At 40.4% G+C, this 115343-nt stretch carries 81 protein-coding genes, 2 pseudogenes and 1 CRISPR repeat array; of the genes and pseudogenes, 51 read left to right on the top strand and 32 right to left on the bottom strand.

Annotated elements, in window-relative coordinates; translation table 11 throughout:
• The first annotated feature begins 24 nt into the window (after positions 1-24).
• Entirely contained in the window at positions 25-675 is a 651-nt protein-coding gene (locus J5A56_RS04655; protein ID WP_036920460.1) for a DedA family protein, read from the top strand.
• A gap of 35 nt (positions 676-710) precedes the next feature.
• Positions 711-1397, top strand: coding sequence for a sigma-70 family RNA polymerase sigma factor (locus J5A56_RS04650; RefSeq protein WP_021673168.1), 687 nt, complete (start codon positions 711-713; stop codon positions 1395-1397).
• 23 nt (positions 1398-1420) lie between these two features.
• On the opposite strand, the gene J5A56_RS04645 is transcribed toward J5A56_RS04650, so the two are convergent.
• From J5A56_RS04645 to aspS, 4 genes are all read right to left on the bottom strand, one after another.
• Positions 1421-2452, bottom strand: coding sequence for an esterase-like activity of phytase family protein (locus J5A56_RS04645; RefSeq protein ID WP_021673169.1), 1032 nt, complete (start codon positions 2450-2452; stop codon positions 1421-1423).
• A 382-nt stretch (positions 2453-2834) separates the two neighbouring features.
• Positions 2835-3902, bottom strand: a complete 1068-nt coding sequence (locus J5A56_RS04640; protein WP_036920463.1) for a mannose-1-phosphate guanylyltransferase — start codon at positions 3900-3902, stop codon at positions 2835-2837.
• Positions 3903-4424: 522 nt separating this feature from the next.
• Positions 4425-4706 carry a winged helix-turn-helix domain-containing protein gene (locus tag J5A56_RS04635; RefSeq protein ID WP_021673172.1) on the bottom strand — a complete coding sequence of 94 codons (282 nt, stop codon included), beginning with the start codon at positions 4704-4706 and terminating at the stop codon, positions 4425-4427.
• A 241-nt stretch (positions 4707-4947) separates the two neighbouring features.
• The gene (aspS, locus tag J5A56_RS04630) at positions 4948-6705 is read right to left on the bottom strand and encodes an aspartate--tRNA ligase (protein WP_021673173.1); all 1758 of its coding nucleotides are present in this window, start codon (positions 6703-6705) and stop codon (positions 4948-4950) included.
• A 290-nt stretch (positions 6706-6995) separates the two neighbouring features.
• Between aspS and J5A56_RS04625 the strand changes: the two genes are divergently transcribed.
• Positions 6996-7382 carry a DUF1573 domain-containing protein gene (locus tag J5A56_RS04625; protein WP_021673174.1) on the top strand — a complete coding sequence of 129 codons (387 nt, stop codon included), beginning with the start codon at positions 6996-6998 and terminating at the stop codon, positions 7380-7382.
• 334 nt (positions 7383-7716) lie between these two features.
• Here the strand turns inward: J5A56_RS04625 and J5A56_RS04620 are convergent, their stop codons facing one another.
• Both J5A56_RS04620 and J5A56_RS04615 read right to left on the bottom strand, forming a co-directional pair.
• Complete coding sequence (locus tag J5A56_RS04620; protein ID WP_021673175.1) at positions 7717-8250, bottom strand: FHA domain-containing protein; 534 nt, start codon at positions 8248-8250, stop codon at positions 7717-7719.
• A 186-nt stretch (positions 8251-8436) separates the two neighbouring features.
• Positions 8437-9468: an SPOR domain-containing protein gene (locus J5A56_RS04615; protein ID WP_036920466.1), complete on the bottom strand. Its 1032-nt coding sequence runs from the start codon at positions 9466-9468 to the stop codon at positions 8437-8439.
• A gap of 103 nt (positions 9469-9571) precedes the next feature.
• On the opposite strand from J5A56_RS04615, the gene rfbC reads away from it, so the two are divergent.
• From rfbC to J5A56_RS04585, 6 genes are all read left to right on the top strand, one after another.
• The gene (gene rfbC, locus J5A56_RS04610) at positions 9572-10126 is read left to right on the top strand and encodes a dTDP-4-dehydrorhamnose 3,5-epimerase (RefSeq protein ID WP_021673177.1); all 555 of its coding nucleotides are present in this window, start codon (positions 9572-9574) and stop codon (positions 10124-10126) included.
• A 102-nt stretch (positions 10127-10228) separates the two neighbouring features.
• Complete coding sequence (locus tag J5A56_RS04605) at positions 10229-11020, top strand: DUF4738 domain-containing protein (RefSeq protein WP_021673178.1); 792 nt, start codon at positions 10229-10231, stop codon at positions 11018-11020.
• Positions 11021-11631: 611 nt separating this feature from the next.
• Entirely contained in the window at positions 11632-12831 is a 1200-nt protein-coding gene (locus J5A56_RS04600; RefSeq protein WP_021673179.1) for a hypothetical protein, read from the top strand.
• Positions 12821-13378, top strand: a complete 558-nt coding sequence (locus J5A56_RS04595; protein ID WP_013265782.1) for a condensin complex protein MksE — start codon at positions 12821-12823, stop codon at positions 13376-13378. The genes J5A56_RS04600 and J5A56_RS04595 overlap by 11 nt, the downstream gene beginning before the upstream one ends.
• A complete protein-coding gene (locus tag J5A56_RS04590; protein ID WP_021673180.1) occupies positions 13362-17009 on the top strand; it encodes an ATP-binding protein in 3648 nt (1215 codons plus the stop codon). The genes J5A56_RS04595 and J5A56_RS04590 overlap by 17 nt, the downstream gene beginning before the upstream one ends.
• A 12-nt stretch (positions 17010-17021) precedes the next feature.
• Positions 17022-17870: a DUF7281 domain-containing protein gene (locus J5A56_RS04585; RefSeq protein ID WP_021673181.1), complete on the top strand. Its 849-nt coding sequence runs from the start codon at positions 17022-17024 to the stop codon at positions 17868-17870.
• Positions 17871-17908: 38 nt separating this feature from the next.
• Here J5A56_RS04585 and mnmE read toward each other — a convergent pair whose 3' ends face one another.
• A complete protein-coding gene (gene mnmE / locus J5A56_RS04580; protein ID WP_036920500.1) occupies positions 17909-19303 on the bottom strand; it encodes a tRNA uridine-5-carboxymethylaminomethyl(34) synthesis GTPase MnmE in 1395 nt (464 codons plus the stop codon).
• A gap of 46 nt (positions 19304-19349) precedes the next feature.
• Positions 19350-20225 (bottom strand): nucleoside phosphorylase, encoded by an 876-nt coding sequence (locus J5A56_RS04575; protein WP_021673183.1) that lies wholly within the window; start codon positions 20223-20225, stop codon positions 19350-19352.
• 550 nt (positions 20226-20775) lie between these two features.
• On the opposite strand from J5A56_RS04575, the gene J5A56_RS04570 reads away from it, so the two are divergent.
• A complete protein-coding gene (locus J5A56_RS04570) occupies positions 20776-21816 on the top strand; it encodes an asparaginase (RefSeq protein ID WP_021673184.1) in 1041 nt (346 codons plus the stop codon).
• Positions 21817-21934: 118 nt separating this feature from the next.
• On the opposite strand, the gene J5A56_RS04565 is transcribed toward J5A56_RS04570, so the two are convergent.
• From J5A56_RS04565 to J5A56_RS04525, 9 genes are all read right to left on the bottom strand, one after another.
• Entirely contained in the window at positions 21935-22852 is a 918-nt protein-coding gene (locus tag J5A56_RS04565; protein ID WP_021673185.1) for a dihydrodipicolinate synthase family protein, read from the bottom strand.
• Positions 22853-22950: 98 nt separating this feature from the next.
• Positions 22951-24177: an MFS transporter gene (locus J5A56_RS04560; RefSeq protein WP_021673186.1), complete on the bottom strand. Its 1227-nt coding sequence runs from the start codon at positions 24175-24177 to the stop codon at positions 22951-22953.
• A gap of 122 nt (positions 24178-24299) precedes the next feature.
• Entirely contained in the window at positions 24300-25376 is a 1077-nt protein-coding gene (locus J5A56_RS04555) for a cyclically-permuted mutarotase family protein (RefSeq protein ID WP_036920469.1), read from the bottom strand.
• A 308-nt stretch (positions 25377-25684) separates the two neighbouring features.
• Positions 25685-26017: a cupin domain-containing protein gene (locus J5A56_RS04550; protein ID WP_021673188.1), complete on the bottom strand. Its 333-nt coding sequence runs from the start codon at positions 26015-26017 to the stop codon at positions 25685-25687.
• 261 nt (positions 26018-26278) lie between these two features.
• Entirely contained in the window at positions 26279-29539 is a 3261-nt protein-coding gene (locus J5A56_RS04545) for a TonB-dependent receptor (protein WP_021673189.1), read from the bottom strand.
• A 402-nt stretch (positions 29540-29941) separates the two neighbouring features.
• Entirely contained in the window at positions 29942-30676 is a 735-nt protein-coding gene (locus tag J5A56_RS04540) for an RsmE family RNA methyltransferase (RefSeq protein ID WP_021673190.1), read from the bottom strand.
• A gap of 78 nt (positions 30677-30754) precedes the next feature.
• Positions 30755-31303 carry a bifunctional nuclease domain-containing protein gene (locus tag J5A56_RS04535; RefSeq protein WP_021673191.1) on the bottom strand — a complete coding sequence of 183 codons (549 nt, stop codon included), beginning with the start codon at positions 31301-31303 and terminating at the stop codon, positions 30755-30757.
• Between the two features lie 24 nt (positions 31304-31327).
• The gene (locus tag J5A56_RS04530) at positions 31328-32590 is read right to left on the bottom strand and encodes a nucleoside permease (protein WP_021673192.1); all 1263 of its coding nucleotides are present in this window, start codon (positions 32588-32590) and stop codon (positions 31328-31330) included.
• Between the two features lie 74 nt (positions 32591-32664).
• Entirely contained in the window at positions 32665-33261 is a 597-nt protein-coding gene (locus J5A56_RS04525; RefSeq protein WP_036920472.1) for a DUF3256 family protein, read from the bottom strand.
• 168 nt (positions 33262-33429) lie between these two features.
• Between J5A56_RS04525 and J5A56_RS04520 the strand changes: the two genes are divergently transcribed.
• Together J5A56_RS04520 and J5A56_RS04515 are read left to right on the top strand one after the other, a co-directional pair.
• Positions 33430-33939 carry a hypothetical protein gene (locus tag J5A56_RS04520; RefSeq protein WP_021673195.1) on the top strand — a complete coding sequence of 170 codons (510 nt, stop codon included), beginning with the start codon at positions 33430-33432 and terminating at the stop codon, positions 33937-33939.
• Entirely contained in the window at positions 33939-34262 is a 324-nt protein-coding gene (locus J5A56_RS04515) for a hypothetical protein (RefSeq protein ID WP_021673196.1), read from the top strand. Before J5A56_RS04520 ends, J5A56_RS04515 begins: the two co-directional genes overlap by 1 nt.
• A 57-nt stretch (positions 34263-34319) precedes the next feature.
• Here the strand turns inward: J5A56_RS04515 and tsaA are convergent, their stop codons facing one another.
• The gene (tsaA, locus tag J5A56_RS04510) at positions 34320-34985 is read right to left on the bottom strand and encodes a tRNA (N6-threonylcarbamoyladenosine(37)-N6)-methyltransferase TrmO (RefSeq protein WP_021673197.1); all 666 of its coding nucleotides are present in this window, start codon (positions 34983-34985) and stop codon (positions 34320-34322) included.
• 85 nt (positions 34986-35070) lie between these two features.
• Between tsaA and J5A56_RS04505 the strand changes: the two genes are divergently transcribed.
• Positions 35071-37059 carry an OPT family oligopeptide transporter gene (locus J5A56_RS04505; RefSeq protein ID WP_021673198.1) on the top strand — a complete coding sequence of 663 codons (1989 nt, stop codon included), beginning with the start codon at positions 35071-35073 and terminating at the stop codon, positions 37057-37059.
• 485 nt (positions 37060-37544) lie between these two features.
• Here J5A56_RS04505 and J5A56_RS04500 read toward each other — a convergent pair whose 3' ends face one another.
• Entirely contained in the window at positions 37545-38189 is a 645-nt protein-coding gene (locus tag J5A56_RS04500) for a response regulator transcription factor (protein ID WP_021673199.1), read from the bottom strand.
• 111 nt (positions 38190-38300) lie between these two features.
• Here J5A56_RS04500 and J5A56_RS04495 point away from each other — a divergent pair, with 111 nt between their 5' ends.
• The 5 genes from J5A56_RS04495 to J5A56_RS04475 all read left to right on the top strand — a co-directional run bounded on the left by J5A56_RS04495 (position 38301) and on the right by J5A56_RS04475 (position 43514).
• The gene (locus J5A56_RS04495; protein ID WP_021673200.1) at positions 38301-39770 is read left to right on the top strand and encodes an alkaline phosphatase family protein; all 1470 of its coding nucleotides are present in this window, start codon (positions 38301-38303) and stop codon (positions 39768-39770) included.
• A gap of 81 nt (positions 39771-39851) precedes the next feature.
• Complete coding sequence (locus J5A56_RS04490; RefSeq protein WP_021673201.1) at positions 39852-40466, top strand: deoxynucleoside kinase; 615 nt, start codon at positions 39852-39854, stop codon at positions 40464-40466.
• Positions 40467-40633: 167 nt separating this feature from the next.
• A complete protein-coding gene (locus J5A56_RS04485; RefSeq protein WP_021673202.1) occupies positions 40634-41254 on the top strand; it encodes a deoxynucleoside kinase in 621 nt (206 codons plus the stop codon).
• Between the two features lie 114 nt (positions 41255-41368).
• Positions 41369-42301: a thioredoxin-disulfide reductase gene (gene trxB / locus J5A56_RS04480; RefSeq protein WP_021673203.1), complete on the top strand. Its 933-nt coding sequence runs from the start codon at positions 41369-41371 to the stop codon at positions 42299-42301.
• A 109-nt stretch (positions 42302-42410) separates the two neighbouring features.
• The gene (locus J5A56_RS04475; RefSeq protein ID WP_021673204.1) at positions 42411-43514 is read left to right on the top strand and encodes a bifunctional methionine sulfoxide reductase B/A protein; all 1104 of its coding nucleotides are present in this window, start codon (positions 42411-42413) and stop codon (positions 43512-43514) included.
• Positions 43515-43823: 309 nt separating this feature from the next.
• Here the strand turns inward: J5A56_RS04475 and J5A56_RS04470 are convergent, their stop codons facing one another.
• From J5A56_RS04470 to J5A56_RS04460, 3 genes are all read right to left on the bottom strand, one after another.
• On the bottom strand, positions 43824-44810 hold the full coding sequence (locus tag J5A56_RS04470) for an N-acetylmuramoyl-L-alanine amidase-like domain-containing protein (protein ID WP_036920476.1): 987 nt from the start codon (positions 44808-44810) through the stop codon (positions 43824-43826).
• A gap of 65 nt (positions 44811-44875) precedes the next feature.
• Positions 44876-46081: a DUF4421 domain-containing protein gene (locus J5A56_RS04465; protein ID WP_036920478.1), complete on the bottom strand. Its 1206-nt coding sequence runs from the start codon at positions 46079-46081 to the stop codon at positions 44876-44878.
• A gap of 40 nt (positions 46082-46121) precedes the next feature.
• The gene (locus J5A56_RS04460) at positions 46122-47105 is read right to left on the bottom strand and encodes a Gfo/Idh/MocA family protein (protein WP_021673207.1); all 984 of its coding nucleotides are present in this window, start codon (positions 47103-47105) and stop codon (positions 46122-46124) included.
• 175 nt (positions 47106-47280) lie between these two features.
• Here J5A56_RS04460 and yihA point away from each other — a divergent pair, with 175 nt between their 5' ends.
• The 8 genes from yihA (at position 47281) to J5A56_RS04420 (ending at position 56503) form a co-directional block, all read left to right on the top strand.
• Positions 47281-47880: a ribosome biogenesis GTP-binding protein YihA/YsxC gene (gene yihA, locus J5A56_RS04455; RefSeq protein ID WP_021673208.1), complete on the top strand. Its 600-nt coding sequence runs from the start codon at positions 47281-47283 to the stop codon at positions 47878-47880.
• A gap of 5 nt (positions 47881-47885) precedes the next feature.
• Entirely contained in the window at positions 47886-49676 is a 1791-nt protein-coding gene (locus J5A56_RS04450; protein ID WP_021673209.1) for an ABC-F family ATP-binding cassette domain-containing protein, read from the top strand.
• Between the two features lie 158 nt (positions 49677-49834).
• Complete coding sequence (locus J5A56_RS04445) at positions 49835-50401, top strand: DKNYY domain-containing protein (RefSeq protein WP_196801666.1); 567 nt, start codon at positions 49835-49837, stop codon at positions 50399-50401.
• An 11-nt stretch (positions 50402-50412) separates the two neighbouring features.
• A complete protein-coding gene (locus J5A56_RS04440) occupies positions 50413-50952 on the top strand; it encodes a beta-class carbonic anhydrase (RefSeq protein ID WP_021673211.1) in 540 nt (179 codons plus the stop codon).
• An 886-nt stretch (positions 50953-51838) separates the two neighbouring features.
• On the top strand, positions 51839-52270 hold the full coding sequence (locus J5A56_RS04435) for a hypothetical protein (RefSeq protein WP_021673212.1): 432 nt from the start codon (positions 51839-51841) through the stop codon (positions 52268-52270).
• A 119-nt stretch (positions 52271-52389) separates the two neighbouring features.
• Entirely contained in the window at positions 52390-54621 is a 2232-nt protein-coding gene (locus tag J5A56_RS04430) for a GH92 family glycosyl hydrolase (protein ID WP_021673213.1), read from the top strand.
• A gap of 232 nt (positions 54622-54853) precedes the next feature.
• Complete coding sequence (locus J5A56_RS04425; protein WP_021673214.1) at positions 54854-55426, top strand: hypothetical protein; 573 nt, start codon at positions 54854-54856, stop codon at positions 55424-55426.
• Positions 55427-55882: 456 nt separating this feature from the next.
• Positions 55883-56503: a hypothetical protein gene (locus J5A56_RS04420; protein ID WP_021673216.1), complete on the top strand. Its 621-nt coding sequence runs from the start codon at positions 55883-55885 to the stop codon at positions 56501-56503.
• Between the two features lie 147 nt (positions 56504-56650).
• Here the strand turns inward: J5A56_RS04420 and J5A56_RS04415 are convergent, their stop codons facing one another.
• Positions 56651-58531, bottom strand: a complete 1881-nt coding sequence (locus J5A56_RS04415; protein ID WP_211815443.1) for an IS1634 family transposase — start codon at positions 58529-58531, stop codon at positions 56651-56653.
• Between the two features lie 420 nt (positions 58532-58951).
• Between J5A56_RS04415 and J5A56_RS04410 the strand changes: the two genes are divergently transcribed.
• Positions 58952-60370 (top strand): PepSY-associated TM helix domain-containing protein, encoded by a 1419-nt coding sequence (locus tag J5A56_RS04410; protein WP_021673232.1) that lies wholly within the window; start codon positions 58952-58954, stop codon positions 60368-60370.
• A gap of 42 nt (positions 60371-60412) precedes the next feature.
• A CRISPR array of direct repeats spans positions 60413-64762; the repeat unit is 47 nt; unit sequence GTTGTGAATTGCTTCAAAATGTGTATCTTTGCATTAGCACGTACAAC.
• A 167-nt stretch (positions 64763-64929) separates the two neighbouring features.
• Here the strand turns inward: J5A56_RS04410 and ltrA are convergent.
• From ltrA to cas9, 4 genes are all read right to left on the bottom strand, one after another.
• On the bottom strand, positions 64930-66336 hold the full coding sequence (ltrA, locus tag J5A56_RS04405) for a group II intron reverse transcriptase/maturase (protein ID WP_211815442.1): 1407 nt from the start codon (positions 66334-66336) through the stop codon (positions 64930-64932).
• A 480-nt stretch (positions 66337-66816) separates the two neighbouring features.
• A complete protein-coding gene (gene cas2, locus J5A56_RS04400; RefSeq protein WP_009013305.1) occupies positions 66817-67149 on the bottom strand; it encodes a CRISPR-associated endonuclease Cas2 in 333 nt (110 codons plus the stop codon).
• Positions 67149-68075, bottom strand: a complete 927-nt coding sequence (gene cas1 / locus J5A56_RS04395; protein ID WP_021671067.1) for a type II CRISPR-associated endonuclease Cas1 — start codon at positions 68073-68075, stop codon at positions 67149-67151. Before cas1 ends, cas2 begins: the two co-directional genes overlap by 1 nt.
• Positions 68072-72343, bottom strand: a complete 4272-nt coding sequence (cas9, locus tag J5A56_RS04390; RefSeq protein ID WP_021671066.1) for a type II CRISPR RNA-guided endonuclease Cas9 — start codon at positions 72341-72343, stop codon at positions 68072-68074. The genes cas1 and cas9 overlap by 4 nt, the downstream gene beginning before the upstream one ends.
• A 640-nt stretch (positions 72344-72983) precedes the next feature.
• On the opposite strand from cas9, the gene J5A56_RS04385 reads away from it, so the two are divergent.
• The 5 genes and pseudogenes from J5A56_RS04385 (at position 72984) to J5A56_RS04365 (ending at position 80928) form a co-directional block, all read left to right on the top strand.
• Positions 72984-73571 carry a DUF417 family protein gene (locus J5A56_RS04385; RefSeq protein WP_021671065.1) on the top strand — a complete coding sequence of 196 codons (588 nt, stop codon included), beginning with the start codon at positions 72984-72986 and terminating at the stop codon, positions 73569-73571.
• Between the two features lie 463 nt (positions 73572-74034).
• Positions 74035-77201 (top strand): annotated as a pseudogene (locus tag J5A56_RS04380) (hypothetical protein).
• A 166-nt stretch (positions 77202-77367) separates the two neighbouring features.
• A complete protein-coding gene (locus tag J5A56_RS04375) occupies positions 77368-78159 on the top strand; it encodes an acid phosphatase (protein WP_021671063.1) in 792 nt (263 codons plus the stop codon).
• Between the two features lie 152 nt (positions 78160-78311).
• The gene (locus J5A56_RS04370; protein ID WP_021671062.1) at positions 78312-79469 is read left to right on the top strand and encodes an OprO/OprP family phosphate-selective porin; all 1158 of its coding nucleotides are present in this window, start codon (positions 78312-78314) and stop codon (positions 79467-79469) included.
• Positions 79470-79638: 169 nt separating this feature from the next.
• Positions 79639-80928 (top strand): histidine-type phosphatase, encoded by a 1290-nt coding sequence (locus J5A56_RS04365; RefSeq protein WP_021671061.1) that lies wholly within the window; start codon positions 79639-79641, stop codon positions 80926-80928.
• Positions 80929-81148: 220 nt separating this feature from the next.
• Here J5A56_RS04365 and J5A56_RS04360 read toward each other — a convergent pair whose 3' ends face one another.
• A complete protein-coding gene (locus tag J5A56_RS04360) occupies positions 81149-81676 on the bottom strand; it encodes a flavin reductase family protein (RefSeq protein WP_021671059.1) in 528 nt (175 codons plus the stop codon).
• Between the two features lie 375 nt (positions 81677-82051).
• Between J5A56_RS04360 and J5A56_RS04355 the strand changes: the two genes are divergently transcribed.
• Complete coding sequence (locus J5A56_RS04355; protein ID WP_036919014.1) at positions 82052-82483, top strand: Fur family transcriptional regulator; 432 nt, start codon at positions 82052-82054, stop codon at positions 82481-82483.
• A 921-nt stretch (positions 82484-83404) separates the two neighbouring features.
• The gene (locus tag J5A56_RS04350; RefSeq protein WP_036919010.1) at positions 83405-85900 is read left to right on the top strand and encodes a TonB-dependent receptor; all 2496 of its coding nucleotides are present in this window, start codon (positions 83405-83407) and stop codon (positions 85898-85900) included.
• A gap of 744 nt (positions 85901-86644) precedes the next feature.
• Here the strand turns inward: J5A56_RS04350 and J5A56_RS04345 are convergent.
• Positions 86645-88807: an elongation factor G gene (locus tag J5A56_RS04345; protein ID WP_021671056.1), complete on the bottom strand. Its 2163-nt coding sequence runs from the start codon at positions 88805-88807 to the stop codon at positions 86645-86647.
• A gap of 205 nt (positions 88808-89012) precedes the next feature.
• Between J5A56_RS04345 and hemW the strand changes: the two genes are divergently transcribed.
• The 4 genes from hemW to J5A56_RS04325 all read left to right on the top strand — a co-directional run bounded on the left by hemW (position 89013) and on the right by J5A56_RS04325 (position 92123).
• Positions 89013-90278: a radical SAM family heme chaperone HemW gene (gene hemW / locus J5A56_RS04340; protein ID WP_021671055.1), complete on the top strand. Its 1266-nt coding sequence runs from the start codon at positions 89013-89015 to the stop codon at positions 90276-90278.
• Positions 90279-90335: 57 nt separating this feature from the next.
• Entirely contained in the window at positions 90336-90662 is a 327-nt protein-coding gene (locus J5A56_RS04335) for a hypothetical protein (RefSeq protein ID WP_021671054.1), read from the top strand.
• A 202-nt stretch (positions 90663-90864) separates the two neighbouring features.
• On the top strand, positions 90865-91263 hold the full coding sequence (locus tag J5A56_RS04330) for a transposase (RefSeq protein ID WP_211815441.1): 399 nt from the start codon (positions 90865-90867) through the stop codon (positions 91261-91263).
• Complete coding sequence (locus J5A56_RS04325) at positions 91221-92123, top strand: IS3 family transposase (protein WP_211815502.1); 903 nt, start codon at positions 91221-91223, stop codon at positions 92121-92123. Before J5A56_RS04330 ends, J5A56_RS04325 begins: the two co-directional genes overlap by 43 nt.
• 670 nt (positions 92124-92793) lie before the next feature.
• Here J5A56_RS04325 and J5A56_RS04320 read toward each other — a convergent pair.
• On the bottom strand, positions 92794-94014 hold the full coding sequence (locus tag J5A56_RS04320; protein WP_021671647.1) for a uracil-xanthine permease family protein: 1221 nt from the start codon (positions 94012-94014) through the stop codon (positions 92794-92796).
• Positions 94015-94217: 203 nt separating this feature from the next.
• Here J5A56_RS04320 and J5A56_RS04315 point away from each other — a divergent pair, with 203 nt between their 5' ends.
• From J5A56_RS04315 to J5A56_RS04265, 11 genes and pseudogenes are all read left to right on the top strand, one after another.
• Positions 94218-95492: a serpin family protein gene (locus tag J5A56_RS04315; RefSeq protein WP_036919619.1), complete on the top strand. Its 1275-nt coding sequence runs from the start codon at positions 94218-94220 to the stop codon at positions 95490-95492.
• 494 nt (positions 95493-95986) lie between these two features.
• Positions 95987-98240 (top strand): annotated as a pseudogene (locus J5A56_RS04310) (TonB-dependent receptor family protein).
• Positions 98241-98297: 57 nt separating this feature from the next.
• A complete protein-coding gene (locus J5A56_RS04305) occupies positions 98298-101675 on the top strand; it encodes a SusC/RagA family TonB-linked outer membrane protein (protein WP_021671651.1) in 3378 nt (1125 codons plus the stop codon).
• Between the two features lie 11 nt (positions 101676-101686).
• Positions 101687-103216, top strand: coding sequence for a RagB/SusD family nutrient uptake outer membrane protein (locus J5A56_RS04300; RefSeq protein WP_021671652.1), 1530 nt, complete (start codon positions 101687-101689; stop codon positions 103214-103216).
• Positions 103217-103307: 91 nt separating this feature from the next.
• A complete protein-coding gene (locus J5A56_RS04295; protein WP_021671653.1) occupies positions 103308-104267 on the top strand; it encodes a putative zinc-binding metallopeptidase in 960 nt (319 codons plus the stop codon).
• 4 nt (positions 104268-104271) lie between these two features.
• Positions 104272-105306: a DUF4302 domain-containing protein gene (locus J5A56_RS04290; RefSeq protein ID WP_021671654.1), complete on the top strand. Its 1035-nt coding sequence runs from the start codon at positions 104272-104274 to the stop codon at positions 105304-105306.
• Between the two features lie 47 nt (positions 105307-105353).
• Positions 105354-105974: a hypothetical protein gene (locus tag J5A56_RS04285; RefSeq protein ID WP_021671655.1), complete on the top strand. Its 621-nt coding sequence runs from the start codon at positions 105354-105356 to the stop codon at positions 105972-105974.
• Between the two features lie 11 nt (positions 105975-105985).
• The gene (locus tag J5A56_RS04280; RefSeq protein ID WP_021671656.1) at positions 105986-107179 is read left to right on the top strand and encodes a DUF4856 domain-containing protein; all 1194 of its coding nucleotides are present in this window, start codon (positions 105986-105988) and stop codon (positions 107177-107179) included.
• 17 nt (positions 107180-107196) lie between these two features.
• On the top strand, positions 107197-108363 hold the full coding sequence (locus tag J5A56_RS04275) for a fibronectin type III domain-containing protein (protein WP_036919599.1): 1167 nt from the start codon (positions 107197-107199) through the stop codon (positions 108361-108363).
• Positions 108364-108365: 2 nt separating this feature from the next.
• Positions 108366-109277, top strand: a complete 912-nt coding sequence (locus J5A56_RS04270) for a hypothetical protein (RefSeq protein ID WP_021671658.1) — start codon at positions 108366-108368, stop codon at positions 109275-109277.
• A 154-nt stretch (positions 109278-109431) separates the two neighbouring features.
• Complete coding sequence (locus tag J5A56_RS04265) at positions 109432-110304, top strand: leucine-rich repeat domain-containing protein (protein WP_231370804.1); 873 nt, start codon at positions 109432-109434, stop codon at positions 110302-110304.
• A 271-nt stretch (positions 110305-110575) separates the two neighbouring features.
• Here the strand turns inward: J5A56_RS04265 and J5A56_RS04260 are convergent, their stop codons facing one another.
• Both J5A56_RS04260 and J5A56_RS04255 read right to left on the bottom strand, forming a co-directional pair.
• Positions 110576-111589, bottom strand: a complete 1014-nt coding sequence (locus J5A56_RS04260) for an iron ABC transporter permease (RefSeq protein WP_036919622.1) — start codon at positions 111587-111589, stop codon at positions 110576-110578.
• A gap of 21 nt (positions 111590-111610) precedes the next feature.
• A complete protein-coding gene (locus J5A56_RS04255) occupies positions 111611-112732 on the bottom strand; it encodes an ABC transporter substrate-binding protein (protein ID WP_021671661.1) in 1122 nt (373 codons plus the stop codon).
• Positions 112733-112981: 249 nt separating this feature from the next.
• Between J5A56_RS04255 and J5A56_RS04250 the strand changes: the two genes are divergently transcribed.
• Together J5A56_RS04250 and J5A56_RS04245 are read left to right on the top strand one after the other, a co-directional pair.
• On the top strand, positions 112982-114448 hold the full coding sequence (locus J5A56_RS04250) for an SLC13 family permease (RefSeq protein WP_021671662.1): 1467 nt from the start codon (positions 112982-112984) through the stop codon (positions 114446-114448).
• Positions 114449-114568: 120 nt separating this feature from the next.
• Positions 114569-115015 carry a YhcH/YjgK/YiaL family protein gene (locus tag J5A56_RS04245; RefSeq protein WP_036919604.1) on the top strand — a complete coding sequence of 149 codons (447 nt, stop codon included), beginning with the start codon at positions 114569-114571 and terminating at the stop codon, positions 115013-115015.
• Positions 115016-115343 lie beyond the last annotated feature (328 nt).

Genomic DNA, 115343 nt, shown 5'->3' with positions numbered 1-115343 from the left:
AATTATAATTAATAACATATCATTATGAGTTTTATCACATCCATGCTCGGACATCTCAACTATGGCACTATCTTTATTTTGATGCTTCTTGAAAGTACGGTTATCCCTGTACCATCAGAATTAGTTGTTGCCCCAGCTGCCTATCATGCTGCCGCAGGCAACCTTGATATATGGTTGGTAATTCTTTTTGCCACATTAGGAGCAGATGTTGGTGCAACTATAAACTATCTTGCAGGATGGTATTTGGGTCGCCCTATCATTTATAAATTTGCAAATAGTAAATGGGGACATCTTTGTTTATTGAATCAAGAAAAGGTCGAAAAGAGCGAACGATACTTCGATGAGCATGGTATGGTGGCTACAATCACTGGACGTCTCTTACCAGGTATTCGCCATCTTATCTCCATTCCAGCAGGATTGGCGAAGATGAGCTATTGGAAGTTCTTGCTTTATACTACTATAGGTGCAGCCTCATGGCACACTATTCTTGCACTTTTAGGACATTACATGCACTCTTTTGTACCAGAAGATCAGCTCCAAGAGAAGATTTTAGAGTATGGAGAGTATATTAAGTTTGGTCTTATCTTCTTGGTAATTGTTGTTTGTTTTTACTTCCTTGTTAAGTGGTATGTAAAGAAAAAGAAGAACAACAAGAACCATTCACAGCAGGTATAACCCTATATAATAATATTCTACCACAACACTTTTTTATGACTTCAAACGAGAAATACATCGAAGATATAGCTAAAGAGCAACTTCTTTCAGACAAAGAAGAACAAGAATTAGCAGAAAAGATAAAGGTTGGCGATGCAAACGCCTTAGAGAAACTTACCAAGGCCAACTTGAAGTTTGTTGTTTCATTGGCACATCAATATCGTAATCGAGGATTGGGAGAAGACGACCTTATCAGCGAGGGGAACATCGGTATGATGTATGCTGCGCAGAAATTTGATGGCTCAAGGGGCGTACGCTTTGTCGTCTTTGCTGCTCCTTACATCCGTAAAGCCATGGAAGAGGCTATCAAAGAGCAAGCTACACTCTATAAACTTCCTAAGAACGAGACAAGTAGATATGAACAGAAACGTTCACAGGCAATCTCTATAGACCAGCCTGTACCCGTAGGAAGTAGTAACAACTTCACCCTTCAGCATATCCTTGAGAACGAAAATGCTAAGCATGCAGACGAACATCTTAACCAAGAAATCATCAGTAACGAAATTCAAAAAGGATTAGACGTACTTGATGAACGTGAGAAACGCGTCATTACATATATCTATGGACTAAGTGGAGCACACTACACAATGGCAGAGATTGCGGAGGATATGGGACTAAAACGTGAACGTGTGCGCCAGATTCGTGACAAGGCTTTGCGCAAACTTCATAAGAAGATGAAATAATGGTTGTGCTGAACTTACGATTATTATCGGATAATAACCGTACGAAACCAGTCACGAAGTACACCACCATACTGGTCTTGGCTGTCAGCACAAAACACTATTACTTGGCTTCCGTCTGCAAGGCGGGGACCAAGACACATTCCCTCATAATTAGCAAGATTCTGACGAAGCAGCCCCAATGAGGTTTTCCATGTTGCTATCAATACTTTCTGCATATATGGACTATCGGCATCAAGTCCTCTTTCTTGGTTGATAGCAACAGACTCCGCAGGGTCTACACAGTATATTTTATTCTCTACAAAGGAACCAATCTTACTTGAAGTCACTAAGAATTCTCGCTCCAAGACAAGTAACCTTCCATCATCTAAGGCTGTCATAGCTGGCACGCCCATAGCATAATTAGATGCAGAAGCTTGATTTTCCGCAGCATCCATCAGATAAGCATACTGCTCTCTTGGAGTAAAAGAATCATCAAAACTCTGAAAACGAAGCTTATTCTTCACATGATTTGTCGCATTCGTTTGTTCCCCATCAGTCTTCAACGTACTTTCTGAAGTTGTCCAAAAGCGATGGGTTAGAGCATTATACGTTAATGCTTCAAAGCTATATGCAGGTGTGGCAGTACTGAACACAGAAGGTATTGCCAACTCCCAACCTGTTAACCTTCCATTCATTCCATATTCAACAATTCTATTATCTGCCTCACGAGCTATCAACAATGTACTATCCTTCAGAAAGAAAGCAATCCCTTCTTCATCTTTATTCGACTCACCAGATGAAAAGAAGCCTTCATTTTCAACATTCTTTATATCTCCACTTACACTATCAATCTCGATACGAAAGATGAAGAAACCACTTTCTGTCGCCTTATCAGACACCACAGCATAGCGATTGCCACCTAACCATGTCAGTCCGCTATAATTCCCTTTAGGAACTGTGTGCTGAAAATAATGCTGTGGATTGACTCGAATAAGCTGCGGACTTTGCGCAAAGAATGTGAAAGGAAAACACAAAACAAATATAAGAAAACTACTAAATCTTAGTATCACAGTCATAATTATATGATTTTAAGCCCATCAAAAAACATCTTCCACGTAAATTAATTTCAGTTTTTACCATAGAAAAACACGATGATAACATTTTTTACTATCCATCTTCTATCTACGTGCTGACGCCCAGCACATGTGGTGTTAACGCTCTGCACACGTGGTGCTCATGGTTAACACCACGTGTGCTAAGCATGAATCACCTTGTAATATATAGCCAGAGTGAACGCAAAAGGATATTAGCTATTTATCAAATAAGGATAAATCGAGAACTATATTTACGACGAGAAAGAATTAAATTAATCAACTATCATAAAAATATATGCGTAGGTACAGTTTACAAAAGCCGTACCTACGCAATTATTTTATTCATAACTTCAATCCGACAGGCTTATCCTTCTCCTGTAAACTGCTTCAAACGCTGTTCTTCTGTTAGACGACAGATGAGCAACTTACCATCTTGTTCAGCCACAATATACCCATCAAGTCCTTGGATAACGACCTTACGCTCCTCCGTAGTATGAACAATACAATTCTTACTATCAAACAGATGAACGTTATTACCAATCACAGCATTACCATAGATATCATGCTGGGTCTGAGCAAGCAATGAGCCCCAAGTTCCTAAATCACTCCATCCAAAGTCAGCTGGACACACAAATATCTCCTCAGCCTTTTCCATAATAGCATAATCGACAGAGATATTTTCACATTCAGGATATACCTCATCTATTAAACGTTGTTCATCAGCTGTATCCAAAACATCCATGATACGTTCAAAGATTCTTGCAATACTTGGTTGATAGATACGGAAAGCGTTTACAATAGTAGAGACACTCCAAATAAAGATACCTGCATTCCAAAAGAAATTGTTCTGCTTTATATATTGCTCAGCTGTTGATAAGTCTGGCTTCTCACGGAACTGATCAACACGATAAATCTCACGGTTACGAGCCGAAGCCGTTGAAAGATCAGCCTGTATATAGCCATAACCCGTCTCTGGACGTGTTGGTTTCATACCCAACGTTACCACAGCATCGGTCTCGGCAGTAAACTTCAAACAGTTGGTAATAACACGTCTAAATTCCGTTTCATTTGTAACAATATGGTCACTTGGAGACACCACGATATTAGCTTTCGGGTTCTCTTTCTTAATACGCCAGCTCACATAAGCGATACAAGGTGCTGTGTTGCGACGACAGGGTTCGCTCAAAATATGATTTGATGGTATCTCAGGGAGTTGCTCCTGAACCAAAGAAACATACTTCTGGTTAGTAACAACCCATACATTATCTGACGAAACTACACCAGCAAAGCGATCATAGGTCAGTTGAATAAGCGTTCTTCCTACGCCTAAAACATCAATAAACTGCTTAGGACGCTCTGCAGTACTCATCGGCCAGAACCTACTACCAACGCCACCTGCCATAATGACAAGATGATTATCAGTTTGTGCCATAACTATTATCAAAAAATTAATATGATTGCAAATATACAAATAAAAATGAATAACGACAATTATTAGTGTAGCTTTTTCATTTTTAACGCTGTTTACAAGAAACAATTAAGGAAATAAGACTAAATTATCAGAAATCGAAAAGGTTTAAACTCTTATCTTCAACGAGCTTCTCTTTAGGAGCGTCACTTTCATCATGAAACTGAATAAGAAGTTGTTTCCATATTTTATTTCTCTCATTAAGCCTATAAACCCCTTTCCTATTCTTTATAACAAGTGGCTTAACAGACTTACTGTTCTTCAAAAGAAACGATTGAACATACTTATGTACATCCTTTTGAAAGAGTGGATTGAAAAAAGAATTACAAGCATTAAAAACATGACGAGAGATTTTCTGAACAGAAAGTCCCTCGTTACCTGCCTCGGCAAGAACCCGTAATATTTCTTTATCGTATTGCATGCAAAAAGGGAGCCTATACCCTTCTATTATACAGACTCCCTCCTGTGTTATGATAATTACTCTAATTATGCAAGAGCAATTTTGCCATCTTCGCCTTTAACTTTACCCTCCTTAAAGAGCCAGCCAATACCGAGATAAACCTCTTCAGTGCTAATCTTAGCAGCCTTAGCAATCTCAGCAACTGTCAAAGCCTTAGCCTCAGCAGCAAGAGCATTGTAAACATCGCCAGCCTTAAAACCGACATTCTCTGCATTAACAGCTACAACTGCTTTCTTTGTAGAAGCTTTCTTAGCAGGAGCCTTCTTTGCTGCTTTTGGAGCAGACTTAACTTCTTTCTTTTCTGTCATAGTTCTATACAATTAAAGTCTCGTTCAAGCAATCGAATAATTATTAAAATATATTTATCTACTAAAATAATGCAAACGTACAAAAGAATCATTAGCTTTCCCCTGTCGAATGCTATTTATTTCTTGCAAAAGTACATCAAATAATCTAATTTATCAAATACTTACGACAAAAAGTAACAGATAAAGAGTGCATTAACTTCTTCTATTACATTTTATTGACATAAGTCAACTAAAAAGGAGATTACGCCTTCAAGTCCAACTTGATTTCCAACTCATCTAACTGCTTTTGATCAATGAACGAAGGGGCATCCAACATGACATCACGTCCACTGTTATTCTTAGGGAATGCGATACAGTCACGGATTGAATCAAGACCTGCCATGATACTTACGAAGCGGTCAAGACCAAAAGCAAGACCTGCGTGAGGTGGCGCACCATACTTGAAAGCATTCATCAAGAAGCCAAACTGTGCTTTTGCACTCTCTGGGGTAAAGCCGAGAACCTCAAACATCTTCTCCTGTAACTGTGTATCATGGATACGGAGGGAACCTCCTCCAACTTCTATACCATTGCACACAAAGTCGTAAGCCTTTGCACGTACCTGCTCTGGATGCTCATCCAACAAATGAATATCATCAGGATTTGGCATTGTAAATGGATGATGAGTAGCCATCAAACGCTGCTCTTCATCACTCCATTCAAACAATGGGAAGTCAACAATCCAAAGACACTTAAACACATTCTTATCACGAAGACCTAAACGGTCGCCCATCTCAAGACGCAAAGAACAGAGTTGAACTTGTGTCTTTCTAACATTGTTACCAGAAAGAATCAATACAAGGTCGCCATCCTTAGCACCTGTTGTTTCTTTCACTTTCAGCAGCTGCTCCTCTGTGTAGAACTTATCGATAGAACTCTTGATAGTACCATCAGCGTTATATTTAATGAAAACAAGTCCTTGAGCACCCACCTGTGGACGTTTCACGAAGTCAGTCAACTCGTTCAACTGTTTGCGGCTATATTCAGCGCAACCAGGAACAACAATACCACCAATATATGCTGCTTCATTAAATACAGAGAACGAGCCTGTACCCTTCAAGTCTTCCATCAGTTCGACAAACTCCATACCGAAGCGCAAGTCTGGCTTATCAGAGCCATAGCGTTTCATAGCATCGTGCCACTTCATCTGCTCTAACTTTGGAAGCTCTACACCACGAATCTCACGGAAAAGGTGACGTGCCATCTCCTCAAAAAGATTAATAACATCTTCCTGATCTACAAATGACATCTCACAATCAATCTGTGTAAACTCTGGCTGACGGTCAGCACGCAAGTCTTCATCACGGAAACACTTTGCGATTTGGAAGTATCTATCGAAACCCGCTACCATCAACAACTGCTTCAGTGTCTGTGGACTCTGTGGTAGTGCATAGAACTGACCTGGATTCATACGTGAAGGAACAACGAAGTCGCGTGCGCCCTCTGGAGTAGAACCAATGAGGATAGGGGTCTCCACCTCCATAAAGTCCGCAGCATCAAGGAAGTTACGAATAAGAATCGTCATACGGTGACGCAATTCCATATTCTTACGCACAGCCTCACGACGAAGGTCTAAATAACGATATTTCATACGGAGGTCATCACCACCGTCTGTGTTATCTTCGATTGTGAAAGGAGGAGTGTCAGAACTGCTGAGCACCGTCAATTCCTTGGCAATAATCTCAATATCGCCTGTTGGAATCTTACTATTCCTACTCTGTCGCTCATTAACCACACCCTTTACCTGGATGCAATATTCACGTCCTAACTTGTTAGCTTCGCCACAAAGGTCTGCATTGTCGGCCTCATTGAAAACTAACTGGGTAATACCGTAGCGGTCACGAAGATCAACAAAAGTCATACCTCCCATTTTGCGTGCACGCTGTACCCATCCAGCGAGGGTTACTTCCTTGCCTGCATCCGAAAGGCGCAGCTCTCCACAAGTATTTGTTCTATACATACCTTATTATATGTTTATTATATTTCGCTTCTATTATTAACCAAAAAGGATTATCTACTTCCAATCGTGTGGTCTCAATAATCTACTGCAAAGATACGAACTTTATATTAAAATGGGAAATACAATATAAAAATATCAGTGTTTTTCTGTGAGATTTAATGTTAAAACAAAGGGCAAAAAGGCGTTAAAATAACAATATCTCCTTAATTATTGTGAAATTTTAGTGAAACAATAAACTTTCTGATTACTTTTGCATCGAACTTATTAAATATCAATTAAACAAAGACGACATGAAAAAGTTCTTATTAATGACATTAATGTTGGTTTTCGGACTAACATTTGCAGCAGCACAGAATCAAGCAGAAATTAAATTTGATAAAGTTACTTACGACTTCGGTACATTCTCTGACGACAACCCAGTACACAAAACAACATTCACATTCACAAATGTTGGTAAGGCTCCATTGGTAATTAACCAGATTGTTGCAAGTTGCGGTTGTACAATACCAAGCTATGATAAGAGACCGATTGCTCCAGGTCAGAAAGGTACGATTGATGTGACATACAACGGAACTGGTAAGTTTCCAGGTCACTTCAAAAAGAGCATTACCGTACGTACAAATGGAAAAATCGAGATGACCCGACTATATATAGAGGGTGTCATGACTGGAAAGTAAGTACACAAATAGAATTAACAGAGCCGGCTTTACTGAGAAGTAAAAGCCGGCTCTGTCGTTTTATAAGTGCTTCACATTCGCACTTAATGTAATAAAAATTCACATCCTCGTTTTTTATTGATGCTTAGTAGCATTTGAATTAAGCCTCAATTGGCTTCTAAAAGATGCCCTTTTGAGGGTTTACTAACGCCCTCTTGAAGGCTTACTAAGCACCTTTTGAAAAACCATTTCATAACCAACTGATTTCCTTACAGTTACAAAGGGGTCGAAAAGATGTATCTTTTAAGGATTTTAAGTGCAAATAACTCGACGCATTGTAAACTATTTTCAAAGTTTAATCTTCATTTGGAGTATGAAGAATAACACTTGTTGCCCCTATCGTAAAGAGCGTACCACCTTCAATAACACGACGCTCACGATCACCGAGAATAACATTGTCTACAAACGTTCCTGTATAAGATGGTCCATCACGCAATACATATTGCAACTTCCCTTGCTTGTCCTTGCTTACAGTAATCGAGCAATGAGTCATGTCAACACTGGGGTCAACCGTCTCAATCGGACAGTTAATAGGGTTTCCCTTCATATAACGACCGATGACATTCTCACCCATTTGCAGAGGGATTACCTGACGGAAATGGAAGACATTCTCTATCACATGAAGCGAACCATACAGGCTTTCAGAAGTCTCACCTATAGGGGCATCGTTTTCTTCTTTTTGAGTCTTACGCAGTTTAGAAACACCTAAACGGATTCCAAATTCCTTGCTACACTGAGGGCACTGGAAAACAAGACGTTGTCCCGACTTATATTTTGTCTCGTCGAAAGTAATGAAGTTATCACACTTCGGACATCTTACACGCTTCATATTATAAAAGTAATTTTAACAAAAATGCCCCTTACCTCGAAAGAGGGGAAAGAGGCTCTAATGGAGAAACGAACGAGGCTAAACATAAATAAACCATGAAAAGCCTGCTCCTTAAACAATAATTGTGTTGGTTTTTATTTGAGAAAGAAGCAATAACTTCTACCTTTTAGAGGTTTCTTGCTCCTTTTACTTTCCTATCTCTATCACCCAAGATTCCTTAAACTCAGTAGTCTTGTTTATAACCTTCATCTTTGCAAAAGCTTCCTCTTGACTTGAAAAATAGCCATAAAGAACCTTTATGCTCTCTGCTCCATCGTAAACACGGGCGTCAGTAAGCCCACTCTTCTGCAATTTATGAACAAAAGCACGTGCATTATTTTCAGTCACATGACTTGCCATGACAATTGCCCAATAATGAGAAGATATAGTAGGAGTTGATTGCTGAGCTTTTACACCAGCCACCTGATTATTAGGAATTACGCCATCAAACTGTTTAGAAGCATTTAACGTATCATCAGAATCGAAGATATTATAAAGGACTCCGCTCTTAATCTGCTGCTTTTCACTTGCACCCTTATGAATAGAGCCAGGGAAAGCAACAAGGAAGACAGCAGTAAGGAATACTGCGGCTGCAGCAACATTACGCACAGCACGCATACTAATGCTAATACGTTTATTTGCAGTATCGGAATCATCAACAAAGACAACGCCCTGTTTTTGAGTTTTAACATCAATCGTTGTAGGTGCGGACTGCTTCTCGTTGACAAGCTTTGTGAAGTTAAAGCTACTTAAACCATAATACAATGGCGTTAGAATTCCACTCTCAAAAGGCTCAAACGCCAAATTACCATCACCATTTCTTGAAAGACTTCCGAGGTCATTCAGCTCAAATACTCCTTCTTCATCTAATGTTTGATAAATCTCATCAACCTCATTCTCTATCTGTCGCAAAGCTTCAGGATAGCTTAAATCGTAGGCATCTACGTAAGATTGCGCCAACAAAGAGTCATTCATTTTAAGCTGTGCATTAAAGCCAAGCGTTCGATAAGGTGGCAGGAATAAGCCATCCTGCTCATCGTATCTTGCTGAAACATGATGAGCAACAAAGCCACCTAAGCCTGGGACAATAACACAGTCATTCTCCAACAGAAGGATTTCTATATGTCGGTCGAGTTTTATCACGTTTGCAAAATTAAATAATTTATTTGGAAGTGGCAAGTACCCAACGTTAAATTCTTGCCTAAAGAATGAAATAAGGTCGTAACTCTTCCGATAATCGATAAAAATTCTTATCTTTGCATTAAGAACTAAAAATAAAGCTATGGAGTTTATCAAGACAGAGATTGACGGTGTTTGGATTATCGAACCTAAAGTATTTAATGACGAAAGAGGATATTTCTTCGAGTCTTTCAAGCAAGCTGAATTCGACAAGAACATTGGTTATCACGTTGATTTCATACAGGACAATGAGTCTAAATCAAGCTATGGTGTTCTACGTGGACTTCATTATCAAGAAGGTGATACGTCACAGGCTAAGTTGGTACGTGTCATCAAGGGGAAGGTAGTTGACGTTGCTGTCGACCTCCGCAAGAGCTCCCCTACATTCGGTAAGTATGTTATGGTAGAGCTATCTGACGAGAACAAACGTCAGTTCTTTGTCCCACGTGGCTTTGCACATGGCTTCCTCGTACTTTCAGACGAAGCTATCTTCACATACAAGGTGGACAATGTCTATTCTCCACAGACAGAAGCGAGCCTCCGTTGGAACGATGAGACAGTAGGTATTGAATGGCCTATCAATGCAAAGGATGTCATACTTTCAGACAAAGACCTTAACAAGGGGTTATCTTTGAAAGATGCGAAAGTATTTGAATAGACACAATATTTTTTACAAGACCAGACACTTTGAAACAGCGTCTGGCATAACACATTCATTAACGAACGCACAATTAAAGCGTTTGACGATGTATCAGTAAAGATGAAACAGAATTTACTTATCTGCATATTAACATTACTGGTTCTATTAACGGCTTGCAAGAATCGTGGAACTGATTTTCAACAGCAACACGAAGATAAGCAAGCAAAAGAGATGTTACAGGGCTTATGGACCAATGGTGAGAACAGTGATCCTGCCATGTTGGTTAAGGGAGACAGTATTTTCTACCCTGATTCAGCCAGTATGCCCGTACGCTTTTGGATTTATCAAGATACTATCTATTTGCAAGGTCAAAACATTCATGGATATAAGATAGAAAAGCAAGCTGCTCACCTACTTAAATTTGCCAACCAAAATGGTGATGAGGTAAGGTTGATAAAGAGTAATGATAAAGCACTCTATTCAGCTTTCAATTATCATATATATGCGATGAACACCTTCTTGAAACAATCGCAAGACACCGTTATCCGTACAGATTTAGGCTATTTTGAGAGTAAAGTTCATGTACAAACAACATCTGATAAGGTGGTTAAGTCAACTTATAACGATAACGGAATAGAAGTTGACAACATCTATCTTGACAATGTTGCATCCTTGCGATTGTACAATCACGGCACACCTGTCTTTGCACATGACTTTCGTAAACAGGAGTTCCAATCGCTTATCCCTAAGAGTTTTCTCTCTCGCAGCATCCTACGTAAGATGTATTTTACGCATGCTGATGCCAAGGCACTCTATTATTATGTTGTCATTGGAATCCCTGATGCCGATACAACATACGTTATTGAGCTGAGAGTAACGCCTGACGGAAGAATGAGTAAGAAGTTAAGGTAATATTGATTATCACTGACAGATAATCAAAAGAAAATCAAATGCATATCCGCACTTAGTTACGTTTGTTATAAAGTGCGGTTTTTTTATATAACCTAATTAAACAGAAAGAAGAAACTAAACTATATAAAATACTATTTATCAAATGCTTACGGCTTCCTAATCACAAAGAAACTCATGCCAATCAGATAACTTTTGCATACTTCTCGACGATAAGTTACCTTTATCCTTACCATAAACTTGTGTGGTGTTAAGCCTCCGCACGTATGGTGTTAAGCCTCCGCACCACATGTGCGAAGCACCCGCACAATAAGAGAAAGATGTATATAAGTTCGTCTATTACTATCTATTTCACACAAATATACCAATGAAAAGATATGTACATGGTGTGTTTACCATAAGTTACTCAGATTTTATCAAGAATTAGCAACGTTGTTCAAAAGTAATTATTATATTTGTATCTGTTTTAATACCTAAAGTATAAGATGCTGGTCAGATAGCAAACAAATTCTTATCCATACAAAACTGATGTATTAAGAAATCTTGCTAACTCCCACCTTTCATTCAATAATAAAATTAAAGACTATCATACTCTTGATATATAAAACAAGCCCATGGACATACTGTCACACTTTAGAACAATAGAAGAGCTAACTAAAACACTCTCACGCGAACAAAGACTACTGAGTGAGATGTTTGAAAAGCGAAAGCTGATAAAGTTCCCCAAAGGTATAGCACTGGAGTTAGTTGGCGGAAATGAGAGTCGACTAAGTAGGCTCATTGACTATGGTGTATTGGTAGAAACAGGCAATTCGCTTGAAATAGAGAGCGACTACCTTAATTTCTTTGAGGAGGTGCTGAACGTGAATGAGGAAATAAGTGTGTTAAGTGTGCAGGAATGTATCAACACACTAAAGGAGCATATCACTTATTTCCTACAAGAGACAAACGTAAATCGGAAGGCTGGCTACCAAGATAGTGTACGCCAAATCTTGAAGAAGACAGGCTTTAGGACGTTGAAAAATGTAGTGGACTTGAAACGAAACATGGACAACACCTATAAGCAAGAACCAAACTATCTCAACAAGAAAACGAAACTCCAGAATCTTGATGAGAAAAGTCATAGCATACGTTCGATGATACGTGAATGTGAAAAGCTAATGGACAATGAGCAAGCTTTCTTCATTATGGCCAATGACCCACACATGGCTAAGACTTGTAGCAATGTAAGACACGATTTCGTTGAAGCCTATCATGCACTGATGGAGATAGATAGGCAGATTATTGTCTATATCAATCAAATAGACCAACAGAACCAGCTTTACAAGAAGATACGCAAATTAAAGTATCTGAAAGACCAAGTTCTCATCAAGACAGAAACTAATATTACACAAGTATTAGAAGAAAACAATCCGCTATGGATGGAGTCTCGGCAATATAGCAAGATTCGTCTTTCATTGGAGGCATTAAGAGAGAATGATGAGATAGCAAAGGTTTTAAGGAGAATAGCAGAACGCAATGGTATACAAAAGACGTCACGAACAGAGGCAGAGCCACTTACAAAGGAAGACTTACAAGAGCAAGTACAACTTCTGAAAGAGATTGATCCTACTGAAGTGTGGAATGCCTTTGCTGCCTCAAGCTACAATCTCTTTGAATTTATCCTCAGATACAACTACACGACAAAACGTGAAATAGAAGATCATGCAACCCTCTTTTGTCAACTTGTCATCCTACACCCCGATGAATGTAAAATGACTGGAGAATACGCAACTTACCAAAACATTGAATATCCAATCATCTATGCGAAATAACACTCAACGAATATATGAACGATTAATCCGCGGAGAATTCCTCTCTGTTGACAGTTCTGACAACTCTATCCGCCATCTATACGATGACTTAGAAGAGAACTTTGAGGATTATGCAGACTACTTTAAAGAAGTTGGTCTACAATTAGAACAAGGCAATGGTTACTTCTACTTCTCTCGTATAGGGGAAGGAAAACAAGCTATAGAACAAAAGTTAGAAAGTTTTTCTAAGTGGCTTGATTATCTTGACTTTCTTAAATGCTATAACCAAGCATTCTCTGCAGGCTACCAATTTCGTAAAGGACATCTAATAGAACAAATCAGTTTAGATATTGAATTGAAGGAAAAAGCTAACCACCTGTTTAAGAAGTATGGCGCAGGCTCAAATCAAGAGATAGTGAACAAGCTACTCCAAGAGATGCAAAACATGGGGTTTGCTGAATGTGTCAATATTCAAGATGAGACTTTTAAGATAACCTCTGCATTCCGTTATGCTGAGGAATTGGTTAACATGATTCAAATAGCTAACGAAGATGAAATACCTGAATAGAATCATATTTATCAATAGTGCTAATATTCCTTATGCTGAAATATCAGTAGATGGCAACGTGCATTTCACTGGGACACAGGGTGTAGGAAAGAGTACAGTACTAAGAGCACTACTGTTCTTCTACAATGCCGACAAGCATAAATTGGGTATTCAACAAGGCCAGAAGTCGTTTGACGAGTTCTATTTCCGCCAATCTAACTCGCATATCCTCTATGAGGTAATGCGTGATAATGGAGCATATACCATATTAGTCAACCGATACCAAGGACGTGCTTCTTGGCGATTTATTGATGCACCATACCAAAGGGAATGGCTCATTGACAATGATAAACAGGTGTTGAGTGACTGGGTGAAGATACGTGAACGTATTGATAAGAATGTGAGTGTGTCAGCAAGAATCGACTCTGGGGTAATGTTTAAGGACATTATCTTTGGTAACACACACGACCACAAGTTTACTCGCTATGCCTTAGTACAGAGTTCTCATTATCAAAATATACCCCGAAGTATTCAAAATGTATTCCTTAACACGAAGTTGGATGCTGACTTTGTGAAGAATACTATCATCCAGTCAATGGCTGACGAAGACCACCCTATTGATTTACAAACGTACAGAAGACTGGTAACAGACTTTGAAAGAGAATACGATGAAATAGACTGTTGGTTCCGACAGACACGTGACGGAATTTATCCCGTACGCCAGCAAGCACTGAAAATAGCTGAACAGGGCCGTAAGATAGTTGCGTTTGATCAGCAACTACTTGATGTATGGCACATGCTGAACTACGTTGTAGCGGACGATGAACAACAAATACCACTACTGGAAGTGAAACTTATCGACGTGAAAAACAGCATTGAAAAAGAGTGTAATCGCCAGAAGGAACTTAAAGCTGACTATGACAAAGAAAAAGACTCACTCAATCAAGACCTTGGAGGAAAGAATAGTAAACTGAAAGAGATAGCTGAGAAACGAAAGTATTTTGATGCTATTAACATAAAAGAAAAGGTTGCACTTAACGCCCGTGAGAAGTCATTAAAACATGAAGCGGATGAGAAAAAAATGCTATTGGATGATTTGCTCAAAACAAATGCATCAATAGCAGAGAAATATAATATCGCCAAAACAAAACTTGAAAATGCTCATCAAGCATTTACCAATAGGCTGAGAGAGGCTTTGTATACAAAGCAAACAGAGCTACAACAAGAACGAAATCGCTATGAAGAAGAGCGTTCTAAGAACAGAAATCAGGTTATGAACCTGTATCGTACCTTATCACTTGAATCTAAAGAACGCCTTCAAAGCCTTATAGCTGAACAGTATAGAACAGATAGTAGACTTAAAGAACTACGTCAATGGCACCCTAAAGAGGATGATATCAAACAGGTTAAGAAACAACTGGTACAATTAGATATCAATGAAAAAGCCAATGAGGCAAATCAAACAACTGTTAGAATTCAAATAGAAAAGCTGACTAACGAATTCGAAATGAAAGAGGCTGAGTTGAAACAAACCTCTTTGCAGGAACAAAAACGATTGGAGAACGATCGTACAATATGCCGTAATGAGATTGCAAGAATCAACGACTTGCTGTCACATCTGGATGACTCGCTGTATCATTGGCTGTGTGAGAACACTGAAGGGTGGGAAGATACGATTGGAAAAGTTGTAGATGAAGAACGGATACTCTATGCCCAAGGACTTGAACCAACATTAGATAATAACACAGACAATCTATTTGGAGTAAAGCTCAACTTGGAAAATATTGAGCCTACCCATCGTACCCCTGATGAGTATAGGACAAAGAAGAAAAATTTAGAGAGCCAACTTCAGCTATTGAATAGACAGTTATCACAACTGCCAGTGACCCTTCAAGAGGAAATATCTAAACTCGGTAAGAAGTATGGTAACCTACTTAAACCATTACGTCAAGAGGCTACTCAGTTAAGAGTGGAGGCTAATCAAATACCTACAAAAAGACAGAACCTGCAGAACCAACGGCATAAATTAGAGATGGAAGAGCAGGAAATAATCTCAAGCGAACAAGAGTTACGTATGCGTGCATTCAATGATGCCACTCTTAAAGTTGAAGCTGAGAAAGAAAGACAAGCTAAGAATGATGTTAAGAACGAAAAGGATTTGAAGGAACTTGATGCAGCGTTCAATAGGTCTGTAAGGGCACTTAATAATGAACTACATGCGTTTCAAGAGCAACAAAAGTCTGAATCCGAATTGCATAATCAGGAATTTGAAAATCAAAAAGCTCAACTTGACAAGCAACAAAAAGCCGAGCTTGAAGGCAAAGGAGTAGATATCAAACTATTGAACGAATATCGCAAAGCACTCGATGAGCTTAACAAGCTACTTCAACAGATAGAAACAGACCGCAATGATGTAATCAAATACGAAGATGCGGTGGATACTCTCTTCTCCAAAGAGGCTGATATTAGAAATAATATAAAGGAGATTACGCAGCGACTTATTATGTTGCAACAACGTTACGAAGACAAGAGAATACGCATAGAGAAGAAGATACAGGGATTTGAAGACCAACAGAGAGCGATCCAAAAAGACCTTGCTCATAGAAGAGATGGACTAAATCAATATCATCAAGTTATAGAGAATGAGCACTTAGTATCCAACGCTTATCTCGCTGATAATAAGGTAAAGTCTACACATTTAGACTGTCTACAGCTAATAAGTCAGCTGAGAGGCACTATTAATCAGAAACGAGAAGCCATTGAGATACTAAAAGGCACTGTTGTAAACTTCAATCGTAACTTTAAGCCGCAGAATGCTTTTCACTTCAACACAATGCCTATCACAGACGCAGATTATATGCAGATTGCGGTTGACTTACAAGAGTTTATCGACAATAATAAGATAGAAGAGTATCGAAGACGTACCAGTGAACATTACAAAGACATCTTAGGACGTATTTCAACTGAGGTCGGCGCATTGATGAAACGTAGATCAGATGTAGATGGAGTAATCCTTGACATCAATCGAGACTTTGTTGAGAAGAACTTTGCAGGAGTCATTAAAAGTATAGAATTAAGAGCAAATGAGTCGTCAGACAAGCTTATGCAGTTACTTATATCTATTCATAATTACTGCATAGAGAATGCGCTTTCTATAGGAGAACTTAACCTCTTCTCAAGTGATAATCGTGATGAAGTGAACCGAAAGGTTGTAGACTATCTAAAGAGCTTATCTCATCAGTTACAGAACGAGCCTAATCGAAACATCGTATCATTGGGTGATGCTTTCCGTTTACAGTTCCGTGTAAAGGAGAACGACAATGATACAAGCTGGGTAGAACGCATCAATAACGTTGGTTCAGACGGAACAGACATCTTAGTGAAGGCAATGGTTAACATCATGCTTATCAACGTATTCAAGAAGAAGGCAGCCCGTAAGAGCGGTGATTTTATCGTCCATTGTATGATGGATGAGATTGGTCGTCTACATCCAAACAATATTAAAGGCATCTTACAGTTTGCTAACTCACGTAATATCCAGCTAATAAATAGTTCACCAACATCCTATAATCCATACGATTATCGGTATACTTATCTACTAAGCAAGCATGGTGTAAAGACGAAAGTTGAGAAACTTTTAAAGAGAATATAACATCGAAAGACTATGGCAGTAAGTGCATCTATACAAGCATTAATAGCTGGTGAGACCGTTGCAGGCTCAAGGATAAGCAATAGACTACTGACAGAACTTATTCAAGAAGGTCTATTGCAAATCATTATACATGGGTCGAGAAAATCGTATCGTGCCAACAATATCGAAGCATTAAAAAGGTTTCTTATTGATAAAGATGAGAACTATCGGATATTAGATGTCGGAAATTCCGAGTCAAGAAGTTCAATGGCAAGCGAGACAGGAAACTCTAAACTTGTGACTATACGTTCGTGTCCTGGATTCCCAGTGAATACGTATGAGTCGATTGAATGTCGATTGAATAATGAACCATTTACCATCAATCCACAAGAAGGGTGTTTCTTTTTTGTATCTGATTGGAGAACATTTACAATTCCAGACAACGTGACTATCATTGGAATTGAGAATATGGAGAATTTCAGAAAAATACGTCAACAAAGGGGTTTCTTTAATGAGTATCTACATAAACATGAACTTTCACAAAAGGTATTATTCGTCTCACGCTATCCACAATCAACTGATCTTAGAGAATGGTTAACATCTATCCCCAATCCATATATCCACTTTGGTGACTTTGATTTGGCTGGTATCCATATATTCCTGTCTGAGTTTCAGAAGCATTTAGGCACAGAACGCACATCTTTCTTAATCCCAGAAGATATTCCCTCACGCTTAAGACATGGTTCAACAAAGCGTTATAACGAACAATATGCTCGTTATAAGGATATTAAATCAGATAGAATAGAGATCCAACAATTGATAGACCTCATTCATTATGAGCGCAAGGGCTATGACCAAGAAGGTTATATCTCTCAACAATAAGGACTTACGACACAAAGAGAGAAACCTATCCAAAGATCTTATTTACCTATACAGAAGTGCTTAAAGATATTTCCAAGCACCTCATGTGGGGTAATCTGTCCGCCTGTGATATCAGCGAGTTGATGAAGACAAATACGTAAGTCTTCACTAATGAGATCGCCACTAAGTCCGAAATCAAGTCCTTCTATCACTCGAAGGATAGACTCATCAGCATGCATTAATGCTTCATAGTGGCGAGCAGAAGTAATGATAACACTATTTTCGTTTATCTCAGGGATGTCTGCTGCTACATAAATCGCTTCCTCTAATTCCTTGATATTCTGCTTTAACTTTGCAGAGATATAGATAATATGTAATTCTTCATTTACCAATCTTGGCTCTGCTTCTTTACTATCTATTTTATTAAAGATTGTAATCAAATGCTTTCCCTTTGCCAAACGTTGCATCTCAGTACATTCTTCTGCTGTTGGTTGTTCATCAATAACCCACAGGACAATAGCCGCCTCATCCATCTTCTGATAGGCACGTTCAATCCCTAACTTCTCAATTTGGTCCTCTGTATGACGAATACCAGCTGTATCAATGAAACGGAAAGTAACGCCTTTGATTTCTGTTGTATCTTCGATGACATCACGAGTTGTACCATGAATATTTGAAACGATGGCTTTCTCTTCATGGAGTAGACAATTCAATAGTGTTGACTTACCCACATTCGTCTTACCCACGATGGCTACTGGTACACCTTTCTTCAACGCCTTACCTGTCTCAAAAGAATCAGTAAGAGTCTTTACTCTTTGGTGAATCTTTTCTGCTAAAGCCTTTAGCTCTGTTCTATCAGCAAACTCAAGTTCCTCATGATCAGAGAAGTCAAGTTCCAACTCTAACAAGGAAGTCATCTTCAAAAGCTGTTCACGCAAAAGTGAAAGTTCAGAACTAAAATGACCTTTAAGCTGACTAAGTGCCACTTGATGCGTTGCGCGGTTAGAAGCAGCTATGAGGTCGGCAACGGCTTCCGCCTGACTAAGATCCATCTTACCATTCAAATAAGCCCGCTGCGTATATTCTCCGGGCTGAGCTTGACGGCAACCTGCATCAATAAGTGCCTTAACTACTTGATTAAGAATATAAGCAGAACCATGACAAGATATCTCAGTGCTATTCTCGCCCGTATAACTATGAGGGGCACGGAAGACACTGACAAGAACATCATCAATGACCTTGCCCTCCTTATCAAGGATTTCACCATAATGCAAAGTGTTCCCTTTCGCATCTGACAAATACTTTCCACGGATACCATGAAAGACTTTATCTGTTATTTCTATAGCTTTTTCACCACTCACACGGATAACACCTATGGCTCCACCGGGCTGAGTAGCAAGAGAGCATATTGGTTCGCCACTCCCCGAAAGGATTGATTGGGGAGTGGATAACATTGATTGTGACACCTTGTCAGTTCGTTTACTCATAAAGTATGCTTTCTTATATTCTCTCCAACACCTTCTCTATCAAGCCATCAATAGTATTCTTGTAGCTTGCATTTGCTTCCTTAGCAAGGCGGTTGGCAATAACCATACAGACAGTTACAGCCTTATGCCCCATAAGTGTTGAAAGACCAGCAAGAGCAGAAGACTCCATCTCGAAGTTGGTAACCTGCATATCTTTATAAGAGAAGTTCTCTATCTTTTCATTCAACTTAGGGTCCTGCAATGGTAAACGAAGCTCACGTCCCTGTGGTCCAAAGAAGCCTCCACAAGCGATTGTTACGCCACGTACCATATCATCAGCTGCGATGGTATCAAGCAACTCCTTGTCAGCACAAGCCACATAAGGATTACCCAACTGCGCATCCCATTCAACCTGTTTCTTAAACTCTGCTTCAAACTCAAGGTCAGAAGCCTGATTACGACCTGCATAGAAATTTAGCAAGCCATCAAAACCAATACTTTTGGCTGATGCAATATAAGTACCAACAGGTGTGTAAGGCTGCAATCCTCCACAAGTACCGATACGTACAAGTGTCAACTGGCGCAGATTCTCATTCTCTGTACGTGTTTTGAAATCAATATTTGCCAATGCATCCAGCTCATTTACAACAATATCGATGTTGTCACATCCAATACCCGTACTTAAAGCTGTGATTCGTTTTCCGCGGAAAGTACCTGTGATAGCACGGAACTCACGATTAGAAACCTCACACTCTACATTCTCAAAGTGCGAAGCAACAAGTGCTACACGACCTGGGTCACCAACAAGAATAACTTTATCTGCAAGGTTCTCTGGTTTCAAATGCAAGTGAAAGATGCTTCCATCTTCATTAATAATTAGTTCTGAAGGGGCAAAATATTTCTTCTCCATAGTTGAAAGATAATTTGGTAATATTGTGAATAATTATGTTCGAGACACAAAGATAAGCATAAATGCAGAGAATACCAAACGATGTAAAGAAAATAACGCATACACAATGGTTTACAAAAGCTTTCATATACATAGTTTCCACACAAAAGACACATTAATTATTGTATTTTAGCATTAAAGAGAATGTTAGAATCCTTACTACAAGAGGCCTGTTTATTTGTACTTATACGATATCTCATTAACGATAGAATGAAGTCATCCTAACGACATACTATAATGTGTTTAGCCTTCCGCACATATCGTGCGGAGCCATAGCACCACTCGTGTTAAGCACTAACACAAGTCGTGTTAAGCCTCAGCACCATTCATGCTTCGTATCAATACATATATAGAAAAAGGTTAGCCGCATCATTACAGCAGCATAGTAGGCTTCTAAAAGATTCCGTTTGAGAAATGTTTTATTGACCGACACTGATAAAAATATTCTAAGGAAATTAGGATATGAGCTATTTTTTTTGTTATCTTTGCAAAAACAACAAACTAATGCACTATGAACAGAACCAACAAAGTATTGCTCATATACACAGGCGGCACCATTGGTATGGGACATAATCAACGGACAGGCGCATTGGAGCCATTAGACTTCAATCATCTTGTTGAAAACGTTCCCGAGTTCAAACTAATTCCTACAGAAGTTGATACCTATCAATTCGACCCTCCTATCGACTCTTCGGATATGTCACCTGTACGATGGAAGCAGTTGGTAAAAGTCATTTCAGACCGCTATGACGAGTATGATGGTTTTGTTGTTTTACATGGTACAGACACGATGTCTTATACAGCTTCTGTCTTGTCGTTCATGTTTGAGAACCTCACAAAGCCTATTATCCTTACTGGTTCACAGCTTCCTATCGGACAGTTACGTACGGATGGTAAGGAGAACCTTATGACAAGCCTTGAATTGGCATCTGCCCATCACTTAGATGGCACACCAACAGTACCAGAGGTTTGTATCTATTTTAGCGGACATCTCCTACGAGGCAATCGCTCAACAAAGCAGAATGCAGACGAGTTCAATGCGTTTGACACCTTTAATTACCCTCATCTCTGTGAGGCTGGAGTCAACTTCAACTTTAATGAGCATAACATCTTAAAGCCAGACTTTACAAAGCCAATGGTACCACACTTTGAGTTGGATAACAATGTGATTATCTTCTCTCTCTTCCCCGGTATCGAAGAGCATTTGATTCATCACATGTTTGATGCACCAGAGTTGCGAAGTATTGTCATGCGTTCATACGGAAGTGGTAATGCACCACAGCAACCTTGGCTCATGGATATACTCCGTAAGGTTTCAGAGCGTGATGTCATTGTTGTTAATATTAGTCAATGTATCAGCGGACAAGTAGAGATGAACCGTTATGATACGGGTTATCAACTCAAGGATGCTGGCGTAATCAGCGGTTATGACAGTACGGTTGAAGCTGCTGTAACAAAACTAATGTACCTGCAAGCAAAGTATAAGGACACTGAAACCATCCGCAAATACATGAACCAATCAATTGCTGGGGAAATCACTATCTATAATTGATAGACTACTACGAACAACTTGATAGAAAACAAAACAGCCCAATATTCCCCACCCTTCCTACAAATCAATAGTTATTGAAAGGAAGAATAAAAGGAAATATTGGGCTGTAATATGATTATTAGAACTTATTGCAACGCTCAAAGAAACCGATTTCCTCGAGTTCTTTCTTCATGCGAGCCTCTTCTTCATCTGTCATATTCTGGAAAGGAACACGGTTAGGGCCAAGGTCAAAGCCTATCAACTTCATGATACGCTTACCACCAACGATGTTACCACGGAAGTGGCAAATGACATTGATAACCTCTTGTGAGAAGTTTTGCTTCTCACGTGCGGTCTCAATGTCGCCCTTGTTCCATGCCTCGATAATACCTGTCAGTTCACGACCATTATAGTTGGTTGTACCACCGATACCACCCTTTGCACCACCTTGAGCCAAACTTGGAAGGATTGTCTCATCCTGTCCGTGCAGCATATCGAACTTACCATCTTTGTAAAGACGGCACTGGTTGTACTCATAAAGACTCTCGAAGGTGTACTTGATACCTGCGAAGTTAGGGATACGACCATCAACAGTTTTCAAGAGTTCGAGCATTGATAAGAATGCACCATTGAAAGCAGGAATGTGGTAATAGTAGAATGGAAGCGATGGAGCTGCTGCTGCAATCGTCTCACAATACTTCACTAACTCCTCAATACGACCAATCTTTGGGAAAGGAGGAGCCATAGCACCTATACCCCAAGCACCAAGCTTCTCTGCATGTTCAGCCAAACGTACACTCTCACGCAAGCAACAACTGCCCACATGTACGATAACCTTGAAACCCTCTGGTGCTACCTGCATCCAGCGTTCAGCCAACTGCATACGCTCTTCTGTTGTGAGCATATAGCCCTCACCAGATGAACCATTGATAAACACTCCCTTCAAACCGTTCTTCTGCAACATAGCAGCGTAAGCCTCAATAGGCTCAAGATTGACATCGCCATTAGCATAAAATGGCGTGAACGGTGCGTCAATTAATCCGATAATCTTTTCCATAAATGATGTTGCCCTCCACCTTCAATTCTCATAAATGCGAATTACATGGGTAGAAAAGGCGATTATATGTGATAATAATAAGCAATTATAAAACTCTTTTATTCCATATTGTCGGTTGTTGGCTTTAAACAAGAGAGTTGCAAAACCAAAGCTAAAACAACGATACCTCCCAAGATAGCAAAGCCAAGACCAAGGTTTCCACCATCAGTCCACTTACCTAACACCTGGGTAACGACAGCACCAGCAAACACACCTGTCATATTCATGATACCGTATGCTGTGCTACGATACTTTGATGATATGAACTGACAGAGGATTGGCATGTTGTTAGCATCAAACATACCATAGCCAATACCAAAACATAAACCCGCTCCGACAACAGACACGAGACTATGACCAAAACCCAAGAACATAAGAGCAGGAACGGTAAGGGCAAGACCAATAGCACTGGTATATACACGTCCACGCAGGTTACGTTGTACCCAACGGTCAGAAACGACACCTCCCATGATAACACCGATAAACGATGATACAGCGATAGTTATCGTTGACATTGGTCCTGCACTTGACATTGGAATATTCAAGCTATTAGCAAACAGAGTTGGTAACCAGTTCTTTGTTGCCCAACCGGGAAGACTTGGTACGGCAAAGTAGAAGAGTATTACCCAGAAAGCCCATGTAGAGAAGACAATTGACAATCCACGGAAAGGATTTTTGCTTGTACTTGTCTCTCCCTGTGAAACCGTTTTCTGTCCGTGTTTTGGATTTTCTTTCAAAAACAAGAGTAATACAATTGAATAAATAATACCAACGATACCAAACCAATGAAAAGCAGCATGCCATGAAAACATTGCTGCAAGTGTTGCGCCAAAGCCACCAACAGCCTGACCAACATAAAGACCTGTCATGTGGATACCAATCGCCAATGAGCGCGACTTTCCTTCATGCCAATCGGCAATAAGAGACAAAGCTGCTGGGATATAAAGAGCTTCGCTGACACCCATAAAGGCACGAAGCCAATAAAGCTGTTCGAAACTCTCAGCATAACCCATAAGATAGGTCACCGCAGACCATACGAAGATACTACCTACAACAAGCCACTTACGGTTAACACGGTCAGCAATAATGCCTGCAAATGGACTTACAAGACCATAAATCCACAAGAACACAGCCATCAATGCACCAAAAGCTTCTGCTTGATTTAATTCTGAGATATCAACTTTCATCGCTTCCTGCATCGTCGACAACATCTGTCGATCCATATAATTCAGCAAAGCAACAAACCAAAGGAGGGCAACAAGTACCCAAGGATAATATTTTTTCATAAAAGATTATAGCCCACTCCGACATCTTTATCTTCTATAATAAAAAGCAATAGAATACTTTGTGGAGAGTAATGGGCAGTTAATAAATTATATAAACGATAAACAAAGAATCTTGATTGTCATTAACGTTTCGGGTACTTCACAATCTTATTGCTACGTACACGTGGCTTCAACTCACCACCAATCACATACAAGCCATGCTCTGTCTGTGCCAAAGCTGCACCTGCACGTGCTGTTTCTGGGCTCTTATAGAGTACTTCCCAACCATCTTTATTATAGTACAAAGTGTATGGATTAAAGCGATACCACTCTATAGGATGACTCAGGTAATCAGGTTGAGGATGATTGACAGCAGAGAGGAATACATCTTTATTTACTCCTCCCATTACCCAAAGTTGGTCTTTGCATAGGTTAATACCCGTACCACCTCCTACAAACAGCGGCTCACCCTTATCGTCTTTCGGACCTTCAAGTATCTGCCATTCATCAGTAGTCTCATCATATACGCAACCATCCATCGCCAACTTTGCTTCCTCACCATTTGCAGCAGGAGCAAATCCACCGAAAAGACAGAATTGATTATCACCCATACTACCAGCTACAGGCTGTACACGTACCATACCCGGGAAAGGTTTTACATCCTGCCAACCTACTGAGAGATCATTTAAATCAAGGCGTAAAACACGGTTAGAAGCCTTACCATCCATTGTTCCACCAGCTACGTAAAGATGTCTACCAACCAAGGCACCAGCCATATTATCAGCAGAGCAAGGCATAGAAGGAAGAATAGAAACTTGTGCTTTACCATCAACAAGGGTTATACGATAAACTTTTCCGTAGCTTCCGTCGTTATTCATTCCGCCTACAACAATCATACTGTTATCGCAAGTAACAGTAACACCATAAGCCAATGGTTCAGGCAAATGACCAACCAACTTCCAATCCAGCTGATTACCCTCATCGGTTGTAGTAGCATAAATCCCACTATAATACACCTTCTTACTATCTGGAGCCAATGTATTTACAGGGAAATTACAACCACCAGCCATCACAATTTGGTTATCAATACAACCTGCGTAACAAGCAGAAACGCCATGTTCGATTCCTACTTCATCGGTAGGAAAGCCACGCATCGCCATCAGGCTATCGGCATCAGAAGCATTCGCACCCAATCCCGTCAATAAAGTTATCGTTGTCATTATTAGATTTTTAATTCTCATCGTTTTAGGTTAAAATATCGCTTGGGTTACACCCTTCTTACAATAATACAACTACATGGTAGTATTTACGTACGACATATAAGAAATATCTGTGCCGTAATCTATCATCAAACAAACCATAAGTTGGCTGCATATCCTTTACTTGTAGGAAGTTTATCCCACATAGTTAGGGTAACATGAAACAATCAGTTACAAATTCTTTTCACGAAGAAAAAGAATTATTTTCATGAAGAAAAATATTTATTATCGTGAAAAAAAATATTTATTTTCATGAAAATAATTCGCTGTTATCTCAAAGTTGGTACAATAGCAAGGTAAACTACGTCATGGTCTGTGCAGTTTTCAAACCAATGGAAGTGACCTTCTGGACAATAATGTAACTGCCCTACTCTTGCTACTTCTGTCGTGTCATCATAATGAACAGTCAGTTCACCACTGATAACATACATCACCTCAAAAGAACCAACATGCTGGTGCTTTCCACTACTTGCACCCGGGCGTAAGGTTGAATACATAATACGTGCCTGCTCGTCTACGAAAGCACGCATATCCAATTTGCCTTCACCGCCTTTGAAACCTTCTATATGTTCTTCGGCAATCTTATCAAAATCAATAATCATATATATATGGTTTTTATTTTACGCAAAGATGATAATGCCAGCAAGTGCCATCTGTCTTATGCAAAGATAGTGCAAGCGAGTGCAATAAAAGTTTACTTTTAAATTGCCGAGTGCAGCCTATCTTATGCAAAGATAGTGCAAGCGAGTGCAATAAAAGTTTACTTTTAAATTGTCGAACGCAGCCTATCTTATGCAAAGATAAGAAAAAAAGCAGAGACCCCAATAGGAGTCCCTGCTTTTTATATAGTTTTATCTTACAAATTAGAATGTGTAACGTAAACCAAGCTGACCACGCCAACGGCTGTAGTAGTCACTATAATTACGTGTTGCATAACCACCTGTGAACTGGTAACGACCATTTCTCTGATAGCTTACTGGGCTATAGTAGACACCAAAGCCATCGCCATAAGTATGACCCCAGTTCTTGTTCAACAAGTTACCAACATTGATAATATCAAAACTCAACTCAAGGGAGTTAACTTGACCACCCACCTTGAAACTATACTTCTGTGCGAAGTGAACATCAAAATGATGTTCAAAAGCAAGATTATCAGCAAAACGCTTGTAGTATTCGCCACGGTGTTTCTTCATGTAAGAGTCATTGCCAATCCAATGCTTCATCATCGCACGCTGCATATCAGCTGTTAACTTAGGAGCAGTGAAACCATCACCGAAGACTGCATTTGTAAGTGCGTTAGCAGAGAAGTTAGTCTCTTCAAACTGCATCTTATCAATCTGAGCATCTGTAGGAATAAAGAACAGGTCGTTTCCATTTGAACCATCCTCGTTGACATCACCGTAGTAATAGAGACTATATGGAGAACCGCTCTTCGCCTGGTAGATAAGACCTACCGTTGTCTGCCACTGCTTCTGAGAACCATAGTTTACATGGTAATAAGCAGAGGCCTGAATGCGGTGAGGAATATTATAAGCAGAATTGCCCAGCTCCGGGTCGTTAGGATTACGATAAGTGTAATTGAATCTCCAGTTACTCTCTGCAACAGAAGAACCACCGTTGTTTACACTCATTGACTTTGTCCAGGTGTAGCTTGCCATCAAGTCAAGGCCGAAGTTGAAATGCTTTTCAGCCTTCAGGCTCATGTTGACCGTATAGCCCTTTGATGTGTTGCTCAACTTATAGATATTGTTGAAAGGAGTTCCTTTCGTCACCTGGGAATAAAGTGGGCGGTTGTCTTCTATCGGTGCACCGACACTTCCATAAACTTCTCCAAAGGTCTTGCCTGTCTGGTCATAGGCAAGGTTCTGGTAAAGAATATCATTGAGTGTCTTTGAGTAGATGGCCTCGGCAGTCCAGTTGATGCCCAGCACGTTAAAGTCGAAGCCGAGGTTGAAACGGAGGTTCTGTGCAAACTTGAAATTGCGGTCGTAGACATTGATGATCTGGCTTCCCTTTGCCTTGAGCTTTGATGCGTTGTTCTGCTGTGCTTCAGGGTCAAGCAACAGCTCCAGTCCGTTTGTGTTATAGGCGTCAAATGTTGAAAGCTGTATTCCTGTGTGAGTATAGTTGTTACTGATCCAAACGAACGGGATGCGTCCTGTGAACACACCGGCACCACCACGGAGAATAAACCTGCGGTCTTTGTTGATGTCCCAGCGGAAACCTACACGAGGGCTCCAGAGAGGCGTACTCGACAGTCGCTGGTTTGTCCTGACATTCCATCCTTTCGTCTCTGCATACTGGTTGAACGGCTCATTGGCAGCAGGCGTATCAATAATAATCGGGATGTCCATGCGGAGACCATAGGTCAGCTGGAAGTTGGCAGTTGCATCCCACTTGTCCTGTGCATAGAAACTCAGCTGCGCTGCACCGAATGATGCTTCCCAACGCGGGTCGCCTGTAACGTCTACATTTGCGTGAGAGTAACGGTACTGGTTGATATAAGACTTCTTGGGATCTATTTTACCGGCAACATAATCGTTGTAGTAGTTTACAAAAGAATCATAGTTCTTGAATGTATAACTACCAAAGAGGTCTTGAAGGAAAAGGTTTGTGAACTTATACAACTCATTATGAGTACCAAAAGTAAAGGTATGATTACCCTTATACCATGTCAAGTTATCTTCAAGAGTGTAGATATCTTGATCCAAACGGTTAGCCATAGAAGAACGCTCAACACCTAAGTTTACTGAACCGCCGCCTACATTATTGACTGTCACATTCGGGTACTCACCTGTGATAGCACGATTATCTCTTACACGTACGTAGCTCGCACGAGCCTCGTTGGCAACAGACGGAGAGAGACGGCTCTGTAACTCGGCAATGAAAGAATTGGTTTTGCTCTTGAACGGATAAGCATAGCTGATGCCGTTGACAGAGGTTCTTGAACCGGCATAGTTCAGTTGTTCTGCATCAACAAGACTCCAACGTACAGTTGCCTTATTGGTTTCATTGATATTCCAGTCAAGTTTCAAACCAACCTTATCACTCTTAGTATAAATATCATCAGTAGAAAGAGCTGTAGGGAAGTTCACACCCTGACGCTTAGCGAGATCAGCAATCTTCTCCAAGATGTCATTTGCCTTTGCGGCATCAACGGCAGAATGCTCTGAGCCTAAGGTGTAAAGATTAGGATAAGTTTTGTTGGTCTTCTCATAGTTTGCAAAGAAGAACAACTTATCCTTGATAATAGGACCACCCAAGGTTACACCGATATTATACTCCTTCTGCTTGTTGAACTTGGGAGCGTAACCGCCGTCAGCAAGAGGATACTTAGAGCCTATCAGTCCCTGGTTATTACCAAAGCCATAGACACTGCCGTGGAACACGTTAGTTCCGCTCTTGGTAATTGCATTGATGGCACCACCCGTAAAACCACCCTGACGGACATCAAAAGGAGCAACATTCACCTGAATCTGCTCAATTGTCTCCATAGAAACAGGCTGTGTTCCGGCACTACCTCCATTTGTTCCACCGCCAGCAAGACCAAACACGTCATTGTTTGCCGCACCGTCAATCATAAAAGAGTTGTAGCGGTTGCTTGTACCAGCAAAAGACATTGCGCCACTATTCGTTGTTGTCAACTGTGGATTGAGACGAGCAACATCCGCAATACCATGGGTAATACTTGGCATATCAGCAATCTGCTTCGAGCTGATACTCTGTGCAGCACCCGTCTTGGTTGCGTTAACACCCGCACTACCCTTCACAACAACCTCCTGAAGCTCCTTGGTATCATCTTGAAGTGAACAAGAGAGATCTTCCGTCTCACCAAGACGGAGTGTAACATTGTCAAAAGTCTTCGTCTTCTGACCAATGTAAGCCACAGTCACCTTGTATGGACCACCGACGCGCATACCCTGAATAGTATAACGACCATCGATGTTCGTCACAGCGCGATAAACTGTTCCAGAAGGTTGATGAGTTGCTGTAATGGTAGCACCAATAACATCTTCACCCTGAGACACAATCTTACCACTGATTCCTGAAGTTGTAACCTGTGCCATGACAGTAGTTGTCATTGCAATCAACAACGTAATCAAGAAAAGTAATCTTTTCTGCATAGTTTAGTTAAAAAATTTAATATAAATAATAACGTTATTTAAATGTATGCTGCAAAATTAAGCATTTTTTTTGATACATACACGAGAGAGCAACAAAAAAACTTAATTTTATTGCATCCAATAAACTTTTTCTCATATAAGTTGCTTATCAGTGTTCTATTACATGTTATTTGTCTTATTGCATATCTACTAACCTCTTTCAAGAACGTTTCTATCCATCATTCACTATTGTATTAGTGCGTCACACATCTTGTGCGAAGGCTTAACACACGTTGTGCGGAGACTTAGCACGCATTGTGCGAATGCTTAACACCAATGGAACGTAGTATGATAACAGCAATTAAACATATTTATTTGAAGCTTTCAACAGTCCATTCTAACCTTAAACACACAAGAAACAGCTTACATTCTTCGTGCAAGCTGCGACATCATGACGGCACTAAGCCCTGCTGTTTCTGTGCGTAAACGGCTGTTACCCAACGTAACACTCTCAAAACCATGTTCCAAAGCAAAACGAACTTCATCGATAGAGAAGTCGCCCTCTGGTCCTACCAATACGGTAATATCTTCGCCTGTTGGAGAAGACTCTTCTTGTGTGATGGCAGTAAAGAAGTCTGCTCGTGGTATCTCTTGGTAACAATGGCAAATATACTTTCGTCCATTGTTAGAATGCTTCTCTATGAAAGAATGAAAAGGTGTCATTGAGTTTACCACTGGTTTCCAGCCTTTACGGCTCTGCTTAACTGCTGAGATAACAATCTTCTCTATACGATCTGTACGCAACATCTTACGTTCAGAGAATTTACAATCCAAGAAAGTAATCTCATCAAAACCTATTTCAGTAGCCTTTTCAGTCATCCATTCAATGCGCCCCATATCCTTTGTTGGTGCAATAGCAAGATAAATCTTTCCACGCCAAGCAAGCTCTTGCCTCAATGTCTCTTTAATCGTATAAAGACACTTCTTCGGCGTTGTCAGTGCTACTTCCGCCCTATAAAAGTAGCCTTCACCATCCATAAGGAATAGTTCATCACCCTCCTTCAACCTAAGTACACGTGTTGCATGAATGGCTTCCTCTGCAGGCAACGCTGTTTCCATAGCAGCATTAGGGACATAAAAATATCTTGCTTCTTTCATTCTTTGGGACTATAACATTGTTTTCTTAAGACAAGAATGTCCTATAAAGTTCCTGAGCGTCTTGATTTTTATATATATTCAAGACTCTTTTGACCTATTCTTCATTTCATCTCTAAGCATAGAAGCAAGTTCATAATTCTCGTCTTCTATAGCTTTTTGTAAGGCATGCCGTAACATCTCAACGCTCAAAGCATTTACGGGTAAAGCCATTTTGTTTTGACTCGTATTGCTGTCTACACTTTGACGTTTGAAAAGATGCTCTTCCATAAAAATGTTCAACTTTGCTATCTGTGCCAATAACACTGCATCAGAAGCACGCAGAGGAGTAAGACTTAAATCGTCTTTATTGACTAAGAGTGCTTTATATTGTCCATCTACAATAGAGTTAAAAAGTATCTCGTAATGCTCACTTGTCATCAATGGATTTACATTACAAAGTACTTCTGGGAGCAGCTTTTCAGTAATTATCTTGTCACCTGTTCGTAAGCCAAGTTCATACTCCATGTGATGATCACACACAATAGCTATCTGCCTTGTGTGTGCAAGGTCAGACAGAACGAGCAGACCTAACTCTGGTCCTCCTACAATCTGTGAAATACCTTTATATATAAGTTGAACTTTACTCATTAATATCGTATTAATCGGTAACTATTATGCTCTCCTCGGACGGAAGATAACAGCAAACAATACTCCTACAACAAAAGCATAGCCTGCAAATATAAACCAACAAGACTGCCAATCACCTACGGTCAATATGTCTGAACCAACATTCTGAGGATAGGTATAAGCATTTACGATTGCCTGAGCAGCCAATGTACCTACTGTTGCACCAATACCATTCGTCATCAACATAAACAATCCTTGCGCTGAAGAACGAAGAGCTGGCTCCGTACTATTATCAACGAAGAGCGAACCTGATATATTAAAAAAGTCGAAGGCTACGCCATAAACAATCATTGAAATTACAAACATCAAGATACCGGGGAAGCCTGGGTTGCCTACTCCGAACAATCCAAAGCGCAATACCCATGCAAACATAGCTATCAACATTACATTCTTGATACCATAATGACGCATAAAGAATGGAATGAGAAGGATACAACAGGTTTCACTAACCTGTGAAAGGCTTATCAAGATATTAGCATGCTGTACGCCAAAAGAGTTTGCAAACTCTGGTTGAGCACCAAAGCTAAAGAGGAAAGGGTTAGCAAAGCTGTTCGTTATCTGAAGACTCACACCCAATAACATTGAGAAAATAAAGAAGATAGCCATCTTCTTCTCCTTGAAAAGAGCAAAAGCACGTAAGCCAAAAGCATCCACAAAACTCTTCTTTTCAGTCCCCTTACTAACGGGACACTTTGGTAATGTAAAGGTATAAAGGAAGAGAATGATACTTACTACACCAGAGGTAATAAATTGATTTTGATTGCTTTGAAAACCCAAAATGTCTACAAGCCACATGGTAAGGATGAAACCTATCGTACCGAACACGCGGATAGGTGGAAATGCCTTCACCGTATCCATACCTGCATTACTCAAAGCACTATAAGCAACAGAGTTTGTTAGAGCCAATGTTGGCATATAGAAGGCAACAGAAAGTGAATAAAGCGTGAAGATGGTAGAGAACTCTGCATGGTCACCAATGCTCAAACCATAGCCAGCTGTAGCAAACATAAATAAACCCGCAAGCAAATGACAGAAGCCTAACAAACGCTGAGCTGGAATCCAACGATCGGCCACAATACCCATCAAAGCAGGCATAAAGATTGAAACCACACCCTGCATTGAATAGAAATAACCAATCTCAGCTCCAATACCGATATTGCCAAGATAGCGACCCATAGAGGTCAAATAAGCTCCCCACACTGCGAACTCTAAGAAGTTCATCAACGCTAAACGTACCTTCAAATTCATGCTATAAACTATTAATATATGAGCACAAAAGTAGTGATTTTATCAGAAACCGCCAAATGTGCCATCTTTTTTTTCTATCGAAAGTCTTTTCCTGTCCAGTTAACAACCTGCATCTTCAATAAGTCTGCAACCCGCTTTACATCTTTCTTTGACAGCAAAGGGTAGTTCCAACTTACTGACAACGAGTTATTCTCTGCTGACAGACGATACTCTCTCATACGAGGATACATCAATGACTTTAAATCAGCAAATTCCTCTTCACTCATAGAGTCAGGTTTTACAATATTCTCATTGTATACCACAACAGCCTCTTTGGGTTGCCATTGCAAGTTGAAAAGGCTCAACTTACTCTCTGCAACAGGTGCTTTCCAAGTCTGAACTAAAGCCAAAGTATTATTATCCAATAATTTGATTTCCAAACGAGTGACCTTACTTGCTTTAACTAAAAGATAGTTATTGGTCATACGCTCTATCCGAACAGAATCACCAAAAACATTCAAGACAGCTGGGTCAGCTTTCATATCAACATAGTCAACCAATTCAGTACGCTGACTTTTACTCAGATAAGGTAGTACGCTATCTGGCATTTCTATCCACACTTCACGCAGGCTTTGAGCAGAAACACACAGCCAACAAGTCAGGAAACATATAATTATCAATGTCTTTTTCATATCGAAAAAACTCCTTCTGTTCTATTTTTAATATGATAATATAATCTTGTAAAATCCCTGCAAAGATACAAAAAAGAAAGAAGAAACGAATAAAAAGCCAAATCGTTTTGTCATCTCTACCTTTTCTTTTACCTTTGCCGATGGAAATCAAAGATAAAGAAAGAAAATATGAAATGTCGAAATTGTAATAATGAGGTGAATGAGAAGGAAAAGAATTGTCCTTATTGCAATACACCACTGAATAATAATGATAACGACAACGACCCAACCTTAGGTCGTGGTATGGTTGCCTTTATCATTCTTGGTACGATATTCCTTGTCGCCTTTGGCTTCTTTTATTACGGACAACACAAGAACGATCCAGAATATACACAGACAGCTATTGAGCCAGATTCAAACTTAGCAGACAATAACAAGGCGAAGTTTGACACAATAGCAAGAGACACAACAGCCAAAGATTCCACCAATGCACAGGAAGAGGAACAGGCGGAAAAGGTATTCAATAGTATCAGAAAAACTCATCGTTCAAGTCGCACGAGCAACCACAATGATGCCACAGCAAACAATTCTGACAATCAAAATGGTTCTTCAGAAGCATCTTCAAATTCTTCTGGTGAGACACAGCCTATTGCTCCAGCAGCTTCCAAGCCACGTATTGAGTCTATTGAAACAGATTAATGAAGATTATTCAGACGAAATATTTACCACCCAAGAATTATGATGCTATCAACATTCTTGGGCTTCTTTTTGTTCATCCTGGCGTTAAACTAACGAAGGAGATAATCAATCATGAGCGTATTCATACACGTCAAATGTTAGAAATGCTCATCCTTCCCTTTTATCTATGGTATCTCATAGAATGGCTTATACGCTTACCTATGGCGGGGCGTGCCTATCTAAACCTATCCTTTGAACGGGAAGCATACCAAAACATGAACAATCTTAATTATCTATCGCATCGATGCCCATTTGCTTGGACGCAATACTTAAGGAGAAAATAGTTCATTTTTGGGCTTATTGGGCTAATTAGGCTAATAAGCCCAATAAGCCTAATAAGCCTAATAATCAACCCCAACAACCTCTAACACATCTCCCTCAACCCTAAACTTTACATCCTTCCCACCAAAAGGCATACCATAAACACGCGCTGTATCATGCTGATATTGTGGGCGTGGATCTTGCGAGAGTACCTCCTTTAAGGCTGCAAGTTCCTCGTCATCAAAGAACTTAGAGTATTCATCCGCAATAACAACAGACAACTGTTGCCATTCTTTCTTATCGGTAAAACCGCCTCTTGCCTCTGGATGACTATCAACGTATGAGATATATGGTTTTACATCATAGATTGGTGTACCGTCCATCAAGTCAGCTCCAACGACCTCAATAACTCCATCTATTATTCGCTTAATTCGAACAGAAGATAATCCAAGTCCATTTGGACGGAAGGGCGAACGAGTGGCAAACACCCCTAAACGCTCATTGCCTCCCAAGCGTGGAGGACGAACCGTCAACTTACTATCATCGGTAGACTTATTAGCTGAAAAGCCCCAAATTAACCACAGATAATCAAAGTCTTCTAATCCACGTAGCGCCTCCTCACGCTGGTACTGAGGTTCCAACACTATCTTACCCGTAAGATTATCAGCCAGTCCACTTTGACGAGGAATACCAAACTTCGATGTCAGAGGAGAACGAAAAATAGCAATAGGTTTAATCACTTTCATATTGGCAAAGGTAATATTTTACAGTGAATTGATACAAGATAAATGATTTTTATTTATCTTTGCAAGCAAATAATACTATTAAACAATGGAAAATAACGCGAATCAAAACATTAATCTTCCTGAGAATGCCTTCAGGGAGTTGAAAGATGGCGAAGAGTACAAGCCAGTCATGTCGCCACAAGAGACATATCGTGAAGTAAGCCCATGGTCTATCACTTGGGGTATCCTCATGGCAATACTCTTCTCGGCTGCTGCTGCCTATCTTGGTTTGAAGGTAGGACAGGTATTTGAAGCTGCCATCCCAATTGCCATTATTGCGATTGGTGTATCCTCTGCCACAAAGCGCAAAAACGCCTTGGGTGAGAATGTCATTATCCAGAGTATCGGTGCCTGTTCAGGTGCTGTCGTTGCGGGAGGTATCTTCGTAATGCCAGCTATTTATATGCTTGAGTTAGAAGCTGATTTCTTCAACATCTTTATTGCAGCAGCTTTAGGTGGTGTCTTGGGTATTCTCTTTTTGATTCCTTTCCGTAAGTATTTTGTTAAGGATCAGCATGGTAAATATCCTTTCCCTGAAGCAACGGCTACCACACAGGTACTCGTGAGCGGTGAGAAAGGTGGAAGTCAAGCGAAGCCACTTCTTCTCGCTGGTCTTGTAGGTGGACTCTACGATTTTATTGTCGCAACCTTCGGATGGTGGAATGAGAACGTTACGAGTCGTATGATTAGTTTTGGCGAGACTATTGCCGATAAAGCAAAGCTTGTCTTCAAAGTCAATACGGGTGCAGCTGTCCTCGGACTTGGTTATATCATCGGCTTGAAATATGCCTTTATCATTTGTGTTGGTTCGCTGACCGTATGGTGGCTTATCGTACCAGGCATGGCACTCTTGTTCCCAGATACCGTATTAAATCAGTGGGATCCATCTATCACAACAGCTGTTGGTCAGATGGCTCCAGAGGCTATCTTTAAGTCATACGCTCGTTCAATCGGTATCGGTGGCATTGCTATGTCAGGTATCATTGGTATTGTGAAGTCATGGGGCATCATCAAGAGTGCTGTTGGTTTGGCTGCACGTGAGATGAAAGGTAAGGGCAGTGGACAGGAAGAGATTATCCGTACACAGCGCGACATTTCCTTTAAGATTATTGCTTTCGGAAGTATTGCAACGCTCATCATCACTTTCCTTTTCTTCTATTTTGGAGTGATGGACTTCAACCTGCTCCACGCAGTTGTGGGTATTCTTCTCGTTGCCATCATCGCCTTCCTCTTTACTACTGTTGCTGCTAACGCCATTGCGATTGTAGGAAGCAACCCAGTATCAGGTATGACATTGATGACCCTCATCCTTGCATCCGTCGTTATGGTGGCTGTTGGACTGAAAGGCAATGCTGGTATGCTGGCAGCCCTTTTGATGGGTGGCGTTGTGTGTACAGCCCTTTCAATGGCAGGTTCGTTCATTACCGACTTAAAGATTGGCTATTGGCTTGGTACAACACCAAAAAAACAAGAGACATGGAAGTTCCTTGGTACGATTATCTCTGCTGCTACCGTGGCTGGCGTGATGATTGTTTTAGACAAAACTTATGGTTTCAACTCTGGCAAGTTGGCTGCTCCACAAGCAAACGCAATGGCAGCTGTCATCAAACCGTTGATGAGTGGTCAAGGCGCACCATGGATACTCTATGGTATCGGTGCAGTTATTGCACTCGTACTCGACCGCTGTAAGGTTCCTGCTTTGGCTTTCGCATTGGGTATGTTCATTCCTTTGGAGCTGAATATTCCTCTCTTAGTAGGTGGAGCCGTAAACTGGTATGTAACGACTCGTTCTAAGAATGAAGCTATAAACAAGGCACGTGGCGACAAGGGAACACTCTTGGCATCAGGCTTCATTGCTGGTGGTGCACTCATGGGTGTTGTTTCTGCCTTACTAAAATTCGGTGGTATTGAGTTCGATTATTCATCATGGTGGGAAAATCATCTCTCTGAACTTCTCTCCCTCGTGGCTTACGCTGCATTAATTCTTTACTTCATTCTTTCTACGAAACTCAACAAGAAAGAGTTATCTGAATAGACTTCCTATTTTAATTGCACGTTATAAACACGCATAAAGAGCCGTATCAAATCACTATAACAGCGTTTGATACGGCTCTTTCTGTTGCGCATATACCTATAACAAAATTATCCTACAATAATAAAAGAAAGGTTGGAAAGTAGATACAATTCACACAGCTTTGTAATAAAAAATTCACCACATAAAAAACAACTAAGGCTTAATAGCATTCGAATTAAGGCTTAATTGACCTTCAATAGATGCCCTTTTGAGGTCTTACTAACGCCCTTTTGAATCCTAACTAAGCACCTTTTCAATTACCATTTTGTAACTACCTGACAACTTGATAATTACAAAGACACAAGAAAAGGGCATTTTTTAGAAAGAAATAAGGTAAAAAACGAGAATAAAAGTAAATATTTTTCGCAATCCACAAGCGTTAATTATTTTCTTACAAATCAGAAAAGATTGGGAAAAATATAAAAGAGAATTAATAAGAACCTACCTTAAATATAGTATTCTGCAGCATCCACCAATCCCGAACGCATAGCATAGCGGATAGCTTCATGAACATTATTTACTCCTAACTTGCGAAAGATATTCTTTCTATGTGTGTTGACCGTATGGAAAGAAGAAAAACGTTTCTCGGCAATCTCACGTGTTGTCAGACCTATTGCAATCTCTTTCAACACTTCAACTTCTGTTTTTGTCAATGGTACCGTCTCCTTCTCAAGTAGGTACGCAGGTGCTAAGATCATATTTGTGGCATGTTGGCAAAGAAAACGCTTACCGTGCAGCACATAGTCAAGACATTGTTCTATTTCAGACATTCGCGCATCCTTCATAAGGACACTAATGCGATTGCTAACATTAATAACATTGCGAATGAAGCCTACACTCAACTCTTCACTCCACAATATAAGATGGGAAAGTGGAAAACGCTGACCGATATTCATTAGGTCAGCCTCACCAGAGATATCAAACAACGTATAATCTAAAATCAAAACAGCTTCAGGACAATCGTTTAAGAGAAGTATTAACTCGGACTTGTTGCTTGCCACCTGATAAGATACATTCTCCATTTTAGAAAGCACATAAGCCAGTCCAGCCCGTGTGATGTCTTGATTATCTGCGATGATAATATTCTGCATTGTTCTTGTTTGTATTTAATATCATTTCGACAAGTGCAAAAGTAGACAAAAAAGTCGAGAAATTAAAAAAAATATTGTAAGTTTGCAACATAATTTAAACACATACCTAAGATGAAAAAAATCCTTTTTCTTGTAGCTGGTTTGCTCATTGCAGCAGCAACCAATGCACAGATACAGCGACCAAAATTGGTTGTTGGTCTCGTTGTCGACCAAATGCGTTGGGATTATTTCTACTATTATTACAATGAGTATGGTAATGATGGTTTGAAAAGATTGCTCAACCAGGGTTTCTCTTTTGAGAACACACATATCAACTATGCGCCAACAGTGACCGCCATCGGACATAGTTCTGTTTATACTGGCTCTATCCCAGCCTTTACTGGTATCGCAGGAAACTATTTCTATCAAGACGACAAGAGTGTTTACTGCTGTGGGGATAAGACGGTGAAGAGTGTTGGCTCTGACAGTTCTGAAGGTCAGATGAGCCCTCGTCGTATGCTTACCTCTACGATTGGAGATGAACTTCAGGTAGCAACAGACTTCCGTTCAAAAGTTATTGGTGTGGCTCTGAAAGACCGTGCATCAATCCTTCCTGCTGGTCATGCTGCTGATGCTGCTTATTGGTGGGACACCTCAGCAGGTCGTTTCGTCACTTCAACCTTCTATATGGACAAACTGCCACAATGGGTTGAAGACTTTAACGCAAAAAACCACACTGCTCCTAAATTCGATATCAAAGGTTCACCACTGGGTGTTACTATGACATTCAAGATGGCAGAAGCGGCTTTGAAGAATGAAAACTTGGGTAAGGGAAAAGAAACTGATATGCTTACGATAAGCATCTCACCAACAGATATCATTGGACATAAATTCTCTACACGTGGAAAAGAGAACCATGACGTTTATATGCAATTAGACAAAGACTTGGCATGGTTCCTTAAAGTACTTGACAAGGAGGTGGGAGAAGGTAACTATCTGCTCTTCCTTACAGCTGACCACGGTGCTGCTCACAACTATAACTATATGCGTGAGCATCGCATTCCAGCAGGTGGATGGGATTATAAGCAGACTGTTAAAGACCTCAATACCTATCTGCAAGGAAAGTTTGGTATCAGCCCTGTAATGGGTGAAGACAACTATCAATTCTACTTTAATGACTCAACAATCGCTGCAGCTGGTAAGAAAAAGCAGGAGATTATCTATGAGTCTGTAGAGTGGTTGAAGCAAGACCCACAGTTCCTCTATGTCTTTGACGAGGAGAAAGTCAGCCAGACAACAATGCCAGAATGGATAAAGGAGCGTATGCAGAATGGTTACTTCCGTGGCCGTTCAGGTGAGATTGGTGTTGTCACACGCCCACAGTTCTTTGGTGGCAAGGACAGACCAGACTTCCGTGGAACACAACATGGACAGCCATTCCCATACGACACACACATTCCTTTCCTACTCTTTGGTTGGAACGTGAAGCATGGTGCAAGCAATATAGAAACACATATCGTAGATATTGCACCAACAGTATGCGCGATGTTACATATCCAGATGCCAAATGGTTGTGTAGGTAAGGCAAGAAATCAATTCTAAATATAAACAATATTATCCACTGACATCTCTGGCATTGTCTATTACAGGGAAAGCCAGAGATGTACACGTGGACACTATGTTATGCACATTGCAATTGCAGGAAATATAGGTAGCGGTAAGACAACACTCACAACAATGCTTGCCAAACGCTATGGTTGGAAGCCAAGATTTGAGTCAGTAGACTATAACCCCTACTTAGAAGACTATTATAAAGACATAAAGCGCTGGTCGTTCCCAATGGAAGTGTTCTTCCTAAAGGAGCGTTTTAAAGATTTGCTTGAGATAAGTCGGAGTGATGAGTCAGTAGTACAAGACCGCTCTATCTATGAAGGAGTCTACGTTTTTACGGAGAACAACTATGCCATGGGTAATCTTGACGACCGTGACTATGAAACCTATATGGAGTTGTTTGAGGACATGACGGATGCTGTCAGCTTCCCAGATCTGATGATTTATCTTCGTGCTTCTGTCAGCCATCTTGTTTCTAACATTGAGAAACGTGGACGAGAGTATGAGCAGAAGATGCCATTAGACTATCTTGAGAACCTCAACAAACGCTATGAAGAGTTTATCAAAGAGAAGTATAAAGGGCGTGTTCTGACGATTGATGTTGACAATCTCGACTATCAACACCACCCAAAAGACTTTGGTTTCATTACAGACAAAATTGACAGAGAGCTCTTCGGCTTGTTCTAAGATACGAACAAAGCGCCCTCTACCTTTCCCCAAAGGGAGGGCTATCAAAGTACTGAAAGGGAATTAACATAAACAAACTAACAAGAATTCACATGCCCACAACACCGAATCAACCATACCTTTTATAAGAGGTAGCCGTGAGGTGGGCAATTAGATACACACATATTATGCATATAGCAATCGCAGGAAATATTGGAGCTGGTAAGACTACACTCACCAAAATGCTCGCAAAACGTTACGGATGGAAAGCTCATTTCGAACCAGTTGACAACAACCCGTATTTGGAAGACTACTATGCTGACATGACACGCTGGTCATTCAATCTACAGATTTACTTCCTCAACAAGCGTTTTCGTGATGTTGTAGAGATTTCACAATCAAAGGATACTATCATTCAAGACCGTACTATCTTCGAGGATGCACGTATCTTTGCACCTAATCTCTATGATATGGGATTGATGTCAGAGCGTGATTTCAATAATTACACTGACCTCTTCGACCTGATGCTCTCATTAGTTAAGCTGCCAGACTTAATGATTTACATCCGTTGTTCTATCCCTCGCCTCATCGACCACATCCAACAACGTGGACGTGACTACGAACAAACAATGCGTATTGACTACCTCCGTGGTCTCAACGAGCGTTATGAGGAATGGATTAAGACTTACAAGGGACATCTGATGATTGTCGATGGTGACACAACTGACTTCCAAGACAACCCACAAGACTTCAAACGTGTCACAGATATGATTGATGACCGACTCTTTGGCTTATTCCCAATGGAATAATAACGAGCACGACTCTTTGGCACAATGTTTGTTCTGCAAAAAATACAAAAGTATTAATCAAGCCCTGTCATAGGAATAGATTCTTATCCAAAGGGCAACAAACAATATATTGATATGGAAAAGGTAAAAACCCTGATAATTGGTAGCGGACCTGCAGGTTATACTGCAGCTATCTACGCTGGACGTGCAAATCTTGAGCCAGTACTCTACTCTGGTCTACAACCCGGTGGTCAGTTGACTACCACAACCATCGTAGAAAACTTCCCGGGCTTTCACGAAGGAATTGATGCAAACCAACTGATGTCAGAGATGCGTCAGCAAGCAGACCTCTATGGTGCTGACCTTCGCGACGGTTCTATCGTAAAGGCAGACCTCAGCAGTCGTCCTTTCCATCTCGAAGACGACCGTGGTAACCAGATTGAAGCTGACACAGTAATCATCGCTACAGGTGCAAGTGCAAAGTACTTAGGCTTGGCAGATGAGGAGAAATACCGTGGACAGGGTGTCAGCGCATGTGCTACCTGCGATGGTTTCTTCTATCGTAAGCGTACTGTAGCCGTTGTTGGTGGTGGTGACACAGCCTGCGAAGAGGCAATGTATCTCTCTGGATTGGCTAAGAAAGTGTATATGATTGTGCGCAAGCCTTATCTCCGTGCAGCAGAGATTATGCGTAAGCGTGTGACAGAAAAGGAGAATATTGAAATCCTTTACAACACCAATACTCTCGGTCTCTTTGGTGAAGATGGTGTAGAGGGTGCACACTTAGTACGCTTCAAGGGTGAAGAAAACGAGGAAAAGTTTGATATCAATATTGATGGTTTCTTCTTGGCTATTGGTCACACTCCTAACACCGACCTCTTCAAAGGTCAGGTAGAGATGGACGACCACGGCTTCATCATCACAAAGCCAAAGTCTACAGCAACCAATATCGAGGGTGTTTTTGCTGCGGGTGACGTGGCAGACCCAACCTATCGTCAGGGTGTCGTAGCAGCTGGCACAGGTGCAATGGCAGCTATTGAGGTTGACCGTTTCTTGCAGAAGCAGTAAACAAAACGAATATAGAAAAGGGTGTTTCAGAATCCAGCAGACTGGATTTTGACACACCCTTTGTTATCTCTTAACTTTATATTAATCACATTTATAAATACTATAAACTATGCGTAACATTTTATCCATTTTGTGTACGCTGATTCTTCCCACCATTGTTGAAGCTGCTACTTGTGGCTTACTAATAACGGGAACAACTTCTTGCACTAACAAGACAAAGACAGCTATGACACAAACAGATTCTATCGTCGCTACTAAGACGAAATTCACACGCCCCGATGATGCAACCCTTCGGAAGACACTTACTGCCGAACAGTATGCCGTAACACAGCAGGCTGCCACCGAGCGACCTTTCACTAATGAGTATGACCACGAGTTTAGAGAAGGTATCTATGTAGATATCACAACTGGCGAACCGCTTTTCTCTTCCACAGACAAGTTCGATTCTGGTTGCGGTTGGCCTGCTTTCTCAAAGCCAATCGACAAGAAACTTGTCACAAACCATACTGACACATCGCACGGAATGTTGCGTACGGAAGTGCGAAGCAAGACTGGTAAGGCGCACCTTGGACACGTCTTTGATGATGGACCAGCCGAGACAGGAGGAAAAAGATATTGTATCAATAGTGCTTCGCTGCGTTTCATCCCACTTGAAGAGATGAAAGCAAAAGGCTACGGAGCCTACATTAAATTAATTAGACCAATGAAAGAAATTTATGTTGCAGGTGGTTGCTTCTGGGGAACAGAGCACTACCTCAAACAGATAGAAGGCGTTACAGCTACCGAAGTGGGCTATGCCAATGGCGTTATCAAAAACCCAACCTATGAAGAGGTTTGCACAGATAAGACCCAGTTTGCCGAAGCTGTGCACATTACCTACGACCCTAAAGTTATCAGTTTGGAGTTCCTACTGGGTTTATACTTTAAGTCTATCGACCCTACCAGCGTAAACAAGCAGGGTAACGACCGCGGCAGTCAGTATCGCACAGGCGTTTACTACACCGATCCAGCTGATCTCCCAACAATCAAAAAGGTTTTTGAAGAAGAGCAGAAACACATCAACGGAAAGATTGCAGTTGAGGTTAAACCACTGAAGAACTTCTATACAGCAGAAGAATATCATCAGGATTATCTTGATAAACACCCAACTGGCTATTGCCATCTGCCTACAGCACTCTTCGAGTATGCTCGCAAGGCTAAGATGAAAAAGTAAGAAAATACTCTGGCAGAATAATTATTTCTCTGCCAGAGCATTTTTTATTTATTGCTACCCTATAATCTTAAAGGGATAATTCTCTCATATAATAACTCTTTTCCAACAACAAATTGTCTACATCATAATGACATTTTGCAATGGTGTTGAGCCGCCACACCACTCGTGTTAAGCCTCCGCACCACCCGTGCTGGACGTCCGCACGAGTATAAAAGAGGCTAAAACAGAGTCTTTATAGGCATCGCTCATCATCTTAGAAACAAATAACAAAACTTATATGGAAGATAGTTTCTTAAGCTATACGCATTACTATTGAATACGCACAACACGTATACCAAGGTTAGCTGGACGAGCCATCATATAATTATAGAGTGTCTCTACTGGATCAACAACCTTATTACCGTTTTTCCTAAGATTAGAAGCATTCATCAGATGGAGTCCATCCTTATGCCATACAGCAAAGCCAAGATGAGTCGTATCTAACTCTCGCTTACTCGTAACAATCGCAAGGATGTCACCATCACGGATGACTTCCCGAAGTAGTTTGCTATTATTAAGCAGACTCTTAGGGATATAGCGAAGCTTTGTTCCATTGGTTGCATCTTCTAACTTCTTCAATTCTGCAACACGCTCAGGATTATTCTTCAACATATCATACAGTCTTGCATTCAGACTCATATAGTTGATTTTCAACGTCTGAACAGCAGAAAAAGGAGGATTCGGAGAATCTATTTCCTTAACAAAACCCATACGTTCGTTATCTTCCTGCCACCAATGGAAATAGTGCAGACGATTTGCATAACTCAGTTTACCATCACGATAGCGTATTTGTTCTAACTGACGAACATAGTCGGAGAAACGTGTTTCACCCCTCTTAATACATAGTGTAAGGGCTGTAACAGCCTCAACGTATGTGGTGCAGTCTAATCCATGGAGATTAATAACCAGTTTTTCATCTTCATTATTATCTAAAGTATGGGCTACGTAAGGTACCCCAATAAACTTTCGTGCAATCTTAATAATGAGTTGTTCATTAGTCAGTTGCAGTCGCTGTGGAACAAACTCCTGCAACAACTGACAGACCAAAGCACTGTCAGCTTTTGTATAACTGTCAATATATGTTGGTAGCGTATCCGTTTGTTCAGCTGAAGAAACTGCAGGAACAGCGTTCGTCACCTGCAGTGATGTTACTACAGTATCCGCTGCAGACTGTACCTTCACTTTCTGTTCAGTCTTTGCTCCACAAGCAGAGAAGGCAAAGAGAGTTGAAAAAACAAGAGAATATTTTAGTGTCATATTAATAAGTTCTAATTCAAAAAATAACACATTGTCAGGCTACAGATAACCTAACAATATGGAATCTATTTCTCCTTTCTTCTTCCAAAATTAAAACCAGCATAAAGGTTTACACTTCCAAAGAAGTTGTTAGTTGAAAAATTACTGCGACGATAATTATAGGCATGAAGGATTGTACTCATACCAACATACCATTTGCTATTGTTCCATACCACACCAAAGCGTCCAATACCATCAACATTAATGTTATTAAACTTGAAATCACTGAAAGAAAAACTTCGATGAGTAACATCTCCCGTACTACGTTTATATGCTAATGCTAAGGAAAGCGAACCTGCCAACACCCAGTTTCGGGCAAAAACCCAGTTATAGGCATAGCCACCACTGATAGAAACATCAGTATATTTTACTTCGCTGAACATCAACGTACTGTCTATCGGATTACTTGTGACCTGACAGCCAAGACGATTTGCGATAATCTTATTAAGTTCTACCCAATTGACATCAAGGCTGTGCTGCGTATATCCAATGCCTAACAATGGACTACCCGCTGAACGACGTTGTATCGTACTCTGACTGAAAGCTGCAGGATAAGAGAATCGACGATGATTGAAGATATAATAAAGATTGAAACCCTTAATGGTTGAAGTCAATCCACCAAAGTCAGTACCACGTATTGCCTCAGTGTCTATATCCTTTCCAAGATATAACTGTCTGATTTTATAATCATTACCTGTCTTACGATAATAAATATCAAGTCCAAGCATTGAACTGTATAAACTTAAATCATATTCTTGACGAGGATTATTATTCTTGTTCCAGAAATCTAAATGCTTTATGTCCAGTGTATAACCTAAGAATATCCAACGCCAACCAAAATAAGGTCCTATACGCACCGTAGCTTCAGGAGCAAAGGTAATACTTTGCTCATTTGAACTGCTCAAACGATACACCTCATAGGTATTAGTATTCTGAAGCATAAAAGCGAAGTTATACTTCTGAGGTTCGATATAAGAAGTATCTATCTCATTAAAACGTAGAAAGAAGTTACCGCTCTTGTTAGACTTTTGTTTAAACAAGCGTGTAGGCTCACCTCTTCTCATCCAACGCACAGAGTCTGTTGATTGCTTTACAGGAAGTATTTCTGCACTATCTATATTTGCTTCTATCCCATCTGATATTGCCGTAGTAGAAAGCGCATACATCCTCGTTCCTCCTAACATTAATAGAAGAAGACATAGAAAGAGGGAGTCGCTGAAAGTTAACTTCATGTGCATAATTAAAAGGATATAAACGCCCCATTGGCTTTTCTTATATCTTTCCAAGGATACGATCCATCACCCAGTTGGTTGGTGTTGCGCTGATACTCGTACAATCACAAGCGCCATATCCCTGCATATCTTCAATAACGGACTTAATGATTGGGAGCTGAACATAAGCTGGATTAGCAACATCAATATCTCTTTCGCCTTCACTTGTGCAAAGATGAATAGGCGCATAAGTATAGACAGAGAACGAGAGTCTACCCTTTGAGCCAAAGATCTCTATACGATCCTCACGCGCACTCTCATGGGCAGCAAAGCACCAAGCACCACTACCAGTCAAACCATTCTCGAAACGGAAGACAGCATTCACTGTATCTTCGAGGTTGTAAAGCCCTGCACGATTAGCAGTGTAGCCATGTGCCTTGACAATAACACCAAACATGTTCTGCAATAAATCGAGTTGGTGAGGAGCAAGATCATAAAAATATCCACCACCTGAGATATGTGATTGCAGTCGCCAAGGCAGTTGTACGTTCTGTTCATAGTCCAAATCACGTGGAGGAACAGCAAAACGAACTTGTACTGTGAGTATCTTACCAATCTCACCGTTATCAACAATCTCTTTTACTTTCTTAAAGTAAGGAAGATAACGACGGTAATAAGCAACAAAACAAGGTACTCCCGTCTGTTCTGACACACGATTAATACGTACGCAATCCTCATAAGAAGCCGCCAAAGGCTTCTCTATATAACAAGGTTTTCCAGCACGCATTGCCATGATAGCAAAGGTAGCATGTGCTGAAGGAGGTGTAGCGATATAAATTGCGTTTACGTCAGGATCATCTACCAAAGCCTGTGCATCCGTGTACCATTTACGAATACCTTGACGCTCAGCATACGAACGAGCCTTCAACTCGCTACGACTAAACACAGCGACAACATGCGAACCCATAACTTCGTTGAACGCAGGTCCAGACTTCTTTTCTGTTACCTCACCACAGCCAATAAATCCCCAGTTGATTTGTTTCATTTACACATTGTTATCTATAAATACATCAGCGAGAGCAAAGGAAACGTATACCTTTTTGCAGAACGCTACTTATTTTGTGCAAAAATACGAAAAAACTATCAACTGACCATTCATAGCTATTAACTTTTTAGTAACTTTGCAGGAAAAGCTGTTTATAACACATACTCTTTAATATATGATTATCAAGAATTCAGAATTCACTATATCTTCCCCTTCCTTATCAAAGTGTCCAGAAGATACAAAGGCTGAATATGCTTTTATTGGACGTTCAAATGTAGGAAAATCAAGCCTTATCAATATGCTTTGCAACCATAAGGGGTTGGCAAAGACCTCATCAAAACCGGGTAAGACACTACTTATCAATCACTTTATCATCAATAACGAGTGGTACTTAGTAGACCTTCCAGGCTATGGATATGCCAAAAGTTCAAAGACTGTAAGAAATAAGTTGGAGCAGATGATAGCCCAATATATCCTCCAACGCAAACAACTCGTGAACGTATTTGTCCTGATTGATATCCGTCATGAACAGCAGAAGATTGACCGGGAGTTCGTTGACTGGTTAGGTGAAAGCAATGTTCCTTTCTCTATTATCTTTACGAAAGCGGATAAACTTTCACCAGCAAAAGCGAAGTCAAACGCCCTGCTATGGATGAAGAAACTGCAAGACAGATGGGAAGAGCTCCCACCTTACTTTATTACCTCGGCTGAAAGCAAGACTGGTAGAGATGAGGTTCTACAGTATATCGACGAAATCAATAAGACTTTAGAATAGGATTTATGGCACAGATACCCTATCTTGATGTCCAAAGTCTGACAAAGAGTTTCGGAGCGCAGGTTCTTTTCAAGGATATTTCATTCTCTATCGCAGAAGGACAGCACGTCGGACTCGTTGCTCAAAACGGCACAGGAAAGTCTACCCTACTCTCTATCCTTACAGGGAAAGAGGGTTACAACAGTGGTTCTATCATCTATCGCAATGACTTGCGAGTGGGAATGTTAGAGCAAAGTCCTCATTTCGACCCAGAAGAAAGTGTCTTAGATGCTTGTTTCAACCATGAAGGAAACCCAGAGAGACTCTTAAAAGCAAAGCAGATTCTCACCATGTTGAAGCTCCACGACTTAGACCAACCAATGGGACAACTAAGTGGTGGACAGCAGAAGCGTGTTGCCTTGGCAAATGTTCTTATCTTAGAACCAGACTTCCTCATACTCGACGAACCTACCAATCACCTTGACTTAGAGATGATTGAATGGTTAGAAGGTTATCTTTCTCGTGGTAACAAAACGATCTTTATGGTAACACATGACCGTTATTTCCTTGACAACGTGTGTAATACCATCTTAGAATTAGACAACAATACAATATATACTTATCGTGGCAATTATTCTTATTACTTAGAGAAACGCCAAGAGAGAATAGACAATACACGCGCCGAGATTGCACGCGCAAACAACCTCTATCGTACAGAGTTAGAGTGGATGCGCCGCATGCCACAGGCTCGTGGGCACAAAGCACGCTATCGTGAAGAGGCTTTCTATGAGTTGGAAGCAAAGGCAAAGCAGCGAATTGAGGAACGTCAGGTGCGTTTGAAGTCGTCAAGCGTATATATTGGAAGTAAGATCTTCGAGTGTCAATATGTCTCAAAGAGATTTGATGACAAGACAATACTCAACGACTTTTACTATAACTTCTCACGTTTTGAGAAGATGGGTATTGTCGGAAACAATGGTACTGGTAAGTCTACCTTTATTAAGATGTTACTTGGAGAGGTTACGCCTGATAGTGGAAAGTTTGACATTGGTGAGACTGTTCGCTTCGGTTATTTCTCACAAGAAGGCTTAAAGTTCCGTGATGATCAAAAGGTTATTGACATTATCACAGACATAGCAGAGTATATCGACCTTGGTGGAGGAAAGCACATGACGGCCTCACAGTTCCTCAACTACTTCCTCTTCTCACCAGAACAACAGCACAACTATGTGTATAAGCTCTCTGGAGGAGAGAAAAGAAAGCTATATCTCTGTACGGTTTTAATGAAGAATCCAAACTTCTTAGTACTCGATGAGCCAACCAACGACTTGGATATTCAAACCTTACAGATTCTTGAAGAGTATCTACAAGACTTCCCGGGCTGCGTTATTGTGGTTTCACACGACCGATATTTTATGGATAAGGTTGTTGACCATCTTTTAGTATTTAAGGGCGAGGGTGAGATTCAAGACTTCCCGGGAAACTACACGCAATTCCGTGATTTCCAAAAGATGAAATCAAAGGAAGAAGAGCAGCAGAAGCCTACAAAGAGCAATAGCACTACGACAAACGAAGCTAAGAAGGATTATCGCAACAACTTAAAACGTAAGATGTCTTTCAAAGAGAAACGGGAATACGAACAGCTTTCAGACAAGATTGCACAATTAGAAGAAGAGAAACAACAACTCGAAGAAGAACTCTGCTCTGGTAATCTATCAGTAGATGAACTTACAGAAAAGAGTAAACGTCTACCAATCTTGAAAGAAGAATTAGACGAGTTAGAACTCCGTTGGCTGGAATTATCAGAACTGGCTTAACCAATGTATATTCTCTATATTGAGTTAGTAGCGGAAGTCCCCACACACAAAAAGGTGTTTCCCTAAGTTCTTTTAGGGTAATTCCACAAAATAAATAACTTTTTCCTATTACCTTTGCGATATAACAATTAAGATAATAACAATTAAAACTGATGATTATGGAAAAGATGAACTTTTATCGCCAGCTTCGCCTAAGTTGCGTAGTTCTTATGGCATTCTTTACACTTAGTGCTTCAGCACAGTCTTCACGTCAAGTGCATCCTTACTCTTTCAACAAGAAAGGTGTGTTCTATGGTCATCAACCAGTTATCGGAATTGATTATCGTACTTTCATTGATCTTGGCTATGGGTATGCAAAAGATAGATATAACGTTTATTTTGAAGGTCAGATACTTCCATTTGTTGACCCTACAACATTCCGATTAAAGGGTTCAGGCAATATCTATCCGGGTGATTATCCTGTTGACCCTCGTGATGAATATGACCCTTATTATAATGAAGGTTACATCGTTACTTCTAACGCAGTCCTTTACAATGGCAGAAAGATTAGCGCCAGCGCAAGAAGCTTCAAGGACTTAGGATGGGGCTATGGAAAGGACGCTTTCGATGTCTATTATATGGGTGACAAGGTAGATGGCGCCAGCAGTTCCAGCTTCAAAGTACTCAAAGATGGATATGCAGAAGATACATTTGACACATATTATCGTGGAAAAATAGTAAGGTAATTTATTTAATTATGATAGATCAGATACTTTCTTATAACAAAAGGTTCGTGGCTGTACAAGGCTACGAGCCTTTTATTACATCTGGACAACCTGATATGAAGTTAGCAATCGTGAGTTGTATGGACACTCGCCTAACAAGATTGCTACCGAATGCACTCGGCTTGAGAAACGGAGATGCAAAGATTATCAAGGTTGCAGGCGGAACCATTCTTACGCCATACGACTCTGTAATGCGTTCCCTTCTTGTGGCTATCTATGAGTTAGGTTGTCAGGAGGTTATGATTATCCATCACTCTAACTGTGGTGCTTGCCACATGAATGCAGACCACTTCCTCCATTTGATGCGTGAACGTGGAATCACAGACGAAGCAATCCAAGAAGCTGAACAGCAAGTTAATCTTAACAAATATCTGGACGGTTTTCATGATACAGAGGCAAGTGTTCGCCGTACGGTGAACACTGTTCAGCAGCATCCACTCGTACCAAAAGATATCATCATACGTGGCTTTATCATCGACTCACGTACAGGTGAGCTAACACCTGTCGATTAACAAAACACGAAAACATCTGAGACCCTTGTTTGATAACTGCTTATCAAACAAGGGTCTCATCATTTACTTTACTTTGACATTAAATACTACTAGGTTTTCCCTCAGTTGTTTGTAGATCAAGATAACGTTTATATAGTTAGTTTTAATGTCATCTCCGACATTTTGTTACAAAGATATATATTTCTGTTAGAATAACCAAAAATTATTCTAAATTTGTTACCTTTTGATAAAAAAACGATTTTTAATGACTTCATCATCCTCTTATTTATGTATAAAATACAATAAATATTCACATTGAATATAAGTAAAGACTTTTTGTTTATCTATTACTTTTCAAATTCTATTTCCTTAAACATCAATGTTCCATCAATCACAAAATCACAGAAGGAGAATCACAAGATAACACAACCAGGTATGTCATTTCCCAAGATGTTAGTAATTATTGTCCTACTATATGCGTGCTATCAGCTTTTCTTACCGTTTTATATTCATGTGCTGTTACCCAACACAGATGGTGCTACAGGCAAGCACCAATTGTGCGGTTGGTATGCACCAATTGTGCTAACGGTTAAACACCTTGCAATACATTATCAAGATTGAAACAACCTACGCTTATGAACAAGTGAATAGACCAAAATTGCACACAAAAGACATAAATAGAGTGGATTACATTTCCATAGATAATGAAATACTATCAGTAAAAGTAAGTACACATTAAAGAATAAACACACTAAGTTTTATCAGAAAGCAATAAGATTCGGAAACATCGAATAGTATATCCAATAACACAAGTTTCCTTTGTTAAACAATGATTTTTATTCAACATCTCTTGTGTTTATGCTCGTAAAAGTGTACTTTTGTGTTTACATATTAAGCGGAAAGCAAAATGATTAGAAAACTATATATTCTCTTTGCTACGACAATCTTAATCCTTAGCGGTTGTGACAAAGGTACACAAGAAAAACCGAAACAAGATTATCATAGCATTAATACGATTCCCACAGAGATTGTTGATAAAGGCGATCAGGCTGTTAAAAATGCAAATAAAAGGGATGCTGGCTTCATAAGTAACAGAGCTAATGAGATTACATTGACCTGCTCTTGTTTTGGAGCAGTCAACAAAGACAATCTTGACCGATTGCCCCATCCTAACGAAATAAGTCGAAAAGACTCTACGCTCATTGAACAGTTGAATAATGGGGAGGTTTTCTTATTACAACCTGGCACAAAAGGAATCATGCTAACAGAAGCAGATTCAAAACTATTAGTTCGCTTTCAGATGGGCGAAGTATGGGTATGGAAGTCGGCAACAAAGTAATTGTAATCACCCCTATTTTCCATCATTACAAGTCTATACGCATTCTATGACATTATCTCAACTTTACTTTAAAGCTGATTTTTAACCTAAAATATAAAACTTAATAATATTATCAAGATATGAAAAGAGCCCTATCTCTTGTTATATTTCTGTTGACATTGACATTTAACAGTTATGCCATCAACGTAAAGAATCCTGTCGACTATGTGAACACATTAGTAGGCTCGGCATCAAAGTCAGAGCTATCGACAGGTAACACCTACCCTGCTATCGCCCTACCATGGGGCATGAACTTCTGGACACCACAGACAGGAAAGATGGGAGATGGCTGGACTTACACCTATGGAGCCGATAAGATTCGTGGACTCAAGCAGACACACCAACCCAGTCCGTGGATTAACGACTACGGACAGTTCTCTATCATGCCCGTTGTGGGGAAGAAAGTCTTTGATGAAGAGGGGCGTGCCAGCTGGTTTTCCCACAAAGCGGAGACGGCAACACCTTATTACTATAAGGTTTATTTAGCTGATTATGACGTTACAGCAGAGATTAGTCCTACCAGCCGAGCTGCTGCGATGCGCATCACTTATCCACAAACAGAAGAGGCTTATTTGGTTGTAGATGCTTTTGATAAGGGTTCTTCCGTGACCATCATGCCCGATAAGCGTACCATCATTGGGTATACAACAAAGAATAGCGGAGGTGTACCAGCAAACTTCAAAAACTACTTTATCCTTCGCTTTGACCATGACTTCTCTTTTGTTGGCAGTATTGAAGATAGTAAACTGTCAGAGGGAAAGACATCTACGACCTGCAATCATGCTATGGCTATTGTGGGATTTCACACCAAGCGAGGCGAACAAGTAAACGTACAGGTAGCCTCATCGTTCATCAGTGGTGAACAGGCACAACATAACCTCAAAGAAGTTGAAGGAAAATCGTTTGATACAGTAAAAACGGAAGGCAAGAAGGTATGGAATAACATATTAGGACGTATAGAGGTGGAAGATGAAAATATCGACCATCTTCGCACTTTTTACAGTTGTCTCTATCGCTCTGTACTATTTCCACGCTCGTTTTATGAGCTTGACGAACAGGGTAAGCCTATTCACTACAGCCCATACAATGGGCAAGTATTACCGGGTTATCTCTTTACAGACACCGGCTTTTGGGATACCTTCCGTTCGCTCTTCCCACTGCTCAACCTCGTCTATCCTTCAATGAATGAGAAGATGCAAGCAGGCTTAGTCAACGCCTATAAGGAGAGTGGCTTCCTTCCTGAATGGGCAAGTCCGGGGCATCGTGACTGTATGGTGGGCAACAACTCGGCTTCAGTCGTGGCAGATGCTTATATCAAAGGACTGCGTGGTTATGACATAGAAACACTTTGGAAAGCCGTTGTACATAGTGCAAATGCCGTACACCCAACTGTCAGTTCCACTGGCCGCAAGGGCTTTGACTATTACAACCGCTTAGGTTATATACCTTACAACGTGGGAATTAACGAGAGTGTTGCCCGCACTTTGGAGTATGCTTACGATGACTGGTGCATCTATCAGTTAGGGTTAAAACTCGGAAAGAGTGCTAAGGAGTTAAAACCTTTCAAACTCCGTGCAATGAACTATCAGAAGGTTTTTGATAAGGAAACGGGGTTGATGCGTGGGCGTAACGAGGATGGTAGCTTCCAGTCACCTTTTAATCCGTTCAAATGGGGCGATGCCTTCACAGAGGGAAACAGCTGGCATTACACATGGAGCGTGTTCCACGACCCAGCCGGACTGGCACAGCTGATGGGAGGATACGACAAATTCAATGCGATGTTGGATAGCGTTTTCCTGCTTCCTCCTATCTTTGACGATAGCTATTACGGCTTCACAATTCACGAGATACGTGAGATGCAAATCATGAACATGGGTAATTATGCACATGGAAACCAGCCTATCCAACACATGATTTACCTTTATGACTACAGTGGACAACCCTGGAAGACACAATATTGGGTGCGTGAGGTGATGGACCGACTCTATACTCCACAACCTGACGGCTACTGTGGCGACGAGGATAATGGTCAGACCTCTGCGTGGTATGTCTTCTCAGCACTCGGCTTCTACCCTGTTTGCCCTGGCAGTACGCAGTATATGATAGGAACCCCATACTTCCATAAGGTCAAGGTGCATCTGGAAAATGGAAAGACAATAACTATCAAGGCTGATAAGAATGATGCTGAAAATCGTTTTATTCAGCGTATAACCATGAACGGACAGCCTTATCCGCATTATTATCTTAAGCATGAACAATTGCTTTCTGGTCTAGCAATAGACTTCACGATGGGTGATAAACCTGTGAAATAGGAAGTAATTATACGACTTTAGCATCCAATTAACAGAAATCGTTTCTTTTTGAACAAATCTGTTAATTAGATGCTTTTTTATTTCCAATATCTAAAAAATCACTTAAAAAGAAACTACTATATTCCTACAATCGCAAGAAGTTTACGTATATTTGCAACATATTAATTCAAAAATAAGTATTTTAAGAATGAGAAAAATATCTTTTTTAAAGCGCAGTTTATGCGCAAGCTTAATGCTAAATGGACTGTTTACATTTTCCAGTTCAATTGCTGCAAACAATGAAGTAAACAACAATAATAATGTAATAGCAGCTACACCAACCAACAATACAAAGATTGTTGGGACTTGGGAACTGACCAACAAGGGAAGTTATGCCATTGTTCGTAATCCAAGAACACACAAAGAATACAAGGTGGGCTTCATCATCGACAGATATGACGATTACAAGTTTCTCCCAGTTGATTTTAAAACAGGCGAAAGAGTAAATCTACGAACACTTGTAGGTCATGATGATGATAATCTTGATGATGAGCTGCATCGTTTCGACTTCTATCATGATGGCACGATGAGTGTAATAGAAAAAGAAGACAACGGCAGATGGAAGCGTGATGATGATGAAGGTGTCTATGGTTTCCGTCATAATGGTTTCTTCATGAAGATAGATAGTAAGATGCACAAGTATCTTCAGATTAGATTCATAAATAACAATGAGTTCGAGCTTACTCAAACTAAATTCAATGACAGCGACTTGCGAAGAGTAGTTGTTAAGAAAGTGATGAGATATGTTCGTGTAACAAGGAAGTAAGACATAACAATTTCAAACTTATAATATTTACCCCAATTAACAATAGCCTAACCCTACGTAAAGCTCTGTTAATTGGGATTTCATTTTTAGAAATTATAGACAAAATCACTTAAAATTAAATTGCAGGATCACCCTATTTCATCGTTTTTTCCTATCTTTGTTACATATAAATTAAGATGGGTTCAGCGAATGAGAAATAAGCACTAAATCGTCACTTTCATACCGACAAAGAATCTTTGGAGAATTATCTTCATGAAAAAAAATATTTCTTCTCATGAAAAAAACAATTATTTTCATGAAAAAAAAATATTTATTTTCACGAAAAGAAATCATAGAATAAGATATAACCATTTGAAAGACTGGTCTTGTGACGTAAAAAAAGATGACGAAAGAATGTAATAAAAACGTAATTTGAAATTCAAAACCCTTATGTTTTACTAATAAAAAAAACAAATTATGAAAAGATTGTTTAACTTAGAATCTGCCTTATGGGCTGGTTTAATGTTATTCGGAGTAGTAGCCTTTACAGGTTGTAGTAAAAATGATGACAATAACGACAACGGCAAGAACAATGGTGGTTTCCATGTAGATGAGAAATTATCAGAACTTCATATGCCAGTAGGAGAATGGGCTGCAACTACTAATGGTAGTTATGCTATTGTTAGAAATCCTGATACAAAAAAAACATATACGGTAAACTTCCGTGTAAATGCAAAGGATGGAAGATGGATTCCTATTGATCCTAATACAGGCAAAGACTTTAATTTACTGCAAAACCTAAACTATAATGCAACTGATTTAGGGGATAAGGAACACCACTTTTACATCTTGGATCGTTCTCATATACAGTTATTAAAAAAGGATGCTGAAGGTAATTGGATATTAGAAGCTAAAGGTGAATATACCTATACATTAGAAGGTATGCTAACCTTAAACTTTGGAAATGTGACTCGTAAAATTGAAGTAATGAGAAACGATGGCTACACTTTGGAGTTCAAAGAAACAGACTTCAACACTTTCCCTCTCAAAGGCGTTGTTTTAGAGAAGTATATTTTCTATAAGCCAGTAAAGAATTAATGTAAAAGATAAAGATTAAAGAGGAGCATATTTAAATGTGTTCCTCTTCTTTTTATTGATAAGTCCTATATACTTTTCGCCCCTTAGCCCAAGTTTAACCCCCACATTCGCCTATTTCTTGCAGTGACCGTACTTTCCTCGTTTTTCTTATGGGCTCTGTGTCCTACAAATTTTATTCTTTTTGTATGGTGAGTGTTTTAAGTTCAACTTATCGTATATCTGTTTTGCTTGCTTCGAAGGACTACTACATTGGCGCATCTCGATAGTTTCACCTAATGGATTCTTCCCTTTTGTTGTGACGAGCTTTTGGGTGCTCATACGTCGTACAATCTCGGTCCAGTAACAGGTTTCTCCTTCTCGTTTTAATTGACAACGGATGGTGTTTACCACCCAATAGGCTAATAAACCGAAGAAGAGGTGTGCGTCGCTTCTCTCATCTTTCTGATGATAGATAGGACGGAGGTTGAGGTCATTCTTTAGTTGCCTGTTCATGCATTCTATCTCACGAATGAGATTGTAGTATTCCCATGTCATGCGCTCATCAAGTGTCCTGACATTGCTGCGGAGGAAGTATACTCCGTGACCAGATTCCATTGCGGAGAGGTCTTTTATCTCCCAGTCTATGCGCAGCATCTGCTTGGGTTTCTTCTCATCTTTTATGTAGCTTATCTGATAGAACTTCGCTATAGATGGGTACTTCTGTATGGCACGTTCTGTACGTTCAACAACCTTTTCATAGGTTTTCGTTCCACCTTTCTTGGAGATTCCATCGTTTATTCTCTGCAGTTCCATCTCAAAACGCTCTCTCCAGACCCTGTTCATGGACGACTCTGTCATAGCTTTCGAAGGAGATGTTATTTCGAGATAATAATCCTTGTCATCCTCTGTCTTAACCTCTTTCAGCGTTATCTTCTGCCGACGGGCATCCATTACCGTAACACTCCTATTATCATCACTGAGCGTATAGTCCTTCATTTTCGTACGAGATACGCAGAGATAATTGTAACCTTTTCTTTTAATCAGCTCCAAGTTCTCTTCCGTGGCAACACCTGCATCCATGACAACGAGCGTATCCTTTGTCCGTGATGGCTTCCTCTTTGCCAGCGTGTCAATCATATCGGGCAGAGACTTGGGGTCTGCTGTATTACCCTCCAAGATAGAAGAATAACGTATAAAACCTTCTTTATTGATACATAGTGCAAGTACAAGTAGCTTACAGTCAGAGCGTTTTTCTTTTGACCGGCCGAACTTGGCCTTGTTGCTGTTACGCTTGCTGCCCTCGAAATAGAAGTTGGTTAAGTCGAAGAGCATCAACTTGTTGTCTATCTTAAAGAGGTCGTCAGTAACGTTGCACAGATGACGCTCTAACTGTTCCTTTAGTTCATATAATTTGTCAGTGACTTTATACAGAGAATTGATTCCTGGTGTCCAGCCAGGAACTCCACTATAAAGTTCACCAGCAGCTGAGTTATCGCGCAAATAATAATAAGACGAACGTTCAGAAACTGCATATACTGTGCGAACTATCAATGCTGACAAAGCCGTGTGTATCGTATTCTCCGTCCAGCCATTTCTGCGCAGGAAACCCTCTAATTGCAGCTTGTCTATCGTCTGCTTGCAGAGCCACTCAGCACCGACATTCCTTGCGTCAGTATATTTTGCCGTCTCAAGGTCAACGTAGTTCTCATATTTTCTCAGCGACTTCTGCTCTTCCTTGTTAAACCTATCGATTCCACCTTCTTTCTCCATACGGCTCCACCATTCGTCAGCCTTTGCCTGTTCAATAGGAGTAAGTCCGTCAAGATGTTCCTTGAAAAGCGAGGGTGTACTTCTGTTTTTGAAGCGTTCGGTAAGTGCGTATGCAATTTTTCGAACCTGTACGGCAGTAAGTGAAGGTTCAAAACCGATGTTCAACAAAATTAGCGAATGTACATGACCCTGCACGTCACGATATGACTCCTTGATGCGATAATAAGGAGCCATGTCGCCTGTTGCAGGGTTGAATCGTGTCTGTACATTTGCGTGCATGAGTGCAAAGTAACAAAATAATTTTGATATGACGGTGTCCTACAATTCGGATTTTACTCCTCGTTACAATACCCTATGCTTGATTATCAATCATTTATAAAATTGATACTACACAAAACATCCCGAATATTTATGAAAAATATTTTTGCCAGTTAAACTTGGGTTAGGTTTTTGTGGTTTAAACTTAGTCTCACATAAATCTACTCCTTTGTACTATCTGTGAGAGATTAGTTTCACGTTTCTCACGAACAAGTGGAGAATTAAATAAGTTACTTGTGACAAAAAATACAACTTGCGTCAGTCATCTACTTATAAACTTAAAAATGTGATTCAAAAAGTCCCGAAATACAACTTTTTTGTGTAAGTTTGTACTCTCTTTTTAAAACTGAGTAAAAACAACATAACACAAACAACAAAAATATGAAGCGTAAAACATGGCGTAAATATCATAAATGGATTGGAATCATCATAACATTCTTCTTAGTGATGTTCTGTCTTTCTGGTATTGTTCTCAATCATCGACAACTCTTTGCCAACATTAATATAAGCCGTGGCGTATTGCCTGGACAATACGAATTCAACCAATGGAACAATGGACTACTACGTGGAACACTACGCTACAAAGATAATAAAAACGTAGATAAAGTGTTCATATATGGTGCAGCAGGTATCATTCAAACTGATACAACTGCTTCTCACTTCACAGAATACAACCAAGGTCTACCTACTGGTGCTGACTATCGACAGATGCGAGGAATGGCTAAGACACCACAAAATGTTCTCTTTGCGGTTAGCGTCATGGAATTATATAAACTGGGAAAGAATACATTATGGCAAAAAGTAGACTTACCCAAGCAAGAGGATGACGAACTACTAACAGACATCACTACCCATGGTGATACGCTGATTGTCCTTTCTCGCTCCCACCTCTACTATGCTACAGCCCCTTATAAGAAGTTTACTTGTCTCACATTACAAGCTGGTGAGGGTAATGAAGGGAAGGTGTCACTGTTCCGACAAATATGGTTATTGCATAGTGGCGCGCTGTTTGGAATTGTAGGGAAACTTATTGTAGACGGAATTGGAATCGTCTTAATTATCCTTTGTTTGACAGGTATATGGTATTGGGTTCGTCGCAAAACAGTATCAATGATCGTTTGGCATACGAAGATTGGGTATTACACATTTGCATTGACACTGTTTATCGCAATAACGGGATGGGCCTTACGTCCCCCACTCATGATTCTCCTTGCCACGAACAGTACAAAACCATTACCTGGTACGACCTTAGATAATGATAATCCTTGGAATGATAAACTAAGAATGATTCGGTATGATGAGCAAGCCCACGACTGGCTTATCTCAACATCAGAAGGTTTCTACTCGCTTAAGACTCTCTCGGCAAAGCCAACACCAGTAACGACAGCACCTCCCGTTAGTGTTATGGGGCAAAATGTCTGGCACTATGCAAGTAACAAATCATGGATAGTAGGCTCTTTCGATGGACTATTCTATTGGGACCGAAAGAACAACGTAGTGCTTTACTACAACGATTCAATGGGGTCTACTCCTAACATACCAGGCACAGCTCCAGATGAACAGACAATCTCTGGCTACAGTTCTGACTTCACAAACAAGGAGTGTATAGCAACCTATTTTCAAGGTTCGTCCTTCGCCACACAACCAGAAGAATTGAAAGATAAGCCCATGTCGCTTTGGAGTCTTGCTTTAGAGGTACACACGGGTAGAATCTATGCAGGTGCATTAGGCTCCTTCCTCTTCATTTTCATCGTTGGCATCCTCATTATCTTCACCCTCGTGTCTGGTAAGAAGGCATAAAAGTCGTACAACCATTTGCTATATGATTCTAACCGCAAGCACGTTGTGAATTGCTTCAAAATGTGTATCTTTGCATTAGCATGTACAACATAATTAGCAGCAGTAGATACAGCTGAAGAGTTGTGAATTGCTTCAAAATGTGTATCTTTGCATTAGCATGTACAACTCTTTTGTTTTCAAGTGTGACATCCCTGCTGTTGTGAATTGCTTCAAAATGTGTATCTTTGCATTAGCACGTACAACTAATAGCACCAGCAATAATACCTTTAATTTGTTGTGAATTGCTTCAAAATGTGTATCTTTGCATTAGCACGTACAACATACATTGCGACTATCATCTCTGACCGTTTGTTGTGAATTGCTTCAAAATGTGTATCTTTGCATTAGCATGTACAACATAATTAGCAGCAGTAGATACAGCTGAAGAGTTGTGAATTGCTTCAAAATGTGTATCTTTGCATTAGCACGTACAACCGCTGTATCCGCTACCAATACCACCACGAGTTGTGAATTGCTTCAAAATGTGTATCTTTGCATTAGCACGTACAACGCAATATAAGAAATACCACCGAGTACATTGTTGTGAATTGCTTCAAAATGTGTATCTTTGCATTAGCACGTACAACCACGTATCTTCTTACTTCCCATCTGGATAAGTTGTGAATTGCTTCAAAATGTGTATCTTTGCATTAGCACGTACAACAAGGCTATATTCGTAAACTCATAGTACAAGTTGTGAATTGCTTCAAAATGTGTATCTTTGCATTAGCACGTACAACTCTTTTTTCAACTCGTCTGCATAGTGTATAGTTGTGAATTGCTTCAAAATGTGTATCTTTGCATTAGCACGTACAACTTGTCCTTAAAAAATTGCTCTGCTGCTGCCGTTGTGAATTGCTTCAAAATGTGTATCTTTGCATTAGCACGTACAACTCATACGTTTGCTTTATTAGGCGGGGCAAAGTTGTGAATTGCTTCAAAATGTGTATCTTTGCATTAGCACGTACAACTCTGCTTCGGCTCGTTTCTCTGCTTCGGCTGTTGTGAATTGCTTCAAAATGTGTATCTTTGCATTAGCACGTACAACTTTTGCAAGATTTCACCCGTAATCTCTTGCGTTGTGAATTGCTTCAAAATGTGTATCTTTGCATTAGCACGTACAACTATCTTTAATTTTGGGGGCGGGGGTTTCCCGTTGTGAATTGCTTCAAAATGTGTATCTTTGCATTAGCACGTACAACTTGAGTTCCTCGACTTCCAAGTCTGACATAGTTGTGAATTGCTTCAAAATGTGTATCTTTGCATTAGCACGTACAACTTCAGTTTTGAAGTACTCCCACCCTTTGGGTTGTGAATTGCTTCAAAATGTGTATCTTTGCATTAGCACGTACAACACATTTCCTCCTCGACGCTTCAAAAATGGGGTTGTGAATTGCTTCAAAATGTGTATCTTTGCATTAGCACGTACAACATCTATGAAGAAATGAAGCGTTTGCAGGCTGTTGTGAATTGCTTCAAAATGTGTATCTTTGCATTAGCACGTACAACTGAATAGTGAAGTTATCATCATTGTCGCCCGTTGTGAATTGCTTCAAAATGTGTATCTTTGCATTAGCACGTACAACTAATAGGAAGTATAGAACCGACACGATTACGTTGTGAATTGCTTCAAAATGTGTATCTTTGCATTAGCACGTACAACGTCGAATGATATAGAAAGAGGTTTCAACTGTTGTGAATTGCTTCAAAATGTGTATCTTTGCATTAGCACGTACAACGGCGTGACGAAGTTTCGCCTTTTCGTATGGGTTGTGAATTGCTTCAAAATGTGTATCTTTGCATTAGCACGTACAACCTTGTACTTTAGCTTAGAGTAAGTGGGAACGTTGTGAATTGCTTCAAAATGTGTATCTTTGCATTAGCACGTACAACAGATGCAAGCTATCCATGAATGACGCTATTGTTGTGAATTGCTTCAAAATGTGTATCTTTGCATTAGCACGTACAACTTAGTTTCAGCACTCATTTTATTAAATTGGTTGTGAATTGCTTCAAAATGTGTATCTTTGCATTAGCACGTACAACAAAACAGACAAATCAGATAACCTTATATAGGTTGTGAATTGCTTCAAAATGTGTATCTTTGCATTAGCACGTACAACAAGTCCAGGATTGATATAGAAATGAACTTGGTTGTGAATTGCTTCAAAATGTGTATCTTTGCATTAGCACGTACAACCCAACCCAAGCGACCTGCAACACGATAACCGTTGTGAATTGCTTCAAAATGTGTATCTTTGCATTAGCACGTACAACATTAGTTTCAGCACTCATCTTATTGAATTGGTTGTGAATTGCTTCAAAATGTGTATCTTTGCATTAGCACGTACAACATACATTAAGGTACTGTCGTTATGGGGGCAGTTGTGAATTGCTTCAAAATGTGTATCTTTGCATTAGCACGTACAACAAATTGCGCAAGAACATTAGATGCTTGCATGTTGTGAATTGCTTCAAAATGTGTATCTTTGCATTAGCACGTACAACCTCTTCAGTAGTCTTAATAGCACCAGCAATGTTGTGAATTGCTTCAAAATGTGTATCTTTGCATTAGCACGTACAACTTTTGCAAGGATAAGCGAAGCAGACCTCAGTTGTGAATTGCTTCAAAATGTGTATCTTTGCATTAGCACGTACAACTCATCATCAGAAAGACCAGCAGGAGATGAAGTTGTGAATTGCTTCAAAATGTGTATCTTTGCATTAGCACGTACAACAAAACAGTTCACTAACAACGCTTTGAAGAGTTGTGAATTGCTTCAAAATGTGTATCTTTGCATTAGCACGTACAACTAAAGAACACACGCTCCCTTTTTTGCGGTGTTGTGAATTGCTTCAAAATGTGTATCTTTGCATTAGCACGTACAACAGAATAACGAAAGCGGTGCTTTTGAGTTGGTTGTGAATTGCTTCAAAATGTGTATCTTTGCATTAGCACGTACAACTTATTACGGGTGACAATGAGTTGGGTAAATGTTGTGAATTGCTTCAAAATGTGTATCTTTGCATTAGCACGTACAACTAATCTTCTGTGTACTCCTCGACTTGCATTGTTGTGAATTGCTTCAAAATGTGTATCTTTGCATTAGCACGTACAACCCAGTTGACAGATTTTTGCACTAACAATGCGTTGTGAATTGCTTCAAAATGTGTATCTTTGCATTAGCACGTACAACCTTAACGGTGGCGTTACTCACATCGTAGACGTTGTGAATTGCTTCAAAATGTGTATCTTTGCATTAGCACGTACAACAGCATCGAAGTAGACAGTCCTGCACTTTGCGTTGTGAATTGCTTCAAAATGTGTATCTTTGCATTAGCACGTACAACTTTCAATTTCATAAGAATAAGCAGTTCTTTGTTGTGAATTGCTTCAAAATGTGTATCTTTGCATTAGCACGTACAACATCTGGGTCAGCCACAACGATAGGAAACTCGTTGTGAATTGCTTCAAAATGTGTATCTTTGCATTAGCACGTACAACTTCCAAATGGTTTGGTATTAAATACCCTTTGTTGTGAATTGCTTCAAAATGTGTATCTTTGCATTAGCACGTACAACAGAGACACCAATAGTAGTATTAGCATACGGAGTTGTGAATTGCTTCAAAATGTGTATCTTTGCATTAGCACGTACAACAGTTAGGGTCGGGAACGTTAAAGGCACGTGGTTGTGAATTGCTTCAAAATGTGTATCTTTGCATTAGCACGTACAACTGTCGAATGAGATAGCAAGAGGTTTAAGTTGTTGTGAATTGCTTCAAAATGTGTATCTTTGCATTAGCACGTACAACTGTATCAATGTCGGAGTAAGGCTAACGCCTGTTGTGAATTGCTTCAAAATGTGTATCTTTGCATTAGCACGTACAACCATGATAACATTACCACGATTAACAACATTGTTGTGAATTGCTTCAAAATGTGTATCTTTGCATTAGCACGTACAACGGAGCATTGATAAGAGCATCACGGACATCTGTTGTGAATTGCTTCAAAATGTGTATCTTTGCATTAGCACGTACAACATGAGCAGAAGTCTGACCAGTATACACGATGTTGTGAATTGCTTCAAAATGTGTATCTTTGCATTAGCACGTACAACTCCTAATGATTGGTATATAGTAGTAGATGAGTTGTGAATTGCTTCAAAATGTGTATCTTTGCATTAGCACGTACAACGAAAAGAGTTCACTTACAACACTTTGGAGAGTTGTGAATTGCTTCAAAATGTGTATCTTTGCATTAGCACGTACAACACCAAAGTGAACTTTAAGGTACTCATATACGTTGTGAATTGCTTCAAAATGTGTATCTTTGCATTAGCACGTACAACCGCAAAGCCATATTTACCTGTACTACAGCAAGTAACAAGGCTTTTGTACAAATAAAAAAATGCAAAATCGAGTAGGAGGTAAACGCTAATCAAAGGTATTTATCTCCTATTTTCACGTTTACCGACCTCTCACACCACCGTACATGCCGTTCAGCATACGGCGGTTCCTATTTTGGGTTCCATCCGAGATAGGCATCCAATAAGCAGACATAACCCTGCTTGCGTAGCCGGTCGTTTGACATGGCTATACTCAAGATGGGACTGCCTGCTATGCGCCAATAAGCCAGGCGAGTGTTCCCCCATTGGTAGGCTTGCCACTTGGCAATTCCGCACCTAATGAGATTGACAACTTTCGTCTTTGGCTTCTTCCAAGCTTTCCATATGCACATGCGTATGCGTCGCCTTAGCCATTCGTCGGTTTCAAGGCAAAACCGTTTCATATTGGCAAGGTGGTAGTAACCTACCCATCCCACAATATACTTTCTCAGTTTCTGCTTTCTCTTCACATATCCCCAACCATTGCTACGACTTGTCAACTCTTTGAGGGATGACTTCATCTTCGACTTAGATTTGGAGTGTACCGTGAGTTGGCATTTACCTCTGTGTACATAAAAGGAGTAGCCGAGGTACTTCACACCCTTGATATACGAAACGACCGTCTTTTCCTTGTTCACCTTAAGGAAGAGTTTTCCATCAATAAACTTGGTTATGGACGACCTTACACGTTCTGCAGCCCTCTTGGACTTACAGAATATCATCGCATCATCGGCATAGCGGACAAAGGGGTGACCTCTACGTGCGAGTTCCTTGTCCAACTCGTTGAGCATGATGTTGCTCAAAAGTGGACTTAGAGGACCGCCTTGCGGAGTTCCCTCCTCGCTCGCGTGCCAAAGACCTTTGGCTATCACACCGCTGCGCAGATATTTGTGTATAAGGCTAACCACTCTGCCATCCTTTATCGTACGGCTGAGTATCTCTATGAGTTTGCCGTGGTTAACTGTGTCGAAGAAGCGTTCGAGGTCGAGGTCAACTACATATGTATAGCCATCATCAACCGTCTTCTGCACTTCTCGCAGTGCGTTGTGGCATCCTCTGGTCGGGCAAAAGCCGAAGCTCCGCTTGGAAAAATGAGGCTCATAGATTTGGGTTAGCACTTGGTTGATGGCTTGCTGCACCATGCGGTCAACCACAGTGGGTATGCCCAGCAGGCGCATCTTGCCATTGTCCTTGGGTATCTCTACCCGGCGGACAGGATTGGGACGGTATGTACCGTCAAACAAGGAGCATAGAAGTTCATCCTTATGGGTCAAGAGCCATGGTAGTAGCTGCGCGCATGACATCTTGTCGATACCACCCTTACCCTTGTTCCCCACAACTGCCTTATAGGCTCGGTTCAGGTTCTCGGGACTGAGGATTAACTCCAACAAGTGCTCCTTGTCGAATGGAACTTCCACGATGTTGTCTTCGGATATCCACATGAAAGTCTGCACTCCCCCATACCATTCGGATTCCGTCCTATCTCTCTGGGGGCAGTCATTAGCATAAGCTGATGTTTTCTGCATTCGTTCCTTCATACGGTAACTTTCAATTACTATCGCTTAATTATTAGGTTCTGCCCTTCGTGAAGCGTTACCGACCGCTACACTACTATGGCATCTGCTGACTTCTCACGGCAAGTTTTGCTCCGCAACTTTTGTAAAGACAACTAATCGTCACGTCCGTGAGACCTCCTCGAATAAGGGCATTGTCTTTCCATCTTATACCTACTTCATTTTTTCGCTTCGCTCAAGGAAACTCCACCAACCGTTCCGAATAGCTATGGGACTTTGATTTGTTGAGCAATCTCATCCACAGTCATATGCCTTATATGAAGTTTCTGTACGTTAGGTCAGATGTTTGCCGCCGGCTTCCTTCAGATTTCACCTCACGATGAACACCCTTGCCGTTGGCTATGTAATTCCCGCTATTAGGGCTTACTCGGGACTTACACCCGTTAGACAATGCTCATGCCGAGCGTACACAAAAGAGTCCTATCACAATGATGGGACTCTTTTTTAGAATAATTCTAGTTGCTGTCCTGGAGCATTAGGCTCTTGTGGCTGAGTTCCACGAAAAAGTTCTATCTCACCAAATTGTTTATCAGTGATGACCATAATACAGACATTACCAGAATTAGGCATAAACGATTTTACACGCTTCACATGAACATCTGCATTTTCTCTGCTTGCGCAATGACGAACATAGATTGATAATTGAAACATAGTAAAACCATCTTTCATCAAATCTTTTCGGAAAATAGTATAAGCACGCTTTTCCTTGTTTGTATTCGTTGGAAGATCGAAAAAGACCATCACCCACATAACCCTATACTCACTAAGACGCTGCATCAAATAAAAGAAGGATAAGAGATTTCACGAGCATCTCCATTGTAACACTTTGCAAGACTTGCAGCTGTTAAGCCTGCAGCAATCATCAATGGGCTACGCTTACCACCTATACTAACATCAAGAACTGGTATTGACAACATCTCCCGCTTTAATTCTACTGTCAAATCATCTGAAACCTCCATCTTTTTCATTGTTGAAATGACAAGGTCATCCACAAACGGACGATAAGGTTCCATAATATCATCTGCTAAACAATAAGCATTATAACGATTATGATGATGAATACCATAAACAGGTAATAGTCCGCTCCCCACCAACGCTCGAGCTATCACAGCACGAAGAATTGCATACCCATAATTCAACAGATTGTTAGGTGGAACACCTTCCTTGTCTCTCGTGAAACCTTCAAAGAAGATATTCTTCCAGTAATAGGCTGCAGCCTGCGCTTCGTGGTTATCAGCATCATCACTCCTAACTTTACGAGCAAGGACATGGAGCGGAACAAATGATTTAGAAGTGTTCTTCTGTAAACAATATGCTTGATTCTCTATCTTAGCTTTTACCGTTTGTTGCCACAGTTGTTTACGCAATGGAATTGCAGCTTCTATCTGATTACGAAAACGCTCCTGATGCAATGTATTACCAGAAAGAGGAAGTAACATTCCCGTAGGCATACATTTACTATCACAGGTTATTACTGCAGCAGAGTTGGCTACTAACTCTGCTAAAGCACCTTGTGTAATGGTTATCTGCTTATTATCCAATACCACAACACCAATATCTTCTATAGGAACCGTTCTAACAGTCTCTTGTTTTACGATATCAGGAAGCTCTGCTTTCTCTACTTCTGGAAGTCGGATAACCAACTGCCCATTACGAAGTGAGAGATAAGCAGGATTCCCAAAATATAAGGTTTTCTTTATCATCGATGATTAAGATTAATCTTACCGTTCTTAATAACAAAGTCACGATTCTCGCCCATAATAAGAAACTTTATTGTTTTAACACCACAGCGAATGATATCAGGCAACTTCGTATAATCTTTTACAGATTCTCCCATAGCCTCTTTTACAACTAAATGATTTACCATCCTAATACGTAAACCGTCATTTTCAAACCCATTTATCTTATATAATAATTTACTCAATTTCACATTATCTAAATCATACAATTCTTCTGGATTATCCTTATAAAGCAATATCATATCGCCAGCGTGCAACTTATAATCAAGCATAAGTCGATTACCTTTCTTATCGGTGATAAACTCTGGAATATCCTCTATATCAGATTTACGATGACAAGAAACATCATACAAGCTATATATTTTAAACTCACGAATCTTACCATTTGTATAACAACACATTGCATACAAATCGCCGACTGCAGCATAGAAATAACGCTTATATTCTTTCTCGGATTTATAGGTTTGCTCTTTTATCTTCAAAGCATTTTTCTGCACAGTATTACATCTTATATGCCTTATTCTGTACAACTTTTTATCATCCTCACCATTCTTTCCTTTCTTTATCATATAGATTCCCTGCTCACAAGCATCCTTGAAAGATGTTTCTTTTGGGAATTGCCCTTTCATCAAAGCAAAAAGTTCCTTATCAACAATGGTTTTTCCAAGATCATCCCATGAAGCAAAGCCACTGTCTGCAGCAGATTTCTTATACTTTAATTCTCTACGTATTACAAATTTAATCGTAGGATTAATTTGAGGACGTCCCTCTTTCATCAAAACTTTCCCTTCTTTATCCTTTGCAAACTGTGTTATCGCACCATAATAACTTGCCTTATGGATTTCACCTCGCAAGGCATCACCAGTCTGCCATCGAGGATTATCCACTCCTCCAACTATATGTCCCTTCTTTCTCAACCGGCGACGAACTGGTGTAAGAGCTTGGTTCTTAATATGGTGATTAATAATAATATTATCATTTATAAACGTACCAATTTCCGAAACATTATGTCCTATCCTACAAGCCGTAACTTCTTTATTAAGCTGAATTCTCAAGCCATCAAGTTCTTGTTTCAGTCCTGTCCTATCCTCATTTCCTGAGAAAGATAACATCTTATTAACCTCTTCTATCTTAGCAAACAACTCCAGCATACGCTCTCTCTTTGCAGAACTTGGGATTATTGTCAGAGTTGTAGCATCTATAGCATGATGGGAATGTAAACTACGATCCTTCTTTTCATCTACACTTTGTATACCAAGTATCTTTCTAAATTTAGCAGTTACATCTCCTCTCTGCACATCTACATGTGGGAATATGCTCTTCAGATATAAAACTGCATGACGAGTTATAACTCGTGTATCAACAAGCTGACTGTTCTTAAATCCGTCTGTAACCTCAGTAACTGTGAAGCGCTCCAGTTTCTTCTTCCAATATTCCAATTCCATACTCCACAGGTGAATCTCACGCATACATTGATCTTTGCGATCTTTGTTCTGAGCCCGTCTTGCCTGCCCTTTCCAATATTCTACATTACGATTAAGACGTTCAACCCTGTCAACCCAACGCTGTAGTTGAGATGTTATCGCAGGATACTCTTTACCATCTATAATAACAGCCTTATCATAATTCGGCATATCTGCAGGAATATGGTTTTTCTTTATGAAACGGTTGTAATGAGCATCACACAAAGTCTGATTCATATCCGAACTGTCAAAACTGAGACTCTCTGGGATGGTATGCTCAATATCAAAAGCATTTGGATCAAAAAGATTTGATAGGTTTATGGTACGACCAGTATACATACACTGTCCTCCCTGCTCCAACCAAAATTTGTACTTCTTTATATCCTTATTATAGGTCTTCGATTCTGTGAAATAGTCTATTTCACGTTGATCTATCACATACCGTGCCTTATCTATATCATCTGTACTTATAGTATCACGACGTTTCGGGTAAAACTCTTCAAGAATCTTCTTTATCTTCTCGTTTTCATCGTGACGGATTCTGTTGTAAGTATCCAATGCCCACTTTCTATTAGCATCATTCAATTCACGTGCTGTCTCTACAACAACCCTTGTTTCATCCGGAGATATTACCCCATCATCCAAGAGTTGATTTACTCTCTTTCTCAAAGTATTAAGCACTCTCAACACTGTAGGATTTTTTATTGCACCAATATCTGGATTACCCAGTCTTAAAGCAGAGCGATCCTTACCTGCAGAAACAGGACGATAAATAGCGATTTGTGACGGATGATATAACTTTTTCCATTGTTCTCCCTCAATCATCGGGAATTTCTTCATAAGATACTCTTCAAAGCACTCCCCTAATTTAGGAGATTCTACAAACTTACGCTCGCGACTTCTAAAGAAGTTCTGATATTTATCTCGGACTTTCTGTAAAATATCAGTCTGCTCGTCGGCATCCAACAAACTCCACTTCCTTGTACCTATATTACTCTCAATCTGTTTGATTATATCTTTTTCATCAGACTCATCTAATTGATAATCATAATTATGATCGGCAAAACGGTATTCTTCTGACGTTGATTTATACTTGGCTATGAGAGCATTAACAATATTATTAATCTGTTTTTCATGCCCAACCTGTGCTTCCACACGATGATAATCCTCCGTAACTGACAAAATATCCTCATCAGAGATATCTACAATCTCTGGAACCTTAGCAAGTAACACTGCATCTGAGTATTTCAATCCCAATATCAACATCTTATTGATATTACGGATAGCCTTTTGGCTCAACATTGCATAGCCTTGAGGTATTGCTGACCAGATACGGACGAGTTCATCTGCTTTCTTCTTCTCCCACTTTAAACTATCTTGTGCAAAAGACAATACCGCTTCAGGTTCCTCTGCATCGTAACAGAAGTGCCAAATATCATCAACTGTGTAAGAAACTGTATGGAACGAAGCGTTATTCTTACCATGCGCTTGTCTCTGTTTTTGTCCATCAACATGGAAAGACTCCCAATCCTCTCCCAAAAGTTTTCTGAACCGAGCTGTTATAGGACAGCCAGCAACACTTGTACTGTCTTTATAGTTAATAGTCTTGTCATTATAAGAGAAATGAACACCCAGACGCTTCTCAAGATATTTCCGAATATCCTCAAACTTAAATTCTGCTCTTACAAATGCTAAAAAGCAGTCATTATAAAGTTCAAACCTTAACTTCATCGGGAGTTGTTCTGCTTGTTCCTCTTCAGGCATTTTAATCTTGATATTATTAATCAGTGTCCAAGCACGGAACTTCTCAAACAGTGGATGACCAATTGCACAACGCGGCTTTGTACGTTCAAGTGTACATTTACCCACATTGCCACGTTGTGAGCGTAATGGACGTTTATAAAAGATTGTACCAATATTTTTCTTCTCGCTAACAAGGCGTTCATACAACTCGTTTTCTACTGACAAACCTTGCTGGAACTTAAAAATGGTTTCTATTTCTTGCTGAAATTGTGAACGTATTGCTTGATAATCATTATTGTTCCGTACTCTCACCCTTTCATCTTCTAACTGAGCAAAAGCAGCACCAACTGTCAAAAGGTTATTCTCCTTCATATAGGTAGATAGCCCCTTTGACAGTTTCTCCTCCGAGGCTTTCATTTCTCCAGCTACATCTGTAGCTTCATCCGTAAGTGATTGCTTGCTATTAGTTTCCTGCTGTGATAGAGTCTCACCCTTACTACTCTTAAATCCACGATGCTGAGCAATATGATACAAAGCACGACCCAATTTATAACGTTCAATAGGCTGATTGAAATCAAACTGACGTGTAACAAGTTCTCGACGTAGCTGATATGGGCTGGAATAATCAGGTTTACCATCACCATCAAAATCCAAAAGTATCCACGCATTAAAATTCTTATCATCTATAGGGTACTCTCTGAAGAATCCTCTCCTTTTATCATAAGTACGCCATCTCATTAAAGAATCAGGAGACATCGGACAAAAACCGTACTTGATAAGTAAATCCAAGGTTGCCCACAACTTACGACGCCTTGCTTCATTCAACCCACGGCTCCTGCTATGCGCAGAACGTTGTGCGGCTAATGAATATTCACGTCCGTTACTTTCCTTATTAACGCTACTTCTGAAAATATCAGAAGAGAAAAACTCTAATTGCCCTTTCAAATCATCAGAGAGATCCAAATTTCTTACCGAAGAGCCAATAGAATTAGTACCAAGGTCTAAGCCTAAAACTTTTTGTGTCATATTTTTATGGTTTTGCTTGTATATTCAAAAAATAATTGTAAATTTGCAAACAGATACACAGTAAAGACTTTTCACAACAAGGCTATAAGCCGAAGATTTTTCTTGCACCCTGCGGACAACCGTAGGGGCTTTTTAATTTTACTACTCAGACTTCTTTTTGGTTTTTAGCTACTGTTTTACATTACCTAACTTGTTCTATAATGCAAACTTAGGTATTTTTTTATATATATCCAAATTAGTGGAGAATTTTATTAAATTTAGAAAACGTCTCAACTTTTTCACTATTCAAAAACTAATTATGGCTCAAGTCAACATCTTTGCACATTAATAAAGCAAAGCATAACTTTTAATTTTGAAAACAATGATTTACAAACAAGGGCTTTAATAGCTTTATGATGTACCACAAATGTGGTATTTTCCACATAAATAGGGGATTATAAGGATTAAATTGAAATAAATACAATATAACTCTTTGCGGATTAAAGATAAATATATATCTTTGCCGACGAATCAGAACATAAGGATAAGAAAATAGATTAAAGGAATAGGATAAGACTAAACTTAATCTACAAACTTTCTAAAGTGATTTCACAAATACAATTATAAATTCAGGACATAACAGTCAATAAAAAAACAGATTATGAGCAAAGTTAAATTATTATTAGATTTCATTCTTAACACCGCAGCATCGATGAAAGGTACAGGTATTCATTTAATTCGTATAGCTATCTTTATCATCTTCATATGGATTGGTGGTTTGAAGTTTTGGAACTATGAGGCAGAAGGTATTGTACCTTTCGTTGCTAACAGTCCATTTATGAGCTTCTTCTATGCAAAAGATGCACCTGAATACAAGGACTACAAACTCAAAGAGGGCGAATTTGATAAAGTTAAACACGAGTGGCATAAGGCAAACAACACTTATACCTTCTCACGTGGCTTAGGTATTGCCATTATGTCATTTGGTTTTCTGACATTATTAGGTATATGGTTCCCAAAGGTTGGCTTTGTTGGTTCAGGACTTGTCATACTGATGATGTTTGGAACACTATCCTTCCTTGTCACGACACCCGAAGTATGGGTACCAGACTTAGGTAGCGGCGAACACGGCTTCCCGTTACTCACAGGTGCTGGTCGACTGGTCCTCAAGGACGTATGTATATTAGCAGGAGCCGTTGTAGTATTAGCAGACTGTGCACAACGAATCTTGAAAAGGAATAAGAAATAAACCATTATAACTAAAGGGGATGTAGATATACATTCCCTTTTCTTTTATCATAAACGGAAGGAGAACTTTAGGAGTAAACGTCTTAGTTTAAGGAAATTCGTTTCCTTTTGGCTGTGTAACGAAAAATTGTTCTCCTTTTAGCAAGATATTACAGCGTAGATAGTCATCAACAAGATTGGTGCATACCAACCGCACAACATGTGCGGAGCGTTAACACAACATGTGCGAAGCGTCAGCACATTATAAAAAGGTGGACTAAGTGGTTCGAGATAACCTGTATAACACTATGTATGATACGAAAGATCGAGTCATAGCGGAAAAAGGTTATCAAACCACCTAATACTGAACAGTCTTTCATTTGTCTATAAAATGCGCTCTAAGGCTTATTTTTCAGGAAACAATATAAGAAATGATATCACTTTTTCAGGGTAATTCCTTATCTTTGCAGATAAAGTAAAATTTAATGACTCTAACATATAACATAAGGACAAGAAAATGCTTTCTTTTCAGCTGGCTCTGTTTGATGCTATTATTTGGCATCACAAGCTGCAAGGAAACAACAACCTCACGATCATTATCAGAGCGGGAATTCCATTATGATGACCGCCTCTCGACACTGTCGATAGACAAGAATGGCTATTGGATTGGGGGTGAAACAGGTGTTATATGGCATGTTGACGGACAGGATAGAAAACGTTTTTACACAGGACTTGACCGCATCTACGCTATTGAGCGCGACCCTAATCACACGAATCAGGTATGGATAGCGACACGTAATGCAGGTTTACAGCTATGGGATATAGCTGGTGACACCCTCATCCACAAGGAAACGTTTGAGATTCCGAGCAAAGGTCTCCGTTACTCGCCCTATGATATTGAAATAACTGACGGCAAACTCTTTGTTGCAACTTCTCAAGGACTTTTCTCCATGCAACTTGATAATCAACAGCAAGGATTGAAGCCTCTTTACCCTATCCATAAAAACAAGACAAATCAATATTATGAACCCTTCTTGGTAAATAACCTCTGTCATCTTGGTAACAAATGGCTTTTTGCGGCAACACAAGCAGGAGTTGTAAGCATTGACCTCCATTCAAAGAAGACGGTGGTCCGACATAAAGGGGAGAATATACGTAATGTTGCTATCTATGATGGCAAACTTTTTATCTTGTCTGATAATCAGTTGACTATTGAAGTACTTAACGGAAACGGTAGCAAGACTTTTCCTCTGCCTCAATCAGTACTATCTTTCTATAAAGCTGGTTCAACCTACTACTTTATTACTTCATCAAGTATCTTGTTATCAGATAACTTAGAACGTTTTGTAAACATCCCATTACGAAACAATATTCCTGATAACCCGCATCAGATATCCATTGCTGACGATGGAAATGGCTTCTCTACCCTACTCACTAAGAACGCCGTATGGCGCATTCCACACCACCTTGGCTTCTTTAACGCTAATCCTCCTGTCATTGCTGCTTGTGCATCAGGTAAAGACCTTATCTATGTCAACAACCAACGTGAGTTATTCCGCCAAAATGCTGGTGAGCAGGTTGCTACGAAGATTTATGACTTTGAGAATGATGAGCTACCAAAGGAGATGTGTGCTAATGGGGAGGACATTTACTACTATAATGCTAATAACCAACTCTTCAAGCTGAGTCTTGGTAATCATTACCTTATCAATCAACTTTTTGAGCGTCCACAGCTATTGGCACAACCAAAGACACGCATCACTGCTATGGCTCTTCTGTCTCAACAAGACAGAATGCTACTTGGCGTGCAAGACTATCTATTATCCATTGATATTAAAAATGGTAAGGCAGATACCATAAAGTCAATGAATAACAGATATATAACAGCTTTCCATCAGGTGCCAAACGGGACTGATTTATACATTGCCACACTTAATCATGGCGTGTTTATTATGAAGGACGGACAGGTAAAGCGTGTTGCAGGAACGGAGGATAAGGTGTTTATTAGTAGTCTGCTAACATACAATCAGAAGAATCCTCACTTACTTCTCCTCACCAACCACCATCTACAGATTCAAGGTTCTGACTCTATTCAAACAGATGGAAGTTGCAAAATGTTCTGCATCAATGATAGCACTATCTATACAATACCAGAGACTGGCATCCACAAGTATAAAATCAAAGACAACCGACTGATTGATTGTAGTAGTCTTTTTGCTGACATCCACTTCAATGCACAAGCGGGATTTATACTTGATAACTCCTTATATATAGGCTCTGACCTTGGTGTTTTGCAGTTAACTCCTGGCAAAGAAGAGGCTGCAAAATGGATTACCTTTGATGACAAGGTTCCGAGTTTGCAACTTATTGGCATCATCATCTTTACGCTCGCCTGCATTCTCGGCATAATCTTTTTTAGTTATCGTAGACATCGAATATTGACTTATCGCCAACTTCAAAGGAGTAAAGACGACCTTCGCAAGCGGCTGGAACCTTTAGTCACTTTAAAAGATAAGCTGACAGAGAGTGAGTGCAACATCCTTGATAACATAAGTAATGAGATTGACCGTATAAGTATCAGCTCACAAAGCATAAGTGCCAATAATGAACAATTTGCCCAGCTATCAGCACGTATCGCCCGACTAAATCGTGACACAGCACTTCAGATGGTGAAATATCTGAATGAACAGATAGCTCGTATTAAGCAATTTGAAGTCTTCGAGTGCGACACTATGATACACGATTCGGAAGAAGCACGCAACACGGACAATATTGAGATTATCATAGAACAATGTCGAAAGAATGAAGTATGGCTCAATCATATCCAAGAATTGAAGGAGCGACTTAATAAATTCCATCGTTCTACGCAAGACACTCTTGTGCTGAAAGGGCTGAATGAGGGTATGAAAGAGCGTCTGTACCATATTCTTAACGAGTCTAAGCAACGCCCAGTAGCTGAAGTTTATACTGACTTTATTGCTGTTAAGAAACAGTATGAGAATATCTTTACAGCAGAAGGCTTAAAGGTTATCCGCAATTATATTTTTAATAGTATCAAGCAGTTGCAAGAGTTAGAAGGCTATGATGTGATGACAAAGGCGTTGACAGATGAATTGCAATTGATAGAAAAAGACATTGATAATCGTGATCGTATAGTACTTCTTCGCTTGTTACAGACGATTGACAATCGTATTAATCAATCAAACAACTCAACAACCTGCAAGAATTGATGCAAGAATATGTAACTGTACACGACAATATCGTACAAGAGAACGAGGAACGACGAATGAAGAAGTTTAATTCAAAACTCTTTGCCGACATTGAGTCGGCTTCTCGCAACATTACCGACCAAATAGCAGAGATATCAGACCAGTTCTTCAAGAGCTTTGCTACAACTGACAAGAAAGTGTGCAAAGAGATCTTTCACTTTACATCAGCCAATAGCCAGCAGGTTCGTGTACTGATTTTGCTCCTTGCAATGCCACGCGTGAAGCGTACACTCCTGCCAGGAATGTTAGGAATATATGGCAACTTAAATCCTGTTGTCAGCCGTCTTTATCATAGTAAAATTGGAGATAATAATGCTGTTCTCACAGCTTATTGCCAAAAGAATCCAGCAAGTATTGTCAATTATATATTGAAACTATCATAATAAGTATAACAATTGACAATCAACACATTAACAACAGTTGCATCCGTTTATTTTATCTAAAAAGCGAGATGCAACTATTTTTTTACAACATTTCTTTTATCTTTGCAGCAACTTATTACTATTGTATTTTAATTAAACCATTTTATAAATTTAAAACTCTACCAAAATGACAAAAAAAACCTTAGTAGTTGGTTTGCTGGCAATGTTCTCAGTAACCACTTTTGCACAGACAGCGGCAAAGAAGATTAAAGATGTACGTACACAACCAGATCTCTATTACCTTCAGGATGGACAGCAAGCAAGTTCGCTCGATCTTCTTCCGGCACCTCCACAGCCTGGTAGTATTCAGTTCCTTAATGACCAAGCACAATACCAGTGGGGTAAGATGCAACGCAATACGCCTCGTGGCGATCAGGCAGCAGCTGATGCACGTGTGGGTGGCGATGGTGTTCCTAACGCTTTTTCAGAGGCTTTCGGTATCAAGATTAGCAAGGAGACAACTCCTGAAATTTACAAACTCGTATTGAATATGCGTGAGGATGCAGGTGACTTGGCTACTCGTAGTGCTAAGAATCATTACATGCGTGTTCGTCCATTCGCTTTCTATAAGGAGATGACATGTAACCCAGAGCAGCAGCAAGAGCTCTCAACCAATGGCTCTTATCCATCAGGTCATACAGCTATTGGCTGGGCAACAGCACTCGTTCTTTCTGAGATTAATGTTGATCGTCAGAACGAAATCCTTGAGCGTGGCTATCAGATGGGGCAGAGCCGTGTTATTTGTGGTTACCACTGGCAGAGCGACGTTGATGCAGCACGTATCATCAGTGCAGCTGTTGTAGCACGTCTCCACGCAGAACCTGCTTTTCAGGAGCAGTTGGCAAAGGCTAAGAAAGAGTTTGCTAAGCTGAAGAAAGAAGGTAAGATTGCAAAGAGTACTTTTAAGGCTGCAAACTAAGTTTTGCAAAGTTTAAGGTATCAAAGGAGTTAAGGCGTAAGAGGATTTATTTAATTCTTTATGCACAACTTAACTCCGTTTGATCCCCTATCATTGCTTTAATCATCAGATAAAAACCTAATTTATAGAATATAGATAACAAAAATACCTCTATGAAAAGAATTATCCTTATTGCTACCTGTGCCTTAATGACTTGCGCAGGTGCCTTTGCTCAAGAAGAAGAGCCAAAGTTGGTCGTAAAACCAACTGGTAGAATCCTTATGGATGCGGGTCTGATGCACTCAACAGACAAGACCCTAAACGAAAAACTCAATAGTGGTGTCGCTATTCCTGACGTTCGTATTGGCGTAAGTGCAACATACGGTAAGTGGAAAGCAAAGATTGACGTTGGTTATGCACGTCAGAGCCTTTCACTCAAAGACATCAGCCTCGACTATAAGTTCGACCATGAGAACTTGGTTCGTATGGGTTACTTCGTACATCAGTTTGGTTTACAGAGTGGTACATCATCAAGTTTCAAGATTTCAATGGAAGAGCCATTGGCCAACCAAGCATTCTTCAATAGCCGTCTGCTTGGTGCCATGTATGTTCACACAGGTGAGCAACTTCACGCTACAGCATCTGTTTTTGCAGAGAATGATGCGATGAAGATGACATCTGATAAGCTCGGTAACGAGGCTTTGGGTGCAATGACACGATTAGTTTGGCATCCAATGACTGAGCGTGGAAAGATTTTCCACATTGGTATCAGTGGTGCATATGAGGCACCACGCTACAACAGTAATGCAGCTCTTAACCATAAGTCATATACATTGAAGGCTCCATTCCCAACACGTATTGCAAATGTTGCAGCACAACAAGCAACTATCACAGACGCTACTGCACTGTGGAAGTTCTCTCCTGAAATGAACTTTGCTGTTGGTAATTTCGGCTTCGAGGCACAATACTTCTACGTAGGTGTTAAGCGTGACAACGCAATGCCTAACTATAACGCATGGGGTGCATATAGCAATGTACGCTATCTCCTTAAGGGACAAGGCTACACCTACACCAAGGCTGATGCAGGTATTGCTACCCCTGACCCAGGCTCATTGGAACTTGTTGCAGCTTACAACTACTCAACCTTAACAGATAAGGATGCCAATATCTTTGGTGGTAAGGTAAACGATTGGTCATTGACCTTCAACTATTACCTTAACAAGTATATGATCTGGCGTGTTCGTGGTTCTATCACCCGCGCAACAGATAATGCAGCATTCAACAACAATACATTCTCTATTCTTGAGACACGTTTGCAGATTAAATTCTAAACTAATTCAGAATTCACAATTCATAATTCATAATTATGATTACTTCGGATGCTTATGATAAGGGTATTACCATTAACTATAGATAAATCACCTATCTTTATAGCAAACAATAGTAATCATAATTATGAATTGTGAATTATCAATTATGAATTAAAAAAGCCCTACTACAATGAGAAAAATCAATTCATTCCTCCTCCTTCTGATGCTGACATTCCTTTGTCCAGCATTAGCACAGGCACAGCTCCAGCGTTCTGAGGCTTTCAAAGGGAAATATAAACTGAAAGAGGTTGTTATACTTTCTCGTCATAACATCCGTTCACCACTGTCAACGAACGGTTCTACACTGAGCAAGATGACTCCACACGAGTGGACGAATTGGTCATCAGCTGCCAGTGAACTGACACTTAGAGGTGGTGTTCTTGAGACTGAGATGGGACAGTTCTTCCGTAAGTGGACAATTGAGACAGGTCTGTTTAAGGACAACTACGTTCCTACTATAGACGAGGTAAACCTCTATGCTAACTCTATGCAGCGTTGTATTGCTACAGCACAATACTTCTCAAGTGGCTTCATGCCAGTGGCTAACCTACGTGTGAACCATCGCTACGTACCATCTAAGATGGACCCAATCTTCTTCCCACGCCTTACGAAGAGTACAGAGGCTTTCCGCACTGAGGCTATGAAGCAAATCAATGCTATGGGTGGTAAGGAAGGACTTGTTGGTATCAACAAGGGATTGAAGGATAGCTATGACCTCATAACCAAGGTATTGGATATGAAACAGAGTGAGTATTATAAGAAAGGAGAAATAAAGGACTTCGTTAACAACGATACACAGATTACGCTTGAACTCAATCAGGAACCAGGTATGAAAGGCTCGCTAAAGAATGCTAACTCTGCTTCTGATGCCTTCATCCTTCAGTACTATGAGGAGCCTGACGCCCTAAAAGCAGCCTTTGGACACAAACTTTCACTTGAAGATTGGACTAAGATTGCTAAGGTAAAAGACGTATATGGCGATGTGCTTTTCACCGCTCCTATCGTTGCTGCCAACGTAGCTCACCCTCTTCTACAGTATATGTACGATGAGTTAAACGCCAAGGATCGCAAGTTTACTTTCCTCTGCGGTCACGACTCAAACATTGCAAGCGTTGATGCTGCTCTTGGCGTTGAGGAGTATTCACTCCCAAACTCTATTGAGAAGAAGACTCCTATCGGTTCAAAGCTTGTCTTAGAGAAGTGGGTTGACGCTGCTGGTAAAGCTTATATTGCCGTAAACCTTGTTTATCAGAGTACAGACCAGCTGAAGCAGATGTCCCTACTTGACCTGCAGCATGCTCCACAAGTATTCTCTCTTAAGCTGAAAGGTCTCAGTCAAAACACTGACGGTCTTTATACTTTCGAAGATGTCAATGCACGTTTCCTCCAAGCTATTCGTGCATACGATGACATCAAGTAAAGTTGACGAGTGAACAAGTTGACAAGTGAACAAGTTATTTGGTAAAAGATAAATAAATAAACAGAAGAATATCGTCCGCCATTAAAGACATAATAACAAAGGGCGTGAGGAATGAGTGAACAAGTTGACGAATTGATTACCCTTTGATAAGTTATTTGTTAAATCACCAGCCCTCTCCTTTGTTACTATGTCTTTTATTACAAGCACCTTGTCAACTCGTTTACTTACCAAGATACTCATCGTCACGAACGAGTATTTTTTCAATCTTACCAACATACATCGTATGAAGGTCGCCATTAGGATAAGCCTGATCAAAAACCTCCTTATCAATAAAACCACTTTCCTTTAGGTCTGCAGCATACTGTTTCTTACAGACAAGTACCAACTTTGCTTCCTTGAAATAAATACTATTCTCTGCAAACACCTTTGTCAGTCCAGTTTTCCCTATCTTATCCTCATCACGTCCTGAAACAGAGCCAAGATAAGCCATTTGTTTCTTGAATGATGCGTCCATCACACAAAGCGTAAAGTAATCTTCCTTATCCACGAAAGTTTTTGTATATCGATTGGGGCGGATATAAACAACAACTGTTGGATCGTTATGCCCCCAAATACAACCAAGATGTCCCCAACTGATAGTCATCGTGTTACAACCATCCGGCTCATTTCCTGCAGATAACAGCATCCATTCCTTTCCTAAAAGGTTAAACGGATTAAACTTCAAATCTTTGTAACTAACTTCTTTCATACGAAATAATCTTTATGTATACACTTTCAACATTTATCAAATACAAAAGTAAGACTTTTATCCGTCCCAACAAAGCACACAAGTAAAAAAACAACAAGTGAACGAGTCGACAAGTGAATGAGTTACTTGTTATGTTATTAACACACCTCTGTTCTTTTGTTACTATGTCTTTCTCGCAAGCAACTTGTTAACTTGTCAACTATTCACTCGTCAACTTCTAAAATATCTGTAGTTTTTACAACATAATATTTGTCTGTTATTCACAAAATGCGTACCTTTGCAAACATATTATATAAATCATCCATATCAATTCATATGATTTGTTATGATTAGTGGAATTATTTTTAGTGTAAATTGATAAAAAGGTTGACAACAGTGGATTCAGTATATAACAAATTGACAGCATTAGGTATTCGCCCATCTATACAGCGTGTGGCAATCATGAAGTATTTGGCAACTCACCACACTCACCCAACAGTGGAAGAGGTTTTCCTTGCACTCAAGAAACAACTTCCAACGGTGAGCCGTACAACAGTCTATAATACATTAAGAATGTTGTCTGAACATGGAGCAGCATCAATGATTACTATTGATGACCACCGCGTATGCTATGATGGTATTACCGAGCCACATGCACACTTCTTCTGCAAGCGTTGTGAGAAAGTTTTCGATTTTGAAACTATGGAGATGCCACGCTACACAGGTGAGATTGGCAAAGGCTTCAGAATTGACGACACTCAACTTTACTACAAAGGAGTTTGTCCTCAGTGCCTTGAAGCGATGAACGAGAAAGAAGAAACTAACTAAATCCTCCATATCAAAGGTGGCAAAAACTTGCGCACATCAGCAACCAAGAGCTGTGCGAAAAGTAAAACTTGCCAAGAAAAGAGAGTCAGACACACATTCAAACACCCTCCTTGTGCTGGTTAAGGTGGGTTCTATTATTTACCACCGACATCAAATAATTAAATCATGGGGTACTTCGTGTCATCTTTCGGACTTTCTTCGGAGCAAATTACCAGTTCACTCAGTCGTTTTTAGGACATGCCTTAAGTAAAAGAATTAAAAAACTAACAGATTTTTTCTGTAACTGTTTTTATCTCTACGGACGTACAATTTGTGCGTCCGTTTTATTTTTCTACAAACAACTATCCTACTTGTAAACAATATATTCATGATTATTCTTTACAAAACAAAGACTTTCATTAACTAAAACAGTAGACTACCATCTTATGTCTTTTACCACGACACATCACCTTGTTTATAAGCACCACAGAAATTGCTTCTGATAAAGCATTTCCTTAGAGCGCAATCATTCATGTCTTACGATGTATTATTATAATAGCAATCATTTCATTTACCCTCTTTAATCAATGTGCCAGTGCCGCGCACATGTGGTGCGATTGGTAAACACCACTTGTGTTAAGGCTTAACACCTATAAGACTCTGAACTTTGAACTTTGAACTTTGACGTTTGAACTCTTTTACTTTTTACCCTTTTACCTTTCTTACAGTGTTAATCATAATTATGAATTGTGATTGATGAATTTTGAATAGAGCTTATTATCTCACAGAAAGCAGATAAACAGAAAGAACAGATTTCCTTTTTGATTAACGTAACACCCAGAAACATAATTATTCCTAATAAATTAGGATTGCATATTATACTTTTTCTTTATACCTTTGCCAACATTAACAATCAGCAAAAACATAAAACAAGATTATATGATGATTAAGTCTAAGTTTGGTATTATTTTTTTGTTGGCTTCGTCTCTACCCATAGGGTTACAGGCTAATAACATTATTGAGATAGGAGATACCTCCCGTGTGTATGATATTGACGAGGTGGTGGTCATTGATCAGCCAAAGGAAGCCTTTCGTTTACGACAGCAGCCATTGAGTAGTACGTCGTTCAACACGAGTCTTCTTCAGGGGCTTAACGTTCAGGATGCTCGTCATCTATCAACGTTTGTTCCGTCGTTCTCTATGCCTGAGTATGGAAGTCGCTACACCTCTTCTATTTATATGCGTGGTATTGGGTCACGTGTCTATTCTCCAGCCGTAGGAGTTTATGTTGATGGTATGCCTATCTTGAGCAAGAGTGCCTTCAATTTCCATATGTATGATGTCGACCGTGTCGATATACTGCATGGTCCACAAGGAACACTCTATGGAATGAATACCGAAGGCGGATTGATTCGTCTTTATAGTCGTAATCCTTTCCACTATCAGGGAACAGACGTGAAGCTCTCTGCTGGTACGAAATGGCATCGCCAAATTGAAGTAAGTCATTATGAGAAACTGAATGATAAGACGGCTTACTCAGTTGCTGGTTTCTATGGTGGACAGAATGGATTCTTCCGTAATCAGTATGATGGATCACGTGCCGACCTTATCAATGAGTTTGGTGCTAAGGGACGCTTCCTTTGGCATCCAACAGAAAGACTTAATTTTGACTTCATTGCTGATTATCAATATACTCGTCAGAATGGTTTCCCATACGGACAAGTGGTAACAGAAGATGAGATTTCTTCTGCAAATATCACTTCACCCCTTTATGGTTTGAAGGCTGGAACGCAGTTGCCTAACCAGAACCGTCAAGGTAATTATCGCCGTAATATCCTCAATACTGGATTAGGAATTAAGTATGCTGGTAACGGTTTTGATATCAACTCGATGACCTCTTGGCAGTTCCTTCGTGACTATATGCTCATGGATATTGACTATCGTCCACAGGATTTTATACACCTTACACAGCGTCAGTCGGGCAATGCGTTGACAGAAGAATTGTCAATCAAGAGTCAGAACAACAGCAAATGGCATTGGACTTTTGGTGCTTTCGGTTCTTATCAGTGGCTGAAGACAATCGCCCCTGTCTATTTCGACCAGGAAATAAATCGCTACCTTTCAAAAAAGATTACGGATTATGCCTATAATGGCATACTCAACGCAATGGCAAGAGGTATGGCGGAAAGAATGATTGCTGGTGGAATGCCAAAGGAACTTGCTAATAAGACTGCACGTGCAAGTGCTGCAGCTATAATAGCAGGAGCAGGTGGAGTAAATATCAACATGACAATGGATCCTGTCCCAGGCACTTTCCGTACGCCAACGTTCAACTTTGGTATTTATCATGAGAGTAATATTGAACTTTCTGATCGCCTCATGGCAACCTTGGGTCTACGTTATGATTATTCTCGCGTGAGTATCGATTATGCAACCTCTGCACGTGTGGCGTTGCAGGAGCGTGTGATGGGCATAACCATTAACCCTGTAATCACTTCAACCCTGAAACATAGTGAACATGACAGCTTTAAGCAATTCCTTCCAAAGGTTGGTCTGACTTATCGCCTTCAGAATGGTAGTAACGTCTATGCGACATGGTCAAAGGGTTATCGTGCAGGTGGTTACAACTTTGAGATGTTCTCAGATGTGCTTCAGGCTGAGACTTCACAAGCAGCTAATAAGGCACGAGCTGATGTAGATATTGCTCATGATGAGGCGTATTATGAGCGTATTGCAAAGACGATTGAATATAAGCCAGAGACAAGTTGGAACTATGAGGTAGGAACACATCTTAACCTCTTGAACAACCAATTACATCTTGATCTTGCTGCTTATTATATGCAGATTCGCAATCAGCAACTCTCTGTGATGGCTGGTAACTATGGCTTCGGACGTGTGATGACGAATGCTGGTCGTAGTCATTCCTGTGGTTTGGAAGCAACCGTTCGTGGTGGTGCTTTGGACAATAAACTGACTTACGGACTTAGCTATGGCTTTACAAGTGCTCAATTCGATGAGTATAAGGATTCTATTGCAGGAGTTGGAATAGTTGATTATAAAGATAAGCATGTTCCCTTCGTACCACAGCATACGCTTGGTGCCAATGCTGATTATCGTATAGATGTAGACCCAGCTGCACTCCTTGACCCATCAAATCGTTTCCATCTTCGTAGCGTAACGGTGGGAATGAACCTCTCTGCACAGGGTAAGACTTACTGGGATGAACAGAACTCTATCGGTCAAAACTTCTATGCCGTCTTAGGTGCTCATGCCGATGCCGACTTTGGTGCACTACATGTCAACCTCTGGGTGCGTAACTTGACAGATACAAAGTATAATAGTTTTGCTGTTCAGAGTGCTGCTACTGGCACACGCTACACATTCGCTCAGATGGGTAATCCATTCCAAATGGGTGTGGACTTTAGAATACATTTCTAAGAGAAAAGACCTTCCACCCCTCTTTTGGAGGGGTTAGGGGAGGTCTTATAGTCATCTAAAATTAGGAGTGAAAAGATAAGTCTCCTATATAATAGGCCACTCGGAGAAAGGGACAGCACGGAAGTAAAGGCAATCTCACAGAGGTACCGATGCCACAAAGGATAACAGAGACGTAGCGCAGCGGTTGCTGATGCTCTTGGCGATAAATGCTGTACACAACCCTTACGAACACTCGCTACAACAAAACTTGCAGATATCCTCCGTCACTTCACGCACCAGTTGTACCTCCACGACCACCATTGTTTTATATTTGTCAAACCTCTGTATTCTCCGCGTCGCTGTGTGATATCTCTTCAAAGTTTAATGTTCAAAGTTCAAAGGATAAGTTTTATTGAGCAATACATCAACTTAATTTCCTGTCATTCCCTTCATCGATTGCAGAGGCTTAACTTGTTATTATACAGAGAGATAAACAAAATGTTAAAAATGACAGCAAATTGAAACTAAACTTTTCTTTTAGAAACTGTAATCATCTTATTCTTACTTGAGAATACGCATCACTTCAAAATTTGAAAGGACTGAACCTTTATTATTAGCTCTTTGTCTACTTCTTTCCCCACCTTTTTCCTACTGAGCCGATAATAGGCTTAATACAAAATAGACAGAAAAAGAGGTTAATCCTGAAGCTACATACCGTAGCCCTCGAATCAACCTCTTCACTTATATTAGTCTAATTTAGGAGAACTATTCTTCCTCTTCCTTCACTTCCGCTTCGTGCTCAGCAATCAACTTCTGCTGGATATCGTTCGGAACAAGCTCGTAACTTGCAAACTTAGTGGTGAAACTTGCACGACCACCAGTGAGAGAACTCAACGAGATGCTATAGTTAGCAAGCTCTTTCAAAGGAATCTTTGCCTGCAACTTCTGATAACCTGCCTCAGAGTCCATACCCATAATCATGGCACGACGTCCCTGCAAGTCGCTCATCACGTCACCCATATAATCGCCTGGAACAAATACCTCTAAGTCATAGATAGGCTCAAGGATCTTTGGACCAGCAGCCTTGAAAGCATCTGAGAACGCATGGCGAGCTGCCAAGGTGAATGAAAGTTCGTTTGAGTCAACAGGGTGCATCTTACCATCGAAGACTATCACACGTACATCACGTGCATAGCTACCTGTCAATGGACCACGCTCCATACAATCCATCACACCCTTTAAGATAGCTGGCATAAAGCGAGCATCAATAGCACCACCAACAACAGAGTTGATGAAGACAAGCTTACCACCCCATGGAAGGTCACGTTCTTCACGTCCCTTGATGTTCATCTTGAACTCCTGACCATTGAATTTATAGTTTGTTGGATCAGGCATACCCTCTGCGTAAGGTTCAACAATCAAGTGCACCTCACCAAACTGACCTGCACCACCACTCTGTTTCTTATGGCGATATTCAGCCTTTGCCTGCTTGGTAATCGTCTCACGATATGGAATCTTTGGCTCCTTGAAAACAACCTGCAGCTTCTCGTTATTCTCCAAACGCCACTTCAACGTACGAAGATGGAACTCCCCCTGACCATGAACGATGGTTTGCTTTAACTCCTTGCTCTGTTCAACAACCCATGTTGGGTCTTCCTGACGCATCTTTAACAAAGCAGCCATCAGTTTCTCTGTGTCCTGTGAGTTCTTAGCTTCAACAGCACGAGAGTATTTAGAGTTAGGATACTTAATGAAATCAAAGCGCTGGTCAATACCCTTACCATTTAGGGTATTACCCGTCTTCACGTCTTTCAGCTTCACGGCACAACCCAAGTCGCCTGCATTCAACAGTTCAACTGGGATACGATTAGCACCGGCACAAGCATAGAGTTGCCCCATACGCTCCTTTGAACCACGGTCAGAATTGGTCAAGTCATCACCCGACTTCACACATCCACTCATCACCTTGAAATAACTTACCTCACCGATATGTGGCTCCATACCTGTCTTGAAGAAGTAGAGAGACTCTGAACCATTGCTGTCAGGTGCAACTTCCTCACCACGCGTATTGTGCACCTTAGGCATCTCATCAACGAAAGGAACAACATTACCCAAGAACTCCATCAGACGGCGAACACCCATGCTCTTACCTGCACATACACAGAAAACAGGGAAGATTGAACGGGTTACAAGACCCTTACGGATACCTGTACGCAACTCATCCTCAGTCAATGTTTCCTCTTCAAAAAACTTCTCCATCAAGCCCTCATCATTCTCGGCAGCAGCCTCAACGAGTGCTTTATGTAGTTCCATAGCCTTAGGCATTTGGTCAGCTGGAATATCCTCAATGATAGGCTCACCCCCCTCTGGCTTCCAACTATATTTCTTCATCAACAGAACGTCAATCAAACTGTTGAAACCAGAACCGGTCTCTATTGGATACTGTACAAGAACACACTTTGAACCATAAATCTCCTGCATAGTTGAGAAGATATTATCAAAGTCGCACTTGTCGGAATCCAACTGATTAACAAGGAAGATAACAGGCTTCTTGAGTTTTTCAGTATAGCGGAAAATGTTCTGCGTACCAACTTCTGGTCCATACTGACCATTGATTAGAATAACAGCCTCATCGGTAACATTGAGGGCAGTAATAGCGCCACCTACGAAGTCATCACTACCTGGACAGTCAATAATGTTCAACTTTTTATTATTCCACTCAACATGGAAAACTGTTGGGAACACTGAGTAGCCATACTCCTGCTCTACTGGGAAGTAATCACTAACGGTGTTCTTAGCTTCTACTGAACCGCGGCGCTTAATGACACCAGCTTCGAACAACATACTTTCGGCAAGGGTAGTCTTGCCGCTACCGGCACTGCCAACCAAGGCAATATTCTTAATCTCGTTTGTCTGATATACTCTCATATCTGATAGATTTAAGCTGTTAGTAATAATTTGTTTCGTCTTAGGGACAAGCCGAAGCTCATCAATTCAGCGGTCTAAGTTAGACATTTTCATTGAAAACACCAAAGTTTCTAACAAAAAAAACAAATTCTTTTAAAACTTATTAGTACATTTGCACTACTTCTTGTAAGGCTTACATTAATATATACGCATATATACACTTATCATGTCTGGATTATACATTCACATCCCATTCTGTGCCAGTCGCTGCATTTACTGTGGGTTCTATTCCACAGTATCTGCAAAGAAGAAGGACGAAAGGTTTTCTATTGAGGAGCAGTATGTGAATGCGCTTTGTCATGAAATGGAACTACGTGCGGAGAAAGATAATAGTATATCAGGAGAAAGAACAACTTTGTCAACCATCTATTTGGGTGGCGGAACTCCTTCACAACTCTCCTTTCAGAGTCTGCGAAAGATATTCAAAACGATAGAAAAGGTCTTTCATATTGGTTTAGAATGGGATAGAGAGAGTAACACTTGTAGCACAACAACACCCATTGAAATCACAATGGAGTGTAATCCCGATGATGTGACAGAAGCATTTGCACAGAACTTACGTTCACTTCCCATCAATCGCATCTCTATGGGAGCGCAGACTTTCTCAGATGAACGCCTAAAGTTTCTACATCGTAGACATACTACGGATGAGGTAGAGACGGCTGTCAAACGCCTAAGAAACGTGAACATCAAGAACATATCCATAGACCTTATGTTTGGTTTCCCCAATGAGACACTTAAAGAATGGAAAGAAGACATTGAGCGATTGCTTGCTTTAGACATTGAACATATCTCTGCATATAGTCTGATGTACGAGGAAGGTACCCCACTCTACCGCCTTCTCCAAGCAGGAAAGGTTAAGGAAATGGACGACGAGCTTTACAGACAGATGTATGACACACTCATCGACCGCTTATCCGAAGCAGGATATGAGCAATATGAGATTAGCAACTTTGCCAAGCTTCAAGCTCAAAGTTCAAACTTCAAAGTTCAAACCTCAAAGTTCAAACTTCAAACTTCAAACTTCAAAGTAAAAAGTCCCTTCCGTTCCCAACACAATAGTTCGTATTGGCACAATGTCCCTTATATAGGCATCGGAGCCTCTGCTCATTCCTACGGCAACGGTAAGAGAAGTTGGAATGTATCAGACACAAAGGCTTATATCACTGCCATACAAGAAGACAAATTGCCAACCGAAGAGGAAATAATAGATGCCGACACACACTATAACGACATGATTATGACTGCCCTCCGTACGTGTGAAGGGATAAACCTTACTACCCTGTCAGCTGAATACAGAACGTATCTCATGCGCCTCGCACAACCCTCAATAGAACAAGGTTTATTAAAAGAGGACGATGGCTGGCTCCGTCTCACCCGCAATGGTATCTATGTCAGCGACTCTGTTATGAGCGATTTAATGAAAGTATAAAGATATCACCACAATTCATTAACCTCCAATATTCACCACCCAACACCCAACCCACACATGACCAACGAAGAATTTGAAAAGAAATGGGCTGAAAATCGCAAAGAGATTCTTGCCAACAACGAAGAGTATCAACGTATTGCTCGCAGCTATAATGGTTCGGGATGGATTGATTATGTCATCTTCATTGCAGGTTTTGTTATCTGCGAGAACTATACAAAGACTATTGTAAACAGTATCGTAGTCCAATATCTCCTTGCCCTTGTTGGCATGATCTTGATATGGTTGGGCTATCGCCTTATCAAGAGCCTATTCAATAGCAAGCAAACATTAGCAGAACTCGAAGAAAAGATAAAGCAACAATACAAAGATTCTATTAGTGATTAATCCACATACATGGTATGATTAGCCTCAATTAGGTGGTTTTATAAAGGGGGATAAACTACATGACAAATGTAATTAGGTGCAACGTCTATCTGTCTTTTACAAACAGTTTATTCCCATATAATTGATTTATTTGTAAACTATTTTCATACAGTTTGTCTTATAGCAGATTTACTTCACATCATTTTAACATTTAAAATTCAAAATGGGAAGTAAACATTCTAAACACAGAACATTCAGTGAGAACTTTATTCTCACTTTACTTCGTGAGTATTACTCATCCGAAGTGTCAATTAATTTCATCTGTCGTAAGTACGACATTAATAGTGCCAGCTTTTATCAATGGCAAAAAAAGTATGATTTAGATGAAAAAAAGCTATCTTTGTCGCATGATATTATTACTAAAGTAAAAGCTATGCGTAGTAAGAAAGATATGGAGAAAGCCCCTCTAAGCCGTGAGGAAGAGCTTGAAGAACAAGTATCCAATTTGAAGAAAGCTTTGGAGTATTCTGAACTTCGCAATCAAGGGTTGATGAAAGTCATAGAGATAAGCAGTAAGGAATACGGGGAGGATTTGCTAAAAAAAGCTGGCGCCAAGCAGTAGACAGCCTTCGAGTCAGCAACCCTCGTTTATCAATAGGTCTGCTGAGTGGACTGTTTGGCAAGACTCGTGAAGGCTATTACTCTGTGAGTAAGGAGAAGAGGGAACGCCGTAAACTTACTGAGAAAATTGTCGTACGTGCAGTAATGGATGTTCGTGCAGATGCTCCTCGCATAGGTGCACAGAAACTTTTGCACATGCTTATGGATATCTATCCTGGCTTAATGCCTGGGCGCGACAGGTTCTACCAGCTAATGCACAAGCATCACCTTATGCTGAAGCCATCCAGATGTCGCCACACCACGAACTCCAATCACAACTATTTCAAGTATAAGAACACGGCAAAAGGAATGGTTCTTACACGTCCTGCACAACTCTGGGTAGCAGACATCACGTATATAGATACTGAGGATGGTGTGGTCTATCTTCACCTCATAACCGATGCCTTCACTCATGAGATAATCGGATGGAAGCTTTCTGACAGTCTGCAGGCTGTCAATACGCTTGCTGCCCTAGACATGGCAATAGAACAGTCACAGGGTATGGATCTCTCGCTGATGACGCACCACTCTGATCGTGGGGTTCAATACTGCAGCAACGCCTACGTGGCAAGGCTGGAGAGTATACACTCAGGCATAAGCATGACTGAAGACTACAACCCTACAGATAATGCAATCGCCGAAAGAGTGAACGGAATAATAAAGCAAGAGTGGCTCTACCACATGAAACGACCGAAGAACCTCGATGATGCACGATGCATCATTGCCGGTATCATAGACTTCTACAACAATAAGAGACCCCATATGAGCAACGGCATGCTTACGCCAAGACAAATGAGGGAAAGGCACTGCAATGCGGCATAAGGGTTTCTGTGCTTTTCATGGTATTAAATTTTGTAAGTTGAAGGAAAAATATTAACTTTGAACATGTGCTACACACGTTCGGACTTCATTGTCAAAGTTTATGACTATGTAAAGCGAATCAGTAAAGTTTCCATGGGGATGTAAAGCTGTTCAGGAAGCAAGTAAAAAATGTGTAAACCAATTCAGTAACAATAAACAAAAAAGTGTGAAGTAAATTTAGGCATAGTCAGTTCAAAGCCAATACATGCTCTTTTGGATTCTTAAAGACGCCCAATTGACTTGCAAAAGATGCCCTTTAAGACCCTTACTAACGCCCTTTTGAAGTCCAATTAAGCACCTTTTATTTTACGGCTTTATAACCAATTGATTCCCTGTTGGTTACAAACTATCTTCGTATATGTATTTTTGCCGTTAGTTATAGATGTTTTCTTCGAAATTATGTAATGATTTTTCAAACCTCACCTACATATTTTCGAAGTCTAAAAAGAGATAATTTTCAATGTCAGAGGATGATAACAGGATAGAATGTTGACTATCTTAGCCAAGTTTTTGTTTAGTGAGTAACTTTGGTTCTTCCGTTAAAGTGATACGAAAAGCGTCCACACATTTAACGGAAGAACAATGAATATGACTTATAGAGTAATCATAATTATGAATTGTGAATTATGAATTATGAATTATCTTCGCTTTTTTTCTCCTTTGCTGGTGGCAATATAAGGTTTAAGATAACGCCCACCATAGCTGAAAGTCCAATACCACTAATAGAGAAGCTACCCCACTGCAACACAGCACCACCGATACCCATTGTCAACGTAACAGAGATAATAATGATATTACGTGTACGGTTGAGGTCAACCTTATGCTGAACAAGGTTCTGAACACCTACGGATGCGATTGTACCGAAAAGCAATAACATAATACCACCCAAGACAGCAGGAGGAATACTCTGTAAAAGAGCACTCAACTTTCCAATTACTGAGAAGACAATAGCAGTCGCTGCCGAAATACGGATTACCTGAGGATTAGTTACTTTCGTAATACTCATTGCTCCTGTCACCTCACTATAAGTTGTCACAGGAGGACCACCAAAGATACAGGCAGCCAAACAAGCCAAACCATCACCTAACATCGTACGATGCAAACCAGGCGACTTTGTGAAGTCTTTACCCGCAACAGCACTTACCACATAGACATCACCCACATGCTCAATCACAGGAGCTATCGCCACAGGAATCATATAAAGGAAAGGCTCCCAAGCAAATTGTGGCAACTGAAAATGCACCAATGCAGGCGGTAAAGCAAACCAAGGAGCAGCCTCTACTCCCGAGAAATCTACAATCCCCATACATGCTGCTACAAGATAACCTACTGCGATACCACAGATAACAGGTACTAACTTCATCAAACCACGCCCCATAGAGAGAACCGTCACAGCTGTACCCAACGAGATAAAGGCTATAAGCCAGTTTGTCTTCGCCATATCTACTGCTGCCTTTGACAGAGAAAGACCAATCAGAATGATGACAGGACCAATCACAACGGGTGGGAAGAGTTTGTCTAACAGCTTCTTTCCTTGCCATTTAATCAGTGCTGACATCACGAAATAAACAAGTGCAACACCAGCTATTCCTGCCAATGTTCCGGGCATACCCCACTGTTTTGAAGCAGAAATTATAGGAGCAATGAAAGCAAAGGAAGAACCTAAAAAAATAGGAACCTTACCTTTCGTAACCAAATGAAAGATAAATGTTCCTAAACCTGCTGTGAATAACGCTGTTGCTGGGTCAAGTCCCACGAGCAAAGGGACGAGAACAGTAGCGCCGAAAGCTACAAAGAGGAATTGCACTCCCACAATGGTCTTTCGTGCTGGCGATAGTTGTAAATTACTCATGTAAAGAATGATTTTTATTAGTATTTACCAGAGATGTATTAATACGTATTCAACTTGCAAAAGTATAAAAAATGTACGTTATTGTGGTTAAAAAAGGAGAAAAAATGCCTTTTAGATTGAAAAAGTACTCTTTTACATACTCCAATGCCATTCTTTTTGTATCTTTGACGGCATATTTTAATATTAAATCACACAAAATCACTATGGCTAAAAGACTTTTATACATTTCATTATTACTTTTATTTGTTAGTTGCGCCCAATCTAATAAACAGTCTAACAAAGTTTCTCAAAGTCTTGAAACAGCAGCTAAAGAGACTGAGCCTAACTATCAGCTATCTAAAGAAGAAACAAATTTCGTTTCAAATTCAAACACTTTCAGTCTGAAGCTGTTCCAACTTTTATCCAATAAGAAAAGTAAGGGGAGCGTAACCTTTTCACCGATGGCAGTGATTTATTCGCTGAACATGCTTAACAATGGTGCTAATGGAAAGTCGCAGGAAGTCATTTCAAAAGCTCTTGGCTACTCAACGAAAGACCTTCAGACAATTAATGCGCTTGACAGAAAGATGCTTATTGGTCAGAGAAAGGAAAATGCCAACGCAAAAGATGATCCTCAAGGATATATGATTACAGCTAATTTCCTGACACTTCACGAACAAACGAAGGTTTTACCCGATTTCCAAGAAGTCTTAGAACACTTTTATTTTACCAATATAATCAACGCTGCCAACACTCCCCAAGGCAAAGAAAAAGCTAACAAACTCTGCAAAACAATAACTAAAGGGCAGATTCAGACCTTACCAGTTAAATTTACAGGCTTACGAGCTGCACAACTTATTAATGCCGTAACGCTGAAAGCTACTTGGACTTCACCTTTCGACAAGAATGAAACTAAGCCGATGCCATTCTATACAGAGGATGGTAAAACCAGGCAGATTGATATGATGAAGAACTTTGATTCTAAGAAAGTATATCAGGGATATACGGGAAAAGATTATCAAGTGCTACGTATGCCTTTAGAGAATGGTTTTCTGATGTATGCTATCCTTCCTCTGAAGAAGAATAAATTGCAAGATATCATCCGCACATTAACGGTCAAAGAGCTACAAAAAATATCTCAGAGCACAAAAGTATATGATTATATAGACATCCTTTTTCCACGCTTTAACACTTCATTAAATATCCCTATGAAGCAGCTATATGGGAAAATGGGGTTAGGTAGCCTTTTCTCTTCTGAAGCAGATTTCAGTAAAATGAGTTCTCAACCATTGGTTATTGACGATGTATTCCAGCAGATAAGCTTGAATATTAATGAAAATGGAGTCAGTGCAAAAGCTGTTCAAGTGACACAAATCGATGCATTATCAGCAATAGTGAAGCCTACGGAGTTCACTTTCAAAGCTGACCATCCTTTCCTTTATTACATCCTTGATAAATACAACAACATCTGTTTCATGGGACAATATATGGGTAACTAAAATCTTTCTTGACATACGAAAAGGACTCTCCATTTCGCTATCCCCATGCAGAAAAGCGTAAAGTGAGTTTTTTCAAGAATATAAGAATTTACTTTCAAGCTAATAAATATTTCTATTCACAAAAAAATAATCTAACAAAACTACCCTAATAGATTGAGAGCGATTAGTAATCGCTCTTTTTTTTATGAATAATGTGAAACCTACTATTATAAGATAACTGCGCAAACTTTTATATGATAATTTCATTTCACAAGTTGAAATAGATACCAAAAAATGAGGAATAATCATTAATAAACAAAAAAAATACCAATTAATGGGTATTGTGACACTTAATAAATTTAATTAACTTTGCAGCGGATATACAAACCTGTTATCCATATTTTCAAAATTAAAAAGAGGCTTACCTTCTTAGTGACAAAATAAGTAAACATGTCACAGTTGAACCACAAAGCTCAACAATTAAAAAGAAGTGTTATAAGTCCCATTATTTTCTTATGCATTATACAACAAAGATGCTGCCTCTGCTCCTTGCACTGACAACAGTCAATGGGTATGCTCAAACAAAACAAGACACATTGGTGCAGTCGAAGAGTGTACTAACAGATTCGGTTCACAAACTAACAGAGGTGGTAGTACGTTCAAATCAAATGTTAGGAAGTAAGTTTGAAGCCAGTAACCGTACGGGTTCAGCCTATTACATCTCTCCTGCTGAGATTCTAAAATTTGGATATACGGATATAAACCGTATGTTGAAGAGCGTTCCTGGTGTGAACGTATATGAAGAAGATGGTTACGGTCTGCGTCCGAATATCAGTTTGCGTGGTACGAAGGCTGAGCGTAGTGAACGTATCTCACTGATGGAAGATGGCGTACTGGCAGCTCCTGCCCCTTATGCAGCACCAGCAGCCTACTATTTCCCAAATGCAGGACGTATGTATGCTGTCGAGGTATTGAAGGGTAGTAGTCAGGTGCAATACGGTCCGTTTACGACTGGTGGTGCCATCAATATGGTTTCTACACCTATCCCTTCTAAGTTTACAGCACGTCTGAATACCTCTTACGGCAGCTATAACACGCTGAAATCATATGTAAGTATCGGTAATGGCTATAAGCATACAGGCTTCTTAGTAGAATACCTACGCTATCAGTCGGATGGCTTCCGTAAGGATGAGCCAAATGAGCGTACAGGTTTTAAACGTAATGACCTTATAGCAAAGTTCTTGGTACGTACGAATAAGGACGAAGGTGTAAACCATTTGCTTGAACTGAAGTTTGGTTTTGCGAATGAAACATCTGACGAAACCTACTTGGGATTATCAGAGAGCGATTTTGCTCAGCGTCCTTACTTCCGCTATGCAGGTGCACAGAAGGACAACCTCAAGACACGTCACACTCAGTGGGTAGCAACCTATCTGATTGAGTCGGGTAACAAATGGAAGATAACGACTAATTTATATTATAACTATTTCTTCCGTAACTGGTACAAACTCAACGAAGTGCGAGCAGGTATCACCAAGGCTGAGCGTCGTTCCATTTCTGAAGTACTGGCAGATCCTGAAACCAATCACGATTACTTTGATATTGTCACTGGTAAGAAAAACTATGCAGGAGAAGCATTGATGGTACGAGCCAACAACCGTGTGTATCATTCACGTGGCGTACAGTCTAAAGCAGAATACCGTACCAAGCTATGGAATGGATATCTAACAGCTGAGATAGGTTTGCGCTATCATACTGACAGTGAAGACCGTTTTCAGCATGACGACGGCTATGCTATGCAGGATGGCAAGATGAGTCTGTTCCTTGCAGGTTTACCTGGTAGCCAGGCAAATCGTATCACCACAGCTCACGCCTTTTCAGGCTACTGGATGGGAAAATGGTCGAAGGGTATTGTCACCTTGAACGTAGGTATGCGCTATGAAGATGTAGAACTATTAAATCGCAATTACACCACATCCGATCCTCGTCGCACAGGTAAGATACGCATCGAAACACCTAACCACGCACGTGCTGTCCTTCCTGGTTTAGGTCTCAACATTAAAGTGATGCCAATTCTTTCAATCATAGGTGGAATCCACAAGGGTTTTGCTCCTCCAAGTGCCACACTTAATCAGAAAGCAGAAAGCAGTGTGAACATTGAGTCAGGGCTTCGTCTGACAACTAAGAACTTACGCTGCGAGATGATAGCCTTTGTCAACAACTATTCAAATATGTTAGGAAGCGACCTTGCTGCACAGGGTGGTCAGGGTACGCTTGAACAGTTCAATGTAGGCAAGGCAATGGTGAATGGTCTTGAATTCTTATGTTCTTATCATCCAATTCCACGCCATTGGGGTTTCCAACTCCCTATACAGCTATCATACACCTATACTAATACCAAGATGAAAAATGACTTTGTTAGTTCAGCATGGGGTTCAGTCGTCTATGGTGATGAGATACCTTATATATATAAGCATGCCTTCAATGCACAAATAGGATTGGAGCATAAATGGTTGGAAGCTAACTTCGGTGCTCGCTACAATGGCGATATGAGAACAGCACCTGGTCATGGACGCATCGCAGAGCGTGAGAAGATTCCTGCACATCTCATCTTGGATGCTTCAGTAAAGGGACATGTCAACAAAAACTGACACTTACACTGAATGCCATCAATCTCGCTAATAAAAGTATCTTGTGTCACGTCATCCATCAGGACTGCGTGCAGGTCATCCATTTGGTATCTATGGAGGATTACAGTTGAAACTGTAACGTACCAAGTGAAATCATAGTTGATAGAATAAATAGAATCATTATTATAGAACAGTAATGTACAGACTTACAAAATTAAATAAAGTACTGACAATAGTCTTGTCCCTCTTCTGTGTTCTTACAGCAGCAGCACAGACAGCTGATACGGTTTCGGGAACGGTAAAGGATGAACAGGGAGAAGCACTCATTGGTGCATACGTGGAGGCGATTGAAACGAAGGTAAAAACCGTAACAGACGTTGACGGTCACTTTACTATCAAGGCATCTGCTGGTCAAACGCTTCGCGCAAGCTATGTCGGAATGATTGGTAAAAGCGTAAAGATAACAGGTAGCCAAAAACTGGATATCGTCCTAAAAAGCGACAGCCGACAGATTGATGAGGTTGTCGTAACGGGTTATCAAAATATCCGCAACCGTGTTTATACAGGTGCAGCAACATCCGTTAAAATGGATGATATTAAACTTGAAGGTATAGCTGACGTTTCGCGTATGCTCGAAGGTCGCGTACCAGGTTTGTCCATCCAAAATATCTCTGGAACATTCGGTTCAGCTCCCCGCATCAACATCCGTGGTGGTGCCTCTATAATTGGTAACGTACAGCCATTATGGGTGATTGACGGTGCTGTGTATGAAGACCTTGTACACCTTAGCCTTGATCAGTTGGCTTCTGGAGATGCAGTAACGCTCATCAGTTCAGCTGTATCGGGGCTTAATCCCGCAGATATTCAAGACATACAAGTGCTCAAGGATGCTTCAGCTACCTCTGTTTATGGTGCCCGTGCGCTGAATGGTGTGATTGTTGTCACCACTAAGACTGGACGCAGAGATACACCATTGCGTGTGACTTACTCTACAGAGAATACGATACGAATGAAACCTCGTTACAGTAGCTTCGACTTACTTAACTCGCAAGAGACAATGTCACTATATCAGGAAATGAACGACAAGGGTTACTTCGGTATCAGCAATTCACTTTATGGTCGCCGAAGTGGAATCTTCTATCAGCTTTACAAGGCGGTGAGTACTATCAACCCTGCTACGGGTGAATACTATCTGCCAAACACACCTGAAGCAAGACTTAACTTCCTTCGCCAGCGTGAGTATGCCAATACTGACTGGTTCAACCTCTTATTCACATTGAATCCTGTCACCAATCATGCTATTACACTCTCTGGTGGTGGTAAGAACTCAGCTACCTATGCATCAATTGGTTACTATCACGATGCTGGGTGGACGATTGCCGATAAAGTAAGCCGACTAACAGCCAATTTGAAGAATACCTACTATATCAATGACAAGCTGACAACAACGCTCAGCGTACAGGGTAATATTCGTTCACAGAAGGCGCCAGGCACGATGCCACAGCGTAAGAACAGTACAATCGGTGTCTTTGAACGCGACTTTGACATCAACCCCTTCTCTTATGCTCTCGGCACAAGTCGCACACTTAGCCCCTACAATGAGGATGGAAGCCTGTCCTTTTATCGCAATAACTGGGCACCTTTCAACATCTTTAACGAGTATGCTAACAATAAGATGAACATTGATGTGCTTGATTTCAAGATACAGGGAGAAGCAACTTACAAAATCAACAACAACCTTGCTCTCAAGACCTTACTCTCAACTCGTCATGCTCATACCAGCACAAAACACGAGATACACGAGGGGTCAAACATCATTCAGGCATTCAGAGCCAACGAGAATCCTTATGTTGCACAGCAAAACATCTATCTGGTGCACGATAAGGACAATCCACAACTACAGCCTAAGGTAGGACTACCAAATGGTGGTATCTACAATAAGACTGAAGCTACGCTTAAGAGCTTCCTTGCACGTCTTGCCTTAGACTTCGACAAACGCATTCAGGAGCATGATATCAAAGGTTTTGCTTTCTCTGAGTTCCGCTCTGCTGTCCGCACGACTAACCCTTTCCAAGGTTATGGAATACAGTATGACCGTGGCAATCAGATATATACTAATCCTTTGATATTTAACAAACTAATCAATGAAGGAAGTGACTATTTCAACCTACATAAACGTACAGATCGTGGCGTAACATTCTCTTTCAACGGCACCTATGGCTATGCTGGTAAGTATGTATTCAATACTGTCCTCAATGTTGAAGGCTCCAACACTTCGGGTAAAGGTGCACGCGCATTGTGGTTACCAACCTGGAATGTGGGTGGAAAATGGAATATTGACCAGGAAAACTTTATGAAGGAAAACAAGACTATTTCTCGCCTTGCCCTGCGTGTCAGCTATGGACTTACCGCCAAAATGAACGAAGAGGCTATCAATGCCAACTCTATCTATAAGAGCGGTATTGTAAACCGTCATTCTTTAGACGACAGAGAGAGTAAATTCAATATTCGACATCTCGAAAACCGTGACTTGACTTGGGAGAAGATGTATGAATTGAATATTGGTGCGGAGTTAGGACTCTTTGAAAACCGCATTAGTACGACATTGGACGTCTACCAGCGTAACACTTTCGACCTCATTGACCTTGTACGTACATCAGGTGTAGGTGGACAATATTATAAGTATGCCAACTTCGGTGACATGCGTACACAAGGTATTGAGTTGGGTATTCATACAAAAAATATCCTTACTGAGGACTTCAAGTGGACTACCAGCCTTACTGTGAGCGCAATGAACCAAAAGATTACACGTCTTTTGAATAGTCCGAATGCCTTTGATATGGTGGCAGGAAGAGGTCGTGGCAATATCGTGAATTACCCACGTGGTTCCCTCTTCTCCTTTAATTTCCAAGGGCTCAACAATCAGGGACTGCCAACTTTCGACTTCGGACGTTATCCCATGAACCAAAGCGAGCTCTCAAAGATTGCGGGTGCCGACTTCCTTGATGCACAGTATGCTAAGACCTATCTTATTTACCATGGTCCGATAGAGCCTCGTGTCATCGGTGGTCTATCTAACACTCTGAAGTATAAGAACTGGGAACTTTCTTTCTTCCTCACAGTTCAAGCTGGTAATAAGATTCGACTGAATCCAACTTTTGATCCAGAGTTTGGTGATTTAAACGTCTTCTCTAAGTCATACTATAATCGTTGGCTCAACCCTGGTGATGAGTACAAAACAGATGTACCTGTGCTCCCATCTCAGGAACTCATTGCTGCAGTAGGTAAAGAGAATATAGAACGTGCCTACAATACCTATAACTTCTCACAGAAACAGGTAGCTGATGGTAGTTTTGTACGTATGAAGAATATCTCTTTGGCATATACCGTTCCAGAGAACTTCCTCAAAAAGATACGTCTCCACTCTATGAATCTGAACTTGAATCTGACAAATCCTTTCCTGCTCTATTCGGACAAGAAACTGAAAGGACAAGACCCAGAGTATTACAAGTCAGGTGGTGTATCAATGCCTACACCAAAGCAGTACACAATAACGTTGAACGTTGGTTTCTAACACAACAGAATATGAAGACAAAGATATATTTATTACTGTTTACAGCAGCTGCTTTTCTGTTCAGCAGCTGTAACGATTACCTTGACAAGAGTCCTGATTCAGAACTTGATGTCGAGATTGACTCCGAAGATAAGATAGCAGAACTACTTACGGGTGCTTACCCTGAAGCAAGCTATATTCCTTTCCTCGAACCACGAACAGACAACGTGGCTGAACGTGTTAACGGTATTCACTCACGTCTGAATGAGGCAATGTATTTCTGGGAGGACTACGACCAGGAAGACCTTGACACTCCGTTGAACTATTGGAACGCTTGCTATAAAGGTATTGCACAGGCAAATAAGGCACTTGAGTTGCTCAGTCATTATCCTAAGACTGAGCGCGTGAAGGCTCTATATGGCGAAGCATTCCTCCTTAGAGCCTATCTCCATTTTATGTTGGTTAATATTTGGTCTGAACCTTATGGTGGGAAATCTACCGACATGGGTATTCCTTATATCACAAAACCAGAGAAGCATGCCCTTGTTAACTATGAGCGTGGAACGGTGAGTGAAGTATATGACCAGATTGAAAAGGACTTGAAGCTAGGTATTTCTTTGGTATCAGACAAATTCTACAAGCACCCTAAGTTCCATTTCAATAAGCGTGCAGCTTATGCCTTTGCGTCTCGTTTCTACTTGATGAAAGGTGATTGGAAGACGGTTGTTGCCTATGCTGATTATGTCTTGGGCGGTGATCCGAAGCAGATGTTACGTCCTTGGAGGCAGTATGCTAATACATACGAGTTTAATCACAATAACCTTTTCCGCCGATATAATGCAACTGATGAACCTGCCAATCTGTTGATGACTACAACAGAGTCACGTCTGGCACGCACAATACCAACAGAAAAGTATGGTCCTACAATTACAACCGTTGACAAGGTATTTGCACAGACAGGTATAGAAGGTGCACGTGATTATGAAAAAATGAACTTCATCGGCACATACATCTTCACTGCTTCACCAGCACCAGTAACAACTGGTCGCTATCTCTCTAAATTTGATGAACTATCAAACGTAGAGAGTACAGGGTCTAAACCACGTGGTCTTTTTGTAACCAATATTCTCTTTACCGTTGATGAAGTCCTCTTAAACCGTATGGAGGCTTATGCTATGCTCAAAGAATACAACCGTGCTATTGATGACTATCTGCAGTATATGCAAGGCAAGTTTGGTTTCTTCCCTTCTATAGAACGCTCTGTCTATACCTCTACCAACAGCCAAAACTATAACATTTACACACCATTCTATGGTCTGACACTGAAACAGCTGGCAATGATAAAACTCTTCCTCGACTTCCGTCGCAAGGAGTTCTATCAAGAAGGCTTACGTTGGTTTGATATCCGTCGCTTCCATCTGGCTGTGAAACGTTCATCCAAGAGTTCCTATTACTTCCCTTTGGAGAAAGACGATCCACGTAAGGTATTACAGATACCAGCAGAAGCTATTCAGCGTGGTCTTGCCCCTAATCCAAGAGAACGTAATGAACCGATTAGATAATATGTCAGTTTCAGAAAATACATCAGATGATGCAGATAAAAAAGTTGCTTACGTAATATTATAACTGACAAAGAAAAGTAATCAAACAAATATGAAAAAGATATTTTTAGTCTTCCTCACAACACTCATCCTCGTAGGGTGTGGCGACGAAAAGCTGAACGAGAGAAGTGTGGTCAATGATGGTAAAAAACAGATAGAGAGCACTGAACTCGACAAATGGATTCTCGATAATATCACAAAACCCTATGGTATTGAAGTTGTCTACCGCTGGGAGAAAAATGCAGGTGCAACGGGAACATTTATCTATCCACCAAAGATAGAGAAAGTGCGTGCTGTACTTGAAGCAGTAAAAGAAATAGGATTGGAGACTTACGAGCTTGAGGGTGTTGGTGGTAAGGGCTTCCTACGAGGACGTGCTCCGATAAGACTCTACCTCTATGGCGGTGGTAATCCAGATGAAAATGGTGTGGAACGACTCTATAACCACCGACTGACAGCAGCAGAGATGTGTCTATATCACGTCAACAGCTTTGAGCCAAACGATTCAGATAAGGTTTATGTCCTTATGCGAAGCGTACATCATCAATTGGCTAAGCGTCTCATGCAGTTGATTCCCTATGACCGTGATAAGTTTTTCAACATTAGTGGTCATCGTTATACAGGTTCTACTGAGCAAATATCAGCACCTTTGAGCTATGCCCGTACTGGTAAGGAGAAGTTCGGACTTGATGGTTATGCTAACAAGCGTGGCTTCTATACAATGCTCTCTTTCCTTTCTGCTGAAGACGATTTTGCTGAAATCATTAGTGCTACACTGACTTCAAAACCAAAAGAATTGGCAGATGCAGCCCTTACAGCTCAAACTCCTGATACGGATATAGATCCAGAAGTATCACAACGTTATGCCAAGGAGGCTGAACAGGCCTATAAGGAGTTTATAGAGAAGCAGACCTTTGTCAACGAATATATACAGAAGTCTTGGCAGATTAATCTCAAGCAGATGCAGGATATCTCTGTCCGCAGACTATACTCTTACATAAAACAGCATTAAAGAAATGAATTATAAAAAGATATTCCGATACAGCTTCGTACTGCCCTTACTCGTTCTGGCAGCCTGCTCGTCTAATGATGATGTCTTTGATAAGTCACCATCACAGCGTAGCAGCGAAAGCATTACTTCCCTGAAAGATGAACTTGTGAACGCACCGTACGGCTGGAGAGTCATCTATTTTCCAAAGACCGACTCATTGCTATTTTCTAACCCCTCAGAACTTATACCTCACAGCGGTTTCAGAGGACGTTACGGCTATGGTGGCGACTGTTTTACGATGAAGTTTAATGCAGACAATACCGTAGAAATGCGTGCCGATTACACTGCTCAATCTGTATCAGAAGTGCAGAAAAGTGAGTATCTCATTGGTCGGAACAGCTATACTCAATTGAGCTTTATTACCTATAACTACCTACATCAGTTGGTTAACGACCGTTTTGCAGGTTCTTCAGACTTTCTTTATACAGGTAAGAATGAAGACGGCGAACTGGTTTTTCGCACAGCATCTTATCTGCAGCCAGCTCGTGAATATATCGTTTTTACAAAGCTGAAGAACAAAGAAGATATGCTTCAAACGGCACAAAAGGCATACGAGAATCGTACCTACTTCGAGCAGATGATTAATCCACAATTGCTCATTCATCGTGGTGGTCGTACCTATTTCCGTAGCGACCTCTATATTAAACGTAAGGTAGAAACCAATCAGGCACTGCTGAAGGAAATTAAAGAGAAGAAGTATTATCTTTTCCTCTTTACTCAGAAGAAGAACCCAATCCCTGACTATCCTGCAAAGGAAATCACAGGTCTCGGCTCTGGTTATACAGGAACAGAGCAAGGTATTACGTTCCGTTCAGGACTGCGTTATGACAGCAAGACGATGTTCTTCGACTTTGAGCGTGTTGGCAATCGCTTTGTGGCAGAACTGGTGTCGGTCTATGACCCTCTCCTACGTCGTAGCCGCCTTGTAAGTAAGCATCTGCACCCTGAAGGAGAGTTCACGGGTCTCCGTGCTGAAATTTATGATGCTCCCATAGAATAATATGCAGAAGACAATAAAAACCTTTAGGAAAGTAAAAGTAAAGAAATATGATACGAAGTAAATATGCCGTTTTCTTTCTGGCACTGCTTGCTGTGAGCTGCTCACGAAGTAGTGAGGATTACGCCGAGGAAGACTATAATAAACTTTTTCCCTTTGGTGGAATAGAAAAGCCGAAGGTGTCGTACGAAGACCAAGTTATACAGTTGGGTGACCCTTATGCCTCTGTATCCGACTTTGTCTATCCAGGAGTAGAAATCACACAGAACGTAAGAACCTATAAAGTAACACTCACTTGTTCTTTCAAGGAACAGAGTTTTGCGGGTGAGAGCGGAACAACTGATAAAGTTGATTCGCGCTATGTTATCCGATATATTGATGCAGATAAAAAGCTCCGTACAATAGGAACAGACCAACGAGCACAAGGGACTGATTTCCTATTGACAAAAAACAAGGAACATATAGTAACCTTTAAGGCTCGTTCAGGCTTCCCAATGTTCCTTTGGGTGAACGGTGTTGGACCACAAAACTCTTCTGTTCACGCTACCATCTCAGCAGTATCAGAAGATGGTTTCACCATCGTAAAACCTTTAGCCGTACACGAATATCAAAATCAAGAGGGTATTGACAAAATAAAAGCACCTTTCTGCGCTTATATCATCCTCCCTTAATATACAAAAGAATGAAACAAAAAACATTTATTTATAGCCTCCTACTCCTGCTTGTTTCAGTACTTTCGTCGTGCAGCCAGTGGGAAGGAGAAACGGTAGAGTCGGCTTACAGAGAGCCACAGATACCAGATCCTTCCTATCAGTTCAAGCGTAATGGTAGTAGTAGTGTCGACTATCTCGAATGCAGTTTGCTACGTGATCCACTCGATTATATTTATAGTAGCTACCTCAGGCCAGCTAACATTATGTATGAGGGTACAATGACACGTGTCAAAGGGTATTTTAATAATGGTGAGTTTGGTTTAAAACCACAAGAAGAACTGGCTACTTCATCACTCCATAAGGCTAACAGAGAACGTATTTTGAATGATGTAGAGGAAATCTTCGAAGTAACAGGCAAACTTAGCGGACTTGGACAGTCCAGTCCTGGAACCTACCGAAATCATAAGGCAGTTATGGGGGAAGGCGGTTATGTAGGTATCCATATCGGTGATGTCAACATTGCTTTTGCCAACGAAAAAGGACTTGTTGTCGCTGAAATGTTCAATGGTATTATTTGGGGAGGAATCTATTTAGATAAGATTCTCAACGTACATCTCAACGACAGCCTTTACAAGGATTCACGTCTACGCACAGAACACGAGCGTACAGCCTTACTACCTGGTCGTAATTATACTGAATTGGAACACCATTGGGATCTTGCCTATGGCTATTATCAGTATTGGTTGCCTTATGTACAAGGGAGCGGACTACCACTGTTGCGGGAGAGCCGTATTAAACTTTACAATGCTTTTGCACGTGGTAGACTGGCTTTGACGGAGTATCGTTACGATGAGGTTCTACAACAATTGCAAGTGATAAGAGCAGAACTCTCAAAGGTAGCAGCCGTAAGAGCAATGAATTTACTGGTAAGCGATATTACAGTAGGCAACCTTGATGAAGATATCAATAATGCACTGGTATTCCTTTCACAGGCTTGTGGTGCCGTCTATGGCTTACAGTTCACAGTGCAAGAATCTGGTAAACCTCATCTGAGCTATGAGCAGGTGAAGGCATACATCAACGAACTAACCACTGGTAACGGACTTTGGGAAAAGCAGCGCCTCTTAGGAGACGAGACTATGACTGGTTCACTCAAGTATGTTGCTGCTCAGATTGGTAAGACCTATGGTTTGACACTCAACGATGTAAAACGTTCGTATTAAATAAATAACATATAAGTATGACACATAGATTTTATTTCATGATAGCCTTGTTACTACTTCCACTTATGGGTAAGGCACAATTGAACAAGGAATTATTACTCAACGGAGGATTTGAGGAATATGCTCAGTCCCCAACACCTCCTACAGATGGTGATGAGGACGAAGGCGATGAAGAAGAGGAAGAGGATAAAGGTTCTTTCGATCCTTATCAGAAACCACTTTTTTGGTATATCAGTGACCAGCTTGGATACTCAAGAGTAAAGGATGCACACAGTGGACAGTTTGCCATAAAAGTTTATCCTAATGGACACTCTTTCTACTCACGTGACAAAGACTTCAATATCAACTGTATTAATATTAAAGCTGAAGGTGAGTACAAACTCTCTTATTGGTATAAAGGTAAGGCGAAAAAACCAAATATAATTGCTATTGTCGATTGGTACAAGGGAAACAGAATCGTAAGAAAGGACCGCCTCTCCGCTGAGAGAGTTACTCGCTTTACAGATGATTGGCAGCAGAAGACGATTATGCTTACAGCTCCTGCAGGTGTTGAGAAAGCAGGTATAGGCTTTGAAATAGAATATGATGCTTCTGCCAATGATGGTGGTTATATTCTCTTTGATGATATTTCTTTTATGCAGACTAAGGAAGCTCAGAAAGAGCCGACACTTACCGCACCAACGGCTGTAAAGGCAAAAGTCCAGCAACGTGAGATAGAACTTTCGTGGGATGCAGTTTCTGAGGAGGGCGTTAGCTATGAGATACGTTGTAACGAGCAAGTGATAGCCAAGACAGCAGCGACTTCTTATATCATTGAAAAACTTTCACCTAACAACTCCTATCGCCTCACGGTGACAACTATTAAGGGTGACGAAAGATCAAAGCCATCTCAGGTGGTCAGCGAACATACATTGCAAATGACTGAGAGTGTAGACTATGAGGGACGTATTCCTTATCTCTACACTATACGTGAAGATGGCGTTTGTCCACATACTTTGCGTCTATACTATAACGATTTGGCTAATCCAGATGCCCTAATCAGCTACAAGATTGATGGGGTGACGGCTACCCCTGAGGGAAGTGTTCTCACTTTCCCAAGCAAGGGAAAACATATCTTGCAAATTGAAATAGAGGAGTCTGCCGATCGTAAGTGGGAAATTGAATATAAACTGAATGTCGACTAACAATGAAAAAAATACTATTTTATCTATTGCTTCTTTGCTGCGGTGTCAGCTTTGTGGCTTGTAAAGAGGACGCATCAGAAGACAGAGAGATTCAGGTGGGAGCCAATGACCTTAAGGAAGTAACATTGAACAAACTTACTACTCGTATGATTCTGTTACAGGGTGGTAATGGTAAGTATATTGCCAATGTAGCTGACTCGAAGGTTGCAAGTGTTTCTATCAGTAAAGATACTTTGCGCATCAATGGTATTCTCGAGGGTAACACCTATGCCACGATTATCTCTGGCGACTATAAAAAGGTTGTAAACATCAATGTTGTTGTACCTGAACTCAGTATCAGTCAGTCAGAAATCAGACTTTATCCTCGTGATGAAAGTAAATTTATTAGTCTGAATGGTGGTGGCGATGTTGTCGATCTAAAAATAGACGACCCTGACAAGATTATAGATGCAAAATGGAATGCGAAGACAAATATCTTAGAAGTGCAGGCTCACTATGAAGGTGAGGCAAAGATAAGAATAATTTCGCAGGACAAACGGGAGAAAACCCTCAAAGTGATTGTTCGCTGCGATGGTACAGCCGACCGTGTGGGCATCTATGGAACAACTTCTCACAGCCTTTATGAGCAGATGAACACGGTGATGGCTGTGCGCCGTCCAGGTGTTGGTGTGTGGCTCTGTAATGGAGCTCGTCCTTATACATCACGCAGAGTATTGAAGATTACACCTGCCGTCGTTAACCCTGTTGTTGGCACACAGGTAGAAGTTTCTCTCTCAATACTCTATCCAAACGAGTTTGCTTCTACGAAGATTAAGGAGGGGAAAAACAAACTCTATGTAGAAGAAGTAAGAGAAAAGGATGTCGTTCTGCGTGGAAGGGGATTTAAATTTGTTATTCCTTATGAGAAGAAATAAGCAATCTTCAAGTAGAGAAAAGTTCTGATTCGGCAAAACTTGTTCGGGCTAACTACTTGTTAGACGAATCATCTTTCAAATATAGTCAATTATTAATCAATCATTTTAAAAAACAACTATGCAATTATTTACATTCAGGAAAAATGTGCTTCTTATGGCACTGACATTAATCTGTTCAGCATCTTTTGCTCAGAAGACAGTAACGTTGACTAAAGCAGGTGAGCTTTCTAAGCACATCACTGCAGCAGAGAAGTATAAACTGACTTCACTGACTGTTTCAGGTCCAATTGATGGTACTGACGTTCTTTTCCTCAGAGAGATGGCAGGTAGAGATATAGATGGACTTGAGACTGATGGTCAGCTTTCTACACTCGATTTATCAAATGCCAACATCGTTGCGGGGGGCAGTACCTATTATAAGGTGAAACGAGGTTTATCTATAAAGTATTATAATAATGCTGAAGATAACGTGGTAGGTCTTTATATGTTCTATAACTGTTTAAAGCTTACCAATGTGAAGTTGCCTAAAACAGCTACAAAGATTGAGGTGTACGCCTTAGGTTTCTGCAAGTCTCTGAAAGAATGTACACTTCCAGAGCAGCTGACTGAAGTTAGAAGTTATGCTTTCATCAATACAGCACAGTCTGAGGTTAATTTCCCCTCCACACTCAACCACCTCTATGACAAGGCATTTAACAAGTGCCAAAGTTTGAAGACGCTCCGCTTCACATCTCCAGAAGTGCCAGACTTTGATAATGAGCCTTTTGCAGAATGTAAAAATATAAAAACGGTATATGTTCCTAAGTCAAAATTAGAAGAATATGAGGAACAGTTAGTCCTCTCTGAAACTGATGAAGTAGTCTTTAAGGGTGAGGAACCAACAGGTATTAATTCACTTTCATCTACTGCAAATGCTGTTGAAGTGGCACGTTATAATGCAGCTGGTCAACGCATCACCCGTCCTATGAAAGGTTTAAATATCATCAAACTTTCGAATGGTAAGGTGGTAAAACGCATTGAACAATAAGTCTTTCCCCAGACTTACACTAAAATTATCAAAAGAGTAACAAGGCAAAATCAAATCTGATTCGCCTTTCAATATTCCAACAGCCGTATCAAAGCATAACTTGCCAAGGTACGGCTGTTCCCTTTATATAGTATATCTAATTTTACACTATTCCTTAACACAAACAAACAAATAATTTATTAAGCCAAAAACCTTCAACGTTGTTTCTTATTTTAGATGACATACAGGTTTTGGCTTAACTACGTCTTATAAATACTTGTAACTTGATGCCTTATCGGCGGCGCATAAGTATCACGTATATAATAACAGGTGCGCCAATAAGTGGTGTGACGGCATTGAGTGGGATAACACCTGACTCACCAGGAAGATAACAAATAAAATTACAGAATAAAGCGATAGCTGCACCACTCAACACGGTTCCTGGAAGAAGTATCTGATGATTCTCAGTGCGGAACAAGAGGCGAGCTATGTGTGGAATTGCCAAACCAATAAATGAGATTGGACCACAGAAAGCAGTTGTAATAGCAGTTAAAAGTCCTACAACTACTAATAATATATTCCGAAGTTGACGTGTACTAACACCTAAGCTCTCTGCATATTGTGGTCCTAAAAGTAAGATATTCAACGGCTTTACCAATAGAAAAGACACAAAAATCCCCATCAAACAAAGCAATGCGAAGAGAGGAATATGATTCATTGATACACCTCCGAAGTTTCCCATTCCCCAAATCAGGTAACTCTTTACGCCTTCTTCTGATGCAAAGAAATTCAGAAGTGAAACTGCGGACGAGGAAACATACCCTACCATAATACCAACAATGAGCAATAATACACTGTTACGTACCAAAGTAGAAAGGGACAATATGAGTGCTGTCACCGTGATTGCTCCAAGGAAAGCAGCAGTGAGAATAGCGAGAAAACCTGACACAGTGAACATTGTTGTAGACACAGTTCCCCCTAATAACAACATCACCAAAGCAACACCTAAGCCTGCACCAGAACTGATACCAAACACATCTGGACCTGCCAAAGGATTACGAAACGCTGTTTGTAGCATCAAGCCACAAACGGATAAAGATGCTCCACAAAGTATGGCAGTAAGTGCTTGAGGGAGTCGGTTCTCTAAAATAATATATTGCCAGCTCCCTTTTCCTGTAAAACGACCACACAGAATATCCAAAACATCAACAAAAGGAATCTGAACTGAACCTGTCGTTAAATTCAATCCAAAAAGGAGTAAGACACTTACTACTAAGCATATAAAAAGAAGAAGATTCCGTTTCATCATCTTATCGTTTCATTTCTATCAATCCTCCAACTTCTGATAGTAACGCAATGGTGCTATATGTAAGTCGGGATGGAAGAGTTGAATCAAGTCAGAAAGCAACCAATCAGGACGCCAGCTTACCTCTTCAAAGTAAGGCTTGCTATCTACTTTACAACCATATATTTCCTTTGTTTGATAAGGTTTCAACTTTGCATAACCAGGATATTCTGCCAACAACAGCCGACGATTAAACTCACCATTATAACCCAAGACCCAGAAATCGCTCTCTCCAAACTTATCCAATATCGTTTCAAATGGCATTGTAAGACTTCCACTATGTTTATCCTTAGAGTAAGCATAACTTCCGTGTGCATCCTTATATAGCAATCCCACACTGCTCTCACCACCTGGCAAATACCAAACAGCTCCGACCTTTCTATCTGGTAAGATGCTTCGTATTATCTTACTTTGACTTGCCTGCGCACTTAACCTCTTATAGTTCTTTTCAACAACAGCAAACAAGGAGTCAGCTTCTTTCTCCTTACCAAAGAGCAAACCATAGAACTTCATCCATTCGGCACGCCCTAAAGCTGAACGCTCCATATAATCCGCACATTCAATTATTGGTACGCCAATCTGCTCTAAACGTCCATAGCCTCCACTATTCTCAAAAGGCGAAAGAAAGATTGCATCTGCATCTAAGTCAATGATACGCTCAACATCGGGTTTCATTCCGTTTCCGCAATCCGCAATCCCACCTTTCATCCGTGCACGTTTCTGAATATCTGGGATAATCATATACTTCAAGTCGGCAACACCCGCAATAGCCTTCTGTGCTTGAAGCATCTCGGCAAGATTAGCATGAGCCGTAGTGAAGATAACGCTTTTGCGAAGAGGGGTAACGACTTTTGTGCCATCATCAGGAACTTTTACGTTGGAAGTATGCCCAACGAGATAGTAAGTATGCAGAACCGCCCCCTCTTTCCAGGGATTTAACAAGCGTATAACAACATATTCTTTCGTACGTTCGATGGTAATATTACGAGCATACTGCAGTTCTATTTTTGTTCCTTTATCGCTTTCGTTAGCCACCTGTTTCTGCTGCTTACCACAGGAAAACAACAATAAAAGAGAAAGAGTAAATACCAATAAATGTCGCATAATTAAGATTTTGTTATGCAAAAATACAAAAAAAGCAGAAATCTTTTGCCCGATAAGAATTATTTTTATAATTTAGTCCGCTATAACTAAGGTGGGGTCTATTAATTACCACCGAAATCAAATCATGGGTTACGTTTTATCTTCTTTCCGACTCTCTTCACCTCAAAGATAAGTCTCGAAATACGAAAAAACTAATTAATAAAACCCATCTTTAACAACCTAAACGTATTAAACTAAACAACTAAAACCATGGCAGAAGAAAAATCTAATGCACTTAGTAGCCATCTTGAAATGAAAAAAGTTTGGCAATTTTTAGCCATCTTCGTGGTTACAACCATTGTTTGGAATCTTCCCACAAGTGCCTTTGGCATTGACGGGCTGACCGTAGTACAACAACGCATCATTGCAATCTTTGTCTTTGCAACCTTATCGTGGCTAACAGAATGCATCCCAGCATGGGCAACCTCGCTGAGTATTATGGCTATTATGTGTGTCACGGTGTCGAAAAATGCTTTTGGAATCTTCAAAAGTGACAGAATCGGTGATTTACTTGATTCAAAGGAAATCATGGCATCCTTTGCCGACCCTATCATTATGCTCTTCCTCGCAGGCTTTATCTTAGCGATTGCAGCATCGAAGTCGGGTCTCGACACACTCTTAGCGCGTAACCTTATCAAACCTTTCGGAAACAAGAGTGAGAATGTTCTTTTGGGTTTCCTAATTATCACAGGACTCTTTTCTATGTTCATTTCAAATACAGCTACGGCAGCATTGATGCTTACTTTTCTTACTCCTGTCTTCGCAGCTCTGCCTGCTAATGGTAAGGGCCGTATAGCCTTAACGATGTCAATCCCGGTAGCAGCCAACCTTGGTGGTATGGGAACACCTATCGGAACGCCTCCAAACCTCATTGCTCTTAAATATCTCAATGACCCTGCAGGACTGAATATGAACATTGATTTCGTGCATTGGATGGCATTTATGGCACCGCTTGTAATCGTCTTAATGCTGTTGTCATGGAGAATTATTCTTTACTTCTTCCCATTCACACAGAAGACAATTCATTTGAAAATCGATGGAGAAGTACATCGTGGATGGCGTATGTGGGTAGTAATTATAACTTTCATTATCACTATTCTCTTATGGGTAATTCCAAAGAACATTACAGGAATTGACACCAATACCGTATCAATGATTCCAATGGCAATCTTTGCTGTTACAGGTGTTATCACTGCAAAAGATATGCAAGAGATTAACTGGAGTGTTATCTGGATGGTTGCTGGAGGTTTTGCTATCGGATTGGGAATGAACGGTTCTGGACTTGCTGATGCTGCCATAGAGAGTATTCCTTTTGGAAATTGGAGTCCTATCATCATCCTTGCTATCTCTGGATTGATTTGCTACTTCCTCTCCAACTTCATATCAAACACAGCTACAGCGGCATTGTTGGTACCTATCCTTGCCGTAGTGTGCCGTGGCATGGGTGACAAACTTGGTGGCATCGGTGGTACAAGCACAGTCCTCATTGGTATTGCCATTGCTGCTTCTACGGCGATGTGTCTTCCTATCTCTACCCCACCGAATGCTATTGCTTATTCAACAGGACTCGTTAAGCATAATGATATGCTCAAAGTGGGCTTGACCAGCGGTATTGCTTCCCTCATATTGGGTTATATCCTGCTTTATTTCATCGGTCAGATGCACTTCCTCGGATAAGCGGAAAACATATATTACAAACAAATTTTACCTTACAAGGGGGCACTATACTTCTGTGCCCCTTTATTATATTCTAAGGCAAAAGAAATAATTATTTATCAATAACTAATCGTTAAGAAGATGATAATAGCAGATTTAACCGCATGCCATCGATACTATAACCTGCATCCAAGAATGAGGGAAATGTTAGAGTATATCGTCCAACACGATTTCAGCCAACAAGAAGCAGGACGTATCCTACTCGATGGTGACGACTTGTTCATCAATTTGGATGAGGTAGGACTGAAAACAAAAGAGCAACAACGCTTAGAGTTCCATAAGAATTATATTGATATTCAAGTCCCTTTGCTACAAGCTGAAACAATGGGTTGGACTGCTTTATCTGATTTAACTACCCCTGATATTGCATACAATCCAGAGAGAGATTGTGGCTTTTATACGCAAGCTGCAAAGGAATACTTCTGCGTAAAACCAGGACAATTCACTATCTTCTTCCCTGAAGATACCCACGCACCTATCATTGGCAATGGGAAACAGAGAAAGTTGGTAGGAAAGATTAGGATATGAAAAGGGACTTCAGGTATTTGGAGTGATAAGGTTTGCCTTTTAAGGCTGGTTCTAAAAATTACCTTTGCTGTATATTTAGCTTTTAGACGAGCAGGTTTTACTTACTTTTGCCCTCAACGACGATTGCACTGATGTTCTTTCGCTATAGTGTCAATATTCTGACACCATAGTATCAGTGCTTCTCCACAATAGTGCTAAGGCTAAACACATGTGGTGCGGATGGTAAACACAAGTGGTGCGGATGGTAAACACAAGTGGTGCGGATGGTATGCACAATGTGAATAAGTTGTTAAGTCTTACCTGATAGTAGTATGTTTTCTTATAAAAG

Source organism: Prevotella melaninogenica, assembly GCF_018128065.1.
Classification (GTDB): Bacteria; Bacteroidota; Bacteroidia; order Bacteroidales; family Bacteroidaceae; genus Prevotella.
Note: the sequence above shows the minus strand (reverse complement) of the source record. Positions and strands in the feature narration are given on the sequence as shown.

What these genes read in the sequence shown, in the direction of transcription:
- J5A56_RS04655 (WP_036920460.1), top strand. Translation starts at nt 25, where the DNA reads ATGAGTTTTATCACATCCATGCTCGGACATCTCAACTATGGCACTATC.
- J5A56_RS04650 (WP_021673168.1), top strand. Translation starts at nt 711, where the DNA reads ATGACTTCAAACGAGAAATACATCGAAGATATAGCTAAAGAGCAACTT.
- J5A56_RS04645 (WP_021673169.1), bottom strand. Translation starts at nt 2,452, where the DNA reads ATGACTGTGATACTAAGATTTAGTAGTTTTCTTATATTTGTTTTGTGT.
- J5A56_RS04640 (WP_036920463.1), bottom strand. Translation starts at nt 3,902, where the DNA reads ATGGCACAAACTGATAATCATCTTGTCATTATGGCAGGTGGCGTTGGT.
- J5A56_RS04635 (WP_021673172.1), bottom strand. Translation starts at nt 4,706, where the DNA reads ATGACAGAAAAGAAAGAAGTTAAGTCTGCTCCAAAAGCAGCAAAGAAG.
- aspS (WP_021673173.1), bottom strand. Translation starts at nt 6,705, where the DNA reads ATGTATAGAACAAATACTTGTGGAGAGCTGCGCCTTTCGGATGCAGGC.
- J5A56_RS04625 (WP_021673174.1), top strand. Translation starts at nt 6,996, where the DNA reads ATGAAAAAGTTCTTATTAATGACATTAATGTTGGTTTTCGGACTAACA.
- J5A56_RS04620 (WP_021673175.1), bottom strand. Translation starts at nt 8,250, where the DNA reads ATGAAGCGTGTAAGATGTCCGAAGTGTGATAACTTCATTACTTTCGAC.
- rfbC (WP_021673177.1), top strand. Translation starts at nt 9,572, where the DNA reads ATGGAGTTTATCAAGACAGAGATTGACGGTGTTTGGATTATCGAACCT.
- J5A56_RS04605 (WP_021673178.1), top strand. Translation starts at nt 10,229, where the DNA reads ATGAAACAGAATTTACTTATCTGCATATTAACATTACTGGTTCTATTA.
- J5A56_RS04600 (WP_021673179.1), top strand. Translation starts at nt 11,632, where the DNA reads ATGGACATACTGTCACACTTTAGAACAATAGAAGAGCTAACTAAAACA.
- J5A56_RS04595 (WP_013265782.1), top strand. Translation starts at nt 12,821, where the DNA reads ATGCGAAATAACACTCAACGAATATATGAACGATTAATCCGCGGAGAA.
- J5A56_RS04590 (WP_021673180.1), top strand. Translation starts at nt 13,362, where the DNA reads ATGAAATACCTGAATAGAATCATATTTATCAATAGTGCTAATATTCCT.
- J5A56_RS04585 (WP_021673181.1), top strand. Translation starts at nt 17,022, where the DNA reads ATGGCAGTAAGTGCATCTATACAAGCATTAATAGCTGGTGAGACCGTT.
- mnmE (WP_036920500.1), bottom strand. Translation starts at nt 19,303, where the DNA reads ATGTTATCCACTCCCCAATCAATCCTTTCGGGGAGTGGCGAACCAATA.
- J5A56_RS04575 (WP_021673183.1), bottom strand. Translation starts at nt 20,225, where the DNA reads ATGGAGAAGAAATATTTTGCCCCTTCAGAACTAATTATTAATGAAGAT.
- J5A56_RS04570 (WP_021673184.1), top strand. Translation starts at nt 20,776, where the DNA reads ATGAACAGAACCAACAAAGTATTGCTCATATACACAGGCGGCACCATT.
- J5A56_RS04565 (WP_021673185.1), bottom strand. Translation starts at nt 22,852, where the DNA reads ATGGAAAAGATTATCGGATTAATTGACGCACCGTTCACGCCATTTTAT.
- J5A56_RS04560 (WP_021673186.1), bottom strand. Translation starts at nt 24,177, where the DNA reads ATGAAAAAATATTATCCTTGGGTACTTGTTGCCCTCCTTTGGTTTGTT.
- J5A56_RS04555 (WP_036920469.1), bottom strand. Translation starts at nt 25,376, where the DNA reads ATGACAACGATAACTTTATTGACGGGATTGGGTGCGAATGCTTCTGAT.
- J5A56_RS04550 (WP_021673188.1), bottom strand. Translation starts at nt 26,017, where the DNA reads ATGATTATTGATTTTGATAAGATTGCCGAAGAACATATAGAAGGTTTC.
- J5A56_RS04545 (WP_021673189.1), bottom strand. Translation starts at nt 29,539, where the DNA reads ATGCAGAAAAGATTACTTTTCTTGATTACGTTGTTGATTGCAATGACA.
- J5A56_RS04540 (WP_021673190.1), bottom strand. Translation starts at nt 30,676, where the DNA reads ATGAAAGAAGCAAGATATTTTTATGTCCCTAATGCTGCTATGGAAACA.
- J5A56_RS04535 (WP_021673191.1), bottom strand. Translation starts at nt 31,303, where the DNA reads ATGAGTAAAGTTCAACTTATATATAAAGGTATTTCACAGATTGTAGGA.
- J5A56_RS04530 (WP_021673192.1), bottom strand. Translation starts at nt 32,590, where the DNA reads ATGAATTTGAAGGTACGTTTAGCGTTGATGAACTTCTTAGAGTTCGCA.
- J5A56_RS04525 (WP_036920472.1), bottom strand. Translation starts at nt 33,261, where the DNA reads ATGAAAAAGACATTGATAATTATATGTTTCCTGACTTGTTGGCTGTGT.
- J5A56_RS04520 (WP_021673195.1), top strand. Translation starts at nt 33,430, where the DNA reads ATGAAATGTCGAAATTGTAATAATGAGGTGAATGAGAAGGAAAAGAAT.
- J5A56_RS04515 (WP_021673196.1), top strand. Translation starts at nt 33,939, where the DNA reads ATGAAGATTATTCAGACGAAATATTTACCACCCAAGAATTATGATGCT.
- tsaA (WP_021673197.1), bottom strand. Translation starts at nt 34,985, where the DNA reads ATGAAAGTGATTAAACCTATTGCTATTTTTCGTTCTCCTCTGACATCG.
- J5A56_RS04505 (WP_021673198.1), top strand. Translation starts at nt 35,071, where the DNA reads ATGGAAAATAACGCGAATCAAAACATTAATCTTCCTGAGAATGCCTTC.
- J5A56_RS04500 (WP_021673199.1), bottom strand. Translation starts at nt 38,189, where the DNA reads ATGCAGAATATTATCATCGCAGATAATCAAGACATCACACGGGCTGGA.
- J5A56_RS04495 (WP_021673200.1), top strand. Translation starts at nt 38,301, where the DNA reads ATGAAAAAAATCCTTTTTCTTGTAGCTGGTTTGCTCATTGCAGCAGCA.
- J5A56_RS04490 (WP_021673201.1), top strand. Translation starts at nt 39,852, where the DNA reads ATGCACATTGCAATTGCAGGAAATATAGGTAGCGGTAAGACAACACTC.
- J5A56_RS04485 (WP_021673202.1), top strand. Translation starts at nt 40,634, where the DNA reads ATGCATATAGCAATCGCAGGAAATATTGGAGCTGGTAAGACTACACTC.
- trxB (WP_021673203.1), top strand. Translation starts at nt 41,369, where the DNA reads ATGGAAAAGGTAAAAACCCTGATAATTGGTAGCGGACCTGCAGGTTAT.
- J5A56_RS04475 (WP_021673204.1), top strand. Translation starts at nt 42,411, where the DNA reads ATGCGTAACATTTTATCCATTTTGTGTACGCTGATTCTTCCCACCATT.
- J5A56_RS04470 (WP_036920476.1), bottom strand. Translation starts at nt 44,810, where the DNA reads ATGACACTAAAATATTCTCTTGTTTTTTCAACTCTCTTTGCCTTCTCT.
- J5A56_RS04465 (WP_036920478.1), bottom strand. Translation starts at nt 46,081, where the DNA reads ATGAAGTTAACTTTCAGCGACTCCCTCTTTCTATGTCTTCTTCTATTA.
- J5A56_RS04460 (WP_021673207.1), bottom strand. Translation starts at nt 47,105, where the DNA reads ATGAAACAAATCAACTGGGGATTTATTGGCTGTGGTGAGGTAACAGAA.
- yihA (WP_021673208.1), top strand. Translation starts at nt 47,281, where the DNA reads ATGATTATCAAGAATTCAGAATTCACTATATCTTCCCCTTCCTTATCA.
- J5A56_RS04450 (WP_021673209.1), top strand. Translation starts at nt 47,886, where the DNA reads ATGGCACAGATACCCTATCTTGATGTCCAAAGTCTGACAAAGAGTTTC.
- J5A56_RS04445 (WP_196801666.1), top strand. Translation starts at nt 49,835, where the DNA reads ATGGAAAAGATGAACTTTTATCGCCAGCTTCGCCTAAGTTGCGTAGTT.
- J5A56_RS04440 (WP_021673211.1), top strand. Translation starts at nt 50,413, where the DNA reads ATGATAGATCAGATACTTTCTTATAACAAAAGGTTCGTGGCTGTACAA.
- J5A56_RS04435 (WP_021673212.1), top strand. Translation starts at nt 51,839, where the DNA reads ATGATTAGAAAACTATATATTCTCTTTGCTACGACAATCTTAATCCTT.
- J5A56_RS04430 (WP_021673213.1), top strand. Translation starts at nt 52,390, where the DNA reads ATGAAAAGAGCCCTATCTCTTGTTATATTTCTGTTGACATTGACATTT.
- J5A56_RS04425 (WP_021673214.1), top strand. Translation starts at nt 54,854, where the DNA reads ATGCTAAATGGACTGTTTACATTTTCCAGTTCAATTGCTGCAAACAAT.
- J5A56_RS04420 (WP_021673216.1), top strand. Translation starts at nt 55,883, where the DNA reads ATGAAAAGATTGTTTAACTTAGAATCTGCCTTATGGGCTGGTTTAATG.
- J5A56_RS04415 (WP_211815443.1), bottom strand. Translation starts at nt 58,531, where the DNA reads ATGCACGCAAATGTACAGACACGATTCAACCCTGCAACAGGCGACATG.
- J5A56_RS04410 (WP_021673232.1), top strand. Translation starts at nt 58,952, where the DNA reads ATGAAGCGTAAAACATGGCGTAAATATCATAAATGGATTGGAATCATC.
- ltrA (WP_211815442.1), bottom strand. Translation starts at nt 66,336, where the DNA reads ATGAAGGAACGAATGCAGAAAACATCAGCTTATGCTAATGACTGCCCC.
- cas2 (WP_009013305.1), bottom strand. Translation starts at nt 67,149, where the DNA reads ATGCAGCGTCTTAGTGAGTATAGGGTTATGTGGGTGATGGTCTTTTTC.
- cas1 (WP_021671067.1), bottom strand. Translation starts at nt 68,075, where the DNA reads ATGATAAAGAAAACCTTATATTTTGGGAATCCTGCTTATCTCTCACTT.
- cas9 (WP_021671066.1), bottom strand. Translation starts at nt 72,343, where the DNA reads ATGACACAAAAAGTTTTAGGCTTAGACCTTGGTACTAATTCTATTGGC.
- J5A56_RS04385 (WP_021671065.1), top strand. Translation starts at nt 72,984, where the DNA reads ATGAGCAAAGTTAAATTATTATTAGATTTCATTCTTAACACCGCAGCA.
- J5A56_RS04375 (WP_021671063.1), top strand. Translation starts at nt 77,368, where the DNA reads ATGACAAAAAAAACCTTAGTAGTTGGTTTGCTGGCAATGTTCTCAGTA.
- J5A56_RS04370 (WP_021671062.1), top strand. Translation starts at nt 78,312, where the DNA reads ATGAAAAGAATTATCCTTATTGCTACCTGTGCCTTAATGACTTGCGCA.
- J5A56_RS04365 (WP_021671061.1), top strand. Translation starts at nt 79,639, where the DNA reads ATGAGAAAAATCAATTCATTCCTCCTCCTTCTGATGCTGACATTCCTT.
- J5A56_RS04360 (WP_021671059.1), bottom strand. Translation starts at nt 81,676, where the DNA reads ATGAAAGAAGTTAGTTACAAAGATTTGAAGTTTAATCCGTTTAACCTT.
- J5A56_RS04350 (WP_036919010.1), top strand. Translation starts at nt 83,405, where the DNA reads ATGATTAAGTCTAAGTTTGGTATTATTTTTTTGTTGGCTTCGTCTCTA.
- J5A56_RS04345 (WP_021671056.1), bottom strand. Translation starts at nt 88,807, where the DNA reads ATGAGAGTATATCAGACAAACGAGATTAAGAATATTGCCTTGGTTGGC.
- hemW (WP_021671055.1), top strand. Translation starts at nt 89,013, where the DNA reads ATGTCTGGATTATACATTCACATCCCATTCTGTGCCAGTCGCTGCATT.
- J5A56_RS04335 (WP_021671054.1), top strand. Translation starts at nt 90,336, where the DNA reads ATGACCAACGAAGAATTTGAAAAGAAATGGGCTGAAAATCGCAAAGAG.
- J5A56_RS04330 (WP_211815441.1), top strand. Translation starts at nt 90,865, where the DNA reads ATGGGAAGTAAACATTCTAAACACAGAACATTCAGTGAGAACTTTATT.
- J5A56_RS04320 (WP_021671647.1), bottom strand. Translation starts at nt 94,014, where the DNA reads ATGAGTAATTTACAACTATCGCCAGCACGAAAGACCATTGTGGGAGTG.
- J5A56_RS04315 (WP_036919619.1), top strand. Translation starts at nt 94,218, where the DNA reads ATGGCTAAAAGACTTTTATACATTTCATTATTACTTTTATTTGTTAGT.
- J5A56_RS04305 (WP_021671651.1), top strand. Translation starts at nt 98,298, where the DNA reads ATGTACAGACTTACAAAATTAAATAAAGTACTGACAATAGTCTTGTCC.
- J5A56_RS04300 (WP_021671652.1), top strand. Translation starts at nt 101,687, where the DNA reads ATGAAGACAAAGATATATTTATTACTGTTTACAGCAGCTGCTTTTCTG.
- J5A56_RS04295 (WP_021671653.1), top strand. Translation starts at nt 103,308, where the DNA reads ATGAAAAAGATATTTTTAGTCTTCCTCACAACACTCATCCTCGTAGGG.
- J5A56_RS04290 (WP_021671654.1), top strand. Translation starts at nt 104,272, where the DNA reads ATGAATTATAAAAAGATATTCCGATACAGCTTCGTACTGCCCTTACTC.
- J5A56_RS04285 (WP_021671655.1), top strand. Translation starts at nt 105,354, where the DNA reads ATGATACGAAGTAAATATGCCGTTTTCTTTCTGGCACTGCTTGCTGTG.
- J5A56_RS04280 (WP_021671656.1), top strand. Translation starts at nt 105,986, where the DNA reads ATGAAACAAAAAACATTTATTTATAGCCTCCTACTCCTGCTTGTTTCA.
- J5A56_RS04275 (WP_036919599.1), top strand. Translation starts at nt 107,197, where the DNA reads ATGACACATAGATTTTATTTCATGATAGCCTTGTTACTACTTCCACTT.
- J5A56_RS04270 (WP_021671658.1), top strand. Translation starts at nt 108,366, where the DNA reads ATGAAAAAAATACTATTTTATCTATTGCTTCTTTGCTGCGGTGTCAGC.
- J5A56_RS04265 (WP_231370804.1), top strand. Translation starts at nt 109,432, where the DNA reads ATGGCACTGACATTAATCTGTTCAGCATCTTTTGCTCAGAAGACAGTA.
- J5A56_RS04260 (WP_036919622.1), bottom strand. Translation starts at nt 111,589, where the DNA reads ATGAAACGGAATCTTCTTCTTTTTATATGCTTAGTAGTAAGTGTCTTA.
- J5A56_RS04255 (WP_021671661.1), bottom strand. Translation starts at nt 112,732, where the DNA reads ATGCGACATTTATTGGTATTTACTCTTTCTCTTTTATTGTTGTTTTCC.
- J5A56_RS04250 (WP_021671662.1), top strand. Translation starts at nt 112,982, where the DNA reads ATGGCAGAAGAAAAATCTAATGCACTTAGTAGCCATCTTGAAATGAAA.
- J5A56_RS04245 (WP_036919604.1), top strand. Translation starts at nt 114,569, where the DNA reads ATGATAATAGCAGATTTAACCGCATGCCATCGATACTATAACCTGCAT.